The organism is Bradyrhizobium sp. HKCCYLS3013 (assembly GCF_051167615.1).
GTDB lineage: Bacteria > Pseudomonadota > Alphaproteobacteria > Rhizobiales > Xanthobacteraceae > Bradyrhizobium.
In genome coordinates this window covers 167,564-266,633 of record NZ_JBNPTK010000011.1, presented here as the reverse complement: position 1 = coordinate 266,633, position 99,070 = coordinate 167,564, and the positions used below count along the sequence as shown (strand labels likewise).

The window sequence follows — 99,070 nt, the reverse complement described above, 5'->3', positions numbered from 1 at the left end:
TTCGATCTGGCGAGCGAACGCTTTACCGCCTTCGAACTGACGGATGAGAGCGAGGGCGAGGTCATCGATCGCGCCGGTGTCGTGCCGGGCGAAATTCGCGTCGGCGATCGTGCCTATCTGCAGCCCGATCGGGTCGCCAAGGTGCTTGCTGAAAGCGCTGATATCGTAGTGCGCGCCAAATGGAATGGCGCTCGTTGGCTCGACGCCGACGCGAACCGTCTCGATCTCATTGCTCTGCTAAAAAAGTCGCGTGGCAAGGGACTGGTTGATCGGCCCGTCTGGATCAAGGCTTCGGCGAAAGAGCCTATCGCATTACGTCTGGTGGCGATCCGAAAGCCGAAGCAGGCGCGCGATGCCACGATCGAAAAGATCACGCGCCGGGCACGAGACATGGGCCGCAAGCTGCAGCCCGAGACGTTGGTCGCGGCCGAATGGGTCATCATCATCACCTCGCTCGATCGCGATGAATATCCACTTCCAGCAATCAGCAGCCTCTATCGATTGCGGTGGCGCATCGAGATCGCCTTCAAGCATCTCAAGAGCAGTATCGGCCTCGCGCGACCACCGGGCGAGGATCCCAGGAGCGCGAGAGCGCACATCCTCTGTCATCTTCTGCTGGCGCTGCTGACCGAGCCGCTCATCGCGGAACATCTCGGTGACTCTCCCCGCCGGGAGGCCGCGTGAAGAACGGCGTCTGGCGCCTATTGCGCTTGATCGTCGAGGCCCTCGTCGACGCCGTCATCCCCAAACCCGACGTGCAAACGTTGCGGGCCGCTGCGCGGAACATTCAACGCCATCTCCGAGAGCCGCCAAGAAAACGAGAATACCAAGCGTTAATTTGGTAAGTTAGCGCCAATGGGGGTCTCTCTCCAAGAGCGCGAATCGCCGAAAGAAACCCCTCACCCAACCGTATGCTCGGATCGGCCATCGATGCCCTCTCCCACAAGGGGAGAGGGCGCTGTATCGCACAGCGAATTCGCTGCAACATTGAATAGGTTCTAGGTCCGCGCGATTGCCATGCCACGCGGACCAACAATGAGCCCCGCTATCGCCACGCACTCCACTGTCGTCCCGGGCTTGACCCGGGACCCATATCCCCAGGGAGCGGTTTGAGGCAGGCGCGTGGTTGGCACTTCGCCCAACATGACCGCCGCGGCGTATGGGTCCCGGATCGGCGCCACGATCGCGCTATGGCGCGCTCGTGGCTTGTCCGGGACGACACTGATTGTGTTGCGCGATCTCGCTCCCCACCGCCGTCATGCCCGCGCAGGCGGGCATATCCAGTACGCCGTGGCGGACGTGTTGGGCAGGAGCGTCGTAGCTGAGCGCACCCCGCTCAGAAACAGGTCGTGCGTTCCGCCGCCATGTAGCCCAGCAGCAGCCCCGCGCCGAACAGCAACACCAGACCCGCGGCACCGAATTCCAGGCCGCGCATGATCAGCGCGCCACCGCCCTCGCGGCCGGCGCTGAGCCGGCGGGCGACGTCCTTGGCGGCGACGGCGAGCACCGCAATGGTCGCCACGGTCACCGCCGTGCCCATGCCCATCACGAAGGTCGCAGCGACGCCGGCCCAGAACAGGCCCTGCGCCAGCGCGAACACCAGCACCAGGATCGCGCCCGAGCACGGGCGGATGCCCGCGGCGAAGATCGCCTGGAAGCCGCGCTGCCAGCCGCCGGGGCCGGCGAGCTCGCTCGGCGCGGGTCCGTGGGAATGGCCGCAACCGCAATCATCGCCGTGAACGTGATCGTGGTGGACGTGATCGTGAGCAGCGTGACCATGCGCCGCCGCAGCATGGGCGTCCGCACGATCGTGGTGATGATGATCGTGGCCGTGGTGGTCGTGACCATGATGGTGATCATGATGGTGATCATGACCGTGATGATCATGATGAGGCGCGCGGTGCTGATGATCATGCGCATGGCCATGATCATGCACTGACGGCGCCACCGCCGCCGCAGGCGCGCCCGCCAAGGCCAGTGCCGGCGCCGCCGGCTGCCAGGTGCGCAGGAATGCCGCGCCCTTGACCCAGACCAGACGTGCGCCGAGCAGCGCGATCAGGCCGTAGCTTGCAATCTCCACCACCTTCTCGGCGCTGCACATGTTCGCAGCCGTGGCGTTGAGCAGCACGGCACCGATGCCGACGATGACGACCGCGACCAGCGACTGCATCAGGCCCGAGGCGAACGAGAGCACGATGCCGCGCTTTGCCGTCTCCTGGTTGGCGACGAGATAGGACGCGATCACGGCCTTGCCGTGGCCGGGACCGGCCGCATGGAAGATGCCGTAGGCGAACGAGATCGCCAGCAGCCACCACACCGCCGAGCCATCTTGCTTGGCCGAGCGGATCGCCCCCGACATCTGCCGGTAGAACTCCGATTGCTTGGCGAGCAGCCAGCCGACGATGCCGCCGACCTGCGGCTCCGCCGGCGCGCCGAATGGCGGCTTGGCGAGCAGCGCATGCGAGGCGGCGTCGGCGGCGAGAAGCGCTGCGAGGATCGCAGCGCAGGTGAGGAGCGGACGGGCGGAGCTGGGGCGAGGTGTCATGGACATTCCACTGAGATCTTGTTGGCGAAATTCATTCCGAAATTGGCGTTCGCCCCGCCGCTCAGGAATGTCTGTTCGTTCATGGTCTGCGCGACGGAGCCGCCGTCGCTCGGTCTCACCAGGCCGAACTTGCAGCCCGCGGGAGCACTGACCAGCTTGACGGGATCCTTCTCCGCCATCTGGAAATCGATGAAATAGCTGGGATCGTACACCTCGACCTGAAGCTCCCTGGGCTTCACCGGCGCCTTCAGCGGCAGAGTGAAGTGCAAGGTCAGCTTGGTGTCCTTGTATTCGAGGTAGTAGTCGACGGGATCCTCGAGCTTCTGCTTGCGGCCGTCGGACTTGATGAACGTGAAATAGGCATATTCCTTCAGCGACTCGGCATTGGTCTGCGCCAGCGGCGCCAGCTCCTCGCGGGTGTAGACGCCCTTCTGCTTGGTCTCGAGGCCCTGCAGTGCGTAGGTCGCGAACATGTCGTCGAAGGTCCAGGCGTGCCGCACGCCGGTCAGCGAACCGTCGGCCGCGTAGAGCAGCTCGCTGGTCGCTGTGACCCAGACATGCGGATGGGCGCTCGCCGCGCTCGCGCCGAGCACGAGCATCAGCGCACCGAGAACGAAACGAACCACCGCCATCCCCTTCACCTCAAGCCGCCGCGGGGACATCGAGCAGGCCACGTCGGCGGAGCAGCGCGTCGGGCTCGGGCTCGCGGCCCCGGAACGCGACATACGCCGCTTCCGGATCGAGCGAGCCGCCCGAGGAATAGACGCTGTCGTGAAGCCGCTTGGCGACGGTGGGATCGAAGATGTTGCCGGCTTCCTCGAAGGCGCCGAAGGCATCCGCATCCATCACCTCCGACCACATGTAGCTGTAATAGCCCGCCGCATAGTGGTCTCCCGAGAAGATATGGCCGAATTGAGTCGGCCGGTGGCGCAGCGCGATCTCGGGCGGCATGCCGATCTTCTCCATCTCGGCCTTTTCGAACGCGCGCACATCCTTCGAAGCCGATGCCGGCTGGGTGTGGAACTCGAGGTCGATCAGCGCCGAGGAGACGAACTCGACCGTGGCAAAGCCCTGGTTGAAGCGGCGCGCCGCCAGGAAGCGGTCGAGCAGGTCCTGCGGCAGCGGCTCGCCGGTCTGGTAGTGACGCGCGAAGGTTTGCAGCACCTCGGGGCGCTCCTGCCAGTGCTCGTAGAGCTGCGACGGCAGCTCGACGAAGTCGGTGAACACGGCAGTGCCCGACAGCGACGGATAGGTCACGTTGGACAGGATACCGTGCAGGCCGTGGCCGAACTCGTGGAACAGCGTGCGCGCATCGTCCGGCGACAGCAGCGAGGGCTGGCCGTCCGCGCCCTTGGCGAAGTTGCAGACGTTGATGATCAAGGGCGCGGTGTCGCCGTCGAGCTTCTGCTGGTCGCGCAGCGAGGTCATCCAGGCGCCGGAGCGCTTCGACGAGCGCGCAAAGTAATCGCCATAGAACAGCGCCTTGTGGCTGCCATCGGCCGCCTTGATCTCCCACACCCGGACGTCCGGATGCCAGACCGGGATGTCCTTGCGCTCGGCGAAGGTGATCCCGAACAGCCGCGTGGCGCAATCGAAGGCGGCCGCGATCATGTTATCGAGCGAAAGATACGGCTTGATCGCCGCGTCGTCGAAGTTGGCCTTCGCCTGGCGCAGCTTCTCGGCATAGTAACGCCAATCCCAGGCCTCAAGCTTGAAGTTGCCGCCCTCCGCCGTGATCATCGCCTGCAACTGGTCGCGGTCGGCCAGCGCCTTGGCGCGGGCCGGCTTCCAGACCCGCTCCAAGAGGCCGCGCACCGCCTCCGGCGTCTTCGCCATGGAATCCTCGAGGCGATAGGCGGCGAAGTTGGGAAAGCCCATGATCCTGGCGGCCTGCTCGCGCAACGCCAGGATCTCGCCGATGACGGCGTTGTTGTCGTTGGAATTGCCATTGTCGCCGCGCGCGGTGAACGCCTTGAACACCTTCTCGCGGAGGTCGCGGCGGGCGGAGCTCTGCAGGAACGGCTCGACCGAGGAGCGCGACAGGGTCACGATCGCCTTGCCGGGCATGCCGCGCTCTTCCGCCGCAGCCTTGGCGGCAGCCACGAAGCTCTCGGACAGGCCGGCACGGTCGTCCTCGCCGAGCTCGAGGACCCAGTCCTGCTCGTCGCCGAGCACGTGGTGGCTGAAGGTGGTGCCGAGCTGGGCGAGCTTCTCGTTGATCTCGGCCATCCGCACCTTGTCGTCATCGGACAGGCCGGCGCCGGCACGGCGGAAGCGGGTGTAGGTGCGCTCCAGGAGCCGCTGCTCCTCACCGGTGAGCTTGAGGTCCTTGCGGTTGTCATAGAGCAGCGCGATGCGGCCAAACAGCACGGCATTCATCATGATCGGGTTCCAGTGCCGCGCCATCCGCAGCGACACGTCCTTGTCGATCTCCAGAATCGCCGGGTTCGAATGCGCCGACACCAAGTCGTAGAACACCGCCGCGACCTTCGACAGCAGCTTGCCCGAGCGCTCCAGCGCCGTGATGGTGTTGGCGAAGTCGGGCTCGGCCGGATCGTGAGTGATCGCGGTGATTTCGGCGGAATGGTCGGCGAAGGCGCGCTCGAAGGCCGGCAGGAAGTGCTCGGGCCTGATCGCGTCGAAGGGCGGTGTCTGGTGGGGGGTCTCCCAGGCCACGAGCAGCGGGTTGGTCTGGGCGTCGATCACAGCGGTGGTGTCTGACATCGGCTGGGGTCCGTCCTCTCCCGGAAGTTCGATGCGCCCCTCATATCACGGAGCCGGCCCTTTTTGGGTCATTTCCCCTTGAAGGGCCGGGCCTTTTCGGAGAGATTGCGGCCCGCAACAGGACCTGGACCATGAACGCAGAGACCACCTCCAAAGCCGGCCGCCAGATCGCTTGGCCGACCGTGATCACCGTCATCTCGGCGGCGATCCTGATCGGTGCCGAAGTGTTCGGTGCGGCCTTCGCCGGCGGCTGGGCGCTGGCGATTCTGTTCGGGCTCGGCGATAGCGGCGCGCACATCGTTCAAGCCGTGCTGTTCGCGATCGGCGTGTTCGTGATGATCGGCTTCATCCGCGGCGCGCAGCGCATCGAGCCTTTCACCAGGCGCGCGTGAACAGCACAAAAACACTGTCCTGCAAGCGTGAACGCGTTACGAAAGTTTAAGCTCGCTTAACGTTCGTTCAGACATCGACGCCGCTCTGTGTGTCGCGCAAGCACAGATGAGGGAAATCTTTCCCCGCGTCCAAAAATGCCTTGCGAACGAAATTCAAAACGCTTATTTCCGCTTCTGCCCAATTTCGCACGTGCCTGTGGTCGTGTGTCAGTCGGTAGGTATCCGGACAAGAGGCCGGACAGCCGCCAAGGGATGAGGAACCGAGGGGCCCTCGGATCGTTGCGGTCAAGATCACCATGATCGAGATCGTCATGCTCCAGAGCCCAGCATCTCTCTCAAGAGATGCCGCTGAAGGTCACCCCATCTTTTGCAACCGTGACTGGCAGCCGGAGGCGAACCGGCGCACCCCGCTCTCAACGGGGGACGCGACTTAAAGCAACGACGGATCGGGCTTTTTTGGTCTCTACCGGCAGTCCAAAGCCGGCGCGGGCTACTGAAAAGGCTTGTCCTTCATTGCCAGGTGTGCGGGCGGGAAATTCCCAACCAATCCACGGCAGCACAATTCGGCTACGGGTTCGAGGTTTTGTCGCCTTTCCATCGGGCGGCAACGCCAAGGCACCCGTGTCGGGATCATTTTGAACGGGTCTCGTCGCTGGGGCCGTTTGGAGGGTGCTATGACCGAACGTATCCGGGAATTCCTGCGCAACCGCCGCGAGGAAGGTCTGGACCACGAGCCCTGTCTCGTCGTCGACCTCGAGATCGTGCGCGACAACTACATGAGCTTCGCTCGGGCGTTGCCGGACAGCCGCGTGTTCTACGCGGTCAAGGCCAACCCGGCGCCGGAAGTGCTGTCGCTGCTCGCCTCGCTCGGCTCCTCCTTCGACACGGCGACCGTCGCCGAGATCGAGATGGCGCTGGCCGCCGGCGCGACGCCGGACCGCATCTCCTATGGCAACACCATCAAGAAGGAGCGGGACATCGCGCGCGCCTATGCGCTCGGCATCCGCCTCTTCGCCGTCGACTGCGCGGCCGAGGTCGAGAAGATCGCGCGCGCAGCGCCGGGCGCGAAGGTGTTCTGCCGCATCCTGTACGATTGCGCCGGCGCCGAGTGGCCGCTGTCGCGCAAGTTCGGCTGTGATCCCGAGATGGCGGTCGAAGTGCTGGACCTGGCGAAGCGCCTGGGCCTGGAGCCGTGCGGCATCTCGTTCCATGTCGGCTCGCAGCAGCGCAAGGTGAAGGCGTGGGACCGCGCGCTGGCGATGGCCTCGACGGTGTTCCGTGACTGCGCCGAGCGCGGCATCAACCTGACCATGGTCAACATGGGCGGGGGCTTCCCGACCAAGTACCTGAAGGACGTGCCGCCGGTCGTGCAGTACGGCCGCTCGATCTTCCGCGCGCTGCGCAAGCATTTCGGCAACCAGATCCCGGAGACGATCATCGAGCCGGGCCGCGGCATGGTCGGCAATGCCGGGATCATCGAGTCGGAAGTGGTGCTGATCTCGAAGAAGAGCGACGAGGACGAGCTGCGCTGGGTCTATCTCGACATCGGCAAGTTCGGCGGTCTCGCCGAGACGATGGACGAGTCGATCCGCTACGCCATCCGCACGCCGCATGAGGGCGCGGAGATGACCCCGTGCGTGCTCGCCGGCCCGACCTGCGATTCGGCTGACGTGATGTACGAGAAGCTGCCGTATCCGCTGCCGGTGACGCTCTCGATCGGCGACAAGGTGCTGATCGAGGGGACCGGGGCGTATACCTCGACCTACGCGTCGGTGGCCTTCAACGGCATCCCCCCGCTGAAGACCTATCACATCTGATCTGGCTGCCCTCGCCCCTGCGCGGGTGAGATGGGCAAGAGCCTCGGGTGGGGCTGCCCCCACCCCGACCCTCCCCCGCAAGCGGGGGAGGGAGCGATCCACCGTCATCTTCAACCTGACATCACGTGTTTGCGCGCGAGCCCAAGGTCCGCCGCGCAGGCCGGGGACTGACGTGCCATGACCGCTTTTCGCATCCCTTCGACCACGCCGCTTCGGACTGCCGCTCCGTTCGTGATCCGTGCCGAGCGTGCCTCCGACGTCCCGGCGCGCGAGACGCTGCTCGATGCCTGCTTTGGCGACAATCGCCATGAGCGCACCTGCCAGCGCCTGCGCGACGGACGCGCGCCCGCCGCAGGCCTCGCCTTGTCGGCGACGCGCGGCGGCGTCCTCGTGGGAACGCTGCGGCTGTGGCACGTCAGCGCCGGCGGACGCGACGCGCTGATGCTCGGCCCGCTGGCGGTCGCCGCCGAGGCGCGCAGCCTCGGCGTCGGTGCGGCGCTGATGAATGCCGCGCTGATGATCGCGGCGTCGCGCGGCCATGGCGCCGTGGTGCTGCTCGGCGATGCGCCCTACTACGCCCGCTTCGGCTTCGATGCGGCCAAGGCGGCCGCGCTCGAGTTGCCCGGCGCGTTCGAGCGCGCCCGCCTGCTCGGCCTCGAGCTGGTCGACGGCGCGCTGGACGGCGCATCGGGTATGATCGTCGCCACCGGCTCTGCCCAGCGCAAGGCCCGCCGCCGCAAGGAGCGGCCGCTGCCATGCGCGGCGTGAGGACCAAGGCGGCGGCGCAGCCGCCGCGGCGGACCTGGCTGCCGACGCTGGTGCTGATCCTGCTCGGCATCATGATCGTCCGCGACATCGTGGTTCGGCGCTGGAGCAGCGGCCCGTCTGCCGGACCCGACGTCACGCGCCTGCGTTAGGCATTCCGGCAACGGGCGCCGCAGCAGCCCCGCGAGGGGTTGCGCAGGTGCAGCAAAAGCTCTTTAACCCCCGAAAATCCCGCCACGAGGCCCGCCATGTCCCGCCGCCTGATCTCTACCGGATCACCGTTCGAGAAGACCGCCGGCTACAGCCGCGCCGTCATCGATGGCGACTTCGCCTTCGTCGCCGGCACCACCGGCTACGACTACAACACCATGACGATGCCGGCCGATGTCACGAGCCAGTCACGCAACTGCTTCAAGACCATCGCGGCCGCCCTGCAGGAGGGCGGCTTCGAGATGGCCGACATCGTCCGTGCGACCTATTACCTCACCGACGTCAGCGACGCCGACGCGCATTTTGCGGTCTGCGGCGAGGTCCTCGGCGACATCCGCCCCGCCGCCACGATGGTCGTCGTCGCGGCGCTGCTGAAGCCGGAGATGAAGGTCGAGATCGAGGTCACCGCCAAGCGCCGCGGCACCTAAACGCGGCGAGGCATCTGAAGGCGCGCGCCGCCTGAGTCCATCCATCCCACGCACCTTTCGCGGAGAACCATTCATGAGCTCGCAGATCCACGCGAAGATCACCGGCCCCATCGTGATGATCGGCTTCGGCTCGATCGGCAAGGGCACCCTGCCCCTGATCGAACGCCATTTCGATTACGACAAGAGCCGGTTCGTCATCATCGATCCGCATGACGACGGCGCGCTGGCGAAGAAGCACGGCGTCCGCTTCATCCAGCAGGGCGTGACCCGCGACAATTACCGCGAGCTCCTGGTGCCGCTGCTCACCGAAGGCGGCGGCCAGGGCTTCTGCGTCAATCTCTCGGTCGACACCTCCTCGGTCGACATCATGACGATGTGCCGCGAGATCGGTGCGCTCTATATCGACACCGTTGTCGAGCCGTGGCTCGGCTTCTATTTCGACAAGCAGAAGGGTGTCGAGCAGCGCTCCAACTACGCGCTGCGCGAGACGCTGCTGGCTGCCCGCCGCAAGAGCCCCGGCGGCACCACCGCCGTCTCGACCTGCGGCGCCAATCCCGGCATGGTCTCCTGGTTCGTCAAGCAGGCGCTGCTGAACATCGCCAAGGACACCAACACCGAGATCGTCGAGCCCAAGAGCCGCGAAGGCTGGGCGCAGCTGATGCAGAAGCTCGGCGTCAAGGGCATCCACATCGCCGAGCGCGACACCCAGCGATCAAAGAATCCGAAGCCGATGGACGTGTTCGTCAACACCTGGTCGGTCGAGGGCTTCGTGTCCGAGGGTCTGCAGCCGGCCGAGCTCGGCTGGGGCACGCACGAGAAGTGGATGCCAGAGAACGGCCGCTGCCACACCGAGGGCTGCGGCGCTGCGATCTACCTGCTGCAGCCCGGCGCCAACACCCGCGTCCGCTCGTGGTGCCCGACCCCGGGCGCGCAATACGGCTTCCTGGTGACCCACAACGAGTCGATCTCGATCGCCGACTATTACACCGTGCGCGACGGCGACAAGGTGGTGTACCGCCCGACCTGCCACTACGCCTATCACCCGGCCAACGACGCGGTGCTGTCGCTGCACGAGATCTTCGGCGCCACCGGCAAGATGCAGGAGAAGTGGCACATCCTCGACGAGAACGAGATCGTCGACGGCATCGACGAGCTCGGCGTGCTGCTCTACGGCCACGGCAAGAACGCCTATTGGTACGGCTCGCAGCTGTCGATCGAAGAGACCCGCCGCATCGCGCCCTATCAGAACGCCACCGGCATGCAGGTGTCCTCGGCCGTGCTCGCCGGCATGGTCTGGGCGCTGGAAAACCCAACCGCCGGCATCGTCGAGGCCGACGAGATGGACTTCCGCCGCTGCCTGGAAATCCAGTCGCCGTATCTCGGCCCGGTCAAGGGCTACTACACCGATTGGACCCCGCTGAACGATCGCCCCGGCCTGTTCCCGGAGGACATCGATACGTCCGATCCCTGGCAGTTCCGCAACATCCTGGTGCGGTAAGCCCTCGCCGTCGTCCCGGCCTCGAGCCGGGACCCATACTCCGTGACGGGTATGTGGCGGGAGGTGGACCTAATAGACTGCCCCGAACTACTCCCTGGGGTTATGGGTCCCGGCGTTCGCTGGGACGACGGCGGAATTTGTCGCCGCGTTCGCGCCCCGCTCACTCCTCCGTCATGGCCGGGCTTGACCCGGCCATCCACGAAGCCTGCGCCGCCGGAAACACGTGGATGCCCGGGACGAGCCCGGGCATGACGATGTTGAGGCAGAGTGCGGATGATCGAGCACTTAGCTCGCAGCGGCCAGCTACTTCTTCTCCATCGGCGGCGCGACCTTCTCGGCGGGAGCCGGCGGCAATGCCGGCTTGGCGCCTTCCTGCTGAGCAGCCGGATCGGGGCGCGCCGGCTCGGGCGCCGGTGTGGTCGGGCGGGTGCCGCCGGGCTTGGATTCGGCTGGCGTCGCCGACGGTTCGGGCGTCGCCTGGGCCATCTGGTCGAGATGGTTGGCCTTGATCTCGGTCAGCGAGATGATCGCCACCAGTGCGCCAAGGCCGAGCAGGCCGCCTGCGAGCCACAGGTCCCTTCGCAACGTCCGTTTGCTGTTGATCGAGGCCATGGCTGTCATCCGCATCATGTGATGTGCGGAACAACGAATGGAAGGGGGCGAGGTTCCCATTGGGACCTGCGCCCCAACGCCCCATCCCCGCCCTGGAACGCGCCGTTACAGCCGCAGCAGGCCCGCCTCGCCACTTTCATCAGAGAAAGCGAGCCACGTTCCCGCGGCATTCCAGCCCAGCGCCACGACCGGCGGTGTCTCGTTCCGCCGCACCAGGATCTCGGCGCCATCCTGCATCCGCACCATCAGCACGGTGCCGTCCTCGTAGCCGCAGGCCAGGATGTCCTGCTTGGGATGGCAGGCGACCGCGGTGACCTTGGCCTTCATCGGCGCCAGCATCGCCGGCTCCTTGCCCATCGGGCCGTCCTTGCCGACGAACGGCCAGAGGATGACCATGTCGGCGCCGGAGGTGGCGAGAAAGCGCCCGCCGCTGCCCCACGACATCGACTTGACCCGCGACGGGTAGCCGGTCATGCGCATGTGCCGGGAATCGGCCAGCCGCCAGCCATGCAGCGCCGGCTCGTGCATCGCCGTGACCAGGAACTTGTTGTCCGGGCTGAAGGTGACGGCGTGATGCGAGCCGGCCCAGCCGAGGAATTCCGGCTCGCCCGCCATGTTCGGAAACCACAGAGTGGCGCCGTTGTAATGCGCGATCGCGAGCCGCAGGCCCTTCGGCGCGAACGCCAGTCCGCCCGCGGTCGAGGGCACCTCGAGCGACTTCTCCTCGCCCTTCGGCGCGCGCACGAACGCGGTCTTGCCGACCGACCAGGCGATCGCCCCATCGGGGTGAACCGCGACGTTGTCGATCCAGCGCCGCTTCGGATCGGTGGCGAGCACGCTGACGCTGCCGGCCTTGTCGAGCGCGGAGACCTTGCCGTCATCACCGCCGAACAGGATGCGCGATCCGTCCGACACCGCCGACAGGATGCCGCCGCCTGATACCTCGATCTTGCTGATCTCGCCCTCCGCGTCGACAACCGCGACGCTCTCCTCGGTGCCGACGAAGACCGCGCGGTCGCCGAGATAGTGCACGGCCGTGACGGCCATGCCGAGCGCGACCTGCTTCACCTTGTCGGTGACGGAGACGATGGATGCGGCCTCGCCGCCCTGGTCGAACGACGTCATCAGGTCACGATGCAGCGTTCGAAGCCTTCGCGGATGGCGTCTTCCGGCAACTCGCGGCCGATGAAGACGACGCGGCTCTGGCGCGCCTCATCCGGCTTCCACTTCCGCTGATGATCGCCTTCCAGCATCATGTGCACGCCCTGGAAGACGTAGCGGTCGTCATCGTCCTGAAACGCCAGGATGCCCTTGGAGCGCAGGATCTTGCCGCCCTCGGTCTGCACCAGGTTCTGCAGCCACGGCATGAACTTCGACGGATCGAGCGGCTTGTCGGAGCGCAGCGACAGCGACTGCATCTCCTCGTCGTGATAGTGCTTCAGGCCGTGATCGTGATGGTGGTGATGATGATCATGACCGTGGTCGTGATCATGATGGTGATGATCGTGGTCGTCGCCGGCTTCGAGGAATTGCGGCTCGATCTCCAGGATACGATCGAGATCGAACGCGCCGCGCTCCAGCACGTCGGCGATGGCGATCTGGCAGCGCTCGGTGCGATGCAGCTTCGCGTAAGGATTGATGGCGCGGATGCGCGCCTCGACCTCGGCGAGCTCCGGCTTGCTGACGAGATCGGTCTTGTTGAGCACGATGACGTCGGCGAAGGCGATCTGGTTCTTGGCCTCCGGCGCATCCTTGAGCCGGTCCGACAGCCACTTCGCGTCGGCCACCGTCACCACCGCATCGAGCCGGGCGTTCTTCTGCACGTCCTCGTCGACGAAGAAGGTCTGCGCCACCGGCGCGGGGTCGGCGAGCCCGGTGGTCTCGACGATGATGGCGTCGAACTTGCCCTTGCGCCGCATCAGGCCGGAGATGATGCGCACGAGGTCGCCGCGCACCGTGCAGCAGATGCAGCCATTGTTCATCTCGAACACTTCCTCATCGGCGCCGACGATGAGATCGTTGTCGATGCCGATCTCGCCGAATTCGTTGACGATGACGGCGTACTTCTTGCCGTGGTCTTCCGAGAGGATGCGGTTCAGAAGCGTGGTCTTGCCCGCCCCGAGATAGCCGGTCAGGACCGTCACTGGTGTCTTGCTCGCGTCGGACATGCTCACTCCGAAAACCTCAGATCGCATCGAAAATGGCTCAAAAGCGCTGGCCGCGAGGGCTTGAAAACCCTAACGGACCAGCGCGCTCGTCAAGGCCCTTATATTGTGCCTGACCATGGCAATGTAAGTGGGAACGGGGCCCTTTTCATCGCTCAGGGCGTCGGAATACAGCGTACCGCCGATCTTGGCGCCGGTCTCGGCGGCGATCCGGCCGACCAGCCGGTCATCGTTGAAATTCTCCAGGAAGACGGCCGGAATCCCTGTTTTTTTCACCTGGCGGATGATCTCGGCGACGTCGCGGGCCGAGGGCTCGGTCTCGGTGGAGACGCCGAGCGGGGCGATGAAGGCGACGCCATAGGCATCGGCGAAATAGCCGAAGGCGTCATGGGTCGAGATCACCTTGCGCCGCTCGGCCGGGATCTTGTCGATCTCGGCGCGGACCTCGCGGTCGAGCGCATCGAGCTCGCCGAGATAGCGCTCCGCATTGGCCTTGAATATCTCCGCGTCTGCGGGGTCGGCCGCGACCAGCGCATCGCGGATGTTCTTCACATAGACCTTGGCATTGCCGACCGACTGCCAGGCATGCGGATCGGCATCCGTGCCGCGCTTGCGCGGGGTGATGCCCTGCGTGGCCGTGATGATCGGCGCCTTGCTGCCGGAGGCCTGCTGCAGCCGCGGCAGCCAGCCCTCCAGCCCGAGGCCGTTGACGATCAAGAGCCGCGCGGCGCCGACGTCCTTCGCATCATGCGGCGTCGGCGTGTAGACGTGCACGTCGCTGTCCGGCCCGACCAGCGAGGCGACACTGACCTTGTCGCCGCCGACCTGGCGGACGAAGTCGGCGAGGATCGAGAAGCTGGTGACGACGTTCAGCCGGGTCTCGGCCGATGCGGGGGCGACGAGCGACAGCAGCAGAGTGAGGACGGACAGCAAACGTTTCATGGGGATGGACTTCAGGCTTCGAGGTGACGTCCCGGAAACAGTTGCGGAAGCACGCCGCCCACGCGTCCGAACAGCACCGAGCCAAGATAGAGGAGCGACGCGACCAGGATGATCGCTGGCCCCGAGGGAATGCGGGTCTGGAACGACAGCACCAGGCCGACATAGCCGGAGACGATCGCGGAGGCGACCGCGATGCAGATCATCGGCGTGACGTCGCGCGACCAGAACCGGGCGATGCCCGCCGGCAGGATCATCAGTCCGACCGCGAGCAAGGTGCCGAGCGCCTGGAAGCCGTTGACGAGGTTGACCACGATCAGGCCGAGGAAGATCAGGTGCGCCGGCGCGCCGGCGCGGCTGACGGTGCGCAGGAACAGCGGGTCGACGCTCTCGACCACCAGCGGGCGATAGATCACGGCGAGCACGACCAAGGTGAGCGTGGCATTGAAGGCCACCATCAGCAGGGTCGGATCGTCCATCGCCAGGATGTTGCCGAACAACACGTGCAGCAGATCGATGTTGGTGCCCTTGACCGAGACGATGGTGACGCCGATCGCCAGCGACGCCAGATAGAAGGTCGCGAGCGACGCGTCCTCCTTCAGCCCGGTCGAGCGCGACACCAGGCCCGACAGCAGCGCCACGGCGAAGCCTGCGATCAGCCCGCCGGTCGTCATCGCGAACAGGTTGAGCCCCGACAGCAGGAAGCCGATCGCGGCTCCCGGCAGGATCGCATGCGCCATGGCGTCGCCGACCAGGCTCATGCGCCTGAGCATCAGGAAGACGCCGATCGGCCCGGAGCCGAGCGACAGCGCGATGACCGCGGCGAGCGCGCGGCGCATGAACTCGAAATCCGAGAACGGAGCGAACAGCACCTCGCGCAGCATCATGCCGCCTTGGAGGCTGGCGCGGGCACGCAGGGCGCGGCGGCATCGTCGAACGCCTCGCACATCCGGCGCGCCTGCGCGAGATTGTCCGTTGTCAGCACCTCCGCCGTCGGTCCCCAGGCCACGGCCTCGCGCGCCAGCAGCAGGGTCTGCGGGAAATGCGCGCGCACCATGTCCATGTCGTGCAGCGCCGCCAGCACGGTGCGCCGCTCGCCATGCCAGTGCTCGATCAGTTGCAGAAGGTCGGCCGAGGTCTTGGAATCCATCGCGTTGAACGGCTCGTCGAGCACGATCACGCGGGCATCCTGCAGCAGCACGCGCGCGAACAGCATGCGCTGCATCTGGCCGCCCGACAGCGTGCCGATGCCGCGGCCCTCGAAGCCGGTGAGGCCGACGGCGGCGATGGCACGGGCGATCTTCTCGCGCGCGGCCGCGCCGATGCCGCCGAACATGCCGGTGCTGCGCCACAGTCCGGTGCTGACGAAATCGAACACCGAGATCGGGAAAGAGCGGTCGATATCGGCGATCTGCGGCAGATAGGCGATCTCGCGCGGCTTGAGGCCGGCGGCCGTGATGGTGCCGGCGAGCGGCTTCAACAGGCCGACGATGCCGCGGAACAAGGTCGATTTGCCGGCGCCGTTGGGACCGATCACGGCCAGCAGCGCGCCCTCCGGCACCTCGCCGGAGAGATGATGCACGGCCGGGTGGCGGTCATAGCCCAGGGTGACGTCGCGGAATTGCAGTTGTGCCATCGCCATCATCACCGCATCGCCAGCCAGACGATCAGCCAGAGCAGGGCGCTCGCCGCCAGCGCCGCGCCGAGCCGCGTCGTCACCGGCATGCGCAGGATCGACCACGGCGCGGGCTGCGCCGGATGCGGCGCCGCCGGGCCGTGGCTGTGGGCATGGCCGTGAGCGCCATGCGCGTGGCTATGGCCGTGCACGTGGCCATCATGCGCATGGCTATGGAGGGCGGACTGGGTCATTTCGTCATAATGTTACATTATAACATCACCCCTGTCTATCGCGACGGGGGACGTTCCAGCTGGGACGGTGGTGGTCCCACCCGCCGCCAAGGGGCAAGGCGAGCTCGAGCCGCAACGCCGGTGCACTCCCTCTCCCCGTCCTTCACGGGGAGAGGGCGGGGGTGAGGGGCAGCGGCACGGGTGGTGCTAGGTAGCGAGAGCCGCAGCTCTCACTGATTTCTTCTGGCGCTGCACGTCAGCTTTGTTCTCGAAGCGACGTCCTTAATCACGCGGTTCAGGCAAGTCCGTGCGCGAGTGAGGAAGGCTTTTCACTGGCACCACCCGTGCCGCTGCCCCTCACCCCAACCCTCTCCCCGTAAGAACGGGGAGAGGGAGCGCACCGTCGGTGCGGCAAGCATCCGAGCTATCGCCCTCAGCTCAATGCCCGCATCAAGGCCAGGCCGGCGAACAGGCCGGCGATGGAGATGCCGACCGAGCCCACCACGTAGAGCACCGCCAGGCCAACCGCGCCGCGCTCGTAGAGCAGCGCGGTGTCGAGCGAGAAGGCGGAGAACGTGGTGTAGCCGCCCAGGATGCCGGTCATCAGCACCAGCCGCCACCATTGATGGCTGCCGCCGCTCCGGAAGGTGAAATAGCCGGCGATCAGGCCCATCACGGTCGAGCCGGTGATGTTGATGATGAAGGTGCCGTAGGGAAAGCCGGTACCGAACGCCTTGCTGCTCGCCATGTTGACGGCGTGGCGCAGCGCAGCCCCGGAGCCGCCACCGACGAAAACGAGCAGATAGCCTAACAACTGATTCACGGAACCTCACCTCGCAGACTGCGCCCGCAGCAGACCCCTGCCCGCCCGGCATCACCTGAAAAATCTCTGCCGAAACGTCTGGTCCCTTGCAAGGATCGTCCTGATCGCGGCTGGTCACAAAAAAAGGGCGGCGAGCCGAAGCCGCCGCCCTGGTCACTTGCTTGCGTCAGCGATCAGATCGCCTTGCTGTAGAGCTCTTCGACGTATTCCCAGTTGATGAGGTTCTCGACGAACGCCTTCAGATAGTCGGGACGGCGGTTGCGGTAGTCGATATAGTAGGAGTGCTCCCAGACGTCGCAGCCGAGGATCGGCGTCGCGCCATGCACCAGCGGGTTCTCGCCGTTCGGGGTCTTGGAGATCTCCAGCTTGCCGTTCTTGACCGAGAGCCAGCACCAGCCCGAGCCGAACTGGCCGACGCCGGCCGCGGCGAAGTCGGCCTTGAACTTCTCGAAGCCGCCGAGATCCTCGTCGATCTTCTTCTCGAGCCGGCCGGGCAGCTTGGAGCCACCGCCGTTCGGCTTCATCCAGGACCAGAAATGGATGTGGTTGAAATGCTGGCCGGCATTGTTGAACACGGCGGGGTTCTTGCCGAACGAGCCCTTGACGATCTCCTCGAGGGACTTGCCTTCGAATTCGGTCCCCTTGATCGCATTGTTGCCGTTGGTCACATAGGCCTGATGATGCTTGTCGTGATGGTACTCGAGCGTCTCCTTGGACATGTAGGGTCCGAGGGCCTCATAGGCGTAAGGCAGGGGGGGAAGCGTAAAGGTCATGGGGGCGGTTCCGCAACTTGTGGAAGACGGGATTTAACGGGACCTTCTTATAGAAGGTTCCGACACCCTAAAACACCGTGAATTTGGAAAAAGCGAGCCGCTTTGATGTGCATCGAGATCGACGTATTGAATGGTGACGCCGCCTGGCCGCTGGTCAAGCCGCTTTACGAGGCCGTTTGGCCGCCGGAGGTGGTCGCCGGATTACCGTGGGCGGGTATCACATTTGCGCATGCCGACCTGCGGGTGCTGGTGCAGGACGACAGCGGCGAGGTGCTGTGCCATGTCGGCATCTATCGCCGACTCGTGAAGTGGAACGGCCAGAACGTCAATGTCGCCGGCATCGGCGGCGTTTTGACGCGCGCGGACGTGCGCAATCGCGGCCTGGCCACCGTGGGACTCAACGCCGCGATCCAGACCCTGCGGCACGAGGACTCGATCAACTACGCCCTGCTGTTCTGCGCGGCGGATCGCATCCCCTTCTACACGGCGAGGGGCTTCATCCCGTTCGACGGCGACGTCTACGCCGAGCAGCCCGACCAGGGCCGCATCCGCTTCGACCGGCTGTCCGCGCTGGTCCACGACGTCAAACGCACCGCGCCGACCCGCGGCACCATCGACCTCTGCGGCCTGCCGTGGTGAGGCTACGCAAATTGGCGCATTGCCTCGCCGTCGGCACTTGAGCCCGACCAGCGCGGCACGGGCAGTGCGCTCCCTCTCCCCGTTCTTCACGGGGAGAGGGTCGGGGTGAGGGGCGGCCGCACGGGAAGTGCATGCGGCGAGCCTGCCCCAATTCGTTTGACTCCCGCTTCGCTCAGCGCCTAACGGCTTTGCATCTTCGCAGACCACCCGTGCCGCTGCCCCTCACCCCAGCCCTCTCCCCGTGAAGAACGGGGAGAGGGAGCGCACCGCATCTGCCGGCACGACTGTGCCCTTCCGTAATCAACGCCAGCTCGGCCCTCAGTTGACTTCCGGAAAAAATAATCTTCTTGCGTATTTTCTGAAATCATGATCATCTCCGCGCATCCCGCCTCACCGCGGAGGGGCGTTGCGCGCGATCGTCACGACACGCGAGGTGGGGATGCGATGGCCGCGATGAAGCCGCAGCGTGTCTTCGGGCACGCCGACGAACGGCTTTGCTGCGGACGTGAAATCGCAGCGTCCTGATACCCCGACGCTGGTATCAAGCCGCGATGGCGCTGATGTGCCGCGTGGTGATGGTGGCCAACAAGCCCGGCGCACCAGGGAGACTGCGTATAAGCGTGAAGACCGTCGCGCAGGGAATGCCGGAGTGTTCGGCTTTGCCTGTGGTACCTGCCGCCTGCATTTTTTTCGCAGGCGGGCCGTGGGTGAGGCCTTCACCCGGCATTCCCTGCGCCCTCTGCACTCTCGCGAGGGACGACCTGATCGCAAAGCTCGGGCAACATCTGCCGCGAGAACGCGAAGCTATGTCGATCGCTGTTTGAGACGTGAATCCGCCTCCCCCCACCCTACCGCTTCTCCGCTTCGCGCTCCCTGGCCTCGCGCTCGGCGCGCTGGCGGTCGAGGCGACGGCCCTGCCATTCGAGCACGAGCCAGCCGGCGATGCACATCGCGACGACGACGAATTCGAGCAGGCCCCCCATCTCGCTCATGGCGCGTCACTCGCGGGTCTGACCTTGGCCTTCTGCATCTGAGCGTCTCACGCGCGACTTTCCGAGCGCTGCAATCCGCGCCGGCCGCCTTACCGTCATGCCGACGACCTCGCCTCGCTACGACGACCGCCCCGAGCGCAACAACTGATCGCGTCGCTCCAGGCGCTCGAACAGGTCGAGCACCCACAGCGCGCGATCGTGAACAGTCCGGCGCGGTGGCGCGGTCGCGTGCGGGCGCTGCGCATCCGCCGCGACGACCGCCTCGATCAAAATGCGCGCCTCCGGCCGCGGCGGCGCCAGCGACGGCTGCTCCTGCAGCAGCGACATCACCGCGGCCTTGCCGAGAAGCTGCAGCTTGCGCGGCATCGAGACGAATGCGCGCCGCGACAGCGAATCGAATTCGGCACGTGCGACCTCGCGGCCGATCTCGGCATAGATCAGCCGCGCCGCATGGATGCCGGGCCGGCAACTCCACGGCAGATCGGCGATGCCTGCGGAAGCGCGCGCATAGAACACGTCGGCGACTGCGAGCAGTCGCGCGGTGACCCGGCCGATGCGGTCGTCGAAGAACGGCGCGGCACGCCAGGTCTCGATATCGAGGCCCGCCTCGCGCAGCCATTGCCGCGGCAGATAGAGCCGGCCAGCGCGCGCGTCCTCGCCGACATCGCGGGCAATGTTGGTGAGCTGCATGGCGATGCCGAGGTCGCAGGCGCGTCCGATCGTCCCGGCCTCACGCCGGTTCATCAAGAGCGACATCATCACGCCGACCGTGCCGGCGACGCGCACGGCATAGGCGAGCACGTCGCTCAGGGTCTCATAGCGACGGCCCTGGGCGTCCCAGGCGAGACCTTCGAGCAGCGCCTCCGGCAGCGCGCGCGGAATCGTGAAATGCGCCACGACGCCGGCCAGCGCGCGATCGACGGGACTGTCGTCCGGCGTGCCATCATAGATCCGGTCGAGCCGTTCGTGCAGCAGCTCGACGGCGTCGACGCGGCGGCCGGGCCCGTCGATCGCGTCATCGGCCTCGCGGCAGAACGCGTAGAGTGCGACGGCGGGATCGCCGACCCCGCGGGGCAGCACTTTCGAGGCGGCAAAGAACGTCTTCGATCCGCCCCGCAACATCCGCCGACAGATCGCAATGTCCGTTTGCCAGCTCATCGCCGCTCCAGCTCATGCGGCGCGGGCACGAGATCATCGAGCACACGCGCCGAGGACAGCACGCCCGGCAGGCCGGCGCCTGGATGGGTGCCCGCGCCGACCAGATAGAGCCGCTCGACCTCTTCGCTCTTGTTGTGCGGCCGGAACCAGGCGCTCTGCATCAGCACCGGCTCGAGCCCGAACGCCGCGCCGCGATAGGACGACAGGCGATGCTCGAAATCATCCGGCGTCAGCAGCCGCGACGTGACGATCTCGGCGGCAAGGTCCGGCAGCAGCGTGTCGCTCAGCGCGGTCTCGATCCGCTTGCGGAACGGCTCGGCCGTCGCCGACCAGTCGATGCCGCTCTCCTGATGCGGCACCGGCGACAGCACGTAGAAGGCATCGCAGCCGTCGGGCGCCAGCGACGGATCGGTTGCGGTCGGCCGGTGCAGATAGAGGCTGAAATCATCCGCCAGGACCTTGCGGCGGAAGATGTCGTCGAGCAGCTCGCGATAGCGCGGGCCGAGCAGGATGGTGTGATGCTGAACGTCGTCGTAGCGGCGCTTCGTGCCGAAATACCAGACGAACAGGCTCATCGAATAGCGCGCACGGTCGATGCGCGCATCGGTCCAGCGCCGGCGCGGCACGCTCGGCAGCAGATGCTTGTAGGTCCAGGCCGCGCAGCCATTGGAAACGACGACGTCGGCCGCGATCGTCTCGCCGGAGGCGAGTCGCACGCCGGTGGCGGCGCCGTTCCTGGTCGTGATCTCCGCGACGGGGGTCGAACAGCGCACCGCACCGCCCTGCCCCTCGATCAGGTCGACGAGTCCCTCGACGAGCGCGCCGGTGCCCCCCATCGCAAAGTGCACGCCCCAGCGTCGCTCGAGATAGGCGATCAGGCAGTAGATCGACGTGGTCGTAAACGGGTTGCCGCCGATCAGCAGCGGATGGAAGCTGAGGATGATGCGCAGCCGCTCGTCGCGGACATAGTGCGAGACGAGGCCATAGACCGAGCGAAAGCTCTGCAGCTTGATCATCGCCGGCGCGATCTTGGCCATGTCCATCAACGACAGGAACGGCACGTCGCCAAGCTCCTCGAAGCCCTTTCTGAAGATCGCCTCGCTCGCCTTCATGAAGCGCTCGTAGCCGTCGACGTCGCCGGGCGACAGCCGCGCCACCTCGGCGCGCATCTCGGCCGGGTCGCCCGAGCAGTCGAACACGGTGCCGTCGTCGAACCGGATGCGATAGAACGGCGAGATCGGCTTGAGCGTGACGTCGTCGGACATCCTCCGACCGCACAGCTGCCATAGCTCCTCGAACAGGAACGGCGCGGTGACGATGGTCGGGCCGGCATCGAAGGTGAAGCCGTCCTGGCGATGCACGTAGGCGCGGCCGCCGGGCGCGTCGAGCTGCTCGTAGACGGTGACGCGATAGCCGCGCGCACCGAGCCGGACCGCTGCGGCGAGGCCGCCGAAGCCGGAGCCGATCACGACCGCATGCGGCCGGTCTCCGAGCGCAGCCGGGACAGCGGCCTTGATGGTGGAGACGTCGAGCATGGGCGAAAGCGTAAATTGAAACTGACGTTTTCGCTAGCCAAAAAATGTCAATCTAGTTTGACATTTCCTGCTGCACTGCGAGCACGCCGGCGCGCTCGGCGGCATTGACGATCAGGCCCGCGATCCTCGCCGGCTGCTCCTCATGGGCCAAATGACCAAGGCCATCAATGAGTTCGAGCTGCGCCTGAGGCACCGATTGCTGGACGCGACGCGCTACGTCTGGCGGAATGGCACGGTCATGCGCGGCCGCGACCAGAAGCAGCGCGGTCTTCAACCGCGGCAGCTCGCGCCCAAGCGGATGCAGGTCCCAGTTCGCCATCATCTCGAGCGCGGCGCCGACATGGCCGGGGCTGCCGACCAGCCGCCGATACAGCCGCTCGCCTGTCGCGTCGATCGTCGAGCCGGTCCCCTTCAGCAGCCGATGCACCGCCGCCGGATCGCGGCCCCGCCAGGCGAACAGCCGCGGCACCAGCGGATTGAGCGCCATCATCTTGGCGAGCGGCGACAGGAACTGCGCGGCCGCGCCGCCGAACGGCAGAAAGGCGCCGTTGAGGCTGACGATCAGCTTCGGCGTGATCAGGCCATCGAGCGTCATGCGGGTCAGGATCGCCGCGCCCGCGGAATGGCCGATCGCGATTTCAGGCGCGATCGCAAGCTTCTCGCAGAGGCCAGCGAGATCGCGCGACATGCCGTCGAGCGACAGCCGCCGCCAATGCGGCGTGGAGGTGAAGCCGTGGCCGGAGAGATCCGGCGCGACGACGGTGAAGTGCCTGGCGAGCAGCGGCGCGAGATCGCGCCAGGAATGGGTCGCGGCTCCGGTGCCGTGGGCGAGCAGCGCGACTGGCCCCTCGCCCATGATCTGAACGTGCCAGCGCAGGCCCGCGGCCTCGACGAAGCGGCTGGCCACCCGGTTGGGCCAGTCGCTGCCGTCGACGCTCCAGTTCGGCTTGTCGCTCATGCCGGCCCACAGAGTTGGACGCGGCCCTCGGGATCAACCACCTGCCGCGCGCGCCAGGAAATCATCGTAGCTGGCGACGACTTTATCAAGCTGTTCGAAATGCGGCATCGCCCCGGTCTGCATCACCTCGATCCGCCAGTTGGGCAGAGCCTCGACGGCGTGCTTGCCGTGATAGTCGACGAAATCGCCGCGCACGCCATGCACCATCCAGACGGGCATCGCCAGTGCCTGATAGAGCTTCACGGCGTTGGCGCTGAACAGATAGCCGGAGACGAAGGAATAAGGCGCGTTCTCGGCGCCGGGCTGGTGCGTGGTGATGTAGTCGTATTCCAAAAGGCCCTCGTCGATGTCCTTGCGACCAAAGGTCTTCTGCAGGAAAAAACGAATGCTGGCGCGCGAGGTCAGCAGGGTGAAGAATCCGTGCTTCCACAGGGAGACGTTGAGGATATTGCGCACCCACGGCATGGCGCGGGTCGTGTCCTTGTTGCCAGCCGTCTTGGCTGCGGCCTCGGCGCGGCGATCGAAGCCGGTCGGGCTGAGCAGCGCCAAGGTGCGAAACAGGTTCGGCGCCTCGGTGCCGGCGCGCGCGGCGAACTCGCAGCCGAGCGACAGCGCGATGGCGTCGATCGCGGCGTCTCCATGACGGCGGCGAATCTCGTTGGCCGCGAGCAGGATCGCGTCGGTCATGATGCGCGGTGTGTAGATGCGATCGGCACGGTCGGACAGGCCGAAGCCCGGCAGATCGAGCGCATAGACGGGACGCGTCTGGCGGTAGTGCTCGAACAGCGGCTTCATCTCGTAGGCCGTCGCCGCGGCGTTGACGCTGTGAATGAGCAACAGCGGCCGTCGATCGCCCGGCGCCGCCGGGCCATCGCCATAGCAGGTGATGCGTCCGACGCGCGCATCCGTAAGTTCGAAGCGCGGCGCGGACAACGGCGGGGGCATCGTGACCACACCCGGAGCAGAGGCATGATCACTCTGTGTGGTCGAGGCGACCTGCATGGCGTGCTCCTCTCTGGCTTTTTCCTGCGGATAGCAGAGTCCACCGCTGCCGACCGACCGGGACGATCATAGCGATGATCGAACCTCTTGTCAGTCACCGTTGGAACGCCGCTTGACGCCGCGGGTTCCAGCGCCGTCAGCCGCGGCCGGCTTGCGCCATGACGGCCTGCGACAACCGTGCGGCATCGGCATGAGGCAGCGCGACGTAACGCGCCTGCATCGCACCGGCGAGCTGCGCGGCCTTGTCCTGCGGGCGAGGCGAGGAATCGACCAGCACGACCGGAATGCCGGTCAGCGCGAGCTGCTTCGCAGCGACCAGCGCCTCCGCCTCGGCCTCGCTGCGGCCGCCGCCATCGCGCGCGACATTGGCCCGGCCGTCGGTCATCAGCACGATGGTCGGCGCCTGGCCCTTGGCCTTCACGGCGAGCGCGAGCTCGGTCGCGGCGAAGATCGCCGCCGACAGCGGCGTGCCGCCGCCGCCGGGTAGCGCCGCGAGGCTGCGCTTGGCGCGCGTCAGCGAGCGCGTCGGCGGCAGCAGGAGCTCCGCGCTCCTGCCGCGGAACGCGATCAGCGCGACCTCGTCGCGGCGAATGTAGCATTCGGCCAGCAGCAGCTCGACGGCGCCCTTCACTTCCGCAAGCCGCTGCAAGGCCGACGAGCCGGAGGCATCGACGACGAAGATCGTCGTGGTGCCCGAGCGCTGCTTGAAGCGGGTGATGCGAATGTCGTCCTTGTGCACGATCAGCCGGCCGCTCTTGCCGGAACGTTGCGTCCGCCGCCGCAGCGGCTGCCACGGCGCTGCCGCGCGAAGAGTCTCGAGCACGTTGAGCCGCGCCCCGGCGCGCCATTCGCCGCGTCGCGCGCCGATCGGACGGCCGCGCTTCGACGCCTTCTGAGCGGTGCCCTGCTTGCTGACGCTGCTGCTGCGGACGCGGGTCGCGCGTTCCTCCTGCAGCCGCTTCAGCAGGTCGAGTGGAATGGCCGCCTGCGCCGCTTCGAGCACGCGATCCTCGAGCGGACCGTTCTCGCTGCGGTCGTCGTCCTCACTCTCGGCCGACTCATTCTCGGGCTCCGGCGCCTCGCTGTTCTCGGTCTCGTCATCCGCTGCAGGCAGCCGGGTGGCGCGCGGCGCCAGCACCAGCCGCGCGGCGCAGGCGACGTGCGAGTCTGCGACTTCGACCTTGCCATCAAGCGCCGCTGCGATGCGCGCGACGCGACAGGCGACCAACGGCGCGCGCAGCGAGTCGATGCCGAGCGCACAGGCCGTCGTCGTCAGCGCCGCGATCGCCTCGTCCGGCAAACGGACCTGCGGCAGCAGCGCACGCGCTGCTGCGATGTCGGACGAGTCGAACAGGCTCTCGCCGAGATCGACGCGCGCAACTTTGCTGAGATCGAGATGGCAGGCCAGGCGGTCGGCCAAGGCAGGCGACACGCGCTCATCACCGATGCCCTCGTCGAGCGCAATCAGTCCGAGCCGAGCCGGCGCGCGCAGCGACATGCCATCGCGCTCGATGCTGATAGCCCCGGTGTCGAGGGCAACACAGAGATGTGCGACCGTCGACTGCGACATGCGCTCGGCCATCACGGCGATCAGCCCGCCGCCATCGGCATCGGCGAGCAGCCCACGTTGCAGCACCGGCCGCCCCGCCTGCAAGGTCGCGGCAAGATCGATGCCGCCAAGCAGGCGATCGTCGGAGATCGACGGCGGCAGCTTGCGCAAAGGCGTCGACGACGGCATCAATTCGTGCAACAGATCGAGCCACTGATCGCGCACCGGGCCGGCGCCCGCACGCAACAGCACCGACGCAGCCGCCGGATCGATCGCCGCCAGCGCAGCCGCGATCATCGCATCGGCCCAGATCGCGGCGCCGTCGCTCACGATGCGAACAGCTCATTGAGCGCGCGCTCGACGCGCACCGACGAGCCGGAATCGTCGAGCGGATTGCGCCTGAGGCGGTGCCGCAGCGCCATCGGCGCCACCGTCTTGAGATGGCCGTCATCGACCGCCTTAACGCCGTCCAGCGCCGCCGCGGCGCGCGCCGCACGCATCAAGGTGAGCTCGCCGCGCAGGCCATCGGTGCCGAGCGCCATGCACAGCCGCGCCGCCTGCTCCAGCTCGCGATCGGCGACTTTCACCGAGCCGATGTGCTCGCGCGCGGCCAGGATGCGCTTGCGCTGCTTGGCCTCCTCCTTCTCCCAATGCCCGACGAACGCCGTGGGATTTGTCTCGAACGCGTCACGCCGCTTGATCACCTCGATGCGCGTCGGCAGATCAGCGGGCGTCTTGACCTCGACCGAGAGACCGAAGCGATCGAGCAGTTGCGGCCGCAGCTCCCCCTCCTCCGGATTACCGGTCCCGACCAGCACCACGCGCGCCGGATGGCGGATGCTGAGGCCATCGCGCTCGACGACGTTCTCGCCGGAGGCGGCGACGTCGAGCAGGAGATCGACGAGATGATCCTCCAGCAGATTGACCTCGTCGATATAGAGAAAGCCGCGATTGGCGCGCGCCAGCAATCCCGGCTCGAACGATTTCTCGCCATGAGCCAGCGCACGCTCCAGATCGAGCGCGCCGACGACGCGGTCCTCGGTGGCCCCGAGCGGCAGGTCGATGACCGGAACCGGCACCTGATGCGCCTTCAACGCCACCGGCTTTTTCGCCTTGCCGCTCGGCTTGGAGCGCGCGCGGCACGCGGCGCATTGCGCGGCGACGTCGGCCGGATCGCATTGATAGGGACAGCCGATCACGGCGCTCATCGGCGGCAAGAGCGCGGCGAGCGCGCGCACCGCGGTGGATTTTCCGGCGCCGCGATCGCCAAAGGCCAGCACGCCGCCAACCTTCGGATCGACGGCAGCGATCATCAGCGCCAGCTTCATCTCGTCCTGGCCGACGATGGCCGAGAACGGAAAGGCGATTCCCATGAGCGTCCCCTGCGCCGCGACGCGTTCCCGCCGCGTTGCCAGCATGAGACCACAATCAGGGGCCGCTCTTCAACCCATCAGCGCTTCAACGAGCGAGGCTCGGCAGATCGAGACCATTGGCGTCGGCGCAGGCGATCGCGTCCTCATAGCCGGCATCGGCGTGGCGCATCACGCCGGTGGCCGGATCGTTCCACAGCACGCGCTCCAGCCGCCGCGCGGCGTCGGCCGTGCCGTCGGCGACGATCACCATGCCGGCATGCTGCGAATAGCCGATGCCGACGCCGCCGCCATGATGCAGCGACACCCAGGTGGCGCCGCTCGCACAATTGAGCAGTGCGTTGAGCAGCGGCCAATCCGACACGGCGTCGGAGCCGTCCTTCATCGCCTCAGTCTCGCGGTTCGGACTCGCCACCGAGCCGGAATCGAGATGGTCCCGGCCGATCACGATCGGCGCCTTCAATTCGCCGCGGGCAACCATCTCGTTGAAGGCAAGCCCGAGGCGATGGCGGTCGCCGAGCCCGACCCAGCAGATCCGCGCCGGCAGGCCCTGGAACTTGATGCGCTGCCTCGCCATGTCGAGCCAGTTGTGCAGATGCTTGTTGTCGGGCAGCAGCTCCTTCACCTTGGCGTCCGTCTTGTAGATGTCCTCGGGATCGCCGGACAAAGCCGCCCAGCGGAACGGGCCGATGCCGCGGCAGAACAGCGGACGGATATAGGCCGGCACGAAGCCCGGAAAGTCGAACGCATTGGCGAGGCCCATGTCCTTGGCCATCTGGCGGATGTTGTTGCCGTAGTCGAGCGTCGGAATGCCCATGGCGTGAAAATCCAGCATGGCCTGGACGTGGCCGACCATCGACGTCTTCGACGCCTGCTCGACCGCCTTGGGATCAGACGCGCGCTTGGCCTCCCATTCGGCGAGCGTCCAACCCTTCGGCAGATAGCCGTTGATCGGATCGTGCGCGCTGGTCTGATCCGTGACGATGTCGGGGCGGACGCCGCGGCGCACGAGCTCCGGGAAGATCTCGGCGGCGTTGCCAAGCAGGCCGACGGACACCGCCTTCTTGGTGTTGGCAGCCTCGGCCATGAGCGCCAGGGCCTCGTCGAGCGAGGCGGCCTGGCGATCGAGATAGCCGGTGCGCAGCCGCATCTCGATGCGGCTCGGCTGGCATTCGACGGCGAGCATCGACGCACCGGCCATCGTGGCTGCCAGCGGCTGCGCGCCGCCCATGCCACCAAGGCCAGCAGTCAGAATCCATTTGCCGGCGAGATCGCCTTTATAGTGGCGACGGCCGACCTCGACGAACGTCTCGTAGGTGCCCTGCACGATGCCCTGGCTGCCGATGTAGATCCAGGACCCCGCCGTCATCTGGCCGTACATCATCAGGCCCATTTTATCGAGCGCGTTGAAGTGATCGAGCGTCGCCCAATGCGGCACGATGTTGGAGTTGGCGATCAGCACGCGCGGCGCGTCCGGGTGCGTACGAAAGATGCCGACCGGCTTGCCGGACTGCACGACAAGCGTCTGATCGGCTTCGAGCTTGCGCAAGGAGGCAACGATGCGATCAAAGCTGTCCCAGTCGCGCGCGGCGCGGCCGATGCCGCCATAGACGATCAGTTCGCTGGGCTTCTCGGCCACGTCAGGATCGAGATTGTTCATCAGCATGCGCAGCGGCGCTTCGGTGAGCCAGCTCTTGGCGCTGATCTCGCTGCCATGGGGCGCGCGGATCACCCGTTCATTGTCCAGGCGTCGGTTCATGGGTCCCTCTCATCCAAGTTTGGGGAACGGATCGCGTCCGAGTGCATGCGTCGCAGCCCCGGCCAGCACACCGCCGCTGACAAGCGCGGTGGCCTTGGCGAGATCGTCGGCCATGTAGCGGTCGTGCTCCAGCGCCGGCACATGCGCGCGAAGCGCGGCAATGACAGCAGACAGCGCCGCGCTGGTACTGTGCGGCGCTCGCAGCTCGATGCCTTGGGCGGCGACGAGCAGCTCGATGCCGATGATCGCAGCGAGATTGTCTGCCATGTCGTGCAGCCGCCGCGCCGCGTGCGCGGCCATCGAGACGTGATCTTCCTGATTGGCACTGGTCGGCGTGGAGTCGATCGAGCAGGGCAGCGCACGCTGCTTGTTCTCGGCAAATAGCGCTGCCGCCGTCACCTCCGCGATCATGAAACCGGAATTGAGTCCGGGCTCCGGCGTCAGGAACGGCGGCAGGCCGAAATTCAGCGCGGGGTCGACCAGCGTCGCGATGCGCCGCTCGCTGATCGCGCCGAGCTCGGACAGCGCCAGCGCGATCTGATCGGCGGCAAACGCCACCGGCTCGGCGTGGAAATTACCGCCCGAGATGATCTCGCCGGTCTCGACCAGCACCAGCGGATTGTCGGTGACGGCGTTGGCTTCAGTGACGAGCGTGCGCGCCGCCTGGGTGAGCAGATCGAGCGCCGCGCCGGCGACCTGCGGCTGGCACCGCAGGCAATACGGATCCTGCACGCGCTCGTCGCCTTCGAGATGCGATAAGCGGATATCGCTGCCGTCGAGCAGCACGGTCAGAACGCGGCCGGCCGCGATCTGACCGGGATGGCCGCGCAGCGCCTGGATCTCGGGACGGAACGGCGCGGTCGAGGCCATCGCGGCATCGACCGACAGCGCGCCCGTCACCAGCGCCGCGTCGAGCAGATCATGCGCGCGGAAAAGGCCGGCGAGCGCATAGGCCGTCGAGAACTGCGTGCCGTTGATGAGCGCGAGCCCTTCCTTCGGTCCGAGCGTGACCGGCGCAAGTCCGGCACACGCGAGCGCCTTGCGCCCGGGCACCAGCCGGCCGTCAAGAAAGGCCTGGCCTTCCCCGATCATGACCGCCGTCATATGCGCGAGCGGCGCGAGATCGCCTGACGCACCGACCGAGCCCTGCTGTGGCACAAACGGACACACACCCTGCGCCAGCATCGCCTGCAATTGCTCGATGATCTCGCGGCGCACGCCAGAGGCGCCGCGGCCGAGCGAGATGATTTTAAGCGCTATCATCAGCCGCACGACCGGCTCTGGCGTGGCGGGCCCGACACCACAGCAATGCGACAGGATCAGGTTGCGCTGGAGCTGTGCGGTCTGCTCCGGCGGGATGCGTTTCGAGGCAAGTTTGCCGAAGCCGGTGTTGATACCATAGACCGGCTCGGCGCCCTGCGCCGCCTTGGCGACGATGGCCGCGGCAGCGTCAACACGCGGCCAATAGGATGGATCGAGCGCAAGCGGCCCGCCCGCGTAGACGTGCGCGAGGTCGTCGAGACTGACGCGGCCGGGCGCCGCAACGATCGTGCTCATCGCCCTCTCCAGACGCGCTGATGAAGGGGATTGAAGCCCATGCGATAGACGAGTTCAGCAGGACGGCCGATGTCCCATATCGCCAGATCGCACCGCTTGCCGGCTTCGAGCGTGCCGGTCTCGCCCAATACGCCCAAGGCACGCGCGCCTTCGCGCGTCACGCCGGCGATGCATTCGTCGACGGTCATCCGGAACAGCGTCGCCGCCATGTTCATGGCCAGCAACAAGGATGTCAGCGGAGACGAGCCGGGATTGCAGTCGGTCGCGAGCGCGAGTTTCGCGCCGTGCTTGCGGAACAGATCGACTGGCGGCTTCTGCGTCTCGCGGATGAAATAGAACGCGCCGGGCAGCAGCACGGCGACAGTGCCGCTCCGGGCCATCGCGGCCGCGCCAGCCTCGTCGGTATGCTCGAGATGATCGGCCGACAACGCGCCGAACTCGGCCGCAAGCGCCGCGCCGCCGAGATTGGAAAGCTGATCGGCATGTAGCTTGACCGGCAGGCCGTGCATCTTGGCCGCGGCAAAGACACGCGTCGTCTGCGCCGCTGAGAAGGCGATGGTCTCCATGAAGGCATCGACGGCATCAGCGAGCCCGGACTTGGCGACGGCCGGCAGCATCTCGTTGCAGACGAGATCGATATAGCGATCCTTGTCGCCATCCGCTTCGACCGGCAGCGCATGAGCGCCGAGAAAGCTGGTGCGCACGGAGACGGGCCGCCTGCCGCCGAGCGCGCGGGCTGCAGACAATTGCCGCAGCTCGGTCGCGGTCTCCAGGCCGTAGCCGGACTTGATCTCGATCGTGGTGACGCCTTCGGCGAGCAACGCGTCCAGTCGCGGCAGCGCGCCGGCGATCAGCTTCTCTTCGGTTGCGGCGCGCGTCGCCGCCACCGTGGACACGATGCCACCGCCCGCACGCGCGATCTCCTCGTAGCTCGCACCGGCCAGTCTTAGCTCGAACTCATGGGCGCGGTCGCCGCCATAAATAAGATGCGTGTGGCAGTCGACGAGGCCTGGCGTGATCCAGCGGCCATCGCAGTCGATCTGCTCGGGCGCGTCGGCATCGGCCGGGAAATCCGATTGCGGACCAGCAAAGACGATGCGGCCGTCGCGGGCAGCGACCACGCCCTGCTCGATCACGCCAAGACCAGCCGCGCTCTCGCGCAGCGTTGCCAGCCGCGCATTGCGCCAGATCCGGTCGAAACGCTCGGCCATGTTGCCTCCCACCTTCACGAAAGCTTGACGGGCGATATGTCTATACATAAACTCGCTTCCGCCGTTCTGTCCAGCGGGCTTATCAAACATGGCGTCACTGCACTTCGCATCCGCGCTTCTGCCCACGGGTTGGGCCGAGGACGTGCAGGTCGTCATCAGCAACGGCGCGATCGCGCAGGTCTCGGCGGGCGTGCCTCCGACCTCCGAAGACGAGCAACACGAGGTCGCGATCCCCGGCATCGCCAGTCTGCACAGCCACGCGTTCCAGCGCGGCATGGCCGGGCTTGCCGAGGTCAGCGGACATTCCACCGACACGTTCTGGACGTGGCGCGAGACGATGTACCGCTTCGCGCTGTCGATGCGTCCCGAGGATGTCGAGGCGGTCGCGACGCTGCTCTATGTCGAGATGCTCGAGCGCGGCTTCACGCGGGTCGGCGAATTCCATTATCTGCACCACGATCGCGACGGCACGCCTTACGCCGATATCGCCGAGATGGCGGTGCGCATCGCCGCGGCTGCCCAGACATCCGGAATCGGCCTGACGCTGCTGCCGAGCTTCTATGCGCACGGCGGCTTCGGCGGCGCGGCGCCGCATGACGGCCAGCGGCGCTTCATCTGCGATGTCGATCAGTTCGCAAAGCTGCTGACGGCCTCCCGCAAGGCGATCAGCGCGCTCCCCGGCGCCAATCTCGGCATCGCGCCGCACAGCCTGCGCGCTGTCGCACCGGATGAGTTGAGCGCGCTGCTGCCGCTCGCGGACGGCGGCCCGATCCACATCCATGCCGCCGAGCAGGTCAAAGAGGTCGAGGAATGCCTCGCCTGGTCGAGCCGGCGTCCGGTGCAATGGCTGCTCGATCACCACACCGTCGATGCGCGCTGGTGCCTGATCCACGCCACGCACATGACGGCCGACGAAACGGCGGCGCTCGCGCGGAGCGGCGCGACGGCCGGCCTTTGCCCGATCACCGAAGCCAGCCTCGGCGACGGCATCTTCCCGGCGCGCGACTATCTGCGCGCGCACGGGCGCATTGGCGTGGGCACTGACTCGAACGTGCTGGTCGGCGTCAGCGACGAGTTGCGCCAGCTCGAATACGGTCAGCGGCTGACGCATCGCGAGCGCAACGTGCTGACGTCGGGCCCGCATGCGTCGACGGGCCGAACGCTGTTTGATGCCGCTCTCGCCGGCGGCGCTCAGGCGCTGGCGCAATCCAACGCCGGGCTCCAGGTCGGAGGCCGTGCCGATATCGTCACGCTCGATCTGTCGCATCCTTCGCTCGCGGGGCGGACGCAGGATGCGCTGCTCGACGGCTGGATCTTCGCGACATCGCACGACGCCATCGACTGTGTCTGGGCGAGCGGCGCCAAGGTCGTCCAGGGCGGCCATCATCGTTCGCGCGAGGCCGCCCGGCGCGGCTTCAACACGGCGGTGCGGAGGCTGCTCGCATGAGCCTCGCCGAGGATCGCGTCAAGCCGGGCGCCGGCACGCTCTACAAGACGATCCGCCAGGACATCGAGCGCCGCATCCTCACCGGCGAATGGCCGCCCGGACATCGTATCCCGTTCGAGCACGAGATCATGGCGCGCTACGGCTGCTCGCGCATGACCGTGAACAAGGCGCTCTCAGAGCTCGCCCAGGCCGACCTGATCGAGCGACGACGTCGCGCCGGCACGTTCGTGCGGCGTCCGCAATTCCTGTCGGCGGTGCTGAAGATCCCCGACATCCGCGCCGAGATCGGCGCGCTCGGCCGCGCCTACGGCTATCAGTTGATCTCCTCGACCCGCCGCACGGCCAATGCTGCCGATCGCGAGCGGCTCGGCGTCAAGAAACCGTGCAAGGTGATTGCGATCCGCTGCCGGCACAGCGCCGACAACGTCCCGTTCGCAATCGAGGATCGCCTGATCGATCTCGACGCGGTGCCCGATGCGGCCAAGGCCGACTTCAAGATCGATCCGCCAGGCTCATGGCTGCTGCATCACGTGCCCTGGACCGAGGCTGAGCACGCGATCAGCGCCATCGTCGCCGACGATACAATTGCCGAAGGTCTCGACATCGCGACCGGCGCACCCTGCCTCGTGATCGAGCGCCACACCTGGCGCAAGGGGCAGCCGCTCACGGCTGTCAGGCTGATCTATCCCGGCGAGCAGCACCGCCTGGTAGCACGATTCAGGGGCAGCGAATGAGACGGCTCATGCGCGCCCGATCTGAGCACGGGATTTGCAAGCACGCATGCAAAGACAAGCGGAGATCGCAGCCATCACGGCTGCGAGCCGCACGACAAGCTTCCTCTCACAGCAAAGGACGATGACGATGCGCAGACTAGGGCTTCTCGCAGTAACGGCCGCGCTCCTGGCCTCGACGACCGCCTACGCCGACGACGTCAAGGTCGGCGTCGGCATTTCCGGCTGGACCGGTTTCGCACCGCTGACGCTGGCGAAGGAGGCCGGCATCTTCAAGAAGAACGGGCTCGACGTCACCATCAAGAAGATCCCGCAGAAGGATCGCCACCTCGCCATTGCCGCCGGCGACGTGCAGTGCGCGGCGACGACGGTCGAGACCTGGATCTCATGGAACGCCAATGGCGTCGCCACCAAGCAGATCTTCCAGCTCGACAAGAGCTACGGCGCCGACGGCATGGCCGTGCGTAACGACATCGCCTCGATCAAGGACCTGAAGGGCAAGACGATCGCGGCGTCCGCGCCCGGCACCTCGCCCTATTTCGGGCTGGCCTGGATGCTCAAGAAGAACGGCCTGAGCATCAAGGACGTCACCGTCGTCAACATGGAGCCGGGCCCGGCCGCGCAGGCTTTCGTCGCCGGCCAGAACGACGCCGCGATGACCTACGAGCCGTATCTCTCGACGGTCCGCGCCGCCCCCGACAAGGGCAAGATCATCGCCACCACGCTCGACTATCCGATGGTGATGGACACGTTCGGCTGCACGCCGAAATTCCTGTCCGAGAACCCGAAGGCCGCCAAGGCGCTCGCCGACAGCTATTTCGAGGCGCTCGACCTGATCGCCAAGGACCAGGCCAAGGCCTATGAGATCATGGGCGCGGACGTGAAGCAGACGGCCGATCAGTTCGGCAATTCCGCCAAATATCTGCGCTGGCAGGACAAGGCTGCGAGCCAGAAGTTCTTCGAGACCGAGTTCAAGACCTTCAACAAGGACGCGGCCGAGCTCCTGCTCGAGGTCGGCATCATCAAGCAGATCCCGAAGATCGAGGATCTCTATGATGCGAGCTTCATCAAGTAGACTCGAAGCGCGATCTGGGTGACTTCGTCATTGCGAGCGAAGCGACGTGTCCGCCGAAGCTCGTAGAGCGAAGGCGGAAGCAATCCTGGGCCCAGGGTGAGACCCTGGATTGCTTCGTCGCTTCGCTCCTCGCAATGACGAGCTTGATGCATCGTGCGCAGCATTGGCGCCGCCCCCTGAGCCCACTCATTCGAGGTCACCATCCGCAGCCCGCGTCACCTCGCGGGCCGCATCCAACCCGAAAGCCCGATCCGTGATCCGTCCTCTCGATCCCGTCAGCGCCCGGTCCAGAACAGCGCTCGGCCTCGCCTTTTTCGTCGTGTTCGTCGCGGCGTGGGCGTTGGCGACGTTCGGCGGCTACGTGCCGAAGACCTTCCTGGCCGATCCCTTGAGCATGCTGCACGAGGGCTGGGATCTGCTGGTCAAGTTCGGCTTCCTCTACGATATCGGCATGACGGTCTGGCGCGTCGTCGGCGGCTTCGTGCTAGCGGCCGTGATCGCCATTCCGCTGGGCCTGCTCATGGGCGCCTACAAGCCGGTCGAGGCGTTCCTGGAGCCGTTCGTCTCGTTCGCCCGCTATCTGCCGGCATCGGCCTTCATTCCGCTGCTGATCCTGTGGGCCGGCATCGGCGAACTGCAGAAGCTGCTGATCATCTTCATCGGCTCGGTGTTCCAGATCATCCTGATGATCACGGTGACCGTCGGCAACACGCGGCGCGATCTCGTCGAAGCCGCCTATACGCTCGGTGCCAGCGATCGCGGCATCATCGGCCGGGTGCTGCTGCCGTCAGCGGCCCCTGAGATCGCCGAGATCCTGCGGCTCGTGCTGGGCTGGGCCTGGACCTACGTCATCGTCGCCGAGCTGATCGGCTCGTCCTCCGGCATCGGCCACATGATCACCGACAGCCAGGCGCTGCTCAACACCGGGCAGATCATCTTCGGCATCATCGTCATCGGCCTGATCGGGCTGATCTCGGACTTCCTGTTCAAGGCGTTCAACGCCTGGCTGTTCCCGTGGAAGCTGGCATGACCACGCTCGTCATCGACAACGTCACGCGCATCTTCCCGGCCCGCCGGGGACATGCGCCGACGCGCGCGCTGGAGCCGGTCGAACTCACGATCGGCAACAACGACTTCGTCACGATCCTGGGGCCCTCCGGCTGCGGCAAGTCGACCTTGCTGCGCATCGTCGCCGGGCTCGATCATCCGACCAGCGGCAAGGTGCTGCTCGATGGCCGTGAAGTGACAGGGCCCGGCGCCGATCGCGGCATGGTGTTCCAGTCCTACACGCTGTTTCCCTGGCTCACCGTGCGCGAGAACATCGCCTTTGGCCTGCGCGAACGCGGCGTGCCGGAGAGTGAACGCAACGCGATCGCCGACCGCTTCATCCAGCAGATCGGCCTCAAGGGTTTTGAGAACCACTGGCCCAAGCAGCTCTCCGGCGGCATGCAGCAGCGCTGCGCGATCGCCCGCGCGCTCGCCAATGATCCGAAGATCCTGCTGCTCGACGAGCCGTTCGGTGCGCTCGACAACCAGACGCGCGTGCTGATGCAGGAGATGCTGCTCGGCATCTGGGAGCGCGACCAGAAGACGGTGCTGTTCGTGACCCACGACATCGAGGAGGCGATCTTCCTTGGCAGCCGCGTGCTGGTGATGAGCGCGCGGCCCGGCCGCATCAAGGCCGACATCAAGATCGAGCTGCCGCATCCGCGCTCCTACAAGGTCAAGACCTCGCCGGAATTCGTCGCGCTCAAGGAGCGGCTGGTGGAAGAAATTCGCGCGGAAGCGCTGAAGGTGGCGGCGGAGGCGTGAGAAGTGGCCGCCAGCTAAGTGGCCTCGCTCAGCGCCGCCTCTGCGAGCGGGATCGCGGAGACAGACCCCCACCCAAGCGCGTTTGCCGCTCTGTCGTACATGCCCTCTCCCACAAGGGGAGGGCGCAGTAGTGGCCACCGCGCTTGAAGCGATCTCGAGCGACGCGTTCCAATTGGGGCCGCGGCAAGACTGCACAATGCAGTGCCCTCGCCCCTTGTGGGAGAGGGCATCGCCGGCTCATCCATACACTCGCTTGGGTGAGGGTCTCTCTCCGCAAGGACACTCTTAGCTGCATAGCTCACTGCTGCGTCGACGATCAGCTCACATCGCATCGATTCCTATGGAGGCTTCCTCCAATTCGCTTCAACCACGGCACCAGATGGAACGCGCTCATCAGGAGATACATCACGGTCATGTCGCCGAGCGGCGCACCCGCCGGCATGGCCGAGCAGATCACGTCTGATCGGCCGTCGCGGGCCATGGCGTTCAGCACCGCCATCAGCGCGAAGGTCGGCGCCGCAGCGTAGCGGAGACCATTGGCGATGTCGGGCATCACGCGCATCCTGGTCGGGAAGAACGCCATGGCTCTGCTCCTTAGCGTCTGCCGTATTCGTCGTGGCGCCGCCACCAGACGCCCTGCTCGTTGCGCCCCTTGGGCGCGCGATCGAGCCATTGATAGGCGCCCCAGAGGCCGTCGAGGCCGCGGGCATAGCTCGAATAGGTGTGATAGACGACACCATCCTCGAGGACGAAGGCGCTCATGCCCGGCCGGTCGCGCATGAAGGTCGCGCCGTCGGTCCCGGCGCCGGCGGCAATCTCCGCCACCATCGCCGGCACATCGGACGCCCCGAGCGGGGGACTGGTGCGATAATTGTACTCGCTGCCGCCCTGGCGCTGCTGCTCCTCGGTGATCGCGACGTTGAAGTCGAAATTGAAGTCGCTGCTCGCCGATGACGCCCAGGGGAAGCTCCAGCCCATGCGCGCCTTGTAGGCTTTCAGTTTCGCTAATGGTGCGCGCGACACCGCCCACAGCATCACGTCGTGATTGGCGAGATGGACCTGGAAGCCGTTGAAGCCATCGGCGATCATCGAGCAGGATGGGCAGCCGACCTGGAAATCGGGGCCGAACATGAAGTGATAGACGAGCAGCTGCGAGCGGCCCTTGAATAGGTCTGGCAGCGTCGCCGGCCCGTCCTCGGTGTCGAAGCGATAGGCCTTGTCGACGCGCACCCATGGCAGGGCCTGGCGGCGTTCCGCCACCTCGTCGCTGCGGCGGGTGAGTTCCTTCTCGGCTTGCAGCAGGTCGAGCCGGGCCTTCAACCAATCTTCGCGCGTTCCGGTGATATGCATGGTCATGGTCGTCATCCTTTTGCGTGTTGACCGCAGCTCAGACTAGGATCGGCAGGAGAGCGACCGGGAGTGACAAGTATGGCGGGATTTGCATGGACTCGCTGATCTCGGCGGCGGCGCAGGCGCTCGCCGCGGGCGATCCGCTCGGCGCATTGAACCGGGTCGCGTTGCGCGATGATCCCCCGGCGCTGGCGCTGCGCGGCATCGCGATGGCGCGGCTTGGCGATTTCGGGCGCGCGAAGGCGCTGCTCCGGCAGGCCGCGCGAAGCTTCGGTCCCAAGGCGGTTCTGGCCCGCGCCCGCTGCGCCGTCGCCGAGGCCGAGATCGCCCTTGCAGCGCGCGACCTCGGCTGGCCGACGAAGTCGCTCGCGGCCGCGCGCGAGACCCTGGAGCAGCACGGCGACCGCGCCAACGCTGCCTATGCGCGCAGCCTCGAGATCAGGCGCATGGTGCTGGTCGGGCACCTCGATGACGCCGAGCGTGGCCTCGCCGATCTCGATCCCTCGCCACTGCTGCCGGCGGCCCGCACGATCTACGAACTGATCGTGGCCGGACTGGCCTTGCGCCGGCTGCAAACGAAGACCGCGCGATCGGCGCTCGAACGCGCCGCGCGGTCGGCGCAGCAGGCCCGCATTCCCGAGCTCCGGGCGGAGATCGAGCGGGCCTCGTCGGCGCTGTCGGCACCGGCGGCGCGGATGATCCGGCGTGGCGAGGAACGCCTGCTGCAGCTCGACGACGTCGAGCGGCTGTTGCGGTCGGACCGGCTGATCATCGATGCCTGCCGCCTGGCGGTACGCCAGGCGAGCCAGATCGTGCCGCTGGCGCGGCGCCCGGTGCTGTTTGCACTCGCCCGGCGACTGGCCCAGGGAGCGCCCGACGACGTGCCGCGGGCCGAGCTGATCGCGCATGCGTTCCGCGGCAAGGAGGCCGACGGGTCGCACCGCGCGCGCCTGCGCGTCGAGATCGGACGGCTGCGCCAGTTGCTCCAAGGCCTCGCCGAGATCCATGCCACGCGCGACGGCTTCGCCCTGGTGCCGTGTGACGATCGCGAGGTCGTCGTGCTGGCGCAGCCGATCGAGGACGACAACGCCACCGTGCTCGCCTGCCTTGCCGATGGCGAGGCCTGGTCGAGCTCCGGCCTCGCGCTGGCGCTGGGCGCAAGCCAGCGAACGGTGCAGCGTGCCCTCGACGAACTCGCATCGTCTGGGAAGGTGCAGTCGTTCGGCCGCGGCCGCGCGCAACGCTGGACCTGTCCGGTCGTGCCGGAATTCGCGACGGCGTTGTTACTCCCCGCGTGGTCGTCGCTCGACTAGCGTGGGTCCATCGGAAGCAGAGGATGGCAGACATGACACGAGCAGCCGCGGAGATCACTCGCGAGTACGGCCCCTTCGACGGCGCCGAGCGCGTCAACGGCGTCAGCTATGACGGCCGGCAGGTGTGGATCGCGACCGGCAGCAGCATCAAGGCGTTCGATCCCGCTGACGGCACGGTGCGGAGGACGTCCATCGATCTCCCCTCTCACGCCGGCACGGCGTTCGATGGCCGGCATCTCTATCAGATCGCGGAAGATCGCATTCACAAGGTCGATCCCGACGACGGCCGCGTGCTCGCGACCATCCCGGCGCCCTCGGGTGGCGGCGACTCCGGACTTGCCTGGGCGGAGGGATCGCTCTGGGTCGGCGCCTATCGCGATCGCAAGATCCACCAGATCGACCCTGCGACCGGAAAGATCCTGCGCAGCATTCCGTGCACGCGCTTCGTCACCGGCGTCACCTGGGTCGACGGCGAGCTCTGGCACGGCACCTGGGAGGACGACGTCAGCGACATCAGGCGCATCGATCCCGCCACCGGCGAGGTGCTCGACCAGCTCGACATGCCCGCCGGCACCGGCGTCTCCGGCATGGAATCCGACGGCGAAGAGACCCTGTATTGCGGCGGCGGCGACAGCGGCAAGGTGCGCGCGATCAGGCGGCCGAAGCGGGCGCGAGGGTGAGCCGCTGACGGCTCCGCGACAGGAAGTGGCCTACTTGCCGATCGAGGTGTAGGCCGCCTTGCGGAAATTGGCGTTGGCCTCCTCGCGCGTCTGCAGCTGCTGGCCACCGCCGCCACCGACCGGCCTGGTGGGCGTGACCACCGAGAACAGCACGAAGCCCCCGGCCTTGCGCGGGAAGATGAAGTATTCGGCGATATCCGACTTCTCGCTGTCCTCGCAGGAGGACATGCCGCGGAACACCACGGCGCTGTCGACCAGCTCGCTGTTGCGCGCCGAGATGAACTTACCCTTGCAGTCGCGCGCGTCGTTGCCGATGATCGTGGCGGCGACTTCCAGGCCGTCGACATTGCGCTGTGGCGGCACGATCCGAACGAAGCCGGTGGCGTTGTCCGCCTTCCAGGCGACCCCGCCCGATGTCAGCCACACCGGCCGCTCGCCTCCGCCCAGAATGGCCGGATGCGACAGCGAGGCCTTGAGGATGAAGTTGGAGGCGATCTGCATCGCTTCCAACTGCAGCTCGGGAGAATCCTCCGCGGCACGTGACGGCTGCGTGCTGGCGGTAGCGGCGGGCGCGGCGCCGGCAGGAGCTGCCTGACGCTGCGCCGAGTGAGCACCGGGCTGCACCGTGAAATTCGTCGCTGCCGCCAATCCGCCGGCATTGATCATGCGCACGCAATTCGCCAGCGACGGCAGCAGCACCGACGTGCCGTTCAGATCGAACTGGAACAGGTTGCCCTGCGCGAAGGCCGACATCGTCCGAGCCGCCCTGAACGATTTGATCAGGCTGGAGTCGTTCGGCATCGGCACGACGACCATGTTGGCCGACCACACCGAGCCCTCGACATTGTAGGAATTGCGCCCGTCGAAGCTGAGCACGATGGGAAACTTCTGCCCCTGCGAGAGCGACCAGCCAGGATGGATGAAGGCGAGAGCCCAGTTGTAGGTCGGCAGCGCGAGAACGCCGAAATTGATGCCGCTCTTGTAGCTGGCGGATGCGATGCAGCTCGAGAACTTCCCGGTGTTGTCGTCGGTGTAGGCGCCGCCCGACCAACCGGCCACGGAGACGGAGCCGTAGGGCCCCTTCGCATGCGCAGTCTCGTTCAACGCAGATATCGCCGTCAGCGCCAGAAGTGAAAGTACCGTTCCAAGGATCGCCCGCCGCACCGTCATCCCAATTCCCCGTTTTCGCCGCATTGTTGCAATTCCCGCGGCTACGTCAAGTAGCAGCGACGAATGCGCGACTACCCCAGGGATTGATCTGCTGACCGGCTTCGTGCAGGCGCAGGCACAACATGTCGCGGTCGTCCTCCACAGCCCTTCATGGGAGCGTCATCGAACTCCGCTAGCGCTTGCCGGGTCTCACGCAGGCCAAAGGTTTCCTCGACATGACCACCACGCTGCCGGTGCTCGGCGCCGCCCTCTCCGTCAAGTCCATTCCCGCGCATCGCGACTGGCTGCTCGAACGCCAGCGCGATCTCGAAATCCAGGACTTCTTCCGGGCGGATCTTCTCGACAGCGACTGGCGCAGCACCGCCAACGAGATCAAGTCGATGCTGTCGGGCCACACCGGCCGGCTCGGCATCCACGGCCCGTTCTGGGGCTTCAAGATCGACAGCCACGATCCGATGATCCGCCGCGCCGTCACCAAGCGCCTGCTGCAGGGGCTCGAGGTCGCCGAGTTCCTCGGCGCCACGCAGATGGTGATCCACTCGCCCTACACGACCTGGGACTACAACAACATCGACATGCTGCCGGACAACCGCGAGGCGCTGATCGAGCGTGTCAGGGCGACGCTGTCCGATGTGATCGCTTCCGCCGAACAGGCCAATTGCGAGCTGGTGATCGAGAACATCGAGGACAAGGATCCGCTCGATCGCGTGGGCCTGGCGAAGGCGCTGGGCAGCAGCAAGGTGCGCGTCTCGCTCGACACCGGCCATGCCAACTACGCGCATCATTCGACGGGCGCACCGCCGGTCGACTACTACGTCGACGCCGCCGGCGACATGCTGACCCACGTGCATCTCCAGGACACCGATGGCTATGCCGACCGCCACTGGGCGCCCGGTGAAGGCAACATCCGCTGGGTGGCGGTGTTTCGCGCGCTGGCCCGCCTCACCTCCAATCCGCGCCTGATCCTCGAGCTGCGCAACCACGATCATGTCAAGGCCGGCGCGGCGTATCTCGCCTCGCTCGAGCTGGCTCAGTAAGCCACCACGTTCGCGCTTTCAGACGACCTCAGACCACAGAGAGATTGCCATGACCAAGCTCACCCGCCGCGGCCTGCTCGGCGCCGGCGCCGCGATCGGCGGCAGCTTCATCCTGCCGCGCGTGTCGATCGCGCAGGGAGAAAACCGTCCCTCGGTCACCATCGCCGTACAAAAGGTGACCAACTCGAACGTGCTGGACGTGCTGCGCGAGCAGTCCAATGTCGGCGAGCGCGTGTTCTACTCGTCGCTGTGGGAAAGCCTGATCTCCAAGAACTTCCGCGGCAATCTCGAAGCCGTTCCCGGTCTCGCCACCGAGTGGAAGCGCATCGACGACCAGACCGTCGAATTGAAGCTGCGACAGGGCGTCAAGTTCCACAATGGCGACGAGATGACGTCCGAGGATGTCGTGTTCTCGTTCAGCCGCGAGCGCATGTTCGGCGATAGCGAGGCCAAGAGCCGCACCACCATCAAGGCGTTCGAGAAGATCCCGACGCCGCGCCCGGGCAAGGAGCTGCCGCCGGACGTCATCGGCGTCGCCCGCCGGATGTGGCCCGATCTCGTCCGCGTCGATGCGGTCGACAAATACACCGTGCGCTTCGTCAACGCGACGCCGGACGTGACCATCGAAGGCCGCCTGATGCGCTACGGCTCCGACATCATGAGCCGGCGCGGCTGGGAGGAGGCTGCGAGCTATCTCGACTGGGCGCGCAAGCCGATCACGACCGGTCCCTACAAGATCGTCGAGTTCAAGCCCGACGTGTCGCTGACGCTCGAGGCTCATGACGAATATTGGGGCGGCCGACCGCCGCTGAAGCGCATCCGGTTCCTGGAAGTGCCGGAGGTCGCGAGCCGCATCAACGGCCTGCTGTCCGGCGAATACCAGTTCGCCTGCGACATCCCGCCGGACCAGATCGCCGGCATCGAGAAGAACGCGGCGTTCGAGGTCCAGGGCGGCACCATCCTCAATCACCGTCTCACCGTGTTCGACAAGAACCATCCGCAGCTCGCCAATCCCCTGGTGCGCCGCGCCTTCACCCATGCGATCGATCGCCAGGCCATCGTCGACAGCCTGTGGGCCGGCCGCACGCAGGTGCCGAAGGGCCTGCAATGGGAGTTCTACGGCGACATGTTCATCGCCGACTGGAGCGTGCCGGCGTTCGATCCGAAGCTGGCGCAGGACCTGCTCAAGCAGGCCGGCTACAAGGGTGACCCGATCCCCTATCGCCTGCTCAACAACTACTACACCAACCAGGTCGCGACCGCGCAGGTGCTGGTCGAGATGTGGCAGGCGGTCGGCCTCAACGTTCAGATCGAGACCAAGGAGAACTGGTCGCAGATCCTGGAGCGCGGCCCGACCCGCGCGGTGCGCGACTGGTCGAACTCGGCCGCCTTCAACGATCCGGTGTCGTCGCTGGTCGCCCAGCACGGCCCCAACGGCCAGCAGCAGCAGGTCGGCGAATGGAGCAACGACGAGCTCAACCGGCTGTCGGAGTTCCTGGAAACCTCGACCGATCGCGAGGCGCGCAAGAAGGCGTTCCGCCGCATGCTGGAGATCGCCGAGCGCGAGGACCCCGCCTATACGGTGCTGCACCAGAACGCGACCTTCACCGCCAAGCCGAAGTCGATCAAATGGAAGGCCTCGCCGGCCTTCGCGATGGACTTCCGCACCGGCAACTACGGAGCGTGACGCCGTGGCGCCGCTGGTCAGCATCTCCGGCCTGAAGGTCGCCTTCGACGGCACGCCTGTGCTGCACGGCATCGATCTCGACATCGGCAAGGGCGAGGCCATCGGCCTCGTCGGCGAGTCCGGATCCGGCAAGTCGGTGACTTGGCTCGCGGCGCTGGGTCTCCTGCCCGGCAAAGCGCAAGTATCAGGCTCGGCCAGGCTCGAAGGCCGCGAGCTGCTCGGCGCCGACGGCAAGGTGCTCGACCAGGTGCGCGGCCGCCGCATCGCGATGATCTTCCAGGATCCCGCCAGCGCGCTCAATCCGGTGCTCACGATCCGGCGCCAGCTGTGTGAAAGCCTGGCGCTGCATCGCGGCCTGCGCGGCGAGGCCGCGCGCATCGAGGCGCTGAGGCTGCTCGATCTCGTCGGCATCCCCGATGCTGTCAGGCGGCTGTCGGCCTATCCGCACGAATTCTCCGGCGGCCAGGTCCAGCGCATCATGATCGCAATGGCGCTGGCCGGACAGCCCGAGCTGCTGATCGCCGACGAACCCACCACCGCGCTCGACGCCACCATCCAGGCGCAGATCCTCGATCTGCTGTCGGCCATCCGGCGCGAGTTCAACATGGCGATGGTCCTGATCAGCCATGACCTCGGCGTCGTTGCGGAGAATTGCGACCGCGTCTGCGTGATGTATGCCGGCCGCATCGTCGAGCGCGCACCCGCCACGCGGCTGTTCGACGATCCCTGGCATCCCTATGCGCAGGGCCTGATCGGCGCGCTGCCGCCGCTCGATGGCATCAGGCGGCGGCTACAGGCGATCCCCGGCACGGTGCCTGATCCGCGCGCGCTGCCGAGCGGCTGCGCCTTCGCGCCGCGCTGCACGTTTGCCGGCGACGGCTGCCACGCCGGCGTGCCGCCGCTGGCGCCGGTGGAGCCAGACCGCGCGGTGGCCTGCCTGCGGCCGCAGCGCCTGCCGGTGGAGCTCGCCGCCGAATGACAGCGCCGCTGGTCGAGGTCCTCGGGATCTCGCGCACCTATCGGATGCGGTCCGGCCTGTTCGGGCGTCCCGCATCCGTCCACGCCGTCGATGGCCTGAGCTTCTCGATCCAAAAGGGAGAGACACTCGGCATCGTCGGCGAGTCCGGCTCCGGCAAGTCCACCACCGGCCGCATGGTGCTCGGTCTCGAGGCGCCTGACCACGGCAGCGTGCGCTTCGACGGCGCGCCGGTCGCTGCACCCGGCTCGGCGGCGTGGCGCGCCCAGCGCGCGCGCATGCAGATGATCTTTCAGGATCCGCTCGGCGCGCTCGATCGACGACTTCCCGTGGCCTTGCAGATCCGCGAGCCGCTCGACATCCACGACATCGGCACCAAAGCCGAGCGCGACGCGCGCGTGCGTGAGTTGCTCCAGGCGGTCGATCTCAACGACAGCCACGGCGCCCGCTATCCCGGCGCCCTGTCCGGCGGTCAGCGTCAGCGCATCGTGCTCGCCCGCGCGCTGGCGACCAAGCCAGACTTCCTCGTCTGCGACGAGCCGGTCAGCGCGCTCGACGTTTCGATCCAGGCGCAGGTCGTGAACCTGCTGGTCGACCTGCAGGCCCAGCTCGGATTGACGATGCTGTTCATCAGCCATGACCTGCGCGTCATCAGGCAGATCAGCAGCAAGGTGGCGGTGATGTATCTCGGCCGCATCGTCGAATATGGCGATGCCGACGATCTGTTCGCACGGCCACAGCATCCCTACACGCAGGCGCTGGTATCGGCCTCCCCGGCTCCGGGCCGCCGCAGCACCCACCGCATCGTGCTGACGGGAGACCCGCCCAATCCAGCCGCGCGCCCTGCGGGTTGCGCCTTCCATCCGCGCTGCAGCCACGCGACCGCCCGCTGCGCCCTCAAGGTGCCCGTGCTTACCGCGCTCGATGCGCAGCGCCAGGTGGCATGCCACCTCGTGACCGGTGCGCCGTCACAGAATCAGGACGCTGCCTGATGCTCCGTTTTTTCGCGATCCGCATCGCGCGTGCACTGTTGACGATCGCGCTCGTCGTCACCTTCGCCTTCATCGTACTCAGGCTATCGGGCGATCCCGCGCTGATGATCATGGGGCCTGAAGCACCGCCCGAAGTCATCGCGGCATTCCGCAAGGCCTGGGGCCTCGATCACCCGATCTGGATGCAATATCTCGACTACTTCAAGGCAATCGGCCAGGGCGAGCTCGGACGGTCGATGCGCGACGGGCGCCCGGCGATCCAGCTCGTGATCGAGCGCATCCCGGCAACGCTTGCGCTGACGATTCCCGCCTTTCTGGTCAAGGTTCTGCTCGGCATTCCCGCCGGAGTCTGCGCCGCGCTGCATCGCGGCTCGGCGATCGATCGCGCCGTGATGATCACGGCGGTGGCCGGCTTCACCGTGCCGAGCTTCGTGCTGGCGCTGCTGCTGGTGCTGATCTTCGCCGTGCAACTCGGCTGGCTGCCATCGGGCGGACAGGACTCGTGGCGTCACGCCATCCTGCCGATCGTGACGCTCGGCTTCGGCGGCGCCGCGGTGCTGGCGCGGTTCACGCGTAGCGCCATGCTGGAAATCCTCGGTCAGCCCTACATCAGAACGGCGTCGGCCAAGGGCGTGCCGTGGCGCCGGGTGATCACGAATCACGCGCTGCCCAACGCGGCGATCCCCACCGTCACCATTCTCGGCTTCATGGTCGGCAGCCTGATCGCCGGCGCTGTCGTGGTCGAGAGCGTGTTCTCCTGGCCCGGCGTCGGCCGTCTGCTGGTCGTCGCCGTCGCCAACCGCGACCTCGCGGTCGTGCAATGCATCCTGCTGCTGGTGGCGATGACGATGGTCACGTCGAACCTGATCGTCGATTTCCTTTACGGCCTGCTCGATCCGCGGCTGCGCAGCAAGGGAGCAGAGGCATGACCGACCTTGCATTGAAATCGCCCGCCGCGCGGCGGCCGCGCTGGCCGAATATTCCCGTCTCCGTGACCATCGCAATCGGCTGGATCGTCGCGATGCTGTTGCTGGCGATCTTCGCCGATCAGCTCGCGCCATACGGCTTCACCAAGTTCGATCTGCGCAATCGCCTGTCCTTGCCCGGCAACCCGGCGCATTGGCTAGGCACCGACGAGCTCGGCCGTGACGTGCTGTCACGGCTGATCGTCTCGATCCGGATCTCGCTCCTGATCGCCTTCGGCGCGACTGCGATCTCCGCCATCGCCGGCACCACGCTCGGCTTTCTCGCCGCGCATTTCCGCGGCCTGGTGGAGCAAGCCGTGCTGATGCTGGCGGACTTCCAGGCCAGCATGCCGTTCCTGATCCTGGCGCTCGCGGTGCTCGCCTTCTTCGGCAATTCGCTGCCGCTGCTGATTGGATTGATGGGCCTGTTCGGCTGGGAACGCTACGCACGCATCGCGCGCGGGCTCGCCATCTCCGCCAATGCACAAGGCTATGCCGCCGCCGTGCGCCAGCTCGGCGCGACTCCGCAGCGCGTCTATCTCAGACATATCCTGCCGAACATCGCCTCGACCCTGATCGTGTCGATGACGCTGGTGTTTCCGGAAGTCATCCTGCTGGAGTCCGGCCTGTCCTTTCTCGGCCTTGGCGTGCAGCCGCCGATGACGAGCCTCGGCAACATGGTCGGCTATGGCCGAGAGTATCTGACGCGCGCGCCGTGGATCATGCTGGCGCCGGCGGCCACGATCGTTGTGACGACGCTCGCTGTGTCCGTCATCGGCGACTGGCTGCGCGACCGGCTCGATCCGACGCTGCAATAGCTATGGTCAACGGCGAGCCTCGTGACTCGCCGCGGCACCATGCTCGCAGACGATCAGGGCATGCCCGGCCTGCTCGGCCGCCAGCGCCATCCATTTCGACGCCTGCTGCAACCACTGATCGCGGCGGGCCGGATCGCGTTCGGCCTCCTCGCGACAACTCAATGCCGCAGTCATGCATGCCGATCTTCTGTCCATAAGATCATGGTCCGACACATCAACGCAAGCGGCGCTCACATGGGATATCGCAATTTCAGATTGTGATCAATTCCACGCCGCCTTGCCGCTATGGTTCCGCATGGCGCATCGGCAATGAATGATGCGCGTGACAGGCGGCGACCGCGGCATGGCCGAACGCCACCGCGATCTGATGCAGGTCGGTGACGACGTCGCCGATGCCATAGAGTCCTGCGACGCCGCAGCGCTGCTTGGCATCGACCTCGAGAAAGCCCTCAGTCGTATGCCGCGCGCCGAGCCGGATGGCGAGGTCGGAGCGGACATCGGCCCCCATCGCAGGATACACGATCTCGAACCGCGCGCGGCTGCCATCGACGAACGACGCTTCGAGCGCACCGTCCCGGCGCTGCAACGCATGAAGCTGCGGCGTCACCCGAACGCCGGCGGCGGCAAGCTCCTGCCGCTTCGCCGCATCCTGCGCATCATCGATCGGGATCAAGGTGACGTCCGAACTGTAGACGCGCATGAACAGCGCCTTGCCGGCGGCATCGGCGAGCTCGCCCACGATCGCAATCTTGTGGCCGATGGTTTCGAAGCCGTCGCAGACGGGACAATAGCGCAGCTCGCCGTCACCGACCGCCGCTCGCCAATCGGCCAACGGCGGCTGCTTGTCGACAATCCCCGTTGCGAGGATGACGCGCTTTGCGGTGACCGTTCCGCGCTCATGAGTCGCAACGAGATCTGCATCGCGCGTGTCGAGAGCGCTCACCGTGCTCCGGATGATCGGAACGTGAAGTTCTTCGACCTGCCGCTGCATCCGTGCGAGCAGCTCGCTTCCAGGCATGCCGTTCGGAAAACCCGGCAAGTTATGGCTCCGGGGAATCAGCGCCGCCCGCGACGCGCCGCTGTCGACGATCACGACCCGGCGCCGGAACCGTGCGAGGTAGATCGCGGCCATCAGGCCTGCGGGACCGCCGCCGATGATAAGTACTTCGGTGTGCATTGTCGCTCTCGTTCAACTAACGGAACCAAATGTCGGGAGGCGGAACGGTTCCTGATCCTCTTGTCAACTGGCGGAGACGCCGGAACAAGAATGGAACCATTCACGGCCATCGAGTGTTAACTTATGTCGCTGCCGCGGCGGAAAAGCCGTGCAAACTTGGCAGCGAGGGGGATTTGTTGCGAGGGCGCGTGGATGCGATTTGTAAATTCGACCGATGAAAGCTTGATGGCGTACTACGAAAGTGTCCGAAAGCAGGTGGCCGCCGACAGCAGGATCGGGGGCCCCTACCGCCTGATCGGTGATCGGGCCAAGCAGTATGCGCAGGAACTCCAGGCCGAGATGCGGCGGCGGCAGTTGCGCTTCACGCCGATCGATTGGCCGAACTGATTTGGACAAGGATCGTGTGGCTCATCGAAGCCACCAGACGATCATTTGCGAAAGCACGGCGGCTGCTTATACGCCCTCTCCCCTTGTGGGAGAGACAAGTAGGACAGAGCGGCAAACGCGGTTGGGTGAGGGGTCTCCCGCCGCGAGAGCCGTATTCGCAGCAATACCGCTAGCAATACCCCTCACCCTACCGCGCACGCGGATAGGCCGGCGATGCCCTCTCCCACAAGGGGAGAGGGCGCTGTATCGTGCAGCTTCACTGCGGTGTTATACGAAGAGCGGCGACAATCATTCCCACGACCAGCTCGAGAAATCATTCTCGAACTGCGGCACGTCCTTCCAGACGCCCTTGAGCTTCTTGTTGATGATCGTGATCCACTGCGGCTGGAACAGGAAACCCGCAGCGGCATCGGTCGCCAGCATGCGCTGGGCGTCGCCGAGCAGCTTGGCACGCCCGGTCTCATCAGGGGTATCGACGATCTTCTGATAGAGCTTGTCGAAGGCCTCGGACTGATAGCCGAAATAGTAGTTCTTCTCGGTGAACTTCACGAGATCGAACGGCTCGACATGCGAGACGATGGTCAGGTCGAAATCATGCGGCCCGTTGAACACCTGTGACAGCCACGCCGCCCATTCGAGGTTCTCGATCTTGGCGACGATGCCGACCTTGGCCAACTGAGCCGCAAGCACCTCGCCGCCCTGCCGCGCATAGGCCGGCGGCGGCAGCCGCAACGACAGTTGCAGCGGCGTGGTCACGCCGGCTTCGGCGAGCAGTTTCTTCGCCTTCTCCGGGTCGTAGGGATTGATGTCGGTGGTGTCGACATAGCCGAGCGAGCCCGGCACGTAGAAGCTGCCGATCGGCGTCCCCAGGCCGTCGACCGCGCCTTCGATCATCGCCTTTCGATCGATCGCGGCGAGGATCGCGCGGCGGACGCGAACGTCGTCGAGCGGCTTCTTCTTGTTGTTGATGGTGACGATGGTCTTCGCCTTGGAGCCCCCGATCAGCACGGTGAAGCGCGGGTCGGACTTGAACTGGGGCAAGGTGCGCGCCGTTGTGCCGCGCGGGAAGGCGTCCACGTCGCCGGACAGCAGCGCCGCGACCTGCGCCGCCGGATCGGAGATGAAGCGTATCGTCACCTTGGACAGCTTCACGGCTGCGGCGTTGCGATACTCGGGCCATTTGTTCAAGGTCAGCGATGAGCCCTTGGCCCAGGCGCCCAGCGTGTAAGGCCCGGTGCCGACCGGCTGCGTCGCGTTGGTCGGTGCGCTCTTCGGCTCGACGATCGATGCGGTGGCCTGTCCGAGCAGGAACGGCAGGTTGGGCTCAGAATATTTCAGCTTGACGACGATGGTCTCGGCGTCGGGAGCCGTCACGGACTCCATCGCCTGGAACAGCGCCTTGTCCTTGTTGGTGCTGTTGGCGGCGCCGGCGCGCTCGAACGAGAACTTCACCGCGGCGGAGTCGAACGCCTCGCCGTTCTGGAATTTCACACCCTTGGCGAGCTTGAAGGTGTAGCTCTTCAGATCGGACGAGGCCTGCCAGCTCGAGGCCAGCAGCGGCGAAACCGAGCCGTCCTCGTTGATCTTGGTCAGCGTCTCATAGACGTTGTAGAGCGTCACCTCGGCGATGGCCGCCGCGGCCGCGCTGGTCGGATCGAGCCCCGGCGGCTCCAAGGTCATGCCGACGACGACGCTGTCCTTCTTGTTCTGCGCGAGAGCCGGCGCTGCGGCCGCAACGAGCGCGGCCAAGACGATGATCGATAGTCTTTTCAACATTGTTTGTTTCTCCCTGAGGAAACCAAATTACGCGTCAAAGCGGCTTCGAGACAAGTGGCTGCTGTTCCGTTGCGGCGAGCGCCGGCAGCGTCATCACGCTTTCCGCTTTATGGCAGGCGGCCGAATGCGCTCCCGTGAGCGTTCGCAATGCGGGGGCCGTCGTGCGGCACTGCGCATCGGCGAGCGGACAGCGCGGCGCATAGGCACACCCGGCGGCTCCCGATGACTGCGAGGCGATCGCAACGTCCGTACGCCGGCGCCTGACAGCGCCAGCCTGCGCGCGAGGCACGGCGTCGAGCAACGCGCGCGTATAAGGATGCGCGCATTGGCCGAACAGGTCCTCCGGCCGCCCGCGCTCGACGATGCGGCCGAGATACATCACCGCGACCTCGTCGCAGAGATAGTCGACGACCGCGAGGTCATGGCTGATCAGCACGTAGCTGAGGCCGTACTGCTCCTGCAGGTCCTGCATCAGGTTGAGCACCTGCGCCTGCACCGACACGTCCAGCGCGCTGACCGGCTCGTCGGCGACGATCAGCCTGGGCTGGGTGATCAACGCCCGCGCGATCGCGATGCGCTGGCGCTGGCCGCCGGAAAACTCGTGCGGATATTTGTCCATGTCGGCATCGCGCAATCCGACCTGCCGCAGCACCGTGGCCACGCGCGTGCGCAGGACTTCGCGATCAGGAGACTCCAGAGCGGTCAGCGGCTCGGCGACGATGCGCGCAATGGTCTGGCGCGGATCGAGCGATCCGTACGGGTCTTGGAACACCATCTGGAATTCGCGGCGGGCGCGCCGCAACTCATCCGCCGAAAGGCGGTGGAGATCGCGTCCAGCCATCAGCACCGATCCCGATGACGGCTTCTCCAGCGCCATGATCAGCCGCGCCAAGGTCGATTTGCCGGAGCCGGACTCACCGACGATGCCGAGACTCCTGCCCGCCATCAACGACAGCGACACGCCGTTCAACGCGAGCACCTCGCCGGGCGGCCGCAGCAGACTCTCGCGCGGCAGCGCATAGCGCTGCACGAGATCCGTGACCTCGAGCAGCGGCGTCTCGGCCGACATCTGCGCGGCGGTGCTCAAGCGACCACTCCCACCGGGTCACGCGCGAGCGCGGCATCGGCGCGGATGCAGCGGACGCCGTGCCCGGCGCCGATCTCGCCCAGAGACGGCAGCGCGGTGCGGCAGGCGTCGATCACCAGCCCACAACGATCTGCGAACGGACAACCGGCCGGCAGATCGGCCAGCTCCGGCACCGTGCCGGCAATGGTCGAGAGGCGCGTGCCCTTGCGGGCCCCGAGCCGCGGCCGCGCCCTGAACAGGCCCTGCGTGTAGGGATGACCCATGCGCGAGAACACCGCGTCGGTGGTGCCGCTCTCGACCACCGTGCCGCCATACATCACGATCATGCGGTGCACGTTCTCGGCGATCACGCCGAGATCATGCGAGATCAGGATCATTGCCATGCCGCGCTCGGCGACCAGATCGGCGATGAGATCGAGGATCTGGCGCTGGATGGTGACGTCGAGCGCGGTGGTGGGCTCGTCGGCAATCAGCACGTCGGGCTTGCAGGCAAGCGCCATCGCGATGGTGATGCGCTGGCGCTGGCCGCCGGAGAACTGGTGCGGATAGGCGTCGTAGCGTCGGACGGGGTCCGGCAGACCGACGCGGTCGAGCAGCGCGATTGCCTGGCGCTTCGCCTCGGTCGCCGTGCAGCCGGTATGCCGCAGCAGCGGCTCGGCCACCTGGTGGCCGATCGTGTGCATCGGGTTGAGCGCGGTCATCGGCTCCTGAAAGATCATGCTGATGCGGTTGCCACGCAGCTTACAGTAATCGGCATCACCGAGACCGACCAGCTCGCGGCCATCAAGCTTGATGCTGCCGCTAACGACGGCGCTATCGGGCAGAAGCCCAAGCAGAGCGAGCGCGGTGATCGACTTGCCGCAGCCGGACTCGCCGACGATGCCGAGCGTCTCGCCGCGCCGGAGCGCGAAGGAGACCTCGCGCACAGCTTGCGCCGAGCCGCGGCTGGTATTGAGCCGAATGCCGAGACCCGACACATCGAGCAGAGGCTGATCGCTCGCCATCATCGCTGCCTCGCCAGCCGTGGGTCGAGCAGATCGCGCAAGCCGTCGCCGAGCAGGTTGAGGCCGAGCACCGCGAGCGCGATGGCGGCACCAGGATACACGGCGAGGCTCGGCGACTGGAACAGCAATGTCTGCGCATCGTTCAGCATCCGTCCCCAGGACGGCTGCGGCGGCTGGGTGCCCAAGCCGAGATAGGAGAGCGCCGCCTCAGCCAGGATCGCCAGGGCGAACTGGATCGTCGCCTGCACGATCAGGATCGACAGGATGTTCGGCAGCACGTGCTCGATGGTGATGCGGAAGCGGCCCTTGCCGGCGGCACGCGCCGCCAGGATGAACTCGCGCGCCCAGATCGCGCCGGCCTGGCCGCGGGTGACCCGCACGAACACCGGGATCTGGAAGATGCCGATCGCGGCGATCGACGTCGCCATGCCCGGCCCGATCACCGCCGCCAGCATGATCGCCGACAGCACCGCGGGAAAGGCGAAGGTGAAGTCGCTGAAGCGCATGATCAGCTCCTCGGTCCAGCCGCGCCGGGCGGCTGCGACCAGGGCGAGGCAGACGCCGCAGGTGAGACCGATGCCGACGGCGATGACGCCGACCAGAATGGTCGCGCGGGCACCCACCAGCAATAGCGAGACGATGTCGCGGCCGAGCACGTCGGTGCCCAGCCAATGCGCTGCTGATGGCGGCCGCAATTTGGATGCGACGTCGATCTCATAGGCCGACCATGGCGTCCATACCAGCGACAGCAGTGCGGCGCCAAGCACCAGCAGACAGAGCAGCGCGCCGACCGTGAAGCTGCGATGGCGCAGCGCGCGGCGCCAGAACGCATTGGACGCAGGCGCAGCGCCCGTTTCAACGACCACGGCAGAACTCACAACTCGTGCACCTTGATGCGCGGATCGATCACCGCATACAGCACATCGACCACGAAGTTGACGATGATGACCATCGCCGCCAGCAGCATCACGCAGTTGCGCACGACGATCAGGTCGCGGTTGGCGATCGACTGGAAGATGAGGCGCCCCAGGCCGGGCAGATAGAACACGTTCTCGATCACGATGGTGCCGGCGAGCAGATTGGCGAATTGCAGCCCCATCACGGTGAGCACCGGGATCATCGCGTTGCGCAGCACGTGCTGCCACAGCACCTCGCGCTTGGTCAGGCCCTTGGCGCGCGCCGTGCGCACGAAATCCTCGCGCAGCACGTCGAGCACGGCCGAGCGCGTCACCCGCGCCAGGATCGCGGCCTGCACCACGGCCAGCGCCACAGCCGGCAACAACAGCGCGCGCAGGCCCGGCCAGATGCCGTCCTCCCAGCCGGGAAAGCCGCCGGCCGACAGCCATTGCAGCTTCACTGCAAACAACAGGATGAGGAGGATCGCGAACCAGAAGTTCGGCAAGGCGATGCCGATCTGGGTCAGCGACATCACGCCGACGTCGCCGAGCCGGTTGTGATTGGCGGCCGTGTAGATGCCGGCCGCGAGCGCCAGCGCGGTCGTGAGTCCCATGGCCAGGATCGCGAGCGGAATGGTCATCGCCAGCCGCTCGCGGATCAGTTCGGCCACCGGCGTTCCATAGGCGTAGCTGTTGCCGAGATCGCCGGTCAGCAGGCCGCCGATCCAGTGCAGGTAGCGCCAGGCCAGCGGCTGATCCAGCCCGAGCTTGACGGTCAGCGCCCTCACCGCATCGGGCGAGGCATCCGCGCCCATCAGCATCTGGGCGGCGTTACCCGGGAGCGCGTCGAGCACCAGGAATATGATCAGCGACGCGCCGACGAGGGTCGCCAGCAGGGTCAGGAAGCGCCGCAGCAGAAAAACGCTCATTCGCGCCGGGACTCCAGTTTTCGGCGGCCGCACGTTCCACAGCTTTCGGCTCCGATGCAAGCCCGTTGCCTGCATGATTGCCATTGCCCGACGCAGGCACCTTCGCACACCGCACCGGCCGGGGTATCGCCCGCTTGATCCCGGTCAACGGCGGAGCGCCGGCGACCGCCATCATGCGGCTGATCGCAACAACGCAAGGGCCCATCTCGATCATGACCATCCGTCCGAGCTTTCTCTGGGGCGCCTCGACCTCGGCCTTCCAGATCGAGGGCGCAGCGCACCTCGACGGCCGCGCCGACAGCATCTGGGATGTCTATCTGCGCGCCCCCGGCCGGGTGAGCCACAACGACACCGCCGAGACCGCCTGCGATCACTATCATCGCTACGCTGCGGACGTAGCGCTGATGCGCGATCTCGGCCTCAATGCCTATCGGTTCTCGGTCGCCTGGCCGCGGCTGCTACCGCAGGGCCGCGGCGCGGCCAACGAAGCCGGTCTCGCCTTCTACGACCGCCTCATCGACGCCCTGCTTGCCGCTGAGATAGAGCCGTGGCTCTGTCTCTACCACTGGGACCTGCCGCAGGCGCTGGAGGCGCTCGGCGGCTGGCAGAACCGCGATATCGCCGGCTGGTTCGCCGACTATGCCGCGCTGGTCGCGCGGCGCTATGGCGACCGGGTCAAGCGCTTCGCGACCTTCAACGAGCCCTGCGTGTTCACCCTGTTCGGCTACGGCCTCGGCTGGCACGCGCCGGGGATCGCCGACGGCGCGGCCCTGCACAAGGCCATTCATCACGTCAATCTCGGCCATGGCCGCGCCGTCGACGTGCTGCGCAGGGACGTGGCCGGCGCCTCGATCGGCGCCATCCACAATCGGCAGCCCTGCTACCCTGCGAGCGACAGTGCGGAGGACGCCGCGGCCGCCTTGCGGCTCGCCGCCTATTGGAACGATGCCTTCCCGTTTCCGCAGGCTTTTGTCTGCTACCCGCCGGAGCTTCAGGAGGCCGTCGCACCCTATATCGCAGCCGGCGACATGGCGCAGATCGCTCGCCCCGTCGACTGGTTCGGCCTCAATCACTATTCGCCGCACTACGTCAAGGCGGGCAGCAACCTGATGGGCGCCAGCTTCGGACCGCCTCCCGCGGAAGTGCCGCGCAGCGCAATCGGCTGGCCTGTCGTGCCCGAGGCGTTCCGCGATACGCTCCTGGACATCCACAGCCGGTTCCGGCTTCCGATCTACGTCCTGGAGAACGGAACGGCGGCCAATGACATCGTCGATGCATCCGGCAGCATCCAGGACGACGGCAGGATCGGCTATCTCAAGGCGTATACGACCGCGATGGAACAGGCGATCGCGGCGGGCGCCGACGTGCGCGGCTATTTCGTCTGGTCGCTCCTGGATAATTTTGAATGGGGGGCAGGCTATTCGCAGCGCTTCGGCATTGTCTATGTCGATCGCGCCACCCAGCGCCGCATTCCCAAGGCGTCGGCGCGGTGGTATTCGAACATGATTGCGGCTCACCGGGCATCCGACGATCCCGCCGGGCGGCACAACCGGGCGGAAGAGTGAGGATGAGCGAACGCGTTCTTCTGGGCGACATCGGCGGAACCAATGCGCGCTTCGCGCTGCTTGACGGCGGCACCATCGGCGAGGTTGCTCATCTCAAGGTCGCGGATTTTCCGACCATCGCTGACGCGATCACCGACTTCCTCTCGCGCCAAGCAACCGGCGGAGCGCCCAACGTGGCCGTGCTCGACGTCGCCGGCCCGATCGAACGCAATCGCGGCATGCTGACCAACTCGACCTGGGTGATCGACGGCGCCGAACTGGCGGAGCGGTTCAAGCTGCGCTCGGCCAAGCTCCTGAACGATTTCGAGGCGGTCGGCTGGTCGCTGCCAGCGCTACATCCCGACGACCTGTTTTCGCTTGGCGGAAGCGCCGCGGTCGACGGCGCGCCGATGCTGGTGATCGGCCCGGGCACTGGCTTCGGCGCCGCCTGCTATCTGCCGGGCGACGGCCACCCCATGGTTGCCGTGACCGAGGCCGGTCATGCCACGCTGCCGGCGACGACGGCGCGCGAGGCCACCGTGCTGGCGAAGATGCGCGAGCGCTTCGGCCATGTCTCGATCGAGCGCGCATTGTCCGGCATGGGCCTCGAGAATGTCTATCGAGCCGTCGCGGCGGTGGATGGCGTCGACGTGCCGCCGCGCGATGCCGCAGCGATTACCCACGCCGCGCTCGACGGCAGCTGCGCCACCAGCCGCGCGACGCTCGACATGTTCTGCGCCTGGCTCGGCGCTGTCGCCGGCAACCTCGCACTCACCTTCTGCGCCCGCGGCGGCGTCTACATCGCCGGCGGCATTCCGCCGCGGTTTCCGGACTACTTTGCCAGATCCGATTTCCGCCGGCAGTTCGAGAGCAAGGGGCGCTATGACAGCTATCTGCGTCCGATCCCGGTTCATCTCGTCACCAAGCCCGACATCAGCTTTCTCGGCCTCAAATCGTTCTTCGAGGCCGGCATCACCGCGAGCGGCGGCTCCCCGACGCACTGAGATCGAATGAGCGACATCGTCACGATCACGCCGAACCCGGCCGTCGACGTCTCGACGACCGTCGAGAAAATCGTGCCGGTGGCCAAGCTGCGCGGCACGACGCAACAGCGAGATCCCGGAGGCGGCGGCATCAACGTCGCCCGCGTCATCGCCCGACTCGGCGGCGACGTCACTGCGCTCTATCCGGTCGGCGGCCCGACCGGCCTGCTGCTGAAGCAACTCGTCGAGAAGGAAGGCGTCGCCAGCCACACCTGGGCAACGGCCGAGGACACGCGCGAGGATTTCTTCGTCCAGGAGCGCGTCAGCGGCCAGCCCTATCGCTTCATCCTGCCGGGTCCGACGCTGACCGAGGCCGAGTGGCAGGCCGGCCTTACCCTGCTCGCGGCCCAGGATCCGTTCCCCCGGTTCGTCGTCGGCAGCGGCAGCCTGCCGCGTGGCGTGCCGGCCGACTTCTACGCGCGCGTTGCGACGCTTGCACGATCACACGGCGCGCAATTCGTGCTCGACACCTCGGGACCAGCTTTGGCTGCGGCGGTTGCCGGCGGGGTCGACCTGATCAAGCCGTCGCTGCACGAGATGCAAGAGCTGGTCGGCGGCGCGCTGCCCGATGCAACGGCCTGGGAGAAAGCCGCCCACGCGCTGGTCGCGAGCGGCAAGGCCGGCGCCGTCGCGCTGACCATGGGTCATCTCGGCGCCCTGCTGGTCACCCGCCACCGCGTGCTGCGCGCTCAGCCGCTGACGATGGTGCCGGTCAACGCAGTCGGCGCCGGCGACAGTTTTCTCGGCGCGCTGGTCGCGAAGCTCGCCGCGGGCGAGCTGCTGGACGAAGCGTTTCGCTTTGCAGTCGCCGCAGGTGCCGCGGCGCTGCTGCGCACCGGCACCGCGCTGTCCGATCCCGCCGACGTCAGCCGTCTGCTGGCTGATGTGCGGCTCGAGACGGCGTGACATCGCTCGCCGTATCACCGTTGAGCCGATCCAGCGAGAGCAGCAACCCGCCGACGCGCTCCAGCGACGACATCCACTCGGCGAGGCGGTTGAAATTGTCCACCATCCAATTGAACGACCCCTGCACCAGCGTGAACGCGGCGGCAGCCTGGGTGAGTTCGCCCAGCGTCATCTGATCATCGAGGAACTTCGGCGCGCACAGCACGAGGCCGATGATCGGCGCGAGCAGCGAATTCAGATGAGACACCAGGGTATTGCGCATCAGCTGCCAGCACAGCCGCTTCCATTGCCGGATCGTGCGGTCGAGCGCCATCCACAGCCCAGCAATGACGCTGCGCTCTTCCTGCTTGGGCGCGATGCCTTCGCCGATGTCGCGCAAGTGATGTGCTGCGGTAATCAGCTCCGATTCGGCCTGGTTCTTGGTCTGGATGACGCGCGTGAGCGGCGAACCGACCCACAGCATCGCCCCGGTCACCAGTCCGGAATAGATGACGACGCTGACCACCAGATAGCCTGGAATCCACAACTGGTGCCCGGCTACGGCAAAACCGATGGATCCGCCAACCTGCCACAGCACCTGGACGAACACGACCGCCGTCAGCAGCGAGGAGATCACACTGACCACGAAGTCGATCGGTGCATCGGTGGCGATGCGGATGTCCTCGGCAATGCGATACTCCGGAATCTTCAGATCGCCCTGCACCGTTGCGAGCCGCGCATAGCGATCGTTCTCGACCCAATAGTTGATCACCTTGGTGCTCAACCATTGCCGCCAGTTGCGTTGCATCACCATGCGGCCCCACACCGAGACGATCCCCAGCACGACGCTCGCCAGGCAGAGCGGAATGAGCAGAGCGGCCTGCTGCCGCAGCCGCGTCGGATCGCGGCCTTCCAATGCGTCGAAGAAATCCCTGTTCCAGTAATTGAACCGAAACTGCACGTAGAGCTGAAGCACCACGAGGACGATCAGGGCGACGCAGAGCAGCCAGACCCGCCATGCCGTCGATCCGAGCCAGAATTGCCGCGCCGTGAGCCAGAACCGCGACCATTCGCGATTGCCGTCCTCGTTCTCGTCGTCGGAGATCATTGGTGATCCGGATGGGTGCGATTGATGAGTCTTACCAAACATCCTTGCCTATGGTGGAACCGTTGTCATCTCGCGATTTAAGGGGCTCGCGGAGCGCCCTGCTTGATCTTGCGCAAGGCAGCCGCCGCCCGTCGCGACAAACTGAAGTTTGCGCTGCGATGCGGGAGATCACTGATGACGGCACCCGGCTACATCCGCTGGTTCAAGGACCTTCGTATCGAGGACGTGCCCGGGGTCGGCGGCAAGACGGCCTCGCTCGGCGAGCTGTATTCGGCGCTGGCGTCGCAGGGCGTGCGCGTACCCAACGGCTTCGCACTGACGGCCGCCGCCTATCGCGATGCCTTGCGCGCGACCGGCGCTGACGACGAGCTGCGCAAGCTGCTCGCAGGCCTCGACAAGCGCCGCATCGCCGATCTCGCCAAACGCGCGGCGAAGGCGCGCGCGATCGTTTTCGCGGCGACCGACCGTGACGACCTGCGCTACGAGGTCGCAGAGGCCTACAAGCAGCTGGAGCAGGAGTATGGCCGCGGCGTCGCGGTTGCCGTGCGCAGCTCGGCCACCGCCGAGGACCTGCCGAATGCGAGCTTCGCAGGCCAGCACGAGAGCTTTCTCAACATTCGCGGCGCCAAGGACCTGTTCGAGGCGTGCCGCCGCTGCTTCGCCTCGCTCTATACGGACCGCGCGATCTCCTACCGCATCGACAACGGTTTCGACCACGACAAGGTCGCGCTTTCGGTGGCGGTGATGAAGATGGTACGCTCGGACCGCGCCGCGAGCGGCGTGATGTTCTCGTTGGACACCGAGAGCGGCTTTCGCGACGTCGCCTTCATCACCGGGGTCTATGGCCTCGGCGAGACCATCGTGCAGGGCACGGTCGATCCGGACGAGTTCTACGTCCACAAGCCGACCTTCGCGGCCGGCTTCCGCAGCGTGCTGTCGCGCCGGCTCGGCGCCAAGGACAAGCGGATGGTCTATGCCAAAGCCGGCGTAAAGGCCGGCGCACGAAGCCGCGGCCCCACGACGCGCACCGAGACGACGCCGCCGGCCGACAGGGCGAAATTCTGCATCAGCGACGCCGACGTGCTGGAGCTGGCGCAGGCCACCATCGTCGTGGAGGCGCACTACTCGCAGAAGGCCGGCAGGCCGACACCGATGGACATCGAATGGGCCAAGGACGGCCGCGACGGTGCGCTCTACATCATCCAGGCGCGGCCGGAGACGGTGGCCTCGCAGCGGCGGCCCGAGGCGATCGAGACCTACGTTCTGAAGAAGACCGGCAGGACGCTGGCAACCGGCCGCGCCGTGGGCGAAAAGATCGCCACCGGCAAGATCCGCTTGATCCGCAATCCCAAGGATCTGAACGCGTTCCGCCCCGGCGAGGTGCTGGTCGCCGCGTCGACCAGTCCGGACTGGGAGCCGGTGATGAAGACCGCGGCGGCGATCGTCACGGATCATGGCGGCCGCACCTGCCATGCCGCGATCATCGCTCGGGAGCTCGGCGTGCCGGCCGTGGTCGGCACGGAGGATTTCAGCAAGCGCGCGAAGACCGGAACGACGGTCACCGTCTGCTGCGCCGAGGGCGATGCCGGCCATGTCTACGACGGCGCACTGCCGTTCGATGTCGAGCGCCTGGCGATCGACAGACTGGAGAAGCCGCGCACCGAGATCATGGTCAATCTCGGCAACCCCGAACTGGCCTTCAAGACCGCGCTGCTGCCGAACGATGGCGTGGGCCTTGCGCGCATGGAGTTCATCATCAACCAGGCGATCGGCATCCACCCGATGGCGCTGGCGACGCCCGCAAAGGTGACCACGGCAAAAGATCGCGCGACGATCAAGCGCCTGACCGCGCGCTACAAGAAGCCCGCCGACTTCTTCGTCGAGCGGCTGTCGGAAGGCGTCGGCACCATCGCCGCGGCATTCTACCCGCGGCCGGTGATCGTGCGCCTCTCGGACTTCAAGACCAACGAATATGCCAGCCTGATCGGCGGCTCCGATTTCGAGCCGAAGGAAGAGAACCCGATGCTCGGCTTCCGCGGCGCCTCGCGCTATGCGCATCCCGCCTACGCCGCCGGTTTCGCGCTGGAATGCGCGGCGTTGCAGCGCGTGCGCGACACGATGGGGCTCTCCAATCTGAAGATCATGATCCCGTTCTGCCGCCGCGTGGAGGAGGCACGCAAGGTGATTGCGGCGATGGCCGGGCATGGCCTCGTGAGAGGCGAAAACGGGCTCGAGATCTACATGATGTGCGAGATCCCGAACAACGTCATCCTGATCGACGAGTTCGCCAAACATTTCGACGGCTTCTCGATCGGCTCCAACGATCTCACCCAGCTCACGCTCGGCGTCGACCGCGACTCCGACATCGTCGCCTTCGATTTCGACGAGCGTGATCCCGGCCTGCTGGCGATGCTGCGGATGGCGGTCGAGGGCGCGCACCGCAACCATCGCCATGTCGGCATCTGCGGCGAGGCGCCGGCCAACTATCCGGAAGTCGCGCGCTATCTGGCCGAACTCGGCATCGATTCGATCAGCGTCAATCCGGCGAGCGTCGTGCGCACCATGGAGATCGTCCGCACCGCCGAGCGGGAGCTCGCGACCCACAGGCCGCAGGCGCTGGCAAGCTGATCATCGCCGAAATTCAGGAACTGGTCTTGAAGAAGTCCAGCACGGTCGAAGCGCCGCCGATGACGTCGCCGCCGCCATAGAGGCTTGCCAGGAACGTGCCGCGATGGCTGGCGCCGGCGACCGCGATGCCTTGCGCAAAGCGCCCGTCGGCCGCCAGCGGCATCTTGACGAGGCTCGGCGGCAGCGCCTCGTCGAGAAGGCCGTAGTAGAACCGCATCGGGGAGTCATAATCCCAATAGGTCGAGCTGTTGCCGGCCAGGCGGCGGAGGAAGCGGCTGTTGGTCTCGTGGGTGAAGCGCTCGAAGAAGCCGTCGACCAGCAGATCCGAGGGCTGCGGCACCGACTTGCTGAACGTCTCGTCCATGCTGTAGTCGGCCAAGTATTTCTCGGCCAGCGCGACGTGCTGCGGCTTGATCGCAGTCTTGAACAGGTCGCCGAGCCGGTAATACTGGCGATAGCTGCCCAGGAGGACGATGACGCACGGCGTGATCCAGATCGGCTGCTTCGGATAGGTGCTGTCGGTCGACGCGCTGCCCGGTTGGGCGGACACCCAATAGCGCATCGAATCCGCAAGATTGTTGAACGGACTTTGCGTGGCGCTCGCCGCCACCGCGACGCGCCGCCGCTGCAGCTCCTGGCGCAGCCATTGCGTGTTCAAGGCACCCTGCGACCAGCCGTTCAGGAACAGCCCGGTCTTTCGCAGGCCGAGGTGATCGAGCGCGAGCAGACCCGCGTTCAACACGTCCAGGCAGCACTGCACGGTCGCGTCCTTCACCGCATAGGCCTCGCCTCGCCCCTGGCGATACGGTCCCTTGCCGAGATAGTCGGCCGCGATCAACGCAAACCCGTTGCCGACCAGGCGCTGGACGTTGAACAGCGTCTCGATCGAATCGACATTGTCGCGCGGCTCGTAGTTCGGATCGGCCAGCTTGACGAGATTGGACGGGACCTGGTCGAACGACAGGATGGTGCCGTGCTGCCACGACACGACCGGCAGTGCGCCCTTGTGATCGGCGGGCAGCGCGAGCAGGCCGCTGACCTTGACGCGCTCACCGGTGCTGGGGATGCGCGTGTAGGTCGTCAGCCGGCGCAGTTCGACGTCGACCCGCGCCCCGTGCTTGTCGGCCGAGAATGGCGGCAAGATATTCTGCTCATTGAAGACGGCGTGGAGCTTCGCTGCGAGCGCATCGAGCCGATCCTTGCTGACGCGCACCGGCCGGCCAAGGCTTGCGCCGTCACGTGGCTGCGCGAAAGACGGGCCGGAGGAAAACGAAAATGCCGCAGCGCCGAGGCCGAGGCCGGCTGAGGCCAGCAGCCTTCGGCGGGATGGCCGGCCGGCCGAGGCTGCGGAGCTGAGCTCCGACGGGGTCAGCTTGGCCGTCGGCTGGGCCAATGCCTCTTCGGGTCCCCCGACCAGGGTATCCAGGCCGATCATTCGCCGCTTCATCACGTCCCTCCGAGCCGACTACAGCCGAGGGTAGTTCGCAAAGCCTAGCACTTGCTAAATGGTGCAGCAATTGGAGCCGGATGTTTCGCCAGTCACCTGCTCTGTCGAGCCTCGCGTGGTCGCGTCGCGGCTCGCCTCCGCACGTCAAGCGCCGCCATGCGAATGATTTGCGATGGCGTTCTGCAGGCACACCAGGAAGAGATCGCGAGGACGAGATGAAGGCCTACCGCGCCGCTTCGAAGCCTCCGAGCACCGCGGTCAGGTTCTGCCCGAGAATGTCCGAGAGATAGCCGCCCTCCTGCACGAACACCGTGGGAAGGCCGAGCCGCGCGATCGCGCCGCCGATGCGACGGAAACCTGGCGTGGTCACGGAGAGCCCCTTGAGCGGATCGTGCTCGGAGGCATCGAGGCCGAGCGCCACCACGAGCGCACCGGGCGCGAACGCATGGATCGTCTTGGCCGCGGTCTCGAACGCCTTGAGATAGGTGTCGTCGCCGCTCTTGAGCGGCAGCGGAATGTTGAGGTTGGCGCCAAGCCCGGCGCCTGCACCGCGCTCATGCGCATAGCCCCAGACGAACGGATAGTAATGCGTGGGGTCGGCGTGGATCGAGATGGTCAGCACGTCGGGCCGCTCGTAGAAGATGCCCTGCGTGCCGTTGCCGTGATGGACGTCGACGTCGAGGATGGCGACGCGCTCGTGGCGCTGACGCAGATGCGCGGCCGCGATGGCGGAGTTGTTCATGAAGCAGAAGCCCGAGGCCATGTCCCGATACGCATGATGGCCCGGCGGCCGGCACAGTGCGTACATCGCATCCTCGCCGTCGAGCAGCAGTTGCGCTGCGGTCGCAGCCACGTCGGTCGCGGCGCAGGCGCCTTCCCACGTCCCCGGCCCGATCGGCGCTGAGGTATCGGTCGTGTGCCAGCCCAGCCGCCCGACGATGTGCGTCGGATAGGTGGCGGCATTGCGAACGGGATGAATGTTCGGGATCATTTCCGCACCGGCATCGCCGAGCGCGGCCCAGGCGTCCCACGCCTCTTCCAGGAAATTGAGGTATTCCGGACTGTGCACGCGCGCGCGAGCTTCCTGGCCGAAATGAAGCGGCGCGACCAACTCGTGATGGCCGGCCTTCAATCCCGCAAGCAAACGATCCGCCCGCTCGGGCTGCTCGGTGGTGCGCTTGACGACGCCACGCACCAGATAGAATTGCGGATCATGGCTGCGATGCAGCTCGGTGTAGACGGCCTTCACGCGCAATGGCTCCTGTTCGCTCGCACCGACGATTGTGCACGCAGTCACGACGGATACAAGCACGGATGGTTCGCACGTCGATCGGTCCGTGCCGGCAGCTTCCAACCGGCGGAACGGTACGCTGTGCATCGTATCTTCTCGGCAGCGAGTGCGCCGGGATCCAGGCGATCCGGCGCGTGAGGCGCGGTGGATGTGGGGAGAGATCCGCCGCGACGGCGGTCGACTGCGCCACGAAATCTGCAAAACCTCGGCGCGCAAGCCTGACCAGCTCATGCATCGCAAGCCGCGGCTGGTGACGAGCCCCAGGCTTCAACCGGCATGGAGACCCCGGGGATCGATCCAAAATTTGCATCGATTGATACAGGCTTCGGTTTGGACCCCGGCCCTCCCTCTCCTCTAGGACAGTCATCGAGGAACGTACAAGAGAGGTGGAGCGCATGAGCGCTATCGTAACCACGGCCGAATTGCGCCGATCACGCGTGCGGCTGTTTATCGTGACCATGCTGTTCCTGGTCACGACCGTGAACTACGCCGACCGGGCGACCTTGTCGATCGCAGGACCTTCGCTGTCCAAGGAGCTGCATCTCGATCCCGTCGCGATGGGCTATGTGTTCTCCGCCTTCGGCTGGTCCTATGTGCTCGCGCAGGTGCCGGGCGGCTGGCTGCTCGACCGCTTCGGTTCGCGCTGGGTCTATGCCTGCAGCATCGTGATCTGGTCGATCTTCACCATGATGCAGGGTTGGATCGGCTTCTTTTCCGGCGCCGCCGCGGTCACCGCGCTGTTCGCGTTGCGCTTCCTGGTCGGTCTCGCCGAAGCGCCGAGCTTCCCGGCCAATGCCCGCATCGTCGCCGCCTGGTTTCCGAGCAACGAGCGCGGCACGGCGTCGGCCTTCTTCAACTCGGGCCAGTATTTCGCGACCGTGATCTTCGCGCCGCTGATGGGCTGGATCGCGCATGCGTTCGGTTGGCGCCACGTCTTCACAGTGATGGGTGCGCTCGGCATCCTCATGGGCCTGATGTGGATCAGGACCATGTACGGACCGAAGGAGCACGCGAGCGTCAACCAGGCCGAGCTCGACTACATCAAGGACGGCGGCGCGCTGGTCGACATGGAGGGCGCGAAGGACGCCAAGGCTACCTCCGGTGGTCCGACCTGGTCGCATATCGGACAGTTGCTGTCGAACCGCATGATGCTCGGCGTCTATATCGGCCAGTACTGCATCAACACGCTGACCTATTTCTTCCTGACCTGGTTCCCGGTCTATCTGGTCAAGGAGCGCGGCCTGTCGATCCTGCAGGCCGGCTTCGTCGCCACCCTGCCGGCGCTGTGCGGCTTCATCGGCGGCGTGCTCGGCGGTTTCATCTCCGACGCCATCCTGCGCAAGACGGGATCGCTGACGCTCGCCCGCAAGATCCCGATCGTCGGCGGCATGCTGCTGTCGATGGCAATCATCGGCTGCAACTATGTCGACGGCCAGGCGCTGGTGGTCGGCCTGATGGCGCTGGCGTTCTTCGGCAAGGGCATCGGCGCGCTCGGCTGGGCTGTGGTCTCCGACACCTCGCCGAAGGAAGCCGGCGGCGTCTCCGGCGGCCTGTTCAACACCTTCGGCAACCTCTCCAGCATCACCACTCCGATCGTGATCGGCTACATCCTGTCGGCCACCGGCTCCTTCAACGGCGCACTAGTGTTCGTCGGCCTCAACGCCCTGGTCGCGGCGTGCGCCTACTTGCTGATCGTCGGCAAGATCCAGCGCGTCCAGCTCCGAGCCTCCTGAGCACCACGCTTAGCTTCGCGTGGTCTCGACTCCAACGGCGGCCCCCCCCCCCGGGCCGCCGTTTTTTTTCGGTGCCTCGCCGTCATTCCGGGGCGATGCGCGGCAGCGCGGCGGAAGGAACGAAGAATCGCAGGATAGCGTCTAATTGAGAATCCAGTCGTCGACATGCACGAGCACGGATGAGCTAATCCCTGCCATAACGAAAAATATGCAAAACCAGAATACCAACCCAAAAAAGTACATCTTAGGCTGTACCTCGCGATCGTAGACGGCTCCACGAGCGAGCAGCCGCCCGGTTCGCAGGGCGGTCCAGACAATTGGACCTCCGAACCAGAGCAGCACCAAGGGAAACACGGCAAAGCCGGCAAGTAAGATTTTCAGAGCCAACTGGAGCAATCCGGACCTGGTGGAAACGGACTCAGTCTCACCATCTCAACCTGCTGATCGACGCAGAGGCATATCACGCCAGCAAGGGAAATGCGAGGAAAGCGGGTAGCGGGGGTCCGCTACATCGCGAGACCCACTATTTTGGAAGCTCTGCTTCTTTGCCTGCGAACGGCCCAACTGGCCTCGCGGCGGTTGGATAGTCCGCCAATACCGCATTTGCGCGCGATCCAACCACGTCCTGAGATGCCAAATGAAGGCCGGCGCCCCGATGCGTTCACATCGCCTTGGCGAGCGCGAACAACCGGAAATCCTCGAGCGCCGCGTGCCGATGCGGGGCGACTTCGCGCTGGTAGGTCTCGGTGTCGACGATCGAGCGGAAGGCGGCGAAATCGCCGTATTCATTGATCGCCGCTTCGTCCCAGCGTTCGCCTTGCGGGCCGACCAGGCTCGCCAGGACCGGCACGGAAAACATCCGCACCAGCGGCTTACCGGCTGCGAGACGCCGGAAGGCCGGTCTATAGCGTTCGTTGAAGGCTTCGCGGCCCGAACAGGGCGCGGCGTCGAAGCCGTCCTCGTAACGCGCATGCGGGCGGTAGCGCAGCAGATTGAGCATGTAGACCGGCTCGCCGAGGGGAAGTACGCGCTCGGCGGCGTCGAGGGATTGCAGGGTGATTTCGATGGGGTTCATGGGACTTCTCGCGGTTTCTAGTGGCGCGGATGCGCGCTGACGCTCTCCATTTGGCCCATCGGAACGGCCTCTTGTAGCGACCGCGCCGCCATGACTATGTGGACAGGATGTCCACAACGGCCTTGCCTCCCGACCTCTCGCGTCTCCTCGCCTTCGTCCGCGTCGTCGAGGCGGGCTCCTTCGCCGAAGCCGCGCGGCGCGCGGGGACCACCACTTCCGCGATGTCCAAGGCGGTCGCCCGCCTCGAACAGGCTCGCGGGATACGGCTTTTGCATCGCACCACCCACTCGCTGGCGCTGACCGAAGAGGGCGAGCGGCTGATGGCGGCGGGACGCGCGCTGGCCGAAAGTCTCGATCGCGTCCAATCCGCGCTCGGCGAAGCCACGCGTAACGATGGCGGACGGGTGCGAGTGACCGCCCCCGCCTCGTTCGCGCGTGCCTGCATCCTGCCGAGACTTCCCGCGTTCCTGCGGGAGCGGCCGGAAATCGAGATCGAGATCAAGTTCCGCAACGAGATTCTTGATCTCGCGGCGGAAGGCGTCGACATCGCCATCCGCTCAGGCCCCCTCGATCGCGCGCCCGGTCATCTGGCGCGGCGGCTTTGCACGTTCTCCTGGATCGCTTGCGCCTCGCCCGCGTATCTGAACGCGCGCGGCGCGCCGGCGACTCCATACGAGCTTTCCGAACATGACCACGTCGGCTTCCGCAATCCCGCGAGCGGGCAGATCCTGACCTGGCGTTTCACCGATCCGCGCAGCAAAAAGCTCGTTCGCGTCGCGCCCAAGCCCAAGCACATTTGCGACGACGCGCACGCGTCGGTCGCTTTGATCGCGAATGGGTTCGGCATCGGCTGGGGGCCGGCGTGGCTCTTCCATGACGACCTGCGCACCGGCCAGCTGGTCGAAGTGCTTATGCCCTGGCGGGCGCCGGCGGAGCCCCTATGGATGCTGCGCACCTCCAACCGCCGGCCGCCCCTGCGCACGCAGCGCGTCATGGCGTTCCTCGCGACGCTTCCCGCCACGTTCAGCGACAAGTCGGGATGAGGCGCCGGCCGTCAGCTGGGCTCTGCGGTCGGCGTGTAGGACGTCAGCCGGCTTGGGAGGGGAAATCGGGGACAGACCACGATTTCCCCGGCTTCCTGGGCTTCCGCCTTGGCGCGGTCAGCAATCTGCAGCATGCCGGCAAGAACGGGCTGCGCGTCGTCTCGCAACGTCGTCCATCCGTGGTCAGTCAACATGCAGACTGAGCACATCTGAGTTCACCTCGAAAGGACGCGGCAGTACCTATCCCGAGACGTAGGACGCCCCGGGGGCGCCGTGCAGGAAGCCGTTGGCGAATGGAACGTCCGGATAGATCTCGCGCAGGCGGCCCGTTGCGGCTTCGGCTTCCACGCGCCCCGCCAGGACCGCCTGGAAATGCTCGGACACCGCGACCATGTCGCAGGCCTGAGGTGATAGCCGCAGCGATGTCACGCCGCTCTGCTTCAGACGATCGAGATCGCCGAGCAGGTTTGAGCACCCATGCGACAGCGTCTGCACGCCGTTCATGGTGAGGAACGCCTGGTTGTCCAGCGTCGTTACGACGAGGCCGTCGGGGTCCTGCTCGCACACGAAGCGGCAATTGTCCTTGGCGAGCTTGTGCAGGCGGGCGTGATAGCAGCGCGCGGAGATCGCGAGCGGCACACGGCCGAAGGCGAATACTTCGATCGCCACCTCCGGCACGGCGCCGGCGATGGCGGCAACCGAGGACAGCGGCAGCTCCGGCGGCAGGCAGATCCGGGTGGCGCCTTGGGCGGCATGAAACGCGGCGCTGGCCTCGTTGTAGATGTTGACGAATGGCCCGATGGCATGCGGCCGGCCGGCGATCGATTTGAGGCAGGTGAGGTCGTTGACCTCCACCAGACCGTGGCCGAACTCGGCGAGGCTTGCCGTCTGCCGGCGCTCGCGCCGCAACGACACCAGGACCAGCGACCCCAGCAGCACCTGCTTGCCGGCAGCCATAAGCCGCTCGATGACTTCAGGCAAATGGGGTTCGAAGAACGGCGCGCGCTTCGAGCAGACGACCTCGCCGACCACGACCCGGTCGAGCGGGGCCTCGTCGGCGATGCGAAAGTAAAAATCACGCCAGCGCTCCGGCTGCCAATTGTAGAGCACGGGCCCCAGAGTGAGTTGCATTCGCTCTACGCCTTGATCCGCCATTGTCATGTCGTCTAACGCCAGGTCTTGCGGTAGGCGCCCTGCGTGGTGGCCTGCCCTTCGGTGAACGCCGTGAGGTCGGCCGCCTCGGTGGACCTGCCGGCATCGAGCGCTGCCAGCACGCTGCGAAAATGCCGCACCACGCTGTCGACATAGGCGCGGCCGCGCTGGCGGCCCTCGATCTTGAGCGCGGTGACGCCGGCTTCGCGCAGACCCTCGAGCAGGGTCGTGGCATCGAGACTGACCGGATCCTCGAAGATGTAGCCGGCGCCCTGCGTGGTCGAGAAGCGGCCCTTGCACAGCGTCGGATAGCCGGCCGGCTCGTCGCGGCCGAAGCGGTTGATGGTGAAGCCGCCGAGCCGCGAGGTCGTTCCCTGTGGCGTCTCCTGATAGGCGACGTGACTGGGCGGCGAGCACACGCCCTGCATGTTCGGTGACTTGCCGGTGGCGTAGGAGGACAGCGAGCAGCGGCCCTCGGCCATCACACAAAGTCCGCCGAACACGAACACCTCGGTCTCGCAGGCCGTCTCACGGGTGATCTCGGCGATCTCGGGCACGCTCAGCACGCGCGGCAGCACCACGCGGCGGGCGCCGAAATTCTCGACGTAGAACGCGATCGCGTCGACATTCGCCGCCGCCGCCTGCACCGAGACATGCAGTCGCTGTTCGGGATGGCGCCGCGCGGCATGGTCCATCAGCCCGACATCGGCAAGGATCAGCGCGTCAGCCCCGGCCTCGACGGCATCATCGACCGCGCGACGCCACAGCTCGACGGCGCCGGCGCGCGGGAAGGTGTTGATCGCGACCAGCACCTTGGCGCCGCGCCGATGCGCGAACGTGATCCCTTCGCGCATCTGCGCGCGGCTGAAATTCAGCCCGGGAAAGTTGCGGGCGTTGGTCTCGTCGGCGAAGCCGCAATAGACGGCATCGGCACCGGCTTCGACCGCGCTCTTCAGCGCCGCCGGCGTCCCTGCCGGACAGATCAGCTCCATCGTCGCATCCCGCTTTCGTTCGTCGTCAATCTCAGCAGCGAGTCGCGCGCGGCCGCGAGCAGGCGTTGCGCGGGCACGCCGAACGGCCCCGAAAGCGTCGCGATCTCAGCGACCAGATCCAGACCGGCATCGTCGATCGCATTGCGGAGCGCCAGCACCGCCTCGATATCGCCTTCGATGACGAGCTGCCGCGAAAACATCAGCGCATCGCCGTCGAGCCGGCCCTCGACCAGCGCCAGCAGGCTCACGATCGACGCGGAGATGGAGGCATCGAGGCCGGTGGGCAACTCGCGCACCGCCACGAGTTGCGGCTGCTGCGGGCCCGCCTGAATCACGAATGCGAACGGCAGATCGGTCGGCTTGATGCCAAAGCGCTTTCCGCGATGCGACCCGAGCCGGTCGAGCAGATGCGGATGTCGGCGCAGAAGCCCGCGCAGGAAAGCGCCGAGCGCAATCTGCAGCGGCAGCAACGGCAACGGACGCAGCGCCTGCCTGAGCAGCGGCGGCAACAGCGGCAGTGAGGTCGAAGACGCGTCCTGAAGAGAACTCATGGCACAAGCTCTGGCCGGATCGGCGGGGGAAGTATTTGACCCGGAACAAAGATCATACTGATTGTTCCAGCTACGAGGCGTTTTTTGAACGGAGCCTATCGTTGCGACGTGATGTCCCTCGCTTCCGCGAGCTGTCGGATTTCCTGCGCTTTCTCGACGAGCGGGGACAGCTGCGACGCATTCGCGACAGCGTCTCGGTCGTCCACGAAATCACCGAGATCCATCGCCGCGTCATCTCCGCCGAAGGGCCCGCGCTGCTGTTCGAACGGCCGATCAAGGCGTGCGGCTCACTCTCGGCAATGCCGCTCGTCACCAATCTGTTCGGCACCGTGGAGCGGGTGGCCTGGGGCATGGGCGTGCAGCCCGAACGATTGGCGGAGCTCGGCAAGATGATGGCGGAGCTGCGCGCCCCGCAACCGCCGCGCGACATCAGGGAAGCGCTGCAGAAGCTGCCGCTGGCGCGCGCGGCGCTGTCGACCCGGCCGAGGCTGCGATCAGCCGCGCCGGTGCATGAATGTGTCACCATGGGCGATGACATCGACCTGACCTCCTTGCCGGCCCAGATCTGCTGGCCGGGCGAGCCGGCGCCGCTGTTGACGTGGCCGCTCGTCATCACCGTCCCGCCGGACGCATCCACCGGCGAGCAGGAAAATGTCGGCGTCTACCGCATGCAGGTGCTCGGCCGCGATCGTGCCATCGTGCGCTGGCTCGCTCATCGCGGCGGCGCCCGCCACCACCAGCAGTGGCAGGCGCTGGGGCGCGACATGCCGATCGCGATCGTGATCGGCGCCGATCCCGCCACCATCCTCAGCGCCGTGCTGCCATTGCCCGAGACCATCTCCGAGCTGCGCTTCGCCGGCATCCTGCGCGGCGACCGCCCCGAGCTGGTCGAATGCCTCACCGTGCCCCTGACGGTGCCGGCGGCCGCCGAGATCGTGATCGAGGGCGTCGTGTCGGCCACCGAAACCGCGCCGGAGGGGCCCTATGGCGATCACACCGGCTACTACAACGCCGTCGAGAACTTTCCGGTGCTGCAGGTCACCGCGATCACCACGCGTCGCAGCCCGCTCTATCTGTCGACGTTCACGGGACGCGCGCCGGACGAGCCGTCTCGAATTGGCGAGGCGCTGAATACGCTGTTCGTCCCTTTGATCCGGCAGCAATTCCCGGAGGTGGTCGACTGCCATCTGCCGCCAGAGGCCTGCTCCTACAGAATCGCCGTCGTAGCGATCAAGAAGCGCTATCCGGGCCAAGCCCGCCGCATCATGCTCGGCCTGTGGTCGATGCTGCCGCAGTTCAGCTACACCAAGCTCCTCATCGTGGTCGACCAGGACATCGACGTCCGCGACTGGCGCGCGGTGATGTGGGCCGTCGCGACGCGCAGCGACTCCTCGCGCGATCTCGTGCCGCTTGCCAACACGCCGATCGACTATCTCGACTTCGCCTCGCCAAAATCCGGCCTCGGCGGCAAGCTCGGCATCGACGCCACAACCAAGCTCGGCGCCGAGACCGAGCGCGCCTGGGGCGAGGTGCTGGCGATGGACCCCGCCGTAGCGGCACGCATCGACGCGATGTGGCCGAGCCTCGGCCTCGGCGAGGGCGGGGCCGGTCGAGTGGCCTCGGCATGAGCGGACGGCACCACGTCATCGTCGGCATCAGCGGCGCCTCGGGCGCCGCGATCGGTGTGCGCATCGTCGAACGGCTCGCGGAGCAACCGCAATGCACGGTCCATCTCGTGGTGTCTGACGCTGCCGTGCGCACCTTGCACGAGGAGGTCGGCCAGGGCAGCCTGGCGCGGCTGCGCGATCTGGCGGCGCATGCTCATGATGTCGCCGACATCGGCGCGAGCATCGCCAGCGGCTCGTTTTCTGCAGCCGGCATGATCGTGGCGCCCTGCTCGATCCGCACCCTCTCGGCGATCGCCTGGGGCCAGCTCGACAACCTCCTGGTCCGCGCCGCCGACGTTCAACTCAAGGAGCGCCGCCGGCTGATCCTCTTGGTGCGGGAGAGCCCGCTGCATCTCGGTCATCTCCGAGCGATGACGCAGGCCACCGAGATCGGCGCGATCATCGCGCCGCCAGTGCCGGCGTTTTACCTGAAGCCCCAGTCGCTCGATGACGTCATCGAGCAGATCGCCTGCCGCGCGATCAACCTGCTCGACGTCCCCGGGCTCCGCGCCAACGCGCGGGAGTGGCTTCCGGACCGGACGACCGAAGCAAGCAATCTTGCTGAGGTAGCGAAGCAAGACAGACGATAGGACTTGAAGACAGAACACGACAGACGCACTCGGGCGATGAGCCGAAGGCGTCTGCGACGGTTGACGTGTTCTTCGACGAGCGGGAGTACAGACGCCGCCTCTCCGTGCTGCCGCGCGAACCTGGACTGTTCCCGGCCGAGCAGCCACCAGCTTTTCGCTTTCGTTCGGTCAATTGACGTTGTCGAAACCCAGCGCAGCACGAACGGCCGGATCAATTCTGGATGGGGTCCAAGGCGGATCGAATGTCATCGTCACGTCCACGGCTTCGACGCCCGCAATCTCCGCAATGCTGCATGCGACCCCTTCCTTGAGAAAACCTGTTGCGGGGCATCCGGGCGTCGTGGCCGTCATCGTGACATGCACAACGCCATCCGTCGCCGTGATGTCGTAGATGAAGCCGAGATCGACCACGTTTTCTCCCAGCTCCGGATCGATGACCACGCGCATGGCGTCGCGGATGCGGTCGATGACATCGCGGCTCATAGCGGAGCCCTCACCGACAGTTCGTAGGTCGATCCATCCGGCGTAAACCCGCCGAGCCAGCGAAAGCCACGTTTCTCAAGTTCAGGGAACAGGAACACCGGCTCGCGCCCCAGAAGTGCCGACAAGGTCTCTCCAGGGCCCAACTCCTCCGCGGCCGCAAGGATGCGCACCATCGGCTCGGGTGGGTCGAGCTCCCGGTTGTCGAGCGTGACCACGGGATCTGGCCATCGCTCGAATGCGAGGCTGGCACCAGCGTCTTCCTGACCGGCGTCCTCGGCAGCCAGCGGCGAAAACAGCACTTCCCAGTCGCCATCGTCGAGCGGTCGATCGGTGTGGGCGAAGCCCTTTTTTGCCATGACGGAGAGCAGCGGAATCGGCCTGAAGCTCGCGATCAGCCGCACGCCCTGGCCTGGCGCCAGCCGGCCGACCGCGTCCATGATGACGGAGAACGGCTCGCCTCCGGCCCTGAGAATCGGTCGGACGTCGACGTCAATGTACGCGATCATGGCTTCCCTCCTAGTTTCTGGCGAACAACAGGCTTGGCGCGATGGCTCCGGCCGGAAGCCTCCGGGAGCCCGCAACATCGGAAAGACGTCGGACTCGCACAAGCTCGTGTATGATTCCAATACTGCCCACGGCCATGACCGCCGCGGCGCCGCGAAACGCCTGGTCCTCGCCCATCATCAACATGATGGTCGCCGCCCAGACGCCTAGAAAATAGATGATGAACCACTTCTCGGACCGGCGTTCCACCGCCAGGTCCTGAACCCGTGGCGTCGGGCCGCGCCCCATCACGGGACCGTAGGTTTCGAGCCAGGTCAGAAAGGCGACAATCTTGTAGAGCTTCGCGAATATGAGACCAGACAGCCAGCCGAACACGGCCAAGAACGCGAACGCGCCGACATGAACGCCGACCTTTCCGGTGACGATGATGACGGTGCCGAGCGCCACCGTCGCCGCCAGATTGGCGAAAGACACGGTTGCCATCCGCATGTTCAGCTCGAGCTGGCGCCGTTTGCGGGAGCGATAGATCGTCGCGATGTCCCGTCCATAGAGCGCAAGCGAGATCACCCCAAGACCAGCAGCGAGGATGAGCACGGCTCCGAGCTCGGCTGCGAGGCCGATTGCGAACAATCCGCCCACGACTGCCACCGATAGCGCGAGCGCACCAAATTTCAGCGCGGATGTGCTCTGTCGATCGCCGAGGTCCGCCGAGAGCATGAACATGGCCAGCAGGCGATAGCTCACCCCCATGGCGGTCAGGGTCAGCCAGCCTCCCAGCCCGGCAATCGCATGGATCGGAATCGCCGCGGCCAGGAGCGCGGCGCCGAAGGTGCCCGCCGATCCGGCGAGAGCAAACGAGAACGCGGCGCCGAGCGCGACAGTCGCGCATAACGAGCCAAGTCCGGCGATGACAAATAGAGCAGACCCCTTCGGCTGGCTGAAGAGAGTCAGGCCCAGATCGAGCGCGACCATCGCCAGACCGGCGCCGAGCACCACGCTGCCGGCCGGCAGAAGCCAAGCGGCTGGAGCAATTCGTCCGGCCAGTGAGAGGAAACCCGATATCAGGCAGACCAGACCGACGTTGATGAGGAACAAGGCCGGCAAGGCCCATTTGTCGAAGGGGAGCGGCCTTGCGACGAGAACGGGAACGAACTGGAACAAGGCGCCGCATACCGAGAGACTGAGCCAACCGATGCAGACCGCATGCACAACGACAAGCGTATCGGGAGCGCCGAGGTCTGCAGCGGGGTAACCGAGTCCGCCGACCAGCATTGCCAAGGCAACGAGCAGCCACCCCAGCGCTGCCGCGAAATAGCTCATCGTCCAGCGCGAGATTTTCGCTCCAATCATGAGCGGCTCCAGTTCTTGATCGCGGACGCAGCACTCGCGACGACGCTGCGCCATTCGGCAATTGCCGTGGCGCCCGGAGGAACACAGTCCCCTCACGCCCGAAGGAAGCGCGAGCAATGAGCTTGCGCCATACAATCTCCCGACCATCGGAAAGATGCTAGTCGGGCCCGACCGGCCATTCTTTGTCGGAGCGCAACATTTCGCGTCATCAGCGTCGTGATGACGACTCCAGCACGACCGGCGGACTCCCTGTCGCGTCGAGGAACATCCATGTCAGCCGGCAGATATCTTCGGCGGCCCGGCTCGGCAGTTCTGTGTCCCCCGACCCGTCGATTGCTCGCAATCGCGATCAGCGCAGCTGGCTGGCTGAGTCTATAGTTCGATCCTGCCGAACACTTTCCAGCCACCGCTCCACGTCTCCGCGGGCTTCGAGCTCAATCCCCATATCTCCGGAGAAATCTCTCCAGGCATCGATATTGCTGCGCGGCACGCCGACAATCGTCGGTATCGCGAGGTCCAGCGCGCGGGCAATCAGATCAAGCGTTCCGCGTCCCCCGCACTCTGCCTTGCCAAATTTGTTCAACACCAGGATGTTTGGACGCGCATCCAGGCTGGCGAGGACTCGAACCGTCACCTCTGCCAGCGCCGATTCATCCAGCCGGCAACCTCTCGCTCCCGATCCACGATCCTCGAAGATCGGGGTTTGATTGGCCGTGTCGATCTCCTCGAGCAGGACGTCGCACCGGCGATTTTCGTCGAGGAACAGCCTTCGCTGCAGTGCGCCGGCGACCTTCAATCGCACTCGACGCGAGTGATCCACGAGGTGATCGAACGTCTCGTAGGGATATTTCCCGTCGTCGTAGACGAGCGCCACGAGCGGCGCGGCCTCAACACCGACCTTCTCTACCATCTCATCGTGCATGCGAATCCCAACATCAGCTTGATGCTTCGACATGTCCAACCCACTCCTCCAGCACAGATAGCCTGTGGCGGACCCGGCCTAGGAGTGATCGATTTCATCCCTCTGCAGCGACCATTTGATCATGGACGTCAGACAGACGATCGCGGGATCGGCGGCTCTGTCGATGGCGCTCATCAACCCGAGCCAATCCTCGTTCTCGGCGAGATTTGCAAAGCGCCGGACAGCAGCCGACGCATACTCACCGACATCCTCGCCGAGGCGATCCGCGACAGAGCTGACGCGCACCAGGAGCGTAAGGTCGCCACACCCCTGCAACACCGCACTCGACTTCGCGTCGTCGCTGAGATCGTGAATGAGATCCCCGAGCAGCATGATCGCCCCCTCTACTGCGGCGCCGGCAAAGTCACGCCAACGATCGCCGCGCGGCCTGCCAGATCGGCGACATATTTCGCGAGCGCCTGGTGCCGGACACGCTCGGTGAGATATTGCGAAATGCGCGCCCTCGCCATGTCGAACGGCAGGACTTGTCCGGGGGCCCGCCGGTCAAGGCGCACGACATGGATACCAAAGCGTGTCTCAATCAGACCGACCTCTCCAACCGACATCCGGGCCAGCGCGGCGTCGAACTCGGCGGTCGTCTGCCCACGCGACAGCTGCCCGAGCCTGCCACCATTCTCCGCCGAGACCCTGCAGTCGGAGCGATCGCGCGCGATGGTCTCGAACACCTCCGGGCTTCTCCGCACGGCCTCCATGATCGTCCGCCCCTCGTCTCGCGCAGCCGATCGAGCCAGCGAATCGCTGCTCGGCGCGATCAGCAGGATGTGCGACGCTTCGTAGAGCTCGCCGACAAGGAACCGTTGCCTGTTCTGATCGTAGAAGCGACGGCACGTCGATTCGTCCGGCTCGTGTATCAGAACCTCGCGCGCGATCAGCGCCCGCATCGCCGCTTCTTCCTCGGTTTCGCTGCGACCTTCGGCATCACGCAGAGGGGAGGCCGTTACGCCGAGCCTCCTGACCTCCTGTCTCAGCAATTCGCGCACCGCAAGCGCGCGCGCCGCCGCTTGCCAGGCGAGGATCGGCTTGTCCGACGGATGGTTCTGAACTTCCCGGGCAATGACGTCGCGTTCGATCACGACCCCGTTCACACTGACCATCTTCGGCTTTGGAAGCGCCGCGCCCAATGAACAGTCCATCGGTTACTCCGCAGGCTGAATCGGTTGCACAAGATGACGGCGTCCGTCGCGGCTGCGCACTACCTGATAGCCGCGGCGGCCGAGATACCACACCGGCGCACTCCAGATGTGGACCAGGCGGGTGAAGGGGAAGAGCAGGAAGATGGTCATTCCCAGGACCAGATGCGCCTTGAAGATCGGATGGACGTCGACAATGTTGGCGGCGATTCCAGGCTGCAACGTGAGAATGCCCTGCGCCCAGGCCATGAACTTGACCATCTCCTGACCATCGAGATGACCGAGCGACACGGGGATGGTCGCCAAGCCAAGCAGCAGCTGGACGAACAGCACCAGAAGGATACCCGTGTCAGCAAAAGACGACGTCGCGCGGATCCTGGGATCGAAGAGCCTGCGATGCGCGAGGAGCGAAATGCCGACCAGGCACATCAGCCCGGCGCCGCCACCGGCGACGATCGCGAGCATCTGCTTGAAGCCGTGCGACACGCCGAGCATGTCAAACACCCAGATCGGCGTCAGCAGCCCGACGAAATGCCCCGCAAAAATGAAAAGGATCCCGACATGGAAAAGGTTCGAGCCCCAGATCAGTTGGCGCCGCCGAAGCAGCTGACTCGAGCCCGAGCGCCACGTGTACTGCTCGCGGTCGAATCGAATCAGACTGCCGATCAGAAAGACGGTCAGGCAGAGATAGGGATACCAGCCGAAGACGATGGCATTGAGCGTTTGCATGACCAATCCCCTCATTGCAACTGTGACGGCGGCGCGTTGACCGCACGTTTGGCGTGGCGCAGTTTTGCGATCAGATTGTCGTGCCCACAGGCTGCCCGGTCGCCGCCTCCCGGGCCGAACCTGACCTCTTCGTCCTCCCAGGCCGCGTCGAGCGCGTGCAGGTCCATCGGATCCACGTCCGCCGCCTTCAGCAGCTCATCGACGATCTCCGCGCGGGGCTGGTCCGCGGCGATCTGGAGCAGCGCGTCGAACACCGCCCGATAGCTCGACTGCCGGCGCCCCAATCGTTCCGCGAGCGCGGCGATGATGTGGCTGGTCTGGCCGAGCAGCTCGCGCGCGTCCGCAAGCTCCCGGGTGGCGAGGAATTCGAGGAACAGCGGCAGATAATCCGGCAGCTCGTTGCCGGCGATGACGAGGTCGGCATTGTCATACATAGCGCGCAGGTCGACCATGGCCTGGCCGCGGTCGCGGCCTTCGCCATGGACGTGCTCGAACAGATGCAGCGCCAGGGTCTTGCTGTGGTCGAACAGCAGGCCGTAGCGCTCCTGCAGGTCGTAGACGTCGCCCGAGGCGATCTCCTGCAGCAGCACGTCGAGCTCCCGGCGAATGCCAGGCTGGACGAGGCCTTCCTGGTCGAGCACTCGCGCGAGCTCCGGGATGGCCGCGATCAATTCCCCGCTCGGATAGTTCAGCAACGCCGACAGCACCTTGAACGTCTTCATCAGGCGACCTCCATCGGATTCTTGGTCTTGCGCGGCGACCCGAACAGGTTGACTTCGCTCTCGCCCCCGGAGCAGCCGTTGCCGAACGAGAAGCCGCAGGAGCCGCGGATATCAAACGCGTCGGCACCGAGCTCGCGGTGCGCGGTCGGGATCACGAAGCGGTCCTCGTAGTTGGCGATCGCCATGATGTGGTACATGTCGTCGATCTGCGCGCCGCTCAGGCCGACGCGCCTTGCGATCGCCTCGTCGACCACGCCATCGATGGTCTTGGCCCGCATATAGGCGCGCATGGCCAGCATTCGCTCGAGCGCCAGCGTCACCGGCTTCTCGTCGCCCGCGGTCAGCAGATTGGCGAGGTACCGCATGGGAATGCGCAAGGACTTGACGTCGGGCATCTCGCCATCGTGCCCGATCTTGCCCGACGAAGCCGCCGACGTGATCGGCGACAGCGGCGGCACGTACCAGACCATCGGCAAGGTCCGGTATTCCGGGTGCAAGGGGAAGGCGACCTTCCATTCCATCGCCATCTTCCAGATCGGCGACCGGATCGCTGCCTCCAGCCAGGCATGCGGAATGCCCTGGCGCTCGGCCTCTGCAAGCACGTTGGGATCGTTCGGATCGAGAAAGACGTCGAGCTGGGCCTGGTAGAGATCGCCCTCGTCGGGCTTGGACGCGGCCTCGGCGATGCGGTCCGCGTCATACAGCACGACACCGAGATAGCGAATGCGCCCGACACAGGTCTCGGAGCACACGGTCGGCTGCCCCGCCTCGATCCGAGGATAGCAGAAGATGCACTTCTCCGATTTTCCCGAGGACCAGTTATAATAGATCTTCTTGTAGGGACAGCCGGAGACGCACATTCTCCAGCCGCGGCACTTGTCCTGATCGATCAGGACGATGCCGTCCTCCTCGCGCTTGTAGATCGCGCCGGACGGGCAGGATGCGACGCATGCCGGATTGAGGCAGTGCTCGCACAGCCGCGGCAGATACATCATGAAGGTGTTCTCGAACTGGCCGTAGATCTCCTTCTGCACGCCGTCGAAATTGATGTCCCGAGAGCGCTTGGCGAATTCGCCGCCCAGGATCTCTTCCCAGTTGGGTCCCCACTCGATCTTTTCCATCCGCTCTCCGGACACCAGCGAGCGCGGCCGCGCGGTCGGCATCGCCGATGCCTCGGGCGCACTCTGCAGGTGCTGATAGTCGAAGGTGAACGGCTCGTAGTAGTCATCGATCTCAGGAAGATCAGGGTTGGCGAAGATGTTCGCCAGAACCCGCCACTTGCCGCCGATCCGCGGCTGGATCGACCCGTCGCGATTGCGCGACCAGCCGCCCTTCCAGCGAGACTGGTTCTCCCAATCCTTGGGATAGCCGACGCCCGGTTTGGTCTCGACGTTGTTGAACCACGCGTATTCCATCCCCTCGCGGCTCGTCCAGACGTTCTTGCAGGTCACGCTGCAGGTGTGGCAGCCGATGCACTTGTCGAGATTGAGCACCATGGCGATTTGAGCACGGATCTTCATTCTGCAGCCTCCGAGGGGGTCGTGGCCGACCGGTCAGCAGTCGGCTGGTCCAGCCAATCAATCTTCGACATCTTCCGGACGATGACGAATTCGTCGCGGTTGGCGCCGACCGTGCCGTAGTAGTTGAAGCCATAGGCCTGCTGAGCGTAGCCCCCGATCATGTGCGTCGGCTTCGGAACGACACGCGTGACCGAATTGTGGATGCCGCCGCGCTGCCCGGTCTGCTCGGAGCCCGGCACGTTCACGATCTTCTCCTGCGCATGATACATCATGCACATGCCCTGCTTGACCCGCTGCGAGACCACTGCGCGCGCAACCAGCGCACCATTGGTGTTGTAGGCTTCGATCCAGTCATTGTCGGCGATGCCGGCAGCCTTTGCGTCGATCTCGCTGATCCACACGATGGGACCGCCGCGCGACAAGGTCAGCATCAGGAGGTTGTCGGTATAGGTGGAGTGGATGCCCCACTTCTGATGCGGCGTGATGAAGTTCAGGACGACGGACGCATTGCCGTTCGGCTTGCGATCGATCACCGGCTTGACGGTCTTGGTATCGATCGGCGGCCGGTAGACGCAGAAGCCCTCGCCGAAGGCCCTCATCCACAGGTGATCCTGATAGAGCTGCTGCCTGCCGGTCAGCGTCCGCCAGGGAATCAGCTCGTGGACATTGGTGTAGCCGGCGTTGTAGCAGACCTTCTCCGACTCGAGCCCCGACCAGATCGGCGACGAGATGATCTTGCGCGGCTGCGCAACGACGTCGCGGAACCGGATCTTCTCATCCTCCTTCGGAATGGCGAGATGAGCATGGTCGCGGCCGGTGAAATGCTCCAGCGACGACCACGCCTTGACCGCGACCTCGCCATTGGTTTCCGGCGCCAGGCTGAGGATCACCTCGCAAGCGTCGACCGCACTGTCGATGCGAGCCAGCCCCCGGGTCGGCCCGTCCTCGGCGACGACGCCGTTGAGGCGCTTCAGGAGCTCGACCTCATGGTCGGTGTTCCAGGCCATCCCCTTGCCGCCATTGCCGAGCTTGTTCATCAGCGGTCCAAGCGAGGTGAAGCGCTTGTAGAGATTCGGATAGTCACGTTCGACCACCGTGACCGCCGGCATGGTCTTGCCGGGGATCGGGTCGATCTCGCCCTGCTTCCAGTCCTTGACGTCGAACGCCTGCGCGATTTCGCCTGGACTGTCGTGCATGATCGGGGTCAGCACGACGTCCTTCTCGACTCCCAGCACTTCGGGCGCGACCCTGGAGAAGGCCTCGGCGATCCCCTTGTAGATGTCCCAATCGCTCCGCGACTCCCACACCGGATCGATCGCCGCCGAAAGCGGATGGATGAAGGGATGCATGTCCGACGTGTTGAGGTCGTTCTTCTCGTACCAGGTGGCGGTCGGCAGCACGACGTCCGAATACATGCACGTGGTCGACATCCGGAAGTCGAGCGTGACCAGCAGATCGAGCTTTCCTTCCGGGGCCTCCTCGTGCCAGGTGACCTCGACCGGCCTGTTATGGCCCTGGTCGCCGAGGTCCTTGCCGAGCACGCCATGCTTGGTGCCGAGCAGATGCTTGAGGAAGTATTCGTGGCCCTTGCCTGAGGCGCCGAGCAGGTTCGAACGCCAGACGAACAGGTTGCGGGGCCAGTTCTTCGGCTCATCGGGGTCCTCGCAGGAGAGCTTCAGCTCGCCCGACTTCAAGGCCGTCGCAACGTAGTCCTTCGGCTCCAGGCCGGCGGCGGCGGCGCGCTTCGATACCTCGATCGGATTGGCCTGCAGTTGCGGCGCCGACGGCAGCCATCCCATGCGCTCCGCGCGGACATTGTAGTCGATCAGCGCGCCATCCCAGGAGCCGGCCGGTGCGGTCGGTGAGAGAATCTCGCTGACATTGACCGTCTCGTAGCGCCATTGGTCGGTGTGGGCGTAGAACGCCGAAGTCGAATTCATCTGCCGCGGCGGGCGCCCCCAATCGAGCGCAAAGGCGAGCGGCGTCCAGCCCGACTGCGGCCGCAGCTTTTCCTGGCCCACATAATGCGACCAGCCACCGCCGGACTGGCCGACACAGCCGCACATCACCAGCATGTTGATGATGCCGCGATAGTTCATGTCCATGTGGTACCAGTGGTTCAGACCGGCGCCGACGATGACCATCGAACGCCCCCGGGTCTTCGACGCATTCGAGGCAAACTCGCGGGCCACCGCGATGATCTGGCCGCGCGGCACCCCGCAGATCGCCTCGGCCCATGCCGGGGTGTACGGCTCCAGATCATCGTAGCTCTTGCCGAGATGGTCGCCGCCGAAGCCGCGATCGACACCATAATTGGCGGCGAACAAGTCGAAGACCGTGGCCACGACCGCCTCACCATCGGCAAGACGAAGTCGCTTCACCGGCACGTTGCGGGTCAGCACGTCCGGATGATTGGTGCCGCTGAAGTGATCGTGCTGACGGTTGCCGAAATAGGGGAATCCCACCGGCGCGATCTCGTCCTCGATGCCGGCCAGAGACAGCCGCAGCCGGGTATCGTTGTTCGCCGAGCTCTTCTCCTCCAGGCTCCACTTGCCCTTTTCGCCCCAGCGGAAGCCGACCGATCCCTTGGGCACGACAATGGCCCCGCTGATCTCATCATAGGCAACGGTCTTCCATTCGGGATTGTTGGCCTCGTCGAGAGATGTGGCGAAATCCGAGGCGCGCACGAACCGCTCAGGAACGAGCCGTCCCTCGGATTTCACCAGCCGCACCAGAAATGGCATATCCGTATACTGGCGCGCATAGTCGTTGAAGTATGGCGTCTGCCGGTCGATGTGAAACTCCTTGAGGATCACGTGACCCATCGCCATCGCCAGCGCCGCGTCGGTGCCCTGCTTCGGCGACAGCCAGAGATCGGCGAATTTCGCAGCCTCGGAATAGTCCGGGCAGACAACGACGCTCTTGGCCCCCTTGTAGCGAACCTCCGTATAGAAATGCGCATCCGGCGTACGCGTCTGTGGCACGTTGGAGCCCCAGAGCATCAGGAATCCCGAATTGTACCAGTCCGCGCTTTCAGGCACGTCGGTCTGCTCGCCCCAGGTCTGCGGCGAGGCCGGCGGGAGGTCGCAATACCAGTCGTAGAACGACATGCAGACGCCGCCGAGCAGCGACAGATAGCGCGCGCCGGCCGCGTAGCTCACCATGGACATCGCCGGGATCGGCGAAAACCCGAACACACGGTCCGGACCATAGGCCCTGACCGTATAGGCATTGGCCGCCGCGATCAGCTCGTTGACCTCGGCCCAGCTCGCCCGCACGAAGCCGCCCAGTCCGCGCTTCTGCACGTAGTCCGAGCGCTTGTCCGGATTCTCGACGATCGACTTCCAGGCCGCGACCGGCGTCATCCGCGCCCGCGCCTCGCGCCACAGCCTGAGCAGCCGCGAGCGCACCAGCGGATATTTCACCCGGTTTCCGGAATAGAGGTACCAGCTGTAGCTCGCGCCGCGGGCGCAGCCGCGCGGCTCATGATTGGGAAGATCAGGGCGCGTCCGGGGGTAGTCGGTCTGCTGGGTCTCCCAGGTGACGATGCCGCCCTTGACGTAGACCTTCCACGAGCAGGAGCCGGTGCAGTTCACGCCATGCGTCGAGCGCACGATCTTGTCGTGCTGCCAGCGCTTGCGATAGCCCTCCTCCCAGGAACGGTCCTCGGTCGTCGTCACGCCGTGTCCGTCTGCGAACTCCTCCTTGGCCCGGGTGAAAAAGGTCAGCCTATCGAGAAAATGGCTCATCGTTTACGTCCTCATTCAGCGGGTTGGGCAGCGGTCGCGATCGCTCGGCGCCGTTCGACGTCGTGCAGGACGCCGCCCTTGCGGGTGTAGACGGCCCAGGTGATCAGCACGCAGGTGACGTAGAAGCCGAAGAAGCCCCAGAGGGCGGCCTGCACGCCGCCAGTGAGGTCAATCGAGGTGCCGTAGGATTTGGGAATGAAGAATGCGCCGAAAGCGGCAATCGCGGAGGTGAAGCCGGTGATGGCGGCGGATTCCTTCTCGGCCTGGCGCAGCCGCGTCTCCGCGTCTGCGGTCGGCATGAGCCGGGCCATTTCCTGGCGCATGATGTTGGGGATCATCTGGAAGGTCGATGCATTGCCGACACCGGTCGCGAAGAACAGCAGCAGGAACATCGCGAAGAAGCCCCAGAATGCACCGGGCTGATCCTTGATGCCGAGGAAGTAGAGCACCCCGAGCACACCGGCCATCATCAGCAGGAACACCCCGACGGTAACCCGCCCGCCGCCCCATTTGTCGGCCATCCAGCCCGTCGCGGACCGCGACAAGGCACCCACCAGCGGCCCGAGGAACGCGAACTGCAACGCGTCGACGGCCGGGAACTGGGTCTTTGCCAGCAGCGGGAAGCCCGCAGAATAGCCGATGAACGAGCCGAACGTGCCGGTGTAGAGCCAGCACATGATCCAGTTGTGCCGCCGCTGGAAGATGACGGCCTGATCGGCGAAGGACGCTTTCGCGGAGGCGATGTCGTTCATCCCGAACCAGGCGGCGAAAGCGCTGGCGACGATGAACGGTACCCAGACGAAGCCGGCATTCTGCAGCCAGATCGGCGTCGGCTGCGACCCACTCGTCATCGCCGGATCTCCGCCGAACCAGCCGAAGACTCCGACCGTGATCACGATCGGCACCACGAACTGGACGACGCTGACGCCGAGATTGCCGAGGCCGGCATTGAGCGCGAGCGCGTTGCCCTTCTCGGCGCGAGGAAAGAAGAAGGAGATGTTGGCCATCGACGAGGCGAAATTGCCGCCGCCGAAGCCGCACAACAGAGCCAGTATCAGGAACACCGGATAGGGCGTCGCCGGATTCTGCACCGCATAGCCGATTCCGATCGCGGGTATCAGCAGCGACCACGTGGCCAGCGTGGTCCACAGCCGGCCGCCGAAGATCGGCACCATGAAGGAATAGAAGATGCGCAGAACTGCACCGGAGATCCCAGGCAGCGACGCCAGCCAGAACAGTTCATCGGTCGTGAACTTGAAGCCGACCGAAGGCAGCTTCGCAACCACGACAGACCAGACCTGCCACACCGCGAAGGACAACAGCAGTGCCGGAATGGAGATCCAGAGGTTGCGTCGCGCGATGGCTCGGCCCTTCTCTCTCCAGAACGTGTCGTCCTCGGGCCGCCAATCGGTGAGGATCGCGCCGGACAGAGCTCCGATGTGCTCGGGCCGGTGAATTTCCTCCATTTCCGGCAGCTCCGGCAGCCTCTTCAGCGCTTCGCCGGCGACGCCGCGCTCCATCTGCCGGATCGAGAGATGCATCCAGACCAGCGCGACCGCGACCAGCAGGAACAGCAGCATGAAGCAGCTGGTTCGCAGACCGGTGAGATCCACCAGCGCGCCGAACGCAATCGGAAGCACAAATCCCCCGAGCCCGCCGATCATGCCGACCAGGCCGCCGACGGCTCCGACATTGTTCGGATAGTAGACGGGGATGTGCTTGTAGACGGCGGCCTTGCCGAGCGCCATGAAGAAGCCGAGCACGAAGACGATGACGACGAACGGGACGAGCCCCATCTCCAGATGGAAGCCGACCTTTCCGTTGACGGTCGTCACAACGTAGTCCGTCGGCGGGTAGGACAACAGGAAGGTCGCGACGACGGCGACCAGAAATGTCCAGTACATCACGCGACGGGCGCCGAACCGATCGGACAAGTGTCCGCCATAGGCGCGAAACACGCTGGCCGGAAACGAGAACATGGCGGCCATCATGCCGGCCGACTGGATTCCGACGCCGTAGACCTTGATCAGGTATTGCGGCAGCCACAGCGACAACGCGACGAAGGCGCCGAAGACGAAGAAGTAGTACAGCGCGAAGCGCCAGACCTGGATGTTCTTGAGCGGCGCGAGCTCGAGCCAGGCGCTGCCGGCGTTCTGGTTGCGCTGTCTTCGCGAGCGGACCACCGGGTCCTCCTCGGAGAACAGCCAGAAGACGATTCCCATGACGCCGATCGCGAGCGCCCAGACCTGGGCCACGGTCTGCCAGCCATAGGCGACCAGCACGAACGGCGCCACGAACTTCGTGACGGCGGCGCCCACATTGCCGGCGCCGAAGATTCCGAGCGCAGTGCCCTGCTTGGCCGTCGGATAGAACCGCGACACGTAGGCGACACCGACCGCGAACGAGCCACCGGCGATTCCTACGAAGAGCGCGGCGACGAGAAATTGCGGATAGGTATGCGCCCAGGTCAGAAGATAGGTCGCGACCGCGGCAGCGAGCATCACGACGGTATAGACGCGGCGTCCGCCATACTGATCGGTCCAGATGCCGAGCATCAGCCGGATCAGCGAGCCGCTCAGGATCGGGGTGCCGATCAGGAGGCCGAACTCGGTTTCGTTCAGATCGAGCTCTTGCTTGATCCGGATGCCGATGATCGAGAAGATCGTCCACACCGCGAAGCAGATCGTGAACGAGATTGTTGAGAGCCAGAGTGCTCGCGTTCGGTGCTCAGGGCTAGAATCTACGGCGTCCATGGTGGCCTCGACGTATGAATTCGACGCCACAGCAGTTATTCGGGGCACCCGGGAAAGGTTTTGCGATGCATCAACCGGACGGCCCGGTCGGCCACAATCTGCCAAATGCTCCAGATCGGATTATCAGACCGCACGTATGCAATTGACTTTTGTCACAGTTCGGGGCGATAGCAGGTGAGTGACCGCTGGAGCTTCGCTTGCGCCCCGACGAACTCGCCCAGTTGAAGACGCTGCCGCTGTTCGCGGACCTCAGCGACGAGAATCTGAATCGGCTGCTCGGCGCGGCTCTGCTGCAGCAATTTCCGGCCGGAGTGCGGTTGGCTCGCGAGGGAGATCAGGCCGACTTCCTGCATGTGCTGATTGGCGGGTTGGTGGAAATCTACACCGAGCAGGACGAGGCCGAGTGGGGCATCTCGCTGCTTCGTCCCGTGACGACCTTCATACTTGCTGCAGTCGTGGTCGATCAGGCGTATCTCAATTCAGCCCGCACGCTGACGGAGTCGCGGGTGCTGCTGATCCCGGCCCGCGATGTAAGGGCACTCTTCGACGAAGACATCGCATTCGCACGGATTGTCGCTCAGGAGTTGGCGTATGCCTATCGCGCTTCTGTCAAGAAGCTGAAGGGCACCCTGGCCCGGTCGAGCATCGAGCGCCTCGCCAACTGGATCCTTGCCGAAGCCCAGCGCGAACCGGCGCAGGCGAATATCGTCATTCCATTCGACCGCGGCACGCTGGCCTCCCACATCGGCACGACGCGCGAAAACCTGTCACGCAGTCTTGCCCAACTTACGAGCCATGGGGTTCGCATCCGCGGACGAGAGATCGTCATCGACCGCAAGGAGAAGTTGGAGCTGTTTGCCCGGCCAAAGCCGCTGATCGACGATCCCGGCTCGTAGGCTCCTCTTGCGATCGGTCCTGCCCCTCTGTTGGGAACGGTCAATCAGCAGAGTCCGGAATCGGAGCCGTCGATATGGTTCTTCTCCGCCGCCACACCCACTCCGCGTGGCAGTCGCTGAGACGGCCCGAAACCGATCGGCCGCTGCGTCGGTGATCTGGTTTTGCGCGATCGGCATTGCCAATGCCAGGGGTTCACCAGCCCTCCTCTAAACGTGACTGCTTTTAGATTTGACGAGGCCACTTCAGCATATCGGCGGGCTCAACGCCGGGCGCTACTGCCAGGGCTTGGACGTTGTCCAGTGTGAGGTTAATCAGCCCCGCCTCTATCTTGCCACGCCGCAACATCCGCCTAGACCAGGCCCGGCGGACCTGGCTGATCGTCGGCGTCCCGCGACACGATCGTCGGCGGCTCATCATAGCCGGCACGGCTGCTATAGAACACCAGCACCATCAGCCCGATGCCGCATACGAGCGAGAACAGCACGCCGATGGCCATCGCGGCATAGCCTGACGACGGCACGTCGGTGCCTTCTGCGGACGACCAGCCGAGAACCGCGACGACGATCACCGCAACCAGCATCGACAGCAATGCTGCGACGAGCAGATAGGCGCCGGCCCCCATGGTGCGGGCATCCGACGCCATCTCTCCCCACAGCGAACGCCAGGATATGCGCGGCATGGCATGCGCCCCTATTGCGGCGACGCTTCGGACGCCGCGGCTCCGGCAATCGCCTCGAGCGCGCCGGTCATGGCCCGCACGGCCGGCTCGGCCGCCGCCGGTCGGCCGTGACGCCCCAGCAGCCAGGCCGGGTCATTGTAGGACAACCAGGTGCGGCCCTCGGCGTCCTGCCACACGAGGACCTTCAGGGGCAGATCGATGCCGCTGGTCTGTGCGGCCTGCATCAGCGGCGTTCCCCCTTTGGGGCTGCCGAAGATCAGCAGGTCGGTCGGGCGCAGCGTCATGCCCGCCTCGACGGCGCCGGCCCGATGGTCGACATGAGCAAAGATCGTCAGTCCCCTCGATGTGACCGCGTCCTGCAGCTTCCGCATCGTGGTGCTCGGATCATTATGGCTTTGAATCGTGATCAGCCCGTTCGGGTCCATGGCTTGTGCTCCGATCGTTGTCGACAATGTCAGAAGGCCGAGCAGAGCGAGCGTCCACCCGATCACGAGGCCCCGGCCGGCGGATTGCCGGCAGCCTGATCCGCTCATTTTGGCGCCCGCACCCTGCTGAACTCCGGCACGGGAACGAAGCCGTCGCGGTTCGGCATTCTAACCTTCGGAAGCGAGGCCTGATCGAGACGGCCGTCCGGCGGCAGGATGCCGTTCAGGCTGAGGATGTAGGCCGACAATGCGTAGTAGTCGTCGACGCTGAGCGAGCCCGGAGCCTGGTACGGCATGGCGCGATGGATGTAGTCGAACAAGGTCGTGGCATAAGGCCAGAAACTGCCGACGGTCTTCACCGGATTGCCAGAGGCGAGCGTCCCCTGACCGCCCACCAGACGATCCTTGATGCCGCCCTGCCCGCCTTCGCCATGGCAGGCGGCACAGTTCTCGGCAAACAGCTCCCTGCCAAGCGCGGCCGTGCCGCTGCCCTCTGGCAAGCCCTTGCCGTCGGGACGGACGTCGATGTCCCATAGCCTGATCTCCTGCGCCGTTGCCGGGCGTCCGAATTCGGCCGCATGTGCCGGACAGACGAGAAGCGCCGCGGCCAGCGCGGTAGCGAAAAGGCGCTCAGGCGAGAACATTGCTGACCTTCCCATCGCCGCTGATACTCCATGTCTGCTGGGCGCTGTAGTGGAACAGCGCGTTGGTCCCGGTCTTCGCGATGAACGATTTGCGATCGGGCTGCACATTGCCCTTCTCGTCGGTCGAGCGGCTGACGATCCTGGTGGGCTTGCCGTCCCACTGCCAGTCGAGCTGGAAGCGCGCCTGCGCCTTCGGCAGCACGGGATGGTTCAACCGGGCCTGCTGCCAGGTTCGGGCCGCGTCGGTGCTCACCTCGACCTTTGCGATCCGACCATGGCCGCTCCAGGCCAGGCCGGTGATGCGGTTGTAGCCGGGGCGGATCGTCATCGTCCCCGAGGGCGAGGTGATGACGGAATTGGTCTCCATCCTGAGCTGGAACTGCATCGCCTTGCCGTTGGCCAGCAGCTGGGTGTAGCGCGCGGTCTCCCAGCGCGTCATCCAGGGCGCGTCGCCGAACTTCAGGCGGCGCAGCCATTTGATGTTCAGATTGCCTTCGAATCCGGGCATGATGAGACGCAACGGGAAGCCATGGGCCGGCCGCAGCGGCTCGCCGTTCTGGCCATAGGCGACGAACGCCTCGTCCATGATCTCATCCGTGAGCGGGATGCTTCGTGCAACGCCCGCCGCGTCGCCGCCCTCGGCCAGCATCCAGGCGGAGCGATGATCCTTGCCGACCAGCTCGATCAGATGCCGAAGCGGGACACCGGTCCATTCGTTGCTGCTGACGAGACCATGGGTATTCTGCACCGTCAGATTGGGGTCGGCCTTCTTCCAGTTCTCCCAGCCATTGCCGGTGCACTCGATGAAAACGACGCGCGAGATCGAGGGCATTCGCGCGATGTCATCGGGCGTCAGCACAAGCTGCTCGCGTGTCATGCCGTGGATGAGCAGCCTGTGCCTGGCCGGATCGATGTTCGGAACACCGGAATGGCTGCGCTCATAGTGCAGATCCGACGGGGTGATCGTGCCGACGAGCCTGTCGAGTGGCGTCTTAGAGTTGATCGCATCGGCGGGATCGACATTCCGCTTGCCGGGCGTCGCCTCCGGAATCCGTCCGATGTGAACATAGGGCGAGCGCGCGCTGAAGGCGGACAACGCATCACCCGGCTCCCGCGCCGGCACGTCGGCCAGATCGTCGGCGAGCGCTTCGCCGGCTATCGAGACGCTGACGGCGACCGCCGACGCCTTGACGAAGCGTCGACGCGAGATGCCGCCTCCCTCATCGGACCGGAGCCAGGTGTGAGACGGCTTTTCGATGCTCATGCGTGCCCTCAGGATGACGGAGGTCGCAGAGGCTTATCTGCAATTCGGTGGCGCCTCCATTATACCGGGGGATGTGAACGCCCGGGGATCGCGCTATACGATCTGTCTGACGGGGCGCGCGGTGACTGCGCGCGACAGCACCTGCAATGCCTGGCCGAGCTCGGCCCGGTTGCGTGCCGCTCCGAGAGAGAGACGCAGACCGCGCGGTGCCGGCTGGCCGACCGCGAACGCGACCTCACCGACGACGGCCAGGCCGTTCCGCATCAGATGCGACAGCAGGTCGGTGCCGTCGAGCTGCGGCGACAGCGGCATCCAAAGATGATGACTGGCGGGACGCGCGGCATAGGTCACTCCCTTCAGCAGACGCGACGCGAGCTGCTGACGGGCGGCGGCCTCGTTGCGGATGGCGCGGATGATCTCGTCGGCGACACCGGACTTCAGCCAGTGCGTGACCAGCGCAACCATCGGCGACGCCGGCATCTGCATCGTTGCCTGCAGGTTGACGCGCATCATCTGCTCGGCCTTGTCGTCGGGCGCCAGCAGATAGGCGACACGCAGGGCCGGCGCGATGCATTTGGCGATGCTGGCCGCGTAATAGGTTCGCTCGGGGATCAAGGTCGCGATCGGCGCGACGCGCGGCTCCAGCGGGCCATAGGCATCATCCTCGATCAGCACGGTGTTGCGCTTGCGGATGATGTCGGCGATTGCCTGCCGCCGTCCGGCGCTCATCGTCGCGGTAGTCGGATTCTGCTGTGTCGGAACCAGATAGACCGCCTTCGGCCGGTGCTTGCGCACGGCGTCATCCAGCGCGTCGGGCCGGACCCCCTCCAGATCCATGGCAGCCCCGATGAGACGCACACCGAGCTGCGCAGCGGCTGCCTTGATTCCGGGAAAGGTGAGCGCCTCCGTCACGACGACATCGCCCGGCTGCGTCAGCGCCAGCAGAGCATTGAAGATGATCGCTTGCGATCCCGGATAGATCACGATCCGCTCGGGCGAGGCATGAGACAGCCGCGGTTGCAGCCAGAGGGCGGCAGCTTCGCGCTGGTCCACGCTGCCGCCCGGCGGCGCGTAGCTCAGAAACGCGCTCAAGCCGGCCTCCGTGCGAATGGTCGAAAGCCCCTGCTCGATCCGCCGTTCGAGCTGCGCCTCGACCGGCTGTGGCGGCAGGTTCATCGAGAGGTCGATGGTGACCGTGGCCGGCTGGTCCGGAGACGCACGCGCCGTGGTCTCGGACACGAACGTCCCCTGCCCGACGCGCCCCTCGATCAAGCCTCGACGACGCGCCTCGCTATAGGCGCGTGTGACCGTCGTCAGATCGATCCTCAGCTCCGCCGCGAGGCTGCGGTGCGTCGGCAGCCGCTGCCCACGCAGCAGCCGTCCGCTCGCGATATCCGCGGCGAGCGCATCGACGATGCGGACGAACAGCGGCCCTTGCCATTCGGAAAGTGTAGGGAGCCAATCCATGCAATTCTCCGCAATTCCTTTGATTGCATGCTTCTTCTGACAGATTGTATGGATCATCCCCCTCGGTCAAGGACGGAGGCGCGCAATGGACAACGAGGCCAGAGAAGCCAACACGGCGACGCGACTATCGCACACGGGCCGACATGTGCCGGCCCTGGTCACCTCGCTGCCAAGCCTGGCGCACATCCCTGCCGAACGACGCTGGCGCGAGCCACCGCACTCACCATCGCTGACCGCGGACGGCGGAGCACGACTCTCGGTCTCGATGTGGAGCGGAAGGATCGACAGAGCCGCACTCGAGGTGCAAGCCGATCTGGCCGACCTGCCCTACACGGTGTCTTACGCCGTGCGGTGCACGAACCTGTCGCTCTCCATTGCCGGACGGTCCGTGATCGATGGCGACGTCGTTCCAGGCACCATCGTCCTGACAGGGCCCGCGCTTCCCAATGCGCGGGCAATCTATCGCGAGGACTACGCGATCCTGCGGGCGTTCGTCTCTCCGGCCACCGTGACGGAATGTTACGAGGACATCAGCGGCAGGCTCGCCGACCCTTCGATGGAGTTGTTCGGCCCGCAGGAAGCGGACGACAAGGTGCTGCGTCACCTGATGACGTCGCTGATGCGCGCCTTCGCCGATGACGCCGCCCCGAGCCGGCTGTTCCTCGACAGCCTGAGCATCAGCTTCGCGGCCCACCTGATCGGGCGCTACCACCTGAAGCAGGAGCATTCGCCGAAGCGAAAGCTGTCGCCGCTGACACCGTGGCGGCTGAATCGGGCAAAGGCCTTCATTGATGCTCATCTTCAACAGCCGATCGCGCTGGCGGATCTGAGCGCCGCCGCGGGTCTCAGCCGCATGCATTTCGCAGCTCAGTTCAAGGCCTCCACCGGCATGTCGCCCCACATGTATGTCCTCCAGTGCCGGGTTCATGCGTCGAAGCGGCTGCTGCTCGATCCCGAGCGATCGATCCGGGATGTTGCCATCTCCGTCGGATTCAAGAGCGAAACGCATTTCATCAATGTGTTCCGGCGCCTGGTCGGAGAAGCGCCCGGACGCTGGCGCCGCGCTGTGCCATGATTTCGTCTCGGCCGCGGACGTCAGACGCCCTGGTAGACCAGTCGGGTAAAGAACGCCGGCGTGATCAGGAATTGGCCGAAGCGGCTGTCGAAGGCCGTGGTCGGCTTGGCCGCGATGGCCTCCTCCACCGAACGTCCCTGCTGCTTCAGCTTGGCGACATTGTCGCGGATGGCGGAGAGCATGTCCCGATAAACCGCGAGCTCTTTCCTGTTGCTCACGGGCGCGCCATGTCCGGGAACGACGATCGTCCTGTCGCCCGCCGCGGCCAGATTGGCATCGGCGGCCTTGATCATGCCGTCGATGCTGCCGCCGGTCGAATAGTCGATGAAAGGATAGATTCCGTTCCAGTACGTGTCGCCACAGTGCAGGACGTCGGCCTCGGTGAACGTGATCGACAAATCGGAATCGGTATGCGCAGCGCCGTAGGGCCGGAGCACAACCGTCGCGCCGCCGTGCTTCAGCGTCGTCTCGGCGCTGACGGTCTCGCTCGGAACTGCGGCGAGCGGCGATGTCGGGAAGTTGTAGTCCCAGTCCTCGACGCGCTGCGCTGACAACAGATGCTTGCGGGTGTTCGCGTGGGCGACGATCGCCGCTCCCTCGCCGTTCAACCACGCATTCCCGTCAGTATGGTCGAAATGCCAGTGCGAGTTGATCAGGCGCGTCACAGGGCCGCGGCCAATGGTATTCAGACTCTGCAGCAGCTTCGGACGCGACGCCGTAATGCCTGCATCGACAAGCAGCTTGCCGTCGCGTCCGGAGAGAACCGCGATGTTGCCGCCGGATCCTTCGAGAATGCTGACATCGCCGCGTAGCGCGTGGACCTTGATCGGCGCATGCGCCGCCGCGTCGCGGATCGTATCCACGATGTTGCGGGCTTCGGCAAACGCCTGCGATGGCGTGAGCCAGCCTCCCGCGGCAACTGCACCGGCTGCGGCGATACAGCAGATGCAGAACGTTCGGCGGGAATGGTTCTCAGCCAGTGTCATCTTGCGATCTCCCATTGCCCGTTCGGCAGCAACGTCTCCCGGCAGCCACCACAATCTGGCCTCGGCGCAGCGTTGCGACGGCTGGTCACGACATCTAGCGGACGAGAGACCATGCTTGCTTCCTGAAAGTGCGAATGACTTTCCAATTCGCACGTCAATCGATGGCGCTGCGGCCTACGGCCTCTTTCGCATCCGGTCGGCGCTGTCTAACTAAACGATTTCTCGACGAGGTCTCTCCATGCTGGTGCACGACGAAACTCAATGGCGCGCCAAGCCTGCCCCCGCCACGCTCGCAAACGGCCGCCATCTTCAAGTCGGCCTGTCGCGCTGGCGAAGCGAGCACAACGGTCCTATCGAAGTCTGCTCCGATTGCGAGGATGATTCACACGTCGTGACGCTGGTGCAGCGGCGCGCGCGACAAGAGTTGCTGATCTCCGGACGCAGCGTCTGGAGCGGCGGCGAGGAGCCGAATGCCATGCTGATCACCGGCCCGCGGCAGGGACGTTGGCGCGGGGTGGCCAGGGGCCGGCTCGACAATCTCAGGGTTTTTCTCTCGCAGGATCTGCTGCGCGAGTGCATGAACAGCGTGCTCGGGCGTTTGCCATCGGGCGACATCTGTCTGTTCGAGACCGACCGGATCGTCGACGACGGTCTCCGACAGCTTGCCTTGGCATTCAGGGCCGCGGACCTCTATGACGGAATCGCGGGACCCTCCTTCGTGGAAGGGCTCGCCTTGGCGTTCGGCTCGCGCTTGATCGAACGACATCATGGCCGCACGATCAGCGCCGGCGACGCGGCGAAGCCCGCGGCCGACCGTATCGGCCGCGCCCTCGACTATATCGATGCGCACCTTGGTAGGACGATCTCCCTGTCGCAACTCAGTGACATCGCTGGCCTTCCCCGATCTCGATTTGCCGCCCAGTTCAAGGCCGCCACCGGGCATCCGCCCCATGCCTATATCCTGCACCGCCGGATCGTCCGCGCCCAGGAGAGGCTTCGAGCGACGGAACAGCCAGTCGTCTCGATCGCCTTCGATCTCGGCTTCAGCAGCCAGGCCCATTTCACCACCGCCTTTCGGCGAATGACCGGAAACTCCCCGGCGCTTTGGCGGCTGGGCGCCCGCAATCGAACAAGCTGAACCGTAGCTCCATCCGCTGCAGCTGCCCAGCGCGTGCTCGTGCATTCTTTCAAGATTGGAAGTCCGCACGGAAGACTTCTCCGGTGGGTCTCTTTTAAGTCGTTGTCGAACGAACGCTCACGTCCGAGGCCGCGCCGTAGCCCGCGCTGCAATCGGAATCCTCGACGGGTCTCAACTGGAGATGCATCCATGCCCTTCATCACGACGACCGACGGAACCGAGATTTTCTACAAGGATTGGGGCAACGGACAGCCGATCCTGTTTCATCACGGCTGGCCGCTCAGCGCCGACGATTGGGACACCCAGATGCTATTCTTTCTGCATCGCGGCTATCGCGTGATCGCGCACGATCGGCGCGGTCACGGCCGGTCGAGCCAGTCCTCGACCGGCCATGACATGGACACCTATGCGGCCGACGTGGCGGAGCTCGCACGCGCGCTCGATCTGCGCAATACCGTCCACGTCGGACACTCGACCGGCGGCGGCGAGGTCACGCGTTACGTCGCCCGTCACGGCCAGGGGCGCGTTGCAAAGGCCGTTCTGGTCAGCGCGATCCCTCCGATCATGCTCAAGACGTCAGCGAATCCAGACGGCACGCCGCTCGCCGTATTCGATGATCTCCGCGCCCAGCTCGCGGCCAACCGGGCGCAGTTCTATCGCGATGTGCCGATTCCGTTCTACGGCTTCAACCGGCCGGGCGCGCGCCTCATCGAGGGTGTCGTCGACAATTGGTGGCGTCAGGGCATGATGGGCGCAGCCCACGCGCATTATGAATGCATCAGGGTGTTCTCGGAAACGGACTTCAACGAGGACCTCAAGCTCATCGATGTACCGACGCTGGTCATGCACGGCGATGACGATCAGATCGTGCCTTATCAAGACGCCGCGCTGCTGTCGGCCAAACAGCTCAAGCATGGCACCTTGAAGCTCTACAAGGGCTTTCCGCACGGCATGCTGACGATCCATGCCGACGTCCTCAACGCAGACATTCTCGCGTTCATCGCAGAATGACGGCAGAGCTTCCTCGCCGTCGAACATCCTCGCATTCGGCTGCGGACTCCCCTCTCCTGCAGCACGGTGCGCGGACGCGTGGCCGCGGCGAGTTGCACCATCTCAGGTTGGCCAGGCCGGAGATCCCACCACCTCATGTCGTCGCTGTCGTCGATGACGACACGACGTCGCGAGACGTACTCGATGCCATCTTGATGTCAGCGGGTCTCGAGTCCAGGTGGCACGATTCGATAGCTTCGCTGCTCACCAGGGGCGTTGATCGCGAAGTCGGCTGCCTCCTGATCGACGTCCGGTTGCCGGGCAAGAGCGGCTTGGCGCTGCAGCAGCATCTCTTTGCACGCAACGTCCGAACCCCGATCATCATGAGCGCCCGCGACGCGGATGTGTCGACCGCTGTCAGCGCCATGCGATCCGGCGCAATCAACTTCGTGGAGAAGCCATTCCAGCCGCGGAACCTCCTCACGGCGGTCGACGAAGCCATTGACATCGAGGCGCGACGGCAGAAGGAGGAGCGCGCGAAGGATCACTTGAGGGATCGCGCCACCCGATTGACGCCGCGAGAGATGGAGGTCCTGACGGCTCTCGATCGCGGCCTGGTCAACAAGCAGATCGCGGCCGAACTCGGGATCTCCCTCATCACGGTGAAGATGCATCGAAGCAATGCCTTCAGAAAGCTCGAGGCGACATCCGTGACGGACATGGTTCAGAAGGTCCGCGACCTCGAGCTCGGGCGGTGCTAGCGAGGGCGCCGTGGAGTTGTCGTCTGGGTGGTGTCGATAGAGAATAGGTCGAAGCCCGCCTTGCGCAATCCGGTGCGAGCGACACGTTCACCCGTGAATGTGCGGGCAACTGCAGGCGTGCTGCGCATGTCCTCGCCTGCGTTCAGATCAGGACGGCAGCGAATCTCCAGTCGACCGACTTGCCATCGACCATTGCGTGGAAGGGCGAGAACGCGGTCTCGGCCATTAGCCTTCTCGACGAATTCTGACCGTGCCGCTCAGACCTCCAGACGACGATGTCGGTGATCGAGCCATCCGCGTTGGAGATCATGAGCCGGGAGACGAAGCCGGGCTGCTGACGAAGCCAAGCATCGATGTCACGGCCGGCTTCGACGGCCTGCTTCGCCGCAATCCCCGGCTTCATGCGGAACGAGGTGACTTCCGCCGCCTGAGGCAAGCCCCGCGCGTGACGTGTCTCGCTGGCCGTCACCATGTCTCGCCTCTCAGATCTGGTCCCCACCGGAGACCTCGATCGAGGAAGAACGAACCCTTGAGATGCGTGGCGAGCAGGTTATCGAACATCTCGGGTGTCACCTGGTCGACGGTGGCGAAGAGGCCTGCTCCGGCTTTGTCGACAAGGTGGTCGAAGCGGGCGCGGCACCAGACTCTCATCGCGCGATCCCTTGGCGTTGCCATTTGCGAGTGAAACCTGTGCAGCCGTGATTGGTCGAGCAAGCTCACGCCGCCCCGATGTCGACCGCAATCTTGCCTGCGCCACCCCCCTTCTTGAGGGCGTCATAGGCCGCGCCGACGTCCTCGAGTGCGAACCGGCGCGGGTCGAGCAGCGGCGTGAGCTTGCCGGCCTCGACCATCTGCGCGGCCTTCTCGAGAATCTCGCCGTGGTGCCGCCGTCCTTCACCCTCGATCAGCGGCAGGAGGGTGAAAACGCCGGAATAAGTGCCGCCCTTGAACGAGAGAGGCGCGAGCGGATGGGTGCCCCACCCCAGCGATGAGGTCACGTGACCAAACCTCGCCACCGCGGCGAAGGCGACGTCGAGAGCGCCAACCGTATCGTACACGACGTCGAAGCCACGCCCGCCCGTCACGCGGCCGACCGCTTCGGCAATCGGCTCGTGCCGGTCGATGAAGGTCGCGCCAAGGCGTTCGATCACGGGCCTGCTCTCCGCGCTTCCCGTGGCATGGACCGTTGCACCGAATGCGAGCCCCAGCTGGACCACGATATGACCGACGCCACCGGCTCCGCCCAGCACAAGGAGCGTCTGTCCTTGTCGAATGCCGACGCGATCGACAAGACCCTCCCAGGCCGTGATCGTCACGAGGGGCAGAACCGCGGCCTCGCGCATGGAGAGGTTGGCCGGCTTGGCCGCAAGCAGATCCTCATCGGCGCTGACATATTCGGCCAGCGTTCCGGGATGACCGCCGACGCCGCCGACCATGCCGTACACCTCGTCGCCAGGGCGAAACCGGGTGACGCCGGGGCCGACGACCTCGACCG

General features: G+C 65.8%; 93 protein-coding genes (1 of these 93 only partly in view). 35 read left to right on the top strand and 58 right to left on the bottom strand.

Translation table 11 applies throughout. The annotated features are described in order from the left end of the window. Positions 1 to 684 (top strand): transposase (locus tag ACQR1F_RS21110; RefSeq protein WP_434896500.1); only part of this gene is annotated, 684 nt, incomplete at its 5' end. Between the two features lie 652 nt (positions 685 to 1,336). Here the strand turns inward: ACQR1F_RS21110 and ACQR1F_RS21105 are convergent. From ACQR1F_RS21105 to ACQR1F_RS21095, 3 genes are read right to left on the bottom strand one after another with little or no spacing between them, the layout of a single operon-like run. Next, positions 1,337 to 2,545, bottom strand: coding sequence for a nickel/cobalt transporter (locus ACQR1F_RS21105; protein WP_434913770.1), 1,209 nt, complete (start codon positions 2,543 to 2,545; stop codon positions 1,337 to 1,339). Further along, complete coding sequence (locus tag ACQR1F_RS21100; protein WP_316179634.1) at positions 2,542 to 3,177, bottom strand: DUF1007 family protein; 636 nt, start codon at positions 3,175 to 3,177, stop codon at positions 2,542 to 2,544. The genes ACQR1F_RS21105 and ACQR1F_RS21100 overlap by 4 nt, the downstream gene beginning before the upstream one ends. Before the next feature lie 10 nt (positions 3,178 to 3,187). After that, positions 3,188 to 5,269: a M3 family metallopeptidase gene (locus ACQR1F_RS21095; protein ID WP_434913769.1), complete on the bottom strand. Its 2,082-nt coding sequence runs from the start codon at positions 5,267 to 5,269 to the stop codon at positions 3,188 to 3,190. Positions 5,270 to 5,400: 131 nt separating this feature from the next. On the opposite strand from ACQR1F_RS21095, the gene ACQR1F_RS21090 reads away from it, so the two are divergent. From ACQR1F_RS21090 to ACQR1F_RS21065, 6 genes are all read left to right on the top strand, one after another. After that, positions 5,401 to 5,661, top strand: a complete 261-nt coding sequence (locus ACQR1F_RS21090; RefSeq protein WP_315801799.1) for a hypothetical protein — start codon at positions 5,401 to 5,403, stop codon at positions 5,659 to 5,661. A gap of 674 nt (positions 5,662 to 6,335) precedes the next feature. After that, the gene (locus ACQR1F_RS21085; protein ID WP_315716540.1) at positions 6,336 to 7,478 is read left to right on the top strand and encodes a type III PLP-dependent enzyme; all 1,143 of its coding nucleotides are present in this window, start codon (positions 6,336 to 6,338) and stop codon (positions 7,476 to 7,478) included. A 177-nt stretch (positions 7,479 to 7,655) separates the two neighbouring features. Beyond that, the gene (locus tag ACQR1F_RS21080) at positions 7,656 to 8,246 is read left to right on the top strand and encodes a GNAT family N-acetyltransferase (protein WP_434889562.1); all 591 of its coding nucleotides are present in this window, start codon (positions 7,656 to 7,658) and stop codon (positions 8,244 to 8,246) included. Beyond that, positions 8,234 to 8,395, top strand: a complete 162-nt coding sequence (locus ACQR1F_RS21075; protein WP_434889563.1) for a hypothetical protein — start codon at positions 8,234 to 8,236, stop codon at positions 8,393 to 8,395. Before ACQR1F_RS21080 ends, ACQR1F_RS21075 begins: the two co-directional genes overlap by 13 nt. 96 nt (positions 8,396 to 8,491) lie before the next feature. After that, positions 8,492 to 8,881, top strand: a complete 390-nt coding sequence (locus ACQR1F_RS21070) for a RidA family protein (protein WP_434913768.1) — start codon at positions 8,492 to 8,494, stop codon at positions 8,879 to 8,881. A 73-nt stretch (positions 8,882 to 8,954) separates the two neighbouring features. Then, positions 8,955 to 10,379, top strand: coding sequence for a homospermidine synthase (locus ACQR1F_RS21065; RefSeq protein WP_434913767.1), 1,425 nt, complete (start codon positions 8,955 to 8,957; stop codon positions 10,377 to 10,379). A gap of 303 nt (positions 10,380 to 10,682) precedes the next feature. Here ACQR1F_RS21065 and ACQR1F_RS21060 read toward each other — a convergent pair whose 3' ends face one another. From ACQR1F_RS21060 to ACQR1F_RS21020, 9 genes are all read right to left on the bottom strand, one after another. Further along, entirely contained in the window at positions 10,683 to 10,991 is a 309-nt protein-coding gene (locus tag ACQR1F_RS21060; RefSeq protein ID WP_434887871.1) for a hypothetical protein, read from the bottom strand. A gap of 105 nt (positions 10,992 to 11,096) precedes the next feature. After that, on the bottom strand, positions 11,097 to 12,116 hold the full coding sequence (locus tag ACQR1F_RS21055; RefSeq protein ID WP_316217195.1) for a WD40 repeat domain-containing protein: 1,020 nt from the start codon (positions 12,114 to 12,116) through the stop codon (positions 11,097 to 11,099). Further along, a complete protein-coding gene (locus ACQR1F_RS21050; protein WP_434913766.1) occupies positions 12,116 to 13,159 on the bottom strand; it encodes a CobW family GTP-binding protein in 1,044 nt (347 codons plus the stop codon). Before ACQR1F_RS21050 ends, ACQR1F_RS21055 begins: the two co-directional genes overlap by 1 nt. 69 nt (positions 13,160 to 13,228) lie before the next feature. Continuing rightward, positions 13,229 to 14,098: a metal ABC transporter substrate-binding protein gene (locus tag ACQR1F_RS21045; RefSeq protein WP_434913765.1), complete on the bottom strand. Its 870-nt coding sequence runs from the start codon at positions 14,096 to 14,098 to the stop codon at positions 13,229 to 13,231. 11 nt (positions 14,099 to 14,109) lie between these two features. After that, a complete protein-coding gene (locus ACQR1F_RS21040) occupies positions 14,110 to 14,982 on the bottom strand; it encodes a metal ABC transporter permease (RefSeq protein WP_409997905.1) in 873 nt (290 codons plus the stop codon). Further along, a complete protein-coding gene (locus ACQR1F_RS21035; RefSeq protein WP_434913764.1) occupies positions 14,979 to 15,740 on the bottom strand; it encodes a metal ABC transporter ATP-binding protein in 762 nt (253 codons plus the stop codon). The genes ACQR1F_RS21040 and ACQR1F_RS21035 overlap by 4 nt, the downstream gene beginning before the upstream one ends. Next, complete coding sequence (locus ACQR1F_RS21030; protein WP_434913763.1) at positions 15,740 to 15,964, bottom strand: hypothetical protein; 225 nt, start codon at positions 15,962 to 15,964, stop codon at positions 15,740 to 15,742. The genes ACQR1F_RS21035 and ACQR1F_RS21030 overlap by 1 nt, the downstream gene beginning before the upstream one ends. 412 nt (positions 15,965 to 16,376) lie before the next feature. Next, positions 16,377 to 16,766: a fluoride efflux transporter CrcB gene (gene crcB, locus ACQR1F_RS21025; protein ID WP_434913762.1), complete on the bottom strand. Its 390-nt coding sequence runs from the start codon at positions 16,764 to 16,766 to the stop codon at positions 16,377 to 16,379. 173 nt (positions 16,767 to 16,939) lie between these two features. Further along, on the bottom strand, positions 16,940 to 17,539 hold the full coding sequence (locus tag ACQR1F_RS21020) for a superoxide dismutase (protein ID WP_434913761.1): 600 nt from the start codon (positions 17,537 to 17,539) through the stop codon (positions 16,940 to 16,942). Between the two features lie 105 nt (positions 17,540 to 17,644). Here ACQR1F_RS21020 and ACQR1F_RS21015 point away from each other — a divergent pair, with 105 nt between their 5' ends. Next, the gene (locus tag ACQR1F_RS21015; protein ID WP_434913760.1) at positions 17,645 to 18,178 is read left to right on the top strand and encodes a GNAT family N-acetyltransferase; all 534 of its coding nucleotides are present in this window, start codon (positions 17,645 to 17,647) and stop codon (positions 18,176 to 18,178) included. 848 nt (positions 18,179 to 19,026) lie between these two features. Here the strand turns inward: ACQR1F_RS21015 and ACQR1F_RS21010 are convergent. The 10 genes from ACQR1F_RS21010 to hutI all read right to left on the bottom strand — a co-directional run bounded on the left by ACQR1F_RS21010 (position 19,027) and on the right by hutI (position 31,269). Then, the gene (locus tag ACQR1F_RS21010; protein ID WP_315803434.1) at positions 19,027 to 19,170 is read right to left on the bottom strand and encodes a hypothetical protein; all 144 of its coding nucleotides are present in this window, start codon (positions 19,168 to 19,170) and stop codon (positions 19,027 to 19,029) included. A 117-nt stretch (positions 19,171 to 19,287) separates the two neighbouring features. Next, positions 19,288 to 20,328 carry a phytoene/squalene synthase family protein gene (locus ACQR1F_RS21005; protein ID WP_434913759.1) on the bottom strand — a complete coding sequence of 347 codons (1,041 nt, stop codon included), beginning with the start codon at positions 20,326 to 20,328 and terminating at the stop codon, positions 19,288 to 19,290. Beyond that, positions 20,325 to 21,863, bottom strand: coding sequence for a phytoene desaturase (locus ACQR1F_RS21000; RefSeq protein WP_434913758.1), 1,539 nt, complete (start codon positions 21,861 to 21,863; stop codon positions 20,325 to 20,327). The genes ACQR1F_RS21005 and ACQR1F_RS21000 overlap by 4 nt, the downstream gene beginning before the upstream one ends. Before the next feature lie 52 nt (positions 21,864 to 21,915). Further along, complete coding sequence (gene bchO, locus ACQR1F_RS20995) at positions 21,916 to 22,821, bottom strand: alpha/beta fold hydrolase BchO (protein WP_434900121.1); 906 nt, start codon at positions 22,819 to 22,821, stop codon at positions 21,916 to 21,918. Positions 22,822 to 22,854: 33 nt separating this feature from the next. Then, a complete protein-coding gene (locus ACQR1F_RS20990; RefSeq protein WP_434913757.1) occupies positions 22,855 to 23,823 on the bottom strand; it encodes an alpha/beta fold hydrolase in 969 nt (322 codons plus the stop codon). Between the two features lie 136 nt (positions 23,824 to 23,959). Beyond that, entirely contained in the window at positions 23,960 to 25,702 is a 1,743-nt protein-coding gene (locus ACQR1F_RS20985; protein ID WP_434913756.1) for a magnesium chelatase subunit D, read from the bottom strand. Beyond that, on the bottom strand, positions 25,699 to 26,745 hold the full coding sequence (gene bchI, locus ACQR1F_RS20980; RefSeq protein WP_434913755.1) for a magnesium chelatase ATPase subunit I: 1,047 nt from the start codon (positions 26,743 to 26,745) through the stop codon (positions 25,699 to 25,701). Before bchI ends, ACQR1F_RS20985 begins: the two co-directional genes overlap by 4 nt. Before the next feature lie 85 nt (positions 26,746 to 26,830). Next, positions 26,831 to 28,501: a urocanate hydratase gene (gene hutU / locus ACQR1F_RS20975; protein ID WP_434887204.1), complete on the bottom strand. Its 1,671-nt coding sequence runs from the start codon at positions 28,499 to 28,501 to the stop codon at positions 26,831 to 26,833. Between the two features lie 9 nt (positions 28,502 to 28,510). Continuing rightward, positions 28,511 to 30,058 carry a histidine ammonia-lyase gene (hutH, locus tag ACQR1F_RS20970; RefSeq protein ID WP_316182457.1) on the bottom strand — a complete coding sequence of 516 codons (1,548 nt, stop codon included), beginning with the start codon at positions 30,056 to 30,058 and terminating at the stop codon, positions 28,511 to 28,513. Continuing rightward, positions 30,055 to 31,269 carry an imidazolonepropionase gene (hutI, locus tag ACQR1F_RS20965; RefSeq protein ID WP_316182455.1) on the bottom strand — a complete coding sequence of 405 codons (1,215 nt, stop codon included), beginning with the start codon at positions 31,267 to 31,269 and terminating at the stop codon, positions 30,055 to 30,057. The genes hutH and hutI overlap by 4 nt, the downstream gene beginning before the upstream one ends. Positions 31,270 to 31,357: 88 nt before the next feature. Here hutI and ACQR1F_RS20960 point away from each other — a divergent pair, with 88 nt between their 5' ends. The 5 genes from ACQR1F_RS20960 (at position 31,358) to ACQR1F_RS20940 (ending at position 36,334) form a co-directional block, all read left to right on the top strand. Next, a complete protein-coding gene (locus tag ACQR1F_RS20960) occupies positions 31,358 to 32,716 on the top strand; it encodes a formimidoylglutamate deiminase (protein WP_315803424.1) in 1,359 nt (452 codons plus the stop codon). After that, a complete protein-coding gene (gene hutC / locus ACQR1F_RS20955; protein ID WP_315803423.1) occupies positions 32,713 to 33,450 on the top strand; it encodes a histidine utilization repressor in 738 nt (245 codons plus the stop codon). The genes ACQR1F_RS20960 and hutC overlap by 4 nt, the downstream gene beginning before the upstream one ends. 127 nt (positions 33,451 to 33,577) lie before the next feature. After that, entirely contained in the window at positions 33,578 to 34,522 is a 945-nt protein-coding gene (locus tag ACQR1F_RS20950; RefSeq protein WP_316182453.1) for an ABC transporter substrate-binding protein, read from the top strand. 256 nt (positions 34,523 to 34,778) lie between these two features. Further along, complete coding sequence (locus ACQR1F_RS20945) at positions 34,779 to 35,552, top strand: ABC transporter permease (protein ID WP_434913775.1); 774 nt, start codon at positions 34,779 to 34,781, stop codon at positions 35,550 to 35,552. Further along, on the top strand, positions 35,549 to 36,334 hold the full coding sequence (locus ACQR1F_RS20940; protein ID WP_434913754.1) for an ABC transporter ATP-binding protein: 786 nt from the start codon (positions 35,549 to 35,551) through the stop codon (positions 36,332 to 36,334). The genes ACQR1F_RS20945 and ACQR1F_RS20940 overlap by 4 nt, the downstream gene beginning before the upstream one ends. 316 nt (positions 36,335 to 36,650) lie before the next feature. Here ACQR1F_RS20940 and ACQR1F_RS20935 read toward each other — a convergent pair whose 3' ends face one another. After that, positions 36,651 to 36,917, bottom strand: a complete 267-nt coding sequence (locus ACQR1F_RS20935; RefSeq protein ID WP_315803420.1) for a hypothetical protein — start codon at positions 36,915 to 36,917, stop codon at positions 36,651 to 36,653. Between the two features lie 11 nt (positions 36,918 to 36,928). After that, positions 36,929 to 37,690, bottom strand: a complete 762-nt coding sequence (locus tag ACQR1F_RS20930; RefSeq protein WP_434913753.1) for a DUF899 domain-containing protein — start codon at positions 37,688 to 37,690, stop codon at positions 36,929 to 36,931. Between the two features lie 86 nt (positions 37,691 to 37,776). Between ACQR1F_RS20930 and ACQR1F_RS20925 the strand changes: the two genes are divergently transcribed. Both ACQR1F_RS20925 and ACQR1F_RS20920 read left to right on the top strand, forming a co-directional pair. Further along, positions 37,777 to 38,997 (top strand): helix-turn-helix domain-containing protein, encoded by a 1,221-nt coding sequence (locus ACQR1F_RS20925; RefSeq protein ID WP_434913752.1) that lies wholly within the window; start codon positions 37,777 to 37,779, stop codon positions 38,995 to 38,997. Positions 38,998 to 39,029: 32 nt separating this feature from the next. Next, positions 39,030 to 39,677 (top strand): Vgb family protein, encoded by a 648-nt coding sequence (locus ACQR1F_RS20920; RefSeq protein ID WP_434913751.1) that lies wholly within the window; start codon positions 39,030 to 39,032, stop codon positions 39,675 to 39,677. A 30-nt stretch (positions 39,678 to 39,707) separates the two neighbouring features. On the opposite strand, the gene ACQR1F_RS20915 is transcribed toward ACQR1F_RS20920, so the two are convergent. Continuing rightward, positions 39,708 to 40,847, bottom strand: a complete 1,140-nt coding sequence (locus tag ACQR1F_RS20915) for a hypothetical protein (protein WP_316237543.1) — start codon at positions 40,845 to 40,847, stop codon at positions 39,708 to 39,710. Positions 40,848 to 41,062: 215 nt separating this feature from the next. Between ACQR1F_RS20915 and ACQR1F_RS20910 the strand changes: the two genes are divergently transcribed. The 6 genes from ACQR1F_RS20910 to ACQR1F_RS20885 are packed head-to-tail and all read left to right on the top strand — an operon-like array spanning position 41,063 to position 47,322. Then, positions 41,063 to 41,884 (top strand): sugar phosphate isomerase/epimerase family protein, encoded by an 822-nt coding sequence (locus ACQR1F_RS20910; protein ID WP_316182448.1) that lies wholly within the window; start codon positions 41,063 to 41,065, stop codon positions 41,882 to 41,884. Between the two features lie 49 nt (positions 41,885 to 41,933). Continuing rightward, positions 41,934 to 43,571 (top strand): ABC transporter substrate-binding protein, encoded by a 1,638-nt coding sequence (locus ACQR1F_RS20905; RefSeq protein WP_434892811.1) that lies wholly within the window; start codon positions 41,934 to 41,936, stop codon positions 43,569 to 43,571. Between the two features lie 4 nt (positions 43,572 to 43,575). Then, positions 43,576 to 44,550, top strand: a complete 975-nt coding sequence (locus tag ACQR1F_RS20900; RefSeq protein WP_434913750.1) for an ABC transporter ATP-binding protein — start codon at positions 43,576 to 43,578, stop codon at positions 44,548 to 44,550. Beyond that, positions 44,547 to 45,539, top strand: coding sequence for an ABC transporter ATP-binding protein (locus ACQR1F_RS20895; protein WP_434913749.1), 993 nt, complete (start codon positions 44,547 to 44,549; stop codon positions 45,537 to 45,539). The genes ACQR1F_RS20900 and ACQR1F_RS20895 overlap by 4 nt, the downstream gene beginning before the upstream one ends. Further along, positions 45,539 to 46,468, top strand: a complete 930-nt coding sequence (locus ACQR1F_RS20890; protein ID WP_434913748.1) for an ABC transporter permease — start codon at positions 45,539 to 45,541, stop codon at positions 46,466 to 46,468. The genes ACQR1F_RS20895 and ACQR1F_RS20890 overlap by 1 nt, the downstream gene beginning before the upstream one ends. Further along, a complete protein-coding gene (locus ACQR1F_RS20885) occupies positions 46,465 to 47,322 on the top strand; it encodes an ABC transporter permease (RefSeq protein WP_316217429.1) in 858 nt (285 codons plus the stop codon). The genes ACQR1F_RS20890 and ACQR1F_RS20885 overlap by 4 nt, the downstream gene beginning before the upstream one ends. A gap of 6 nt (positions 47,323 to 47,328) precedes the next feature. Here the strand turns inward: ACQR1F_RS20885 and ACQR1F_RS20880 are convergent, their stop codons facing one another. After that, positions 47,329 to 47,496, bottom strand: a complete 168-nt coding sequence (locus ACQR1F_RS20880; RefSeq protein WP_316217430.1) for a hypothetical protein — start codon at positions 47,494 to 47,496, stop codon at positions 47,329 to 47,331. A 109-nt stretch (positions 47,497 to 47,605) separates the two neighbouring features. Then, a complete protein-coding gene (locus tag ACQR1F_RS20875) occupies positions 47,606 to 48,499 on the bottom strand; it encodes an NAD(P)/FAD-dependent oxidoreductase (RefSeq protein WP_315803408.1) in 894 nt (297 codons plus the stop codon). A gap of 225 nt (positions 48,500 to 48,724) precedes the next feature. Here ACQR1F_RS20875 and ACQR1F_RS20870 point away from each other — a divergent pair, with 225 nt between their 5' ends. Beyond that, positions 48,725 to 48,886: a hypothetical protein gene (locus ACQR1F_RS20870; protein ID WP_315714266.1), complete on the top strand. Its 162-nt coding sequence runs from the start codon at positions 48,725 to 48,727 to the stop codon at positions 48,884 to 48,886. 288 nt (positions 48,887 to 49,174) lie between these two features. On the opposite strand, the gene ACQR1F_RS20865 is transcribed toward ACQR1F_RS20870, so the two are convergent. Genes ACQR1F_RS20865 through ACQR1F_RS20845 form a run of 5 tightly spaced genes read right to left on the bottom strand, consistent with a single transcriptional unit; the run spans position 49,175 to position 54,578 of the window. Continuing rightward, positions 49,175 to 50,662 carry an ABC transporter substrate-binding protein gene (locus tag ACQR1F_RS20865; protein WP_316237546.1) on the bottom strand — a complete coding sequence of 496 codons (1,488 nt, stop codon included), beginning with the start codon at positions 50,660 to 50,662 and terminating at the stop codon, positions 49,175 to 49,177. Positions 50,663 to 50,696: 34 nt separating this feature from the next. Continuing rightward, a complete protein-coding gene (locus ACQR1F_RS20860; protein ID WP_434913774.1) occupies positions 50,697 to 51,731 on the bottom strand; it encodes an ABC transporter ATP-binding protein in 1,035 nt (344 codons plus the stop codon). Positions 51,732 to 51,745: 14 nt separating this feature from the next. Continuing rightward, a complete protein-coding gene (locus tag ACQR1F_RS20855) occupies positions 51,746 to 52,756 on the bottom strand; it encodes an ABC transporter ATP-binding protein (protein WP_434913747.1) in 1,011 nt (336 codons plus the stop codon). Next, positions 52,753 to 53,619 carry an ABC transporter permease gene (locus tag ACQR1F_RS20850; RefSeq protein ID WP_434913746.1) on the bottom strand — a complete coding sequence of 289 codons (867 nt, stop codon included), beginning with the start codon at positions 53,617 to 53,619 and terminating at the stop codon, positions 52,753 to 52,755. The genes ACQR1F_RS20855 and ACQR1F_RS20850 overlap by 4 nt, the downstream gene beginning before the upstream one ends. A gap of 8 nt (positions 53,620 to 53,627) precedes the next feature. Then, complete coding sequence (locus tag ACQR1F_RS20845; RefSeq protein WP_316217433.1) at positions 53,628 to 54,578, bottom strand: ABC transporter permease; 951 nt, start codon at positions 54,576 to 54,578, stop codon at positions 53,628 to 53,630. A gap of 212 nt (positions 54,579 to 54,790) precedes the next feature. On the opposite strand from ACQR1F_RS20845, the gene ACQR1F_RS20840 reads away from it, so the two are divergent. Genes ACQR1F_RS20840 through ACQR1F_RS20830 form a run of 3 tightly spaced genes read left to right on the top strand, consistent with a single transcriptional unit; the run spans position 54,791 to position 58,071 of the window. Further along, positions 54,791 to 56,143: a GH1 family beta-glucosidase gene (locus tag ACQR1F_RS20840; RefSeq protein ID WP_434913773.1), complete on the top strand. Its 1,353-nt coding sequence runs from the start codon at positions 54,791 to 54,793 to the stop codon at positions 56,141 to 56,143. Between the two features lie 2 nt (positions 56,144 to 56,145). Continuing rightward, positions 56,146 to 57,126, top strand: coding sequence for a glucokinase (gene glk / locus ACQR1F_RS20835; protein ID WP_434913745.1), 981 nt, complete (start codon positions 56,146 to 56,148; stop codon positions 57,124 to 57,126). A 6-nt stretch (positions 57,127 to 57,132) separates the two neighbouring features. Beyond that, a complete protein-coding gene (locus ACQR1F_RS20830) occupies positions 57,133 to 58,071 on the top strand; it encodes a 1-phosphofructokinase family hexose kinase (RefSeq protein WP_315803402.1) in 939 nt (312 codons plus the stop codon). Here ACQR1F_RS20830 and ACQR1F_RS20825 read toward each other — a convergent pair. Continuing rightward, the gene (locus tag ACQR1F_RS20825) at positions 58,031 to 59,158 is read right to left on the bottom strand and encodes an SbmA/BacA-like family transporter (protein WP_434840059.1); all 1,128 of its coding nucleotides are present in this window, start codon (positions 59,156 to 59,158) and stop codon (positions 58,031 to 58,033) included. The genes ACQR1F_RS20830 and ACQR1F_RS20825 overlap by 41 nt on opposite strands. Positions 59,159 to 59,332: 174 nt before the next feature. Here ACQR1F_RS20825 and ppsA point away from each other — a divergent pair, with 174 nt between their 5' ends. Beyond that, positions 59,333 to 61,786 (top strand): phosphoenolpyruvate synthase, encoded by a 2,454-nt coding sequence (gene ppsA, locus ACQR1F_RS20820; RefSeq protein WP_316182439.1) that lies wholly within the window; start codon positions 59,333 to 59,335, stop codon positions 61,784 to 61,786. Positions 61,787 to 61,799: 13 nt separating this feature from the next. Here ppsA and ACQR1F_RS20815 read toward each other — a convergent pair whose 3' ends face one another. Together ACQR1F_RS20815 and ACQR1F_RS20810 are read right to left on the bottom strand one after the other, a co-directional pair. Beyond that, positions 61,800 to 63,233: a lysophospholipase gene (locus tag ACQR1F_RS20815; RefSeq protein WP_434840058.1), complete on the bottom strand. Its 1,434-nt coding sequence runs from the start codon at positions 63,231 to 63,233 to the stop codon at positions 61,800 to 61,802. A gap of 223 nt (positions 63,234 to 63,456) precedes the next feature. Continuing rightward, entirely contained in the window at positions 63,457 to 64,482 is a 1,026-nt protein-coding gene (locus tag ACQR1F_RS20810; protein ID WP_315803398.1) for a histone deacetylase family protein, read from the bottom strand. Between the two features lie 437 nt (positions 64,483 to 64,919). Between ACQR1F_RS20810 and ACQR1F_RS20805 the strand changes: the two genes are divergently transcribed. Beyond that, positions 64,920 to 66,257 (top strand): MFS transporter, encoded by a 1,338-nt coding sequence (locus ACQR1F_RS20805; protein WP_315803397.1) that lies wholly within the window; start codon positions 64,920 to 64,922, stop codon positions 66,255 to 66,257. Positions 66,258 to 66,918: 661 nt separating this feature from the next. Here the strand turns inward: ACQR1F_RS20805 and ACQR1F_RS20800 are convergent. Further along, entirely contained in the window at positions 66,919 to 67,332 is a 414-nt protein-coding gene (locus ACQR1F_RS20800) for a hypothetical protein (RefSeq protein WP_434840057.1), read from the bottom strand. Positions 67,333 to 67,439: 107 nt separating this feature from the next. On the opposite strand from ACQR1F_RS20800, the gene ACQR1F_RS20795 reads away from it, so the two are divergent. Beyond that, positions 67,440 to 68,375, top strand: a complete 936-nt coding sequence (locus ACQR1F_RS20795) for a LysR family transcriptional regulator (protein ID WP_316237551.1) — start codon at positions 67,440 to 67,442, stop codon at positions 68,373 to 68,375. Positions 68,376 to 68,615: 240 nt separating this feature from the next. On the opposite strand, the gene ubiV is transcribed toward ACQR1F_RS20795, so the two are convergent. From ubiV to ubiT, 3 genes are read right to left on the bottom strand one after another with little or no spacing between them, the layout of a single operon-like run. Continuing rightward, positions 68,616 to 69,506 (bottom strand): ubiquinone anaerobic biosynthesis protein UbiV, encoded by an 891-nt coding sequence (ubiV, locus tag ACQR1F_RS20790; RefSeq protein WP_316237552.1) that lies wholly within the window; start codon positions 69,504 to 69,506, stop codon positions 68,616 to 68,618. A gap of 35 nt (positions 69,507 to 69,541) precedes the next feature. Next, a complete protein-coding gene (gene ubiU, locus ACQR1F_RS20785; RefSeq protein WP_316237553.1) occupies positions 69,542 to 70,519 on the bottom strand; it encodes a ubiquinone anaerobic biosynthesis protein UbiU in 978 nt (325 codons plus the stop codon). After that, positions 70,510 to 71,028, bottom strand: coding sequence for a ubiquinone anaerobic biosynthesis accessory factor UbiT (ubiT, locus tag ACQR1F_RS20780; RefSeq protein WP_316217443.1), 519 nt, complete (start codon positions 71,026 to 71,028; stop codon positions 70,510 to 70,512). The genes ubiU and ubiT overlap by 10 nt, the downstream gene beginning before the upstream one ends. A gap of 143 nt (positions 71,029 to 71,171) precedes the next feature. Here ubiT and ACQR1F_RS20775 point away from each other — a divergent pair, with 143 nt between their 5' ends. Next, positions 71,172 to 72,698: a UbiD family decarboxylase gene (locus ACQR1F_RS20775; RefSeq protein WP_434913744.1), complete on the top strand. Its 1,527-nt coding sequence runs from the start codon at positions 71,172 to 71,174 to the stop codon at positions 72,696 to 72,698. Beyond that, positions 72,695 to 73,327, top strand: a complete 633-nt coding sequence (locus tag ACQR1F_RS20770; protein WP_316182426.1) for a UbiX family flavin prenyltransferase — start codon at positions 72,695 to 72,697, stop codon at positions 73,325 to 73,327. The genes ACQR1F_RS20775 and ACQR1F_RS20770 overlap by 4 nt, the downstream gene beginning before the upstream one ends. Before the next feature lie 168 nt (positions 73,328 to 73,495). On the opposite strand, the gene ACQR1F_RS20765 is transcribed toward ACQR1F_RS20770, so the two are convergent. The 11 genes from ACQR1F_RS20765 to ACQR1F_RS20715 all read right to left on the bottom strand — a co-directional run bounded on the left by ACQR1F_RS20765 (position 73,496) and on the right by ACQR1F_RS20715 (position 87,249). Further along, a complete protein-coding gene (locus ACQR1F_RS20765) occupies positions 73,496 to 73,810 on the bottom strand; it encodes a metal-sulfur cluster assembly factor (RefSeq protein ID WP_316182424.1) in 315 nt (104 codons plus the stop codon). Continuing rightward, positions 73,807 to 74,316, bottom strand: coding sequence for a DUF2249 domain-containing protein (locus ACQR1F_RS20760; protein ID WP_434845603.1), 510 nt, complete (start codon positions 74,314 to 74,316; stop codon positions 73,807 to 73,809). Before ACQR1F_RS20760 ends, ACQR1F_RS20765 begins: the two co-directional genes overlap by 4 nt. 10 nt (positions 74,317 to 74,326) lie before the next feature. After that, complete coding sequence (locus tag ACQR1F_RS20755) at positions 74,327 to 75,664, bottom strand: hypothetical protein (RefSeq protein WP_315803385.1); 1,338 nt, start codon at positions 75,662 to 75,664, stop codon at positions 74,327 to 74,329. Between the two features lie 349 nt (positions 75,665 to 76,013). Further along, on the bottom strand, positions 76,014 to 76,619 hold the full coding sequence (locus tag ACQR1F_RS20750; protein ID WP_315803384.1) for a DUF2478 domain-containing protein: 606 nt from the start codon (positions 76,617 to 76,619) through the stop codon (positions 76,014 to 76,016). A 45-nt stretch (positions 76,620 to 76,664) separates the two neighbouring features. Continuing rightward, the gene (locus ACQR1F_RS20745; RefSeq protein ID WP_315803383.1) at positions 76,665 to 76,958 is read right to left on the bottom strand and encodes a hypothetical protein; all 294 of its coding nucleotides are present in this window, start codon (positions 76,956 to 76,958) and stop codon (positions 76,665 to 76,667) included. An 11-nt stretch (positions 76,959 to 76,969) separates the two neighbouring features. Further along, positions 76,970 to 77,779: a peptidylprolyl isomerase gene (locus tag ACQR1F_RS20740; protein WP_434913743.1), complete on the bottom strand. Its 810-nt coding sequence runs from the start codon at positions 77,777 to 77,779 to the stop codon at positions 76,970 to 76,972. Between the two features lie 3 nt (positions 77,780 to 77,782). Next, on the bottom strand, positions 77,783 to 78,505 hold the full coding sequence (gene narI, locus ACQR1F_RS20735; RefSeq protein WP_434913742.1) for a respiratory nitrate reductase subunit gamma: 723 nt from the start codon (positions 78,503 to 78,505) through the stop codon (positions 77,783 to 77,785). Between the two features lie 11 nt (positions 78,506 to 78,516). Beyond that, positions 78,517 to 79,230 (bottom strand): nitrate reductase molybdenum cofactor assembly chaperone, encoded by a 714-nt coding sequence (gene narJ, locus ACQR1F_RS20730; RefSeq protein WP_315803499.1) that lies wholly within the window; start codon positions 79,228 to 79,230, stop codon positions 78,517 to 78,519. Next, the gene (narH, locus tag ACQR1F_RS20725; protein WP_316182412.1) at positions 79,227 to 80,747 is read right to left on the bottom strand and encodes a nitrate reductase subunit beta; all 1,521 of its coding nucleotides are present in this window, start codon (positions 80,745 to 80,747) and stop codon (positions 79,227 to 79,229) included. Before narH ends, narJ begins: the two co-directional genes overlap by 4 nt. Beyond that, positions 80,744 to 84,496: a nitrate reductase subunit alpha gene (locus ACQR1F_RS20720; protein ID WP_434913741.1), complete on the bottom strand. Its 3,753-nt coding sequence runs from the start codon at positions 84,494 to 84,496 to the stop codon at positions 80,744 to 80,746. Before ACQR1F_RS20720 ends, narH begins: the two co-directional genes overlap by 4 nt. 11 nt (positions 84,497 to 84,507) lie before the next feature. Then, positions 84,508 to 87,249 (bottom strand): nitrate/nitrite transporter, encoded by a 2,742-nt coding sequence (locus ACQR1F_RS20715; protein WP_434913740.1) that lies wholly within the window; start codon positions 87,247 to 87,249, stop codon positions 84,508 to 84,510. A 197-nt stretch (positions 87,250 to 87,446) separates the two neighbouring features. Here ACQR1F_RS20715 and ACQR1F_RS20710 point away from each other — a divergent pair, with 197 nt between their 5' ends. Next, the gene (locus tag ACQR1F_RS20710) at positions 87,447 to 88,145 is read left to right on the top strand and encodes a helix-turn-helix domain-containing protein (RefSeq protein ID WP_434913739.1); all 699 of its coding nucleotides are present in this window, start codon (positions 87,447 to 87,449) and stop codon (positions 88,143 to 88,145) included. A gap of 350 nt (positions 88,146 to 88,495) precedes the next feature. Here ACQR1F_RS20710 and ACQR1F_RS20705 read toward each other — a convergent pair whose 3' ends face one another. The 5 genes from ACQR1F_RS20705 to ACQR1F_RS20685 all read right to left on the bottom strand — a co-directional run bounded on the left by ACQR1F_RS20705 (position 88,496) and on the right by ACQR1F_RS20685 (position 92,625). Continuing rightward, positions 88,496 to 88,825, bottom strand: coding sequence for a hypothetical protein (locus ACQR1F_RS20705; RefSeq protein WP_315803376.1), 330 nt, complete (start codon positions 88,823 to 88,825; stop codon positions 88,496 to 88,498). Positions 88,826 to 88,836: 11 nt separating this feature from the next. After that, positions 88,837 to 89,250: a DUF302 domain-containing protein gene (locus tag ACQR1F_RS20700; RefSeq protein ID WP_315803375.1), complete on the bottom strand. Its 414-nt coding sequence runs from the start codon at positions 89,248 to 89,250 to the stop codon at positions 88,837 to 88,839. Between the two features lie 104 nt (positions 89,251 to 89,354). Further along, positions 89,355 to 89,894, bottom strand: a complete 540-nt coding sequence (locus tag ACQR1F_RS20695; RefSeq protein ID WP_434913738.1) for a c-type cytochrome — start codon at positions 89,892 to 89,894, stop codon at positions 89,355 to 89,357. After that, the gene (soxC, locus tag ACQR1F_RS20690; RefSeq protein ID WP_316182403.1) at positions 89,881 to 91,158 is read right to left on the bottom strand and encodes a sulfite dehydrogenase; all 1,278 of its coding nucleotides are present in this window, start codon (positions 91,156 to 91,158) and stop codon (positions 89,881 to 89,883) included. Before soxC ends, ACQR1F_RS20695 begins: the two co-directional genes overlap by 14 nt. A 93-nt stretch (positions 91,159 to 91,251) precedes the next feature. After that, positions 91,252 to 92,625, bottom strand: coding sequence for a PLP-dependent aminotransferase family protein (locus ACQR1F_RS20685; RefSeq protein WP_434840050.1), 1,374 nt, complete (start codon positions 92,623 to 92,625; stop codon positions 91,252 to 91,254). An 85-nt stretch (positions 92,626 to 92,710) separates the two neighbouring features. Here ACQR1F_RS20685 and ACQR1F_RS20680 point away from each other — a divergent pair, with 85 nt between their 5' ends. After that, positions 92,711 to 93,700 carry a helix-turn-helix transcriptional regulator gene (locus ACQR1F_RS20680; protein ID WP_434913737.1) on the top strand — a complete coding sequence of 330 codons (990 nt, stop codon included), beginning with the start codon at positions 92,711 to 92,713 and terminating at the stop codon, positions 93,698 to 93,700. 20 nt (positions 93,701 to 93,720) lie between these two features. Here ACQR1F_RS20680 and ACQR1F_RS20675 read toward each other — a convergent pair whose 3' ends face one another. After that, positions 93,721 to 94,686, bottom strand: coding sequence for an MBL fold metallo-hydrolase (locus ACQR1F_RS20675; RefSeq protein WP_315803498.1), 966 nt, complete (start codon positions 94,684 to 94,686; stop codon positions 93,721 to 93,723). A gap of 238 nt (positions 94,687 to 94,924) precedes the next feature. Between ACQR1F_RS20675 and ACQR1F_RS20670 the strand changes: the two genes are divergently transcribed. From ACQR1F_RS20670 to ACQR1F_RS20660, 3 genes are all read left to right on the top strand, one after another. Further along, entirely contained in the window at positions 94,925 to 95,824 is a 900-nt protein-coding gene (locus tag ACQR1F_RS20670; protein ID WP_315803370.1) for an AraC family transcriptional regulator, read from the top strand. A 189-nt stretch (positions 95,825 to 96,013) separates the two neighbouring features. After that, positions 96,014 to 96,835 carry an alpha/beta fold hydrolase gene (locus tag ACQR1F_RS20665; RefSeq protein WP_315803369.1) on the top strand — a complete coding sequence of 274 codons (822 nt, stop codon included), beginning with the start codon at positions 96,014 to 96,016 and terminating at the stop codon, positions 96,833 to 96,835. Then, the gene (locus ACQR1F_RS20660; protein WP_316182396.1) at positions 96,832 to 97,575 is read left to right on the top strand and encodes a response regulator transcription factor; all 744 of its coding nucleotides are present in this window, start codon (positions 96,832 to 96,834) and stop codon (positions 97,573 to 97,575) included. Before ACQR1F_RS20665 ends, ACQR1F_RS20660 begins: the two co-directional genes overlap by 4 nt. 142 nt (positions 97,576 to 97,717) lie before the next feature. On the opposite strand, the gene ACQR1F_RS20655 is transcribed toward ACQR1F_RS20660, so the two are convergent. Both ACQR1F_RS20655 and ACQR1F_RS20650 read right to left on the bottom strand, forming a co-directional pair. Further along, positions 97,718 to 98,047, bottom strand: a complete 330-nt coding sequence (locus ACQR1F_RS20655; RefSeq protein ID WP_316182395.1) for a hypothetical protein — start codon at positions 98,045 to 98,047, stop codon at positions 97,718 to 97,720. Positions 98,048 to 98,291: 244 nt separating this feature from the next. Beyond that, a protein-coding gene (locus ACQR1F_RS20650; RefSeq protein WP_434913736.1) for an alcohol dehydrogenase catalytic domain-containing protein crosses the window boundary here: on the bottom strand, positions 98,292 to 99,070 show its 3' portion. The gene runs 211 nt beyond the window's last position; the window shows 779 of its 990 coding nt (coding positions 212-990); its start codon lies off the right edge, out of view — the gene reads right to left on this strand; its stop codon occupies positions 98,292 to 98,294.

Excerpts from the sequence above, each read along its gene's own strand:
- ACQR1F_RS21105 (WP_434913770.1), bottom strand. The coding sequence starts at position 2,545 with ATGACACCTCGCCCCAGCTCCGCCCGTCCGCTCCTCACCTGCGCTGCG.
- ACQR1F_RS21100 (WP_316179634.1), bottom strand. The coding sequence starts at position 3,177 with ATGGCGGTGGTTCGTTTCGTTCTCGGTGCGCTGATGCTCGTGCTCGGC.
- ACQR1F_RS21095 (WP_434913769.1), bottom strand. The coding sequence starts at position 5,269 with ATGTCAGACACCACCGCTGTGATCGACGCCCAGACCAACCCGCTGCTC.
- ACQR1F_RS21090 (WP_315801799.1), top strand. The coding sequence starts at position 5,401 with ATGAACGCAGAGACCACCTCCAAAGCCGGCCGCCAGATCGCTTGGCCG.
- ACQR1F_RS21085 (WP_315716540.1), top strand. The coding sequence starts at position 6,336 with ATGACCGAACGTATCCGGGAATTCCTGCGCAACCGCCGCGAGGAAGGT.
- ACQR1F_RS21080 (WP_434889562.1), top strand. The coding sequence starts at position 7,656 with ATGACCGCTTTTCGCATCCCTTCGACCACGCCGCTTCGGACTGCCGCT.
- ACQR1F_RS21075 (WP_434889563.1), top strand. The coding sequence starts at position 8,234 with ATGCGCGGCGTGAGGACCAAGGCGGCGGCGCAGCCGCCGCGGCGGACC.
- ACQR1F_RS21070 (WP_434913768.1), top strand. The coding sequence starts at position 8,492 with ATGTCCCGCCGCCTGATCTCTACCGGATCACCGTTCGAGAAGACCGCC.
- ACQR1F_RS21065 (WP_434913767.1), top strand. The coding sequence starts at position 8,955 with ATGAGCTCGCAGATCCACGCGAAGATCACCGGCCCCATCGTGATGATC.
- ACQR1F_RS21060 (WP_434887871.1), bottom strand. The coding sequence starts at position 10,991 with ATGGCCTCGATCAACAGCAAACGGACGTTGCGAAGGGACCTGTGGCTC.
- ACQR1F_RS21055 (WP_316217195.1), bottom strand. The coding sequence starts at position 12,116 with ATGACGTCGTTCGACCAGGGCGGCGAGGCCGCATCCATCGTCTCCGTC.
- ACQR1F_RS21050 (WP_434913766.1), bottom strand. The coding sequence starts at position 13,159 with ATGTCCGACGCGAGCAAGACACCAGTGACGGTCCTGACCGGCTATCTC.
- ACQR1F_RS21045 (WP_434913765.1), bottom strand. The coding sequence starts at position 14,098 with ATGAAACGTTTGCTGTCCGTCCTCACTCTGCTGCTGTCGCTCGTCGCC.
- ACQR1F_RS21040 (WP_409997905.1), bottom strand. The coding sequence starts at position 14,982 with ATGATGCTGCGCGAGGTGCTGTTCGCTCCGTTCTCGGATTTCGAGTTC.
- ACQR1F_RS21035 (WP_434913764.1), bottom strand. The coding sequence starts at position 15,740 with ATGATGGCGATGGCACAACTGCAATTCCGCGACGTCACCCTGGGCTAT.
- ACQR1F_RS21030 (WP_434913763.1), bottom strand. The coding sequence starts at position 15,964 with ATGACCCAGTCCGCCCTCCATAGCCATGCGCATGATGGCCACGTGCAC.
- ACQR1F_RS21020 (WP_434913761.1), bottom strand. The coding sequence starts at position 17,539 with ATGACCTTTACGCTTCCCCCCCTGCCTTACGCCTATGAGGCCCTCGGA.
- ACQR1F_RS21015 (WP_434913760.1), top strand. The coding sequence starts at position 17,645 with ATGTGCATCGAGATCGACGTATTGAATGGTGACGCCGCCTGGCCGCTG.
- ACQR1F_RS21010 (WP_315803434.1), bottom strand. The coding sequence starts at position 19,170 with ATGAGCGAGATGGGGGGCCTGCTCGAATTCGTCGTCGTCGCGATGTGC.
- ACQR1F_RS21005 (WP_434913759.1), bottom strand. The coding sequence starts at position 20,328 with ATGAGCTGGCAAACGGACATTGCGATCTGTCGGCGGATGTTGCGGGGC.
- ACQR1F_RS21000 (WP_434913758.1), bottom strand. The coding sequence starts at position 21,863 with ATGCTCGACGTCTCCACCATCAAGGCCGCTGTCCCGGCTGCGCTCGGA.
- bchO (WP_434900121.1), bottom strand. The coding sequence starts at position 22,821 with ATGAGCGACAAGCCGAACTGGAGCGTCGACGGCAGCGACTGGCCCAAC.
- ACQR1F_RS20990 (WP_434913757.1), bottom strand. The coding sequence starts at position 23,823 with ATGCAGGTCGCCTCGACCACACAGAGTGATCATGCCTCTGCTCCGGGT.
- bchI (WP_434913755.1), bottom strand. The coding sequence starts at position 26,745 with ATGGGAATCGCCTTTCCGTTCTCGGCCATCGTCGGCCAGGACGAGATG.
- hutU (WP_434887204.1), bottom strand. The coding sequence starts at position 28,501 with ATGAACCGACGCCTGGACAATGAACGGGTGATCCGCGCGCCCCATGGC.
- hutH (WP_316182457.1), bottom strand. The coding sequence starts at position 30,058 with ATGAGCACGATCGTTGCGGCGCCCGGCCGCGTCAGTCTCGACGACCTC.
- hutI (WP_316182455.1), bottom strand. The coding sequence starts at position 31,269 with ATGGCCGAGCGTTTCGACCGGATCTGGCGCAATGCGCGGCTGGCAACG.
- ACQR1F_RS20960 (WP_315803424.1), top strand. The coding sequence starts at position 31,358 with ATGGCGTCACTGCACTTCGCATCCGCGCTTCTGCCCACGGGTTGGGCC.
- hutC (WP_315803423.1), top strand. The coding sequence starts at position 32,713 with ATGAGCCTCGCCGAGGATCGCGTCAAGCCGGGCGCCGGCACGCTCTAC.
- ACQR1F_RS20950 (WP_316182453.1), top strand. The coding sequence starts at position 33,578 with ATGCGCAGACTAGGGCTTCTCGCAGTAACGGCCGCGCTCCTGGCCTCG.
- ACQR1F_RS20940 (WP_434913754.1), top strand. The coding sequence starts at position 35,549 with ATGACCACGCTCGTCATCGACAACGTCACGCGCATCTTCCCGGCCCGC.
- ACQR1F_RS20935 (WP_315803420.1), bottom strand. The coding sequence starts at position 36,917 with ATGGCGTTCTTCCCGACCAGGATGCGCGTGATGCCCGACATCGCCAAT.
- ACQR1F_RS20930 (WP_434913753.1), bottom strand. The coding sequence starts at position 37,690 with ATGACCATGCATATCACCGGAACGCGCGAAGATTGGTTGAAGGCCCGG.
- ACQR1F_RS20925 (WP_434913752.1), top strand. The coding sequence starts at position 37,777 with ATGGACTCGCTGATCTCGGCGGCGGCGCAGGCGCTCGCCGCGGGCGAT.
- ACQR1F_RS20920 (WP_434913751.1), top strand. The coding sequence starts at position 39,030 with ATGACACGAGCAGCCGCGGAGATCACTCGCGAGTACGGCCCCTTCGAC.
- ACQR1F_RS20915 (WP_316237543.1), bottom strand. The coding sequence starts at position 40,847 with ATGACGGTGCGGCGGGCGATCCTTGGAACGGTACTTTCACTTCTGGCG.
- ACQR1F_RS20910 (WP_316182448.1), top strand. The coding sequence starts at position 41,063 with ATGACCACCACGCTGCCGGTGCTCGGCGCCGCCCTCTCCGTCAAGTCC.
- ACQR1F_RS20905 (WP_434892811.1), top strand. The coding sequence starts at position 41,934 with ATGACCAAGCTCACCCGCCGCGGCCTGCTCGGCGCCGGCGCCGCGATC.
- ACQR1F_RS20895 (WP_434913749.1), top strand. The coding sequence starts at position 44,547 with ATGACAGCGCCGCTGGTCGAGGTCCTCGGGATCTCGCGCACCTATCGG.
- ACQR1F_RS20890 (WP_434913748.1), top strand. The coding sequence starts at position 45,539 with ATGCTCCGTTTTTTCGCGATCCGCATCGCGCGTGCACTGTTGACGATC.
- ACQR1F_RS20885 (WP_316217429.1), top strand. The coding sequence starts at position 46,465 with ATGACCGACCTTGCATTGAAATCGCCCGCCGCGCGGCGGCCGCGCTGG.
- ACQR1F_RS20880 (WP_316217430.1), bottom strand. The coding sequence starts at position 47,496 with ATGACTGCGGCATTGAGTTGTCGCGAGGAGGCCGAACGCGATCCGGCC.
- ACQR1F_RS20875 (WP_315803408.1), bottom strand. The coding sequence starts at position 48,499 with ATGCACACCGAAGTACTTATCATCGGCGGCGGTCCCGCAGGCCTGATG.
- ACQR1F_RS20870 (WP_315714266.1), top strand. The coding sequence starts at position 48,725 with ATGGCGTACTACGAAAGTGTCCGAAAGCAGGTGGCCGCCGACAGCAGG.
- ACQR1F_RS20865 (WP_316237546.1), bottom strand. The coding sequence starts at position 50,662 with ATGTTGAAAAGACTATCGATCATCGTCTTGGCCGCGCTCGTTGCGGCC.
- ACQR1F_RS20860 (WP_434913774.1), bottom strand. The coding sequence starts at position 51,731 with ATGTCGGCCGAGACGCCGCTGCTCGAGGTCACGGATCTCGTGCAGCGC.
- ACQR1F_RS20855 (WP_434913747.1), bottom strand. The coding sequence starts at position 52,756 with ATGATGGCGAGCGATCAGCCTCTGCTCGATGTGTCGGGTCTCGGCATT.
- ACQR1F_RS20845 (WP_316217433.1), bottom strand. The coding sequence starts at position 54,578 with ATGAGCGTTTTTCTGCTGCGGCGCTTCCTGACCCTGCTGGCGACCCTC.
- ACQR1F_RS20840 (WP_434913773.1), top strand. The coding sequence starts at position 54,791 with ATGACCATCCGTCCGAGCTTTCTCTGGGGCGCCTCGACCTCGGCCTTC.
- glk (WP_434913745.1), top strand. The coding sequence starts at position 56,146 with ATGAGCGAACGCGTTCTTCTGGGCGACATCGGCGGAACCAATGCGCGC.
- ACQR1F_RS20830 (WP_315803402.1), top strand. The coding sequence starts at position 57,133 with ATGAGCGACATCGTCACGATCACGCCGAACCCGGCCGTCGACGTCTCG.
- ACQR1F_RS20825 (WP_434840059.1), bottom strand. The coding sequence starts at position 59,158 with ATGATCTCCGACGACGAGAACGAGGACGGCAATCGCGAATGGTCGCGG.
- ppsA (WP_316182439.1), top strand. The coding sequence starts at position 59,333 with ATGACGGCACCCGGCTACATCCGCTGGTTCAAGGACCTTCGTATCGAG.
- ACQR1F_RS20815 (WP_434840058.1), bottom strand. The coding sequence starts at position 63,233 with ATGAAGCGGCGAATGATCGGCCTGGATACCCTGGTCGGGGGACCCGAA.
- ACQR1F_RS20805 (WP_315803397.1), top strand. The coding sequence starts at position 64,920 with ATGAGCGCTATCGTAACCACGGCCGAATTGCGCCGATCACGCGTGCGG.
- ACQR1F_RS20800 (WP_434840057.1), bottom strand. The coding sequence starts at position 67,332 with ATGAACCCCATCGAAATCACCCTGCAATCCCTCGACGCCGCCGAGCGC.
- ACQR1F_RS20795 (WP_316237551.1), top strand. The coding sequence starts at position 67,440 with ATGTCCACAACGGCCTTGCCTCCCGACCTCTCGCGTCTCCTCGCCTTC.
- ubiV (WP_316237552.1), bottom strand. The coding sequence starts at position 69,506 with ATGCAACTCACTCTGGGGCCCGTGCTCTACAATTGGCAGCCGGAGCGC.
- ubiU (WP_316237553.1), bottom strand. The coding sequence starts at position 70,519 with ATGGAGCTGATCTGTCCGGCAGGGACGCCGGCGGCGCTGAAGAGCGCG.
- ACQR1F_RS20770 (WP_316182426.1), top strand. The coding sequence starts at position 72,695 with ATGAGCGGACGGCACCACGTCATCGTCGGCATCAGCGGCGCCTCGGGC.
- ACQR1F_RS20765 (WP_316182424.1), bottom strand. The coding sequence starts at position 73,810 with ATGAGCCGCGATGTCATCGACCGCATCCGCGACGCCATGCGCGTGGTC.
- ACQR1F_RS20760 (WP_434845603.1), bottom strand. The coding sequence starts at position 74,316 with ATGATCGCGTACATTGACGTCGACGTCCGACCGATTCTCAGGGCCGGA.
- ACQR1F_RS20755 (WP_315803385.1), bottom strand. The coding sequence starts at position 75,664 with ATGATTGGAGCGAAAATCTCGCGCTGGACGATGAGCTATTTCGCGGCA.
- ACQR1F_RS20750 (WP_315803384.1), bottom strand. The coding sequence starts at position 76,619 with ATGTCGAAGCATCAAGCTGATGTTGGGATTCGCATGCACGATGAGATG.
- ACQR1F_RS20745 (WP_315803383.1), bottom strand. The coding sequence starts at position 76,958 with ATGCTGCTCGGGGATCTCATTCACGATCTCAGCGACGACGCGAAGTCG.
- ACQR1F_RS20740 (WP_434913743.1), bottom strand. The coding sequence starts at position 77,779 with ATGGACTGTTCATTGGGCGCGGCGCTTCCAAAGCCGAAGATGGTCAGT.
- narI (WP_434913742.1), bottom strand. The coding sequence starts at position 78,505 with ATGCAAACGCTCAATGCCATCGTCTTCGGCTGGTATCCCTATCTCTGC.
- narH (WP_316182412.1), bottom strand. The coding sequence starts at position 80,747 with ATGAAGATCCGTGCTCAAATCGCCATGGTGCTCAATCTCGACAAGTGC.
- ACQR1F_RS20720 (WP_434913741.1), bottom strand. The coding sequence starts at position 84,496 with ATGAGCCATTTTCTCGATAGGCTGACCTTTTTCACCCGGGCCAAGGAG.
- ACQR1F_RS20715 (WP_434913740.1), bottom strand. The coding sequence starts at position 87,249 with ATGGACGCCGTAGATTCTAGCCCTGAGCACCGAACGCGAGCACTCTGG.
- ACQR1F_RS20705 (WP_315803376.1), bottom strand. The coding sequence starts at position 88,825 with ATGCCGCGCATATCCTGGCGTTCGCTGTGGGGAGAGATGGCGTCGGAT.
- ACQR1F_RS20700 (WP_315803375.1), bottom strand. The coding sequence starts at position 89,250 with ATGGACCCGAACGGGCTGATCACGATTCAAAGCCATAATGATCCGAGC.
- ACQR1F_RS20695 (WP_434913738.1), bottom strand. The coding sequence starts at position 89,894 with ATGTTCTCGCCTGAGCGCCTTTTCGCTACCGCGCTGGCCGCGGCGCTT.
- soxC (WP_316182403.1), bottom strand. The coding sequence starts at position 91,158 with ATGAGCATCGAAAAGCCGTCTCACACCTGGCTCCGGTCCGATGAGGGA.
- ACQR1F_RS20685 (WP_434840050.1), bottom strand. The coding sequence starts at position 92,625 with ATGGATTGGCTCCCTACACTTTCCGAATGGCAAGGGCCGCTGTTCGTC.
- ACQR1F_RS20680 (WP_434913737.1), top strand. The coding sequence starts at position 92,711 with ATGGACAACGAGGCCAGAGAAGCCAACACGGCGACGCGACTATCGCAC.
- ACQR1F_RS20675 (WP_315803498.1), bottom strand. The coding sequence starts at position 94,686 with ATGACACTGGCTGAGAACCATTCCCGCCGAACGTTCTGCATCTGCTGT.
- ACQR1F_RS20670 (WP_315803370.1), top strand. The coding sequence starts at position 94,925 with ATGCTGGTGCACGACGAAACTCAATGGCGCGCCAAGCCTGCCCCCGCC.
- ACQR1F_RS20665 (WP_315803369.1), top strand. The coding sequence starts at position 96,014 with ATGCCCTTCATCACGACGACCGACGGAACCGAGATTTTCTACAAGGAT.
- ACQR1F_RS20660 (WP_316182396.1), top strand. The coding sequence starts at position 96,832 with ATGACGGCAGAGCTTCCTCGCCGTCGAACATCCTCGCATTCGGCTGCG.
- ACQR1F_RS20655 (WP_316182395.1), bottom strand. The coding sequence starts at position 98,047 with ATGGTGACGGCCAGCGAGACACGTCACGCGCGGGGCTTGCCTCAGGCG.